95 protein-coding genes, 1 tRNA gene and 1 pseudogene are annotated in these 88,739 nt (G+C 72.1%); 53 read left to right on the top strand and 44 right to left on the bottom strand.

The window, feature by feature from the left end; translation table 11 throughout:
* Positions 1 to 76: 76 nt before the first annotated feature.
* Positions 77 to 493: a metallopeptidase family protein gene (locus tag ACYVKX_RS13125; protein ID WP_460833145.1), complete on the bottom strand. Its 417-nt coding sequence runs from the start codon at positions 491 to 493 to the stop codon at positions 77 to 79.
* A gap of 58 nt (positions 494 to 551) precedes the next feature.
* Here ACYVKX_RS13125 and ACYVKX_RS13120 point away from each other — a divergent pair, with 58 nt between their 5' ends.
* The 14 genes from ACYVKX_RS13120 to ACYVKX_RS13055 all read left to right on the top strand — a co-directional run bounded on the left by ACYVKX_RS13120 (position 552) and on the right by ACYVKX_RS13055 (position 14,718).
* Positions 552 to 911, top strand: a complete 360-nt coding sequence (locus ACYVKX_RS13120) for a DUF3499 domain-containing protein (RefSeq protein ID WP_460832984.1) — start codon at positions 552 to 554, stop codon at positions 909 to 911.
* 19 nt (positions 912 to 930) lie between these two features.
* Positions 931 to 2,307, top strand: a complete 1,377-nt coding sequence (locus ACYVKX_RS13115) for a phosphomannomutase/phosphoglucomutase (protein ID WP_460832981.1) — start codon at positions 931 to 933, stop codon at positions 2,305 to 2,307.
* Positions 2,308 to 2,310: 3 nt separating this feature from the next.
* Positions 2,311 to 2,478, top strand: a complete 168-nt coding sequence (locus ACYVKX_RS13110; RefSeq protein WP_460832979.1) for a Trm112 family protein — start codon at positions 2,311 to 2,313, stop codon at positions 2,476 to 2,478.
* Between the two features lie 13 nt (positions 2,479 to 2,491).
* Positions 2,492 to 3,523 (top strand): SIS domain-containing protein, encoded by a 1,032-nt coding sequence (locus tag ACYVKX_RS13105; RefSeq protein WP_460832976.1) that lies wholly within the window; start codon positions 2,492 to 2,494, stop codon positions 3,521 to 3,523.
* A 29-nt stretch (positions 3,524 to 3,552) separates the two neighbouring features.
* Positions 3,553 to 4,653, top strand: coding sequence for an acyltransferase family protein (locus tag ACYVKX_RS13100; protein WP_460832974.1), 1,101 nt, complete (start codon positions 3,553 to 3,555; stop codon positions 4,651 to 4,653).
* Between the two features lie 10 nt (positions 4,654 to 4,663).
* On the top strand, positions 4,664 to 5,608 hold the full coding sequence (locus tag ACYVKX_RS13095) for a DUF808 domain-containing protein (protein ID WP_460832971.1): 945 nt from the start codon (positions 4,664 to 4,666) through the stop codon (positions 5,606 to 5,608).
* 46 nt (positions 5,609 to 5,654) lie between these two features.
* Complete coding sequence (ahcY, locus tag ACYVKX_RS13090) at positions 5,655 to 7,109, top strand: adenosylhomocysteinase (RefSeq protein WP_460832968.1); 1,455 nt, start codon at positions 5,655 to 5,657, stop codon at positions 7,107 to 7,109.
* A 37-nt stretch (positions 7,110 to 7,146) separates the two neighbouring features.
* Positions 7,147 to 7,872: an MtrAB system response regulator MtrA gene (gene mtrA / locus ACYVKX_RS13085; RefSeq protein ID WP_460832965.1), complete on the top strand. Its 726-nt coding sequence runs from the start codon at positions 7,147 to 7,149 to the stop codon at positions 7,870 to 7,872.
* A gap of 194 nt (positions 7,873 to 8,066) precedes the next feature.
* On the top strand, positions 8,067 to 9,707 hold the full coding sequence (mtrB, locus tag ACYVKX_RS13080) for an MtrAB system histidine kinase MtrB (protein ID WP_460832963.1): 1,641 nt from the start codon (positions 8,067 to 8,069) through the stop codon (positions 9,705 to 9,707).
* A complete protein-coding gene (locus tag ACYVKX_RS13075) occupies positions 9,704 to 11,476 on the top strand; it encodes an LpqB family beta-propeller domain-containing protein (RefSeq protein WP_460832961.1) in 1,773 nt (590 codons plus the stop codon). The genes mtrB and ACYVKX_RS13075 overlap by 4 nt, the downstream gene beginning before the upstream one ends.
* 57 nt (positions 11,477 to 11,533) lie before the next feature.
* Positions 11,534 to 12,265 carry a ComF family protein gene (locus ACYVKX_RS13070; RefSeq protein WP_460832959.1) on the top strand — a complete coding sequence of 244 codons (732 nt, stop codon included), beginning with the start codon at positions 11,534 to 11,536 and terminating at the stop codon, positions 12,263 to 12,265.
* A 345-nt stretch (positions 12,266 to 12,610) separates the two neighbouring features.
* Positions 12,611 to 13,237 carry a ribosome hibernation-promoting factor, HPF/YfiA family gene (hpf, locus tag ACYVKX_RS13065; protein ID WP_460832957.1) on the top strand — a complete coding sequence of 209 codons (627 nt, stop codon included), beginning with the start codon at positions 12,611 to 12,613 and terminating at the stop codon, positions 13,235 to 13,237.
* A gap of 37 nt (positions 13,238 to 13,274) precedes the next feature.
* On the top strand, positions 13,275 to 13,958 hold the full coding sequence (locus ACYVKX_RS13060) for a response regulator (RefSeq protein WP_460832955.1): 684 nt from the start codon (positions 13,275 to 13,277) through the stop codon (positions 13,956 to 13,958).
* Between the two features lie 166 nt (positions 13,959 to 14,124).
* Positions 14,125 to 14,718, top strand: coding sequence for a helix-turn-helix domain-containing protein (locus tag ACYVKX_RS13055; protein WP_460832953.1), 594 nt, complete (start codon positions 14,125 to 14,127; stop codon positions 14,716 to 14,718).
* Between the two features lie 198 nt (positions 14,719 to 14,916).
* Here the strand turns inward: ACYVKX_RS13055 and ACYVKX_RS13050 are convergent, their stop codons facing one another.
* Positions 14,917 to 15,240, bottom strand: a complete 324-nt coding sequence (locus ACYVKX_RS13050; protein ID WP_460832950.1) for a hypothetical protein — start codon at positions 15,238 to 15,240, stop codon at positions 14,917 to 14,919.
* 35 nt (positions 15,241 to 15,275) lie between these two features.
* Between ACYVKX_RS13050 and ACYVKX_RS13045 the strand changes: the two genes are divergently transcribed.
* Together ACYVKX_RS13045 and secA are read left to right on the top strand one after the other, a co-directional pair.
* Positions 15,276 to 16,490 (top strand): winged helix-turn-helix domain-containing protein, encoded by a 1,215-nt coding sequence (locus tag ACYVKX_RS13045; protein WP_460832946.1) that lies wholly within the window; start codon positions 15,276 to 15,278, stop codon positions 16,488 to 16,490.
* 66 nt (positions 16,491 to 16,556) lie between these two features.
* On the top strand, positions 16,557 to 19,364 hold the full coding sequence (secA, locus tag ACYVKX_RS13040) for a preprotein translocase subunit SecA (protein WP_460832944.1): 2,808 nt from the start codon (positions 16,557 to 16,559) through the stop codon (positions 19,362 to 19,364).
* 175 nt (positions 19,365 to 19,539) lie between these two features.
* On the opposite strand, the gene ACYVKX_RS13035 is transcribed toward secA, so the two are convergent.
* Complete coding sequence (locus ACYVKX_RS13035; RefSeq protein ID WP_460832942.1) at positions 19,540 to 20,040, bottom strand: Rv3235 family protein; 501 nt, start codon at positions 20,038 to 20,040, stop codon at positions 19,540 to 19,542.
* Positions 20,037 to 20,633 (bottom strand): LysM peptidoglycan-binding domain-containing protein, encoded by a 597-nt coding sequence (locus tag ACYVKX_RS13030; protein ID WP_460832940.1) that lies wholly within the window; start codon positions 20,631 to 20,633, stop codon positions 20,037 to 20,039. The genes ACYVKX_RS13035 and ACYVKX_RS13030 overlap by 4 nt, the downstream gene beginning before the upstream one ends.
* A gap of 104 nt (positions 20,634 to 20,737) precedes the next feature.
* On the opposite strand from ACYVKX_RS13030, the gene ACYVKX_RS13025 reads away from it, so the two are divergent.
* Positions 20,738 to 21,271 carry a hypothetical protein gene (locus tag ACYVKX_RS13025; protein ID WP_460832938.1) on the top strand — a complete coding sequence of 178 codons (534 nt, stop codon included), beginning with the start codon at positions 20,738 to 20,740 and terminating at the stop codon, positions 21,269 to 21,271.
* 159 nt (positions 21,272 to 21,430) lie between these two features.
* On the opposite strand, the gene ACYVKX_RS13020 is transcribed toward ACYVKX_RS13025, so the two are convergent.
* From ACYVKX_RS13020 to ACYVKX_RS13005, 4 genes are read right to left on the bottom strand one after another with little or no spacing between them, the layout of a single operon-like run.
* The gene (locus tag ACYVKX_RS13020; RefSeq protein ID WP_460832936.1) at positions 21,431 to 21,763 is read right to left on the bottom strand and encodes a sec-independent translocase; all 333 of its coding nucleotides are present in this window, start codon (positions 21,761 to 21,763) and stop codon (positions 21,431 to 21,433) included.
* A 3-nt stretch (positions 21,764 to 21,766) separates the two neighbouring features.
* Positions 21,767 to 22,927 (bottom strand): Mrp/NBP35 family ATP-binding protein, encoded by a 1,161-nt coding sequence (locus ACYVKX_RS13015; protein ID WP_460832933.1) that lies wholly within the window; start codon positions 22,925 to 22,927, stop codon positions 21,767 to 21,769.
* A gap of 11 nt (positions 22,928 to 22,938) precedes the next feature.
* Positions 22,939 to 23,475 carry a DUF1003 domain-containing protein gene (locus tag ACYVKX_RS13010; RefSeq protein ID WP_460832931.1) on the bottom strand — a complete coding sequence of 179 codons (537 nt, stop codon included), beginning with the start codon at positions 23,473 to 23,475 and terminating at the stop codon, positions 22,939 to 22,941.
* Positions 23,472 to 24,716, bottom strand: coding sequence for a magnesium transporter MgtE N-terminal domain-containing protein (locus tag ACYVKX_RS13005; protein ID WP_460832929.1), 1,245 nt, complete (start codon positions 24,714 to 24,716; stop codon positions 23,472 to 23,474). Before ACYVKX_RS13005 ends, ACYVKX_RS13010 begins: the two co-directional genes overlap by 4 nt.
* A gap of 91 nt (positions 24,717 to 24,807) precedes the next feature.
* Here ACYVKX_RS13005 and ACYVKX_RS13000 point away from each other — a divergent pair, with 91 nt between their 5' ends.
* The 5 genes from ACYVKX_RS13000 to ACYVKX_RS12980 are packed head-to-tail and all read left to right on the top strand — an operon-like array spanning position 24,808 to position 29,408.
* Positions 24,808 to 25,176, top strand: coding sequence for a hypothetical protein (locus ACYVKX_RS13000; protein ID WP_460832927.1), 369 nt, complete (start codon positions 24,808 to 24,810; stop codon positions 25,174 to 25,176).
* A gap of 22 nt (positions 25,177 to 25,198) precedes the next feature.
* Positions 25,199 to 26,542, top strand: a complete 1,344-nt coding sequence (locus ACYVKX_RS12995) for a phospholipase D-like domain-containing protein (RefSeq protein WP_460832924.1) — start codon at positions 25,199 to 25,201, stop codon at positions 26,540 to 26,542.
* 2 nt (positions 26,543 to 26,544) lie between these two features.
* The gene (locus ACYVKX_RS12990; protein ID WP_460832922.1) at positions 26,545 to 28,086 is read left to right on the top strand and encodes a class I SAM-dependent methyltransferase; all 1,542 of its coding nucleotides are present in this window, start codon (positions 26,545 to 26,547) and stop codon (positions 28,084 to 28,086) included.
* Between the two features lie 30 nt (positions 28,087 to 28,116).
* Positions 28,117 to 28,320 carry a DUF6752 domain-containing protein gene (locus ACYVKX_RS12985; RefSeq protein WP_460832920.1) on the top strand — a complete coding sequence of 68 codons (204 nt, stop codon included), beginning with the start codon at positions 28,117 to 28,119 and terminating at the stop codon, positions 28,318 to 28,320.
* Positions 28,320 to 29,408, top strand: a complete 1,089-nt coding sequence (locus ACYVKX_RS12980; RefSeq protein ID WP_460832917.1) for a hypothetical protein — start codon at positions 28,320 to 28,322, stop codon at positions 29,406 to 29,408. Before ACYVKX_RS12985 ends, ACYVKX_RS12980 begins: the two co-directional genes overlap by 1 nt.
* Here the strand turns inward: ACYVKX_RS12980 and ACYVKX_RS12975 are convergent.
* The 4 genes from ACYVKX_RS12975 to ACYVKX_RS12960 form a co-directional block, all read right to left on the bottom strand.
* The gene (locus ACYVKX_RS12975) at positions 29,383 to 30,435 is read right to left on the bottom strand and encodes a glycosyltransferase family 2 protein (protein ID WP_460832915.1); all 1,053 of its coding nucleotides are present in this window, start codon (positions 30,433 to 30,435) and stop codon (positions 29,383 to 29,385) included. The genes ACYVKX_RS12980 and ACYVKX_RS12975 overlap by 26 nt on opposite strands.
* A gap of 126 nt (positions 30,436 to 30,561) precedes the next feature.
* On the bottom strand, positions 30,562 to 30,690 hold the full coding sequence (locus ACYVKX_RS12970) for a hypothetical protein (protein WP_460832913.1): 129 nt from the start codon (positions 30,688 to 30,690) through the stop codon (positions 30,562 to 30,564).
* A gap of 110 nt (positions 30,691 to 30,800) precedes the next feature.
* Positions 30,801 to 31,379 (bottom strand): PIN domain-containing protein, encoded by a 579-nt coding sequence (locus tag ACYVKX_RS12965; protein WP_460832910.1) that lies wholly within the window; start codon positions 31,377 to 31,379, stop codon positions 30,801 to 30,803.
* A 39-nt stretch (positions 31,380 to 31,418) separates the two neighbouring features.
* Entirely contained in the window at positions 31,419 to 31,922 is a 504-nt protein-coding gene (locus ACYVKX_RS12960) for an excisionase family DNA-binding protein (RefSeq protein WP_460832908.1), read from the bottom strand.
* Between the two features lie 199 nt (positions 31,923 to 32,121).
* On the opposite strand from ACYVKX_RS12960, the gene ACYVKX_RS12955 reads away from it, so the two are divergent.
* The 6 genes from ACYVKX_RS12955 (at position 32,122) to ACYVKX_RS12930 (ending at position 39,201) form a co-directional block, all read left to right on the top strand.
* Positions 32,122 to 33,195, top strand: coding sequence for an endonuclease/exonuclease/phosphatase family protein (locus ACYVKX_RS12955; protein ID WP_460832906.1), 1,074 nt, complete (start codon positions 32,122 to 32,124; stop codon positions 33,193 to 33,195).
* Positions 33,196 to 33,306: 111 nt separating this feature from the next.
* Entirely contained in the window at positions 33,307 to 34,641 is a 1,335-nt protein-coding gene (locus ACYVKX_RS12950) for an endonuclease/exonuclease/phosphatase family protein (protein WP_460832904.1), read from the top strand.
* Between the two features lie 13 nt (positions 34,642 to 34,654).
* Positions 34,655 to 35,764, top strand: coding sequence for a hypothetical protein (locus ACYVKX_RS12945; RefSeq protein ID WP_460832902.1), 1,110 nt, complete (start codon positions 34,655 to 34,657; stop codon positions 35,762 to 35,764).
* Between the two features lie 83 nt (positions 35,765 to 35,847).
* Positions 35,848 to 37,050: an acyl-CoA dehydrogenase family protein gene (locus ACYVKX_RS12940; protein ID WP_460832900.1), complete on the top strand. Its 1,203-nt coding sequence runs from the start codon at positions 35,848 to 35,850 to the stop codon at positions 37,048 to 37,050.
* A 1-nt stretch (position 37,051) separates the two neighbouring features.
* Complete coding sequence (locus ACYVKX_RS12935) at positions 37,052 to 38,176, top strand: hypothetical protein (protein ID WP_460832897.1); 1,125 nt, start codon at positions 37,052 to 37,054, stop codon at positions 38,174 to 38,176.
* A complete protein-coding gene (locus tag ACYVKX_RS12930; protein ID WP_460832895.1) occupies positions 38,173 to 39,201 on the top strand; it encodes a hypothetical protein in 1,029 nt (342 codons plus the stop codon). Before ACYVKX_RS12935 ends, ACYVKX_RS12930 begins: the two co-directional genes overlap by 4 nt.
* A 5-nt stretch (positions 39,202 to 39,206) precedes the next feature.
* On the opposite strand, the gene ACYVKX_RS12925 is transcribed toward ACYVKX_RS12930, so the two are convergent.
* Positions 39,207 to 40,415: a glycosyltransferase family 4 protein gene (locus ACYVKX_RS12925; RefSeq protein WP_460832893.1), complete on the bottom strand. Its 1,209-nt coding sequence runs from the start codon at positions 40,413 to 40,415 to the stop codon at positions 39,207 to 39,209.
* Complete coding sequence (locus ACYVKX_RS12920; protein ID WP_460832891.1) at positions 40,412 to 41,443, bottom strand: hypothetical protein; 1,032 nt, start codon at positions 41,441 to 41,443, stop codon at positions 40,412 to 40,414. The genes ACYVKX_RS12925 and ACYVKX_RS12920 overlap by 4 nt, the downstream gene beginning before the upstream one ends.
* A gap of 101 nt (positions 41,444 to 41,544) precedes the next feature.
* On the opposite strand from ACYVKX_RS12920, the gene ACYVKX_RS12915 reads away from it, so the two are divergent.
* Positions 41,545 to 42,567 (top strand): sulfotransferase family protein, encoded by a 1,023-nt coding sequence (locus tag ACYVKX_RS12915; RefSeq protein WP_460832889.1) that lies wholly within the window; start codon positions 41,545 to 41,547, stop codon positions 42,565 to 42,567.
* On the opposite strand, the gene ACYVKX_RS12910 is transcribed toward ACYVKX_RS12915, so the two are convergent.
* On the bottom strand, positions 42,512 to 43,522 hold the full coding sequence (locus ACYVKX_RS12910; protein ID WP_460832887.1) for an endonuclease/exonuclease/phosphatase family protein: 1,011 nt from the start codon (positions 43,520 to 43,522) through the stop codon (positions 42,512 to 42,514). The genes ACYVKX_RS12915 and ACYVKX_RS12910 overlap by 56 nt on opposite strands.
* A gap of 92 nt (positions 43,523 to 43,614) precedes the next feature.
* Between ACYVKX_RS12910 and ACYVKX_RS12905 the strand changes: the two genes are divergently transcribed.
* Both ACYVKX_RS12905 and ACYVKX_RS12900 read left to right on the top strand, forming a co-directional pair.
* Positions 43,615 to 43,800, top strand: a complete 186-nt coding sequence (locus ACYVKX_RS12905) for a DUF5302 domain-containing protein (protein WP_460832885.1) — start codon at positions 43,615 to 43,617, stop codon at positions 43,798 to 43,800.
* Positions 43,801 to 43,858: 58 nt separating this feature from the next.
* Positions 43,859 to 44,383, top strand: coding sequence for a MaoC family dehydratase (locus ACYVKX_RS12900; protein ID WP_460832883.1), 525 nt, complete (start codon positions 43,859 to 43,861; stop codon positions 44,381 to 44,383).
* Here ACYVKX_RS12900 and ACYVKX_RS12895 read toward each other — a convergent pair.
* Positions 44,366 to 45,661, bottom strand: coding sequence for an MFS transporter (locus tag ACYVKX_RS12895; RefSeq protein WP_460832880.1), 1,296 nt, complete (start codon positions 45,659 to 45,661; stop codon positions 44,366 to 44,368). The two genes, ACYVKX_RS12900 and ACYVKX_RS12895, sit on opposite strands and share 18 nt — an antisense overlap.
* On the opposite strand from ACYVKX_RS12895, the gene ACYVKX_RS12890 reads away from it, so the two are divergent.
* The gene (locus ACYVKX_RS12890) at positions 45,615 to 46,184 is read left to right on the top strand and encodes a histidine phosphatase family protein (protein ID WP_460832877.1); all 570 of its coding nucleotides are present in this window, start codon (positions 45,615 to 45,617) and stop codon (positions 46,182 to 46,184) included. The two genes, ACYVKX_RS12895 and ACYVKX_RS12890, sit on opposite strands and share 47 nt — an antisense overlap.
* Before the next feature lie 477 nt (positions 46,185 to 46,661).
* On the opposite strand, the gene ACYVKX_RS12885 is transcribed toward ACYVKX_RS12890, so the two are convergent.
* From ACYVKX_RS12885 to ACYVKX_RS12835, 11 genes are read right to left on the bottom strand one after another with little or no spacing between them, the layout of a single operon-like run.
* A complete protein-coding gene (locus ACYVKX_RS12885; protein WP_460832875.1) occupies positions 46,662 to 47,102 on the bottom strand; it encodes a thioesterase family protein in 441 nt (146 codons plus the stop codon).
* Positions 47,099 to 48,052, bottom strand: coding sequence for a 3-hydroxyacyl-CoA dehydrogenase NAD-binding domain-containing protein (locus ACYVKX_RS12880; RefSeq protein WP_460832872.1), 954 nt, complete (start codon positions 48,050 to 48,052; stop codon positions 47,099 to 47,101). The genes ACYVKX_RS12885 and ACYVKX_RS12880 overlap by 4 nt, the downstream gene beginning before the upstream one ends.
* On the bottom strand, positions 48,052 to 48,936 hold the full coding sequence (locus ACYVKX_RS12875; protein ID WP_460832869.1) for a beta-keto acid cleavage family enzyme: 885 nt from the start codon (positions 48,934 to 48,936) through the stop codon (positions 48,052 to 48,054). Before ACYVKX_RS12875 ends, ACYVKX_RS12880 begins: the two co-directional genes overlap by 1 nt.
* A gap of 27 nt (positions 48,937 to 48,963) precedes the next feature.
* Complete coding sequence (locus ACYVKX_RS12870) at positions 48,964 to 49,749, bottom strand: carnitinyl-CoA dehydratase (RefSeq protein ID WP_460832867.1); 786 nt, start codon at positions 49,747 to 49,749, stop codon at positions 48,964 to 48,966.
* A gap of 1 nt (position 49,750) precedes the next feature.
* On the bottom strand, positions 49,751 to 50,905 hold the full coding sequence (locus ACYVKX_RS12865) for an acyl-CoA dehydrogenase family protein (RefSeq protein WP_460832865.1): 1,155 nt from the start codon (positions 50,903 to 50,905) through the stop codon (positions 49,751 to 49,753).
* Positions 50,890 to 52,227 carry a flavin monoamine oxidase family protein gene (locus ACYVKX_RS12860; RefSeq protein WP_460832863.1) on the bottom strand — a complete coding sequence of 446 codons (1,338 nt, stop codon included), beginning with the start codon at positions 52,225 to 52,227 and terminating at the stop codon, positions 50,890 to 50,892. Before ACYVKX_RS12860 ends, ACYVKX_RS12865 begins: the two co-directional genes overlap by 16 nt.
* Complete coding sequence (locus tag ACYVKX_RS12855) at positions 52,224 to 53,330, bottom strand: ABC transporter ATP-binding protein (RefSeq protein ID WP_460832860.1); 1,107 nt, start codon at positions 53,328 to 53,330, stop codon at positions 52,224 to 52,226. Before ACYVKX_RS12855 ends, ACYVKX_RS12860 begins: the two co-directional genes overlap by 4 nt.
* Positions 53,327 to 54,160 (bottom strand): ABC transporter permease, encoded by an 834-nt coding sequence (locus ACYVKX_RS12850; protein ID WP_460832858.1) that lies wholly within the window; start codon positions 54,158 to 54,160, stop codon positions 53,327 to 53,329. Before ACYVKX_RS12850 ends, ACYVKX_RS12855 begins: the two co-directional genes overlap by 4 nt.
* Positions 54,160 to 55,038, bottom strand: a complete 879-nt coding sequence (locus ACYVKX_RS12845; RefSeq protein WP_460832855.1) for an ABC transporter permease — start codon at positions 55,036 to 55,038, stop codon at positions 54,160 to 54,162. The genes ACYVKX_RS12850 and ACYVKX_RS12845 overlap by 1 nt, the downstream gene beginning before the upstream one ends.
* A 1-nt stretch (position 55,039) precedes the next feature.
* On the bottom strand, positions 55,040 to 56,182 hold the full coding sequence (locus tag ACYVKX_RS12840; protein WP_460832853.1) for a polyamine ABC transporter substrate-binding protein: 1,143 nt from the start codon (positions 56,180 to 56,182) through the stop codon (positions 55,040 to 55,042).
* Entirely contained in the window at positions 56,179 to 56,865 is a 687-nt protein-coding gene (locus ACYVKX_RS12835) for a TetR/AcrR family transcriptional regulator (RefSeq protein WP_460832851.1), read from the bottom strand. Before ACYVKX_RS12835 ends, ACYVKX_RS12840 begins: the two co-directional genes overlap by 4 nt.
* A 54-nt stretch (positions 56,866 to 56,919) precedes the next feature.
* Here ACYVKX_RS12835 and ACYVKX_RS12830 point away from each other — a divergent pair, with 54 nt between their 5' ends.
* Positions 56,920 to 59,016, top strand: coding sequence for an acetate--CoA ligase family protein (locus tag ACYVKX_RS12830; protein WP_460832849.1), 2,097 nt, complete (start codon positions 56,920 to 56,922; stop codon positions 59,014 to 59,016).
* On the opposite strand, the gene ACYVKX_RS12825 is transcribed toward ACYVKX_RS12830, so the two are convergent.
* Complete coding sequence (locus ACYVKX_RS12825) at positions 59,017 to 60,114, bottom strand: aromatic ring-hydroxylating oxygenase subunit alpha (protein WP_460832847.1); 1,098 nt, start codon at positions 60,112 to 60,114, stop codon at positions 59,017 to 59,019. It lies immediately after the preceding gene.
* A 283-nt stretch (positions 60,115 to 60,397) separates the two neighbouring features.
* On the opposite strand from ACYVKX_RS12825, the gene ACYVKX_RS12820 reads away from it, so the two are divergent.
* The 5 genes from ACYVKX_RS12820 (at position 60,398) to ACYVKX_RS12800 (ending at position 63,839) form a co-directional block, all read left to right on the top strand.
* Entirely contained in the window at positions 60,398 to 62,428 is a 2,031-nt protein-coding gene (locus tag ACYVKX_RS12820) for an ATP-dependent DNA helicase UvrD2 (protein WP_460832845.1), read from the top strand.
* A 145-nt stretch (positions 62,429 to 62,573) separates the two neighbouring features.
* A complete protein-coding gene (locus ACYVKX_RS12815; RefSeq protein WP_460832843.1) occupies positions 62,574 to 62,810 on the top strand; it encodes a hypothetical protein in 237 nt (78 codons plus the stop codon).
* A gap of 133 nt (positions 62,811 to 62,943) precedes the next feature.
* The gene (locus ACYVKX_RS12810) at positions 62,944 to 63,288 is read left to right on the top strand and encodes a WhiB family transcriptional regulator (RefSeq protein ID WP_460832841.1); all 345 of its coding nucleotides are present in this window, start codon (positions 62,944 to 62,946) and stop codon (positions 63,286 to 63,288) included.
* Positions 63,289 to 63,356: 68 nt separating this feature from the next.
* On the top strand, positions 63,357 to 63,557 hold the full coding sequence (locus tag ACYVKX_RS12805) for a hypothetical protein (protein WP_460832838.1): 201 nt from the start codon (positions 63,357 to 63,359) through the stop codon (positions 63,555 to 63,557).
* A gap of 120 nt (positions 63,558 to 63,677) precedes the next feature.
* Positions 63,678 to 63,839 carry a hypothetical protein gene (locus tag ACYVKX_RS12800; RefSeq protein WP_460832834.1) on the top strand — a complete coding sequence of 54 codons (162 nt, stop codon included), beginning with the start codon at positions 63,678 to 63,680 and terminating at the stop codon, positions 63,837 to 63,839.
* 10 nt (positions 63,840 to 63,849) lie between these two features.
* Here ACYVKX_RS12800 and ACYVKX_RS12795 read toward each other — a convergent pair whose 3' ends face one another.
* The 4 genes from ACYVKX_RS12795 to ACYVKX_RS12780 form a co-directional block, all read right to left on the bottom strand.
* Positions 63,850 to 64,230, bottom strand: a complete 381-nt coding sequence (locus ACYVKX_RS12795; protein ID WP_460832830.1) for a helix-turn-helix domain-containing protein — start codon at positions 64,228 to 64,230, stop codon at positions 63,850 to 63,852.
* Entirely contained in the window at positions 64,223 to 64,636 is a 414-nt protein-coding gene (locus ACYVKX_RS12790; RefSeq protein WP_460832828.1) for a hypothetical protein, read from the bottom strand. Before ACYVKX_RS12790 ends, ACYVKX_RS12795 begins: the two co-directional genes overlap by 8 nt.
* 58 nt (positions 64,637 to 64,694) lie before the next feature.
* Entirely contained in the window at positions 64,695 to 65,414 is a 720-nt protein-coding gene (locus tag ACYVKX_RS12785) for a hypothetical protein (RefSeq protein WP_460832826.1), read from the bottom strand.
* Positions 65,415 to 65,545: 131 nt separating this feature from the next.
* Positions 65,546 to 65,704, bottom strand: coding sequence for a DUF5679 domain-containing protein (locus ACYVKX_RS12780; RefSeq protein ID WP_011754982.1), 159 nt, complete (start codon positions 65,702 to 65,704; stop codon positions 65,546 to 65,548).
* A 193-nt stretch (positions 65,705 to 65,897) separates the two neighbouring features.
* Between ACYVKX_RS12780 and ACYVKX_RS12775 the strand changes: the two genes are divergently transcribed.
* The 3 genes from ACYVKX_RS12775 (at position 65,898) to ACYVKX_RS12765 (ending at position 68,590) form a co-directional block, all read left to right on the top strand.
* Entirely contained in the window at positions 65,898 to 66,707 is an 810-nt protein-coding gene (locus ACYVKX_RS12775; RefSeq protein WP_460832824.1) for an enoyl-CoA hydratase/isomerase family protein, read from the top strand.
* 323 nt (positions 66,708 to 67,030) lie between these two features.
* Positions 67,031 to 68,065: a PHP domain-containing protein gene (locus ACYVKX_RS12770; RefSeq protein WP_460832821.1), complete on the top strand. Its 1,035-nt coding sequence runs from the start codon at positions 67,031 to 67,033 to the stop codon at positions 68,063 to 68,065.
* A 9-nt stretch (positions 68,066 to 68,074) separates the two neighbouring features.
* On the top strand, positions 68,075 to 68,590 hold the full coding sequence (locus ACYVKX_RS12765) for a M48 metallopeptidase family protein (protein ID WP_460832819.1): 516 nt from the start codon (positions 68,075 to 68,077) through the stop codon (positions 68,588 to 68,590).
* On the opposite strand, the gene ACYVKX_RS12760 is transcribed toward ACYVKX_RS12765, so the two are convergent.
* The gene (locus ACYVKX_RS12760; protein WP_460832817.1) at positions 68,544 to 69,110 is read right to left on the bottom strand and encodes an NUDIX hydrolase; all 567 of its coding nucleotides are present in this window, start codon (positions 69,108 to 69,110) and stop codon (positions 68,544 to 68,546) included. The two genes, ACYVKX_RS12765 and ACYVKX_RS12760, sit on opposite strands and share 47 nt — an antisense overlap.
* Entirely contained in the window at positions 69,107 to 70,441 is a 1,335-nt protein-coding gene (locus ACYVKX_RS12755; protein WP_460832815.1) for a zinc-dependent metalloprotease, read from the bottom strand. Before ACYVKX_RS12755 ends, ACYVKX_RS12760 begins: the two co-directional genes overlap by 4 nt.
* Positions 70,442 to 70,477: 36 nt before the next feature.
* Between ACYVKX_RS12755 and ACYVKX_RS12750 the strand changes: the two genes are divergently transcribed.
* From ACYVKX_RS12750 to ACYVKX_RS12725, 6 genes are all read left to right on the top strand, one after another.
* A complete protein-coding gene (locus ACYVKX_RS12750; protein WP_460832813.1) occupies positions 70,478 to 70,900 on the top strand; it encodes a molybdenum cofactor biosynthesis protein MoaE in 423 nt (140 codons plus the stop codon).
* A 41-nt stretch (positions 70,901 to 70,941) separates the two neighbouring features.
* Complete coding sequence (locus ACYVKX_RS12745; protein ID WP_460832811.1) at positions 70,942 to 71,178, top strand: hypothetical protein; 237 nt, start codon at positions 70,942 to 70,944, stop codon at positions 71,176 to 71,178.
* A 24-nt stretch (positions 71,179 to 71,202) separates the two neighbouring features.
* A complete protein-coding gene (locus ACYVKX_RS12740) occupies positions 71,203 to 72,267 on the top strand; it encodes a YlbL family protein (RefSeq protein ID WP_460832808.1) in 1,065 nt (354 codons plus the stop codon).
* Entirely contained in the window at positions 72,264 to 72,821 is a 558-nt protein-coding gene (locus ACYVKX_RS12735) for a PPA1309 family protein (RefSeq protein ID WP_460832806.1), read from the top strand. Before ACYVKX_RS12740 ends, ACYVKX_RS12735 begins: the two co-directional genes overlap by 4 nt.
* Complete coding sequence (locus ACYVKX_RS12730) at positions 72,818 to 75,796, top strand: UPF0182 family membrane protein (protein ID WP_460832804.1); 2,979 nt, start codon at positions 72,818 to 72,820, stop codon at positions 75,794 to 75,796. Before ACYVKX_RS12735 ends, ACYVKX_RS12730 begins: the two co-directional genes overlap by 4 nt.
* Positions 75,797 to 75,847: 51 nt before the next feature.
* Positions 75,848 to 75,921 (top strand) — tRNA-Met (locus ACYVKX_RS12725).
* A gap of 196 nt (positions 75,922 to 76,117) precedes the next feature.
* Here the strand turns inward: ACYVKX_RS12725 and ACYVKX_RS12720 are convergent.
* From ACYVKX_RS12720 to ACYVKX_RS12690, 7 genes are all read right to left on the bottom strand, one after another.
* Complete coding sequence (locus tag ACYVKX_RS12720) at positions 76,118 to 77,299, bottom strand: tyrosine-type recombinase/integrase (RefSeq protein ID WP_183593195.1); 1,182 nt, start codon at positions 77,297 to 77,299, stop codon at positions 76,118 to 76,120.
* Between the two features lie 103 nt (positions 77,300 to 77,402).
* Complete coding sequence (locus ACYVKX_RS12715; protein WP_183593196.1) at positions 77,403 to 77,744, bottom strand: helix-turn-helix transcriptional regulator; 342 nt, start codon at positions 77,742 to 77,744, stop codon at positions 77,403 to 77,405.
* Positions 77,745 to 78,068: 324 nt separating this feature from the next.
* Positions 78,069 to 79,475, bottom strand: coding sequence for a hypothetical protein (locus tag ACYVKX_RS12710; RefSeq protein ID WP_460832801.1), 1,407 nt, complete (start codon positions 79,473 to 79,475; stop codon positions 78,069 to 78,071).
* Between the two features lie 239 nt (positions 79,476 to 79,714).
* Positions 79,715 to 80,083, bottom strand: a complete 369-nt coding sequence (locus ACYVKX_RS12705) for a hypothetical protein (RefSeq protein WP_460832799.1) — start codon at positions 80,081 to 80,083, stop codon at positions 79,715 to 79,717.
* Between the two features lie 98 nt (positions 80,084 to 80,181).
* Complete coding sequence (locus tag ACYVKX_RS12700; RefSeq protein ID WP_460832797.1) at positions 80,182 to 80,397, bottom strand: hypothetical protein; 216 nt, start codon at positions 80,395 to 80,397, stop codon at positions 80,182 to 80,184.
* Between the two features lie 10 nt (positions 80,398 to 80,407).
* The gene (locus tag ACYVKX_RS12695) at positions 80,408 to 80,749 is read right to left on the bottom strand and encodes a hypothetical protein (protein ID WP_460832795.1); all 342 of its coding nucleotides are present in this window, start codon (positions 80,747 to 80,749) and stop codon (positions 80,408 to 80,410) included.
* Positions 80,750 to 80,909: 160 nt separating this feature from the next.
* Positions 80,910 to 81,851 (bottom strand): hypothetical protein, encoded by a 942-nt coding sequence (locus tag ACYVKX_RS12690; RefSeq protein WP_460832793.1) that lies wholly within the window; start codon positions 81,849 to 81,851, stop codon positions 80,910 to 80,912.
* 181 nt (positions 81,852 to 82,032) lie between these two features.
* Between ACYVKX_RS12690 and ACYVKX_RS12685 the strand changes: the two genes are divergently transcribed.
* From ACYVKX_RS12685 to ACYVKX_RS12670, 4 genes are all read left to right on the top strand, one after another.
* A complete protein-coding gene (locus ACYVKX_RS12685; RefSeq protein WP_460832791.1) occupies positions 82,033 to 82,401 on the top strand; it encodes a hypothetical protein in 369 nt (122 codons plus the stop codon).
* Positions 82,401 to 83,153 carry a hypothetical protein gene (locus ACYVKX_RS12680; protein WP_460832789.1) on the top strand — a complete coding sequence of 251 codons (753 nt, stop codon included), beginning with the start codon at positions 82,401 to 82,403 and terminating at the stop codon, positions 83,151 to 83,153. Before ACYVKX_RS12685 ends, ACYVKX_RS12680 begins: the two co-directional genes overlap by 1 nt.
* Positions 83,150 to 83,401 (top strand): hypothetical protein, encoded by a 252-nt coding sequence (locus tag ACYVKX_RS12675; RefSeq protein ID WP_460832787.1) that lies wholly within the window; start codon positions 83,150 to 83,152, stop codon positions 83,399 to 83,401. Before ACYVKX_RS12680 ends, ACYVKX_RS12675 begins: the two co-directional genes overlap by 4 nt.
* 665 nt (positions 83,402 to 84,066) lie before the next feature.
* Entirely contained in the window at positions 84,067 to 84,414 is a 348-nt protein-coding gene (locus tag ACYVKX_RS12670; protein ID WP_460832785.1) for a fumarylacetoacetate hydrolase family protein, read from the top strand.
* 21 nt (positions 84,415 to 84,435) lie between these two features.
* Here ACYVKX_RS12670 and ACYVKX_RS12665 read toward each other — a convergent pair whose 3' ends face one another.
* From ACYVKX_RS12665 to ACYVKX_RS12655, 3 genes and pseudogenes are all read right to left on the bottom strand, one after another.
* Positions 84,436 to 84,762 carry an STAS domain-containing protein gene (locus ACYVKX_RS12665; RefSeq protein ID WP_460833143.1) on the bottom strand — a complete coding sequence of 109 codons (327 nt, stop codon included), beginning with the start codon at positions 84,760 to 84,762 and terminating at the stop codon, positions 84,436 to 84,438.
* Between the two features lie 33 nt (positions 84,763 to 84,795).
* Positions 84,796 to 85,864, bottom strand: a pseudogene (locus ACYVKX_RS12660) (phosphoenolpyruvate carboxykinase domain-containing protein).
* A complete protein-coding gene (locus ACYVKX_RS12655; RefSeq protein ID WP_460832783.1) occupies positions 85,816 to 86,643 on the bottom strand; it encodes a hypothetical protein in 828 nt (275 codons plus the stop codon). The pseudogene ACYVKX_RS12660 and the gene ACYVKX_RS12655 overlap by 49 nt, the downstream one beginning before the upstream one ends.
* 141 nt (positions 86,644 to 86,784) lie before the next feature.
* On the opposite strand from ACYVKX_RS12655, the gene ACYVKX_RS12650 reads away from it, so the two are divergent.
* Positions 86,785 to 87,120: an ArsR/SmtB family transcription factor gene (locus tag ACYVKX_RS12650; protein WP_460832781.1), complete on the top strand. Its 336-nt coding sequence runs from the start codon at positions 86,785 to 86,787 to the stop codon at positions 87,118 to 87,120.
* Positions 87,117 to 88,676, top strand: a complete 1,560-nt coding sequence (locus ACYVKX_RS12645) for a SulP family inorganic anion transporter (RefSeq protein ID WP_460832778.1) — start codon at positions 87,117 to 87,119, stop codon at positions 88,674 to 88,676. Before ACYVKX_RS12650 ends, ACYVKX_RS12645 begins: the two co-directional genes overlap by 4 nt.
* The last annotated feature ends 63 nt before the right edge of the window (positions 88,677 to 88,739 follow it).

The raw sequence follows: 88,739 nt of genomic DNA, 5'->3' as shown, positions 1-88,739 counted from the left end.
GCGTCAACAGGTCGCCCGGGGCAGTCGGTCCGGATGACGTCCCGCGACCTCAGCCACGCGCGGGCCCACGGCACGGTCAGTCCCGCTCGTACCTCGGGTCCACCTGCTCGGCGTCGATGCCGAGGAGCTCGGCGACCTGCTCGACCACGATGGTGAGGACGAGCGCCTCGAGGTCCTCGCGGGTGTCGCAGCGGTGCTCGATCGGGCGGCGGAAGAGGACGAGCCGGGTGGGGTCGGTGCCGGTGCCGCGGACGAGCGAGGAGAGGGGCACCGTGCCGGAGGTCCAGTCGTCGGGGATCCGGGGGGTGTCCTCGACGGCGTACTCGACCAGGCCGAGGCGGTCCTGCCAGCGCGCGTCGATGTCGGTGACGATGTCGAGGGCGAGGTCGTCGAAGCGCTCGCGGCGGGTGCGGGTCTCGGGCCGTCCGGGCCTCCGGGGAAGTACGGCGGGGCCGCGCATCCCGCGCCCGCGACGGTCCCGGCTGCGAGGCATGCGATCCACGCCGCGAGCCTAATCGGCCCGGGGCCGGGCGGCGGGTACCGTCTGCCGCGTGAGTCCTGCCCGCCGTTGTTCGCGCGCCGCCTGCGGCCGGCCCGCGGTCTGCACGCTGACCTACGTCTACGCGGACCAGACGGCGGTCCTCGGCCCGCTCGCGACCTACGCCGAGCCGCACGCCTACGACCTCTGCGAGCAGCACAGCGAGCGGTTGAGCGCCCCGCGCGGGTGGGAGGTGCTGCGGCTCGCCACGGACATCGGCGCCCAGGGCCCGTCGAGCGACGACCTGCTCGCGCTCGCCGACGCGGTCCGCGAGGCCGCCCGGCCCGCGCCGGTCGCGCAGGTCCCGCGTGTGGAGGAGACCGGCCGCGAGGCCGCGCGCCGGGGTCACCTGCGCGTCCTCTCCTCCGACTGACGCCGCTAGAGTCGCGGCCATGGCTGACACCCTCGACCCGGCGAACGTGCACGCGGTCTTCAAGGCGTACGACATCCGCGGGACCGTGCCCGACCAGGTCGACGAGGCGCTGGCCCGCGCCACCGGTGCGGCGTTCGTCCGGGTCACCGGCGCCACCACGGTCGTCGTCGGCCACGACATGCGGCCCAGCTCGCCGGGCATGGCGGGCGCGTTCGCCGAGGGCGCGAGCGCGGCCGGCGCCGAGGTCGTGATGATCGGGCTCGCCTCGACCGACCAGCTCTACTTCGCCTCCGGCCACCTCGGCCACCCGGGCGCGATGTTCACCGCGAGCCACAACCCGGCGCAGTACAACGGCATCAAGATGTGCCGCGGCCACGCGCAGCCGATCGGCATGGAGACCGGCCTCGCCGACATCCGCGACCTGGTGCTCGACGGAGCGCTGGAGCCGCCGCGGCCCGCCGGCGTCCCCGGCGACATCGCCGAGCACGACGTGCTCGAGGCGTACGCCGCCCACCTGCTCAGCCTCGCCCCGGTGGCCGGCCGCCGGCTCAAGGTCGTGGTCGACGCCGGCAACGGCATGGCCGGCCACACCGCTCCGGCGGTGTTCGACCGGCTCGGCGACCGGGTCGAGCTGGTGCCGATGTACTTCGAGCTCGACGGCGCCTTCCCGAACCACGAGGCGAACCCGATCGAGCCGGAGAACCTCCGCGACCTCCAGGCCCGGGTGCTCGCCGAGGGCGCGGACATCGGCCTCGCCTTCGACGGCGACGCCGACCGCTGCTTCCTCGTGGACGAGAGGGGCCGGCCGGTCTCCCCGTCGACGCTGACAGCGCTGATCGCCGCCCGCGAGCTCGCCAAGGAGCCGGGGGCGACCGTCATCCACAACCTGATCACGAGCCGCGCGGTGCCCGAGATCGTCAGCGAGCTCGGCGGCACGCCGGTCCGGACCCGCGTCGGCCACTCCTTCATCAAGGCGACGATGGCCGAGACCGGCGCGATCTTCGGCGGCGAGCACAGCGGGCACTTCTACTTCCGCGACTTCTGGCGCGCCGACTCCGGCATGCTCGCCGCGCTGCACGCCCTCGCCGCGCTCGCCGAGACCGAGCGGCCGCTCTCGGACCTGCTCGCCGAGTTCGAGCGCTACGTGCTCTCCGGGGAGATCAACAGCGAGGTCGCCGACCAGGCCGCGGTGATGGACGAGCTCGAGACGGCGTACGCCTCCCGCGACGGCGTCGCCACCGACCGCCTCGACGGCCTGACCGTCAGCCACGCCGACTGGACCTTCAACGTCCGCCCGTCCAATACCGAGCCGCTGCTCCGCCTCAACGCCGAGGGCCGCGACGAGGCCACCATGGCGAGCGTCCGCGACGCGGTGCTCGCCCAGATCAGGAGGTGACCGATGCCCGACATCGACCCCGCGCTGCTCGAGATCATCGTCTGCCCGGCCTGCCGCGCCGACCTCGCCCTCGCCGGCGAGGAGCTGGTCTGCGGCGGCTGCGGGCTGGCCTACCCGATCCGCGACGACATCCCCGTGCTGCTGGTCGACGAGGCCCGCACGCCGGACTGAGGCCGCGACCGCCATGGCCACCTGGTTCGACGAGTCCCGGCTCGACGACGCCTCCGCCCTCGAGGCGGGCGACGGACGGCTCCGCGCGCTGGCCGGGTCCGGCTCCCGGGTCCGCCGGGCCGCGAGCGACGCCGCGGAGCCGCTGGCGGAGGCGGTACGCCGGGCGGAGGGTCTCGCCCGGCCCCGCGCGGTCGTCGCCGCCGGACCGGACTCCCGGCTGCTGCGGGCGGTCCTCGAGCCGTGGTGCCCGGTGCCGTTCGTGGCCTGGCCCGGCCCGGCGCTGCCCGGTTGGGCCGGCAGCCTCGACCTGGTCGTGGTGCTCGCGCCCGACGGCGCCGACACCGGCACCGCGTCGGCCGTCGCCGAGGCGGTCCGCCGCGGCTGCCAGGTCGTCGTCGCGTGCCCGCCCGGCTCGCTGGTCGCCGAGCACGCCGCCGGCCGGTGGAGCACGATCCTCCCCTCCTCGACCCGCGACCAGCTCGCGGCCGCCGTCGTCGTGCTCGACTTCCTGCACCGGGTCTCGCTCGGCCCCGAGGCGGACGCCGAGCAGGTCGCCGAGGCGCTCGACCAGGTCGCGATCGGCTGCTCGCCGCACCGCGACCTCGCCGTCAACCCCGCCAAGATGACCGCGATCGCGCTCGCCGACACCAGCCCGCTCGTGTGGGGCGGCTCGGTGCTCGCCGCCCGCGCCGCCCGCCGGGTCGCGGAGTCGATCCGCCGCGCCACCGGCCGCACCGCGCTCGCCGGCGACGCCGAGCACCTGCTGCCGGTCCTGGAGGCGGCCCGGCAGCGCGACGTCTTCGACGACCCGTTCGCCGACGACATCGGCGAGCGCCGCCCGATGCTGCTCGTGCTCGACGACGGCACCGAGGAGCCGGTGGTCCGCGAGCAGCGCGGCCGGCTCGAGACGGCGGCCGCGGCCCGCGGCGTACGCGTGGAGACGGTGACCACGGAGGTGGCCTCGGAGGTCGCGCGGTACGCCTCGCTGCTGCTGAGCGGCACCTACGCCGCGGAGTACCTCCGCATCGGGCTGGTCGAGGACTGATCCCACCACCCGCCGGGTAGGACGGAAGGATGCCCGCCACCCGCGACCCATGGTTCGACAACGCCAAGATGGCGCTGGTCACCCTCGTCGTCGTCGGACACGCCTGGGTGCTGCTGCCCGACAACGAGGTGACCAACCACTTCTACGACTTCCTCTACGCCTGGCACGTCCCGGCGTTCGTGCTCGTCACCGGCTACCTGTCCCGGAGCTTCACGTGGACCCGGGTGCGGCTGTGGCAGCTGTTCCGCACGGTCGTGGTGCCCTACCTGCTCTTCGAGAGCGCAATTGCGCTGTTTCGGATCCTCGTCGGGGGCGAGCGGCTCGACGACCTGTTCCGCGACCCGCACTGGCCGATGTGGTTCCTCGCGGCGCTGTTCTTCTGGCGGCTGCTGACCCCGATCCTCCGCCCGATGCCGGCCGGCCTCGTGGTCGCCGTCGTCGTCAGCCTGGTCGCGGGGATGTACGCCGGCGACACCCTCGACCTGGCCCGCGTGCTCGGCCTGCTGCCGTTCTTCGTGATGGGGCTCAAGGCCACGCCCGAGCGGCTGGAGCTGCTGCGCCGGCCGGCCGTCCGGGCCGGCGCGGTCGGGGTGTTCGTCGCGATCTGGATCGCCACCACCTGGACCGACAGCTGGGCCAGCACCGAGTGGCTCTACTACCGCTCGCGCTACGACGAGATGGGCTACGCCGACGACCTCCACGCGCTGCTCGTCCGGGCGCTCGTGCTCGCGATCGGCACCCTCGGCGCGCTGGCGTTCCTCGCGCTGGTGCCCCGCGTCAACGGCTGGTTCACCACGATGGGCACGTTCAGCCTGGTCGTCTACCTGTTCCACGGCTTCGTCGTGAAGGGCGCCGACTACGCCGGCTACGACACCTGGGCCGACGCGAACCCACTGGCGATCACGTTCGGCGTGACCACGCTGGCCGCCGTACTGCTCGCGCTGCTGCTCGCCTGGCGTCCGGTGGCCGCGCGCCTCCAGGAGCTCGTGGACCCGCTCGGGTACGCCGAGCGGCACGTCAAGCACGCGGTCGACCTGACCATCGCCAAGGACCAGGTGCAGCCGGAGGTGCAGGCCGAGCTGGAATCGGCCACCAAGTCGACTCCGGAGAGCGCGGGCCGGCACCGATAGGCTCGGCCGCATGGCTGGTGGGCTCTTCGCGCTGCTCGACGACGTGGCCGCGCTGGCCCGGCTGGCGGCGGCGTCCATCGACGACGTCGGGGCGGCCGCTGGCCGCGCCACCACGAAGGCCGCGGGCGTGGTCGTCGACGACACCGCGGTGACCCCGCAGTACGTCCACGGCGTCACCGCCGACCGCGAGCTCCCGATGATCAAGAGGATCACCCTCGGGTCGCTGCGCAACAAGCTGGTCGTCATCTTGCCGGTGGCGCTGCTACTCAGCCAGTTCCTGCCCTGGCTGCTGACGCCGATCCTCATGGTCGGCGGCTCCTACCTCTGCTTCGAGGGCGCCGAGAAGGTCTGGCACCGCCTCCGCGGCCGGGACGATCACGAGAGGCCGGTCGCCGAGAGCGGCCCCGAGGCCGAGAAGGCGATGGTCGCCGGCGCGATCCGCACCGACCTGATCCTCTCGGCCGAGATCATGGTGATCGCGCTCAACGAGGTCGCCGGCGAGCCGTTCCTGAGCCGGCTGGCGATCCTCGTCGTGGTCGCGATCGGCATCACGATCGCGGTGTACGGCGTGGTGGCGATCATCGTGAAGCTCGACGACGTCGGCCTCGCGCTCGCCGAGCGGTCCGGCGCGCTCACCCGGCGGATCGGCCGGGGGCTGCTGGTCGGCACCCCGAGGCTGCTCGCCACGATCTCGGTCGTCGGCGTCGTCGCGATGCTCTGGGTCGGCGGCTACATCGTCCTGCACGGCCTCGACGTGCTCGGCCTGACCGCGCCGTACGGCCTGGTCCACGACCTCGCGGTCGCCGCCGGCGAGGGCGTCGCCGGCTGGCTGGTCACCACGGCGGCGTCCGCGGTCTTCGGGCTGCTGCTGGGCGCGGTGATCATCCTGGCGCTGAAGGCCCTGCCGTTCGGCAGGAGGTCCGAGGATTCTTCGGAAGCCGAGGCCGCGTCCTAGTCTCGGACTCCCGGGCATCGCCCACGCCTCAGGACCAGGAGCAGACATGGACTTCAAGGTCGCCGACCTCAGCCTGGCCGACTTCGGCCGCACCGAGATCCAGCTCGCCGAGCACGAGATGCCCGGCCTGATGGCGATGCGCGAGAGGTACGCCGCCCAGCAGCCGCTCCGGGGCGCGCGGATCGCCGGGTCGCTGCACATGACGATCCAGACCGCCGTCCTCATCGAGACCCTGGTCGCGCTCGGCGCGGAGGTGCGCTGGGCCTCCTGCAACATCTTCTCCACCCAGGACCACGCCGCCGCCGCGGTCGCGGTCGGCCCGCACGGCACCGTCGACGACCCGCAGGGCGTCCCGGTCTTCGCCTGGAAGGGCGAGACCCTGGAGGAGTACTGGTGGTGCACCCGCCAGATCCTCGACTGGCCCGCCGAGGACGGGCAGCGCCAGCCGAACATGATCCTCGACGACGGCGGCGACGCCACCCTGCTGGTCCACCTCGGCGTCCAGGCCGAGAAGGCCGGCCGGGCGCCCGACCCGGCGACCGCGACGAGCCACGAGCAGCGGGTCGTCTTCGAGGCGCTCGGCGAGCAGCTCGCGGCCGACGCGTCGTACTGGACCCCGAAGGCGAACGCCATCATGGGCGTCACCGAGGAGACCACCACCGGCGTGCACCGCCTCTACGACATGATGCGCGAGGGCTCGCTGCTCTTCCCGGCCATCAACGTCAACGACTCGGTCACCAAGTCCAAGTTCGACAACAAGTACGGCTGCCGCCACTCGCTGATCGACGGCATCAACCGCGCCACCGACGTCCTCATCGGCGGCAAGGTCGCGGTCGTGTGCGGCTACGGCGACGTCGGCAAGGGCTGCGCGGAGTCGCTGCGCGGCCAGGGCGCCCGCGTCGTCGTCACCGAGATCGACCCGATCTGCGCGCTGCAGGCGGCGATGGACGGCTACCAGGTCACCACGCTCGAGGACGCCCTCCCGATCGCGGACATCGTCATCACCGCGACCGGCAACAAGGACGTCGTCACCGTCGACCAGATGTCGCGGATGAAGCACCAGGCGATCGTCGGCAACATCGGCCACTTCGACAACGAGATCGACATGGCCGGCCTCGAGTCGTTCCCGGGCGTCGAGCGGAAGAACGTGAAGCCGCAGGTCGACGTGTGGACGTTCCCTCCCCAGGACTCTGGGGAGCGCAGGTCGATCATCGTGCTCTCCGAGGGCCGCCTGATGAACCTCGGCAACGCGACCGGCCACCCGTCGTTCGTCATGTCGAACTCGTTCACCAACCAGGTCCTCGCGCAGATCGAGCTGTTCACCAAGCCCGAGGAGTACCCGGTCGGCGTCTACGTGCTGCCCAAGCGCCTCGACGAGGAGGTCGCCCGGCTGCACCTCGCCTCGCTCGGGGTGAGGCTCACGGAGCTCACCGACGACCAGGCGTCGTACCTCGGCGTCGACGTCGCCGGCCCGTACAAGCCGGACCAGTACCGCTACTGACCCGCCGCCAGCCCCCGAGGCTGGCACACTGGACGGCATGAGCGAGTCTGTGGGGGCGTCGTCCGCCGCGACCGGCGAGCCGGCCCCGAAGGGCCGGATCCTGGTTGTGGACGACGACGCCGCGCTGGCGGAGATGCTCACGATCGTGCTCCGCCAGGAGGGCTTCGAGAGCCGGATGGTGACGCACGGCGACCTCGCGATGGACGAGTTCCGCGACTACCGCCCCGACCTGGTCCTGCTCGACCTGATGCTGCCCGGCAAGGACGGCATCGACGTCTGCAAGGAGATCCGCGCCGAGTCCGGCGTCCCGATCGTCATGCTCACCGCGAAGGGCGACACCATCGACGTCGTCGTCGGGCTGGAGTCCGGCGCCGACGACTACGTCGTCAAGCCGTTCAAGCCCAAGGAGCTGATCGCCCGGATCCGCGCGCGGATCCGCCGGCTCGACGTGCCGAGCCCGGAGACGCTGGCGGTCGGCGACCTCAGCATCGACGTCGCGGGCCATCAGGTGACCCGCGACGGCGCCCGGATCAGCCTGACGCCGCTGGAGTTCGACCTCCTGGTCTGCCTGGCCCGCAAGCCGTGGCAGGTCTTCACCCGCGAGGTGCTGCTCGAGCAGGTGTGGGGCTACCGGCACGCCGCGGACACGCGGCTGGTGAACGTGCACGTACAGCGGCTCCGCTCCAAGGTCGAGCACGACCCGGAGAGCCCGGAGATCGTGGTGACCGTGCGCGGCGTGGGATACAAGGCCGGGACCTCCTAGTGTCCCGCGCCGGAAGTCCAGTGCGTAGGTCCGCGCTCCAGGTGCGTGCATCGCAAGGCGCCGGAGCGACGCTCTACTTGCTTGCCCAGTTGCTTGTCCAGTTGCTTGTCCAGCGAGCGACGGCAACGCCGCGAGGTGCGTGCACGGGGTGTGGAGTTGTGCGCCGAGCTTTCGGTGTGGGGCATTAGGGCACCATGCTGCATCTGCGCACCACGGGCGTCCTCCGGGGGAGCTCCCGGTGGCTCCCGGAGTCGATCCGGCGCGGGCTGACCTTCTGGCGCCGCTCGATCCAGGCGCGCGTCGTCGCGAGCACGGTGCTGCTCTCCGCAGCCGTGATCAGCGGCGTCGGCTGGTTCCTGCTCCAGCAGACCCGAGACGGCCTGCTCGACCACCGCGTCGACGCGGTCGTCGCGGAGGCGAACGACGCAACCCTCGGCGTCCGCGACCTGCTCGCCGCGTCCCGGTCATCGGGCAGCGACGCCGTCCAGCAGCGGCAGAGCCTGGCCGGCATCGTGATCCGGCGCGGCGAGACCCGGGGCTTCTCGGTCGTGCTCGTCGGCCCGGCCGAGCGCGGCGCCCGGATCGCGGATGGCGGCGTGGCCTTCACCTCCGGCCTGGACACCGCCAGCGTCCCGGAGTCGCTGGAGAGGCACTTCGACGACCAGTCGACGTCGGCGTGGACCTACACGACGATGCGGACCACCGCGGACGGCGCCACGACCGAGCAGCCGGCGATCGCGGTGGGCGCCCAGGTGCTGCTGCCGGCCGACGGCGAGACCTACACGCTCTACTACCTCTTCCCCCTCGACGAGCAGCAGGAGACGCTGGCGCTGGTCACCCGGGCGCTGCTCACCGCGGCCGCGCTGCTGCTCGTGCTGGTCGCCGCGATGACCTGGCTGGTCACCCGGCAGGTCGTCACCCCGATCCGGCTCGCCCGGAAGGTCGCCGAGCGGCTCGCGGCCGGCCAGCTCCAGGAGCGGCTCAAGGTGTCCGGCGAGGACGACCTCGCCCGCCTGGCGACGTCGTTCAACCAGATGGCCAGCAACCTCCAGCGCCAGATCCGCCAGCTCGAGGAGCTCAGCCGGGTGCAGCGCCGCTTCGTCTCCGACGTGTCCCACGAGCTGCGCACGCCGCTCACCACGGTGCGGATGGCCGGCGACGTCCTCCACGACGCCCGCGACGGCTTCGACCCGGCGACCGCGCGCGCCGCCGAGCTGCTGCAGACCGAGCTGGACCGGTTCGAGACGCTGCTCGCCGACCTGCTCGAGATCAGCCGCTTCGACGCCGGCGCGGCCGTGCTCGACGCCGACGACGTCAACCTCGTCGACGTCGCGCACCGGATCGTCGACGCCACCCGGCCGCTCGCGCAGCAGCGCGGCGTCCGGGTCGCCGTCGACACGCCCGGCCACGCGTGCCTGGCCGAGGCCGACGTACGGCGGGTCGAGCGGATCGTCCGGAACCTGGTCACCAACGCCATCGACCACGCCGCGGTCGACCGGCCGGACGGCATCGTCGTGCACGTCGGCGGCGACGGCCACGCGGCGGCGATCGCCGTCCGCGACTACGGCGTCGGTCTCGCGCCGGGGGAGGCCTCGATGGTCTTCAACCGGTTCTGGCGCGCCGACCCGGCCCGCGCCCGAACCAGCGGCGGCACCGGCCTGGGCCTCTCCATCGCGCTGGAGGACACCCACCTGCACCGCGGCTGGCTGCAGGCTTGGGGCCGGCCGGGCGAGGGCGCGCAGTTCCGGCTCACCCTGCCCCGGCGCGCGGGCGGGGCGCTCCGGCACAGCCCGCTGCCGCTGGTGCCGGCCGACGTCGCGGAGCCGGTCCCGTGAGGCGCCTCCTGCTCCTCCTGGCGACGTGCCTGGTGGCGTCCCTGACGCTGGCCGGCTGCGCCGGCCTGCCCTCGGACGGGCCGGTCGTCGAGACCGAGACCGACCAGCTCACGCCGTCGGGCCAGGGCGCGCCGTTCATCGTCCCCCTGCCGCCGCGCGCGGGCGCCTCGCGCCCCGAGATCGTGCGCGGCTTCATCGACGCGATGCAGGCCTGGCCGTCGCAGACCGGGACCGCCGAGGACTACCTCTCCTCCGACGCCGCCGCGGCCTGGCGCCCGCAGGAGTCCACCATCACCTACGCCACGCCGCCGAGCCCCCGCGAGGTCGGCGAGGACCTGGTCATCACGCTGCCCGACGCCAACCGCCTCGACCGCCGCGGCGCCTGGCGGGGGCCGCTGCCCGCGCGCCAGCGGGAGGTGCGGTTCCCGATGGTCTCCGAGGACGGCGAGTGGCGCATCGCCGCCGCCCCGAACGCCCTGATGGTGCCGGAGAGCTGGTTCGCCGACCGCTACCGCCAGGTCTCGCTCTACTTCTTCGACCCGACCGCGTCGATCCTCACCCCCGAGCCGGTCTTCGTGCCCCGCGGCGACCAGCTCGCCACCACGCTGACCCAGTCGCTGCTCCTGGGCCCCGGACCCGGACTCGAGCAGGTCGAGCAGAGCTTCGTGCCGCCCGGCCTCGACGTCACGGTCGGCGTGACCGTCTCTACGGACGGGGTGGCCGACGTCCCGCTCACCGGCGACCCCGGCCAGCTCTCGCCGAGCACGATCGAGCTGATGATGGTTCAGCTCGCCTGGACGCTGCGCCAGGAGCAGCGGATCGAGTCGATCCAGCTCTCCATCGGCGGGCAGCCGGTGACGCTGCCGGGCGGCGTGGCGTCCTACCCCGTCGACAGCGGTGCCGAGTACGACCCGTCCGGCTTCCAGGCGACCCCGCTGCTGTTCGGCCTGAGTCGCGGCCCCCGGAGCCGCGTCGTCTCCGGGACCGCGCCGATGCTGACGCCGGTCGACGGCCCGATGGGCCGGCGCGGCTACGGCCTGCGCTCGGTCGGCGTCGACCTCGAGGGCACCTCGGTCGCGGGCGTGACCGCCGACGGCACGCAGGTGCTCGACGGCCCGATCGGCGAAGGGAGCGGCGAGGAGGGCGGCGTGCGGACGGTCGCCACCGGCACCGACCTCCTGCGGCCGGCGTGGGACTTCTTCGACCGGATGTGGCTCGTCGACCGGACCTCGGGCGGTGCCCGGGTGTCGTACGTCGACACCGGCCGGGGCGGGCGCAGCTTCGTGCGGATCCCCGGCATCACGGGGGAGCGGCGGGTCCGGACGTTCCTGGTCTCCCGCGACGGCACCCGCCTGGTCGCCGTGGTGCGGCGGCCGGGCGGCGACGTGCTCCTGATGAGCCGGATCGAGCATGCCCCGAACGGGCGGGTGACCGGTGCCACGCGGGCCGAGCGGATCGACGTCGGCGACGAGGCCGGGCTGCCGATCAGGGACATCGTCTGGCGCACCGTCTCCACGCTCGCCGTGCTCAACCCCCTGACCCACGGGGTCGCCGAGATCGCGCCGGCCTCGGTCGACGGGGCGCCGATGAACCCGGACGTCGCGGCCGCCGCCGTCGAGGGGAGGCTGCTCGGCCTGGCCGGGTCGCCGGTCGTCGGCGAGCCGATCTACGGGGTCACCCGCAAGGGCCTGATCGACGTGGGGGGAGGCGACCCGAAGCAGCTCCCGTTCGAGGAGCTGCCGGCCAAGGCGGTCGTCTACGTGGGCTGATCCACAGGCGCTCCCGGCCCGCTTGAGGCGGAGCCGCCGCGGTGCTGGCATCGGGGCGTGATCCGGGACCTGGTGGACGGGGCGCTCGACCTGCTGCTCGGCGGCTGCTGCCTGGCCTGCGGCCGTCCGGGACGCTCCCTGTGCGCGGACTGCGCCGACGCCCTGCCCGACACCGGCCGCCCCGCGTGGCCGACGCCGGTCCCGCCCGGGCTGGCCCCGCCCTGGGCCGCGGGGGAGTACGCCGACGCGCTCCGCGCGCTGGTCGTGGCGCACAAGGAGCACCGGGTGCTCTCGCTCGGCCGGCCGCTCGCCCGGCTGCTGGCGGCGGCGGTCGCCGCGGGCCTCGCGGCCGCCGAGGTCGACGGCCCGCTCGTGCTCGTCCCGGTGCCGTCGCGGCCCGCCACCGTGCGCGCCCGCGGCCACGACCCCACCGGCGCGCTGGTGGCCGGCGCCGCCCGGCTGACCGGCGCGACCGCCGTACCCCTGCTGCGGACGCGGCCGGGCCTGCGCGACCAGGCCGGGCTGAACGCGCAGGAGCGCGCGGCCAACCTGGCCGGCTCGCTGCACTGCCCGTCGGCCGCGCTCCGGCGGCTCGCCCGGGTCCGCCCGCGCGCCCGGCTGGTCGTGTGCGACGACGTGATCACGACCGGCGCCACGGCTCGTGAGGCGCAGCGCGCGCTGGAGTCCGTGGGCCTCGAGGTGGTCGCGATCGCCGCGGTCGCGGCCACCCCGCGCCGGACGGGACCCTCGGGACCTATGGCTCTTTCTTCGTCACCACCCCTGGACTAACGTCTCTGCATGGAGTCCGTCCGGGTCCGTGGTTGCGTCGTCGAGGCGCCCCGGCAAGCCCGGGCGTCACGTCGGCAAGCCGATGCCAGTCGCAGGCGAAACGGTCCACGTAACCACGCGCTGCCCTCGCGGCAGGGCGTGGGATCACGGTGCGGCTTAGTGGTAAGTCCTGCCTCGTCGCCGGCGTCAGATGCGCCGGCCGGCGGGAGAAGGCCAGTAGTGGCGGAGAAGCCGCGGAAGCCTCAGCAGGCGGTTGTGGGGTCGAAGACCAGGTCGGCCGGACGGACTCCTCCTCCTGCCCGGAGAGCGGGCAGCACGCAACCAACTGGATAACGGGAGGTTCACATGGAAGTTGTGGTCACGGGTCGTCACTGCGAGCTGTCGGACAGGTACCGCAGTCACGTCGAGGACAAGCTGTCGAGGCTCGAGAAGCACGACCATCGCATCATCCGCGTGAACGTGGAGGTGGAGTGCGAGAGGAACCCGCGACAGGCCGATCGCGCCGTACGCCTCGAGCTCACGGCGCTGTCCAAGGGCCCCGTGATCCGGGCCGAGGCGCAGGCCGCCGACAAGATGGCCGCCCTCGACCTTGCGGTGGACAAGATGGCCGCGCAGATGCGTCGGGCCGCCGACCGCCGCCGCGTGCACCGCGGCGCGAAGGCCCCGGTGTCCGTGGGCCAGGCGCTGGCCGGCACCGCCGAGGGGGTCGCCGCCGACGCCGAGCCGCACGTGACCACGCACGACCGGCAGGTCGGACCGATCGACGTGGCCGGGGACGGCCCGCTCGTGGTGCGCGAGAAGTCGCACCCCGCGGCGCCGATGACCCTGGACCAGGCGCTGTACGAGATGGAGCTCGTCGGCCACGACTTCTACCTGTTCGTGGACAAGGAGAGCGAGCGCCCGTCGGTCGTCTACCGCCGTCGCGGGTACGACTACGGCGTGATCTCGCTGGACGTCGGCGCGGAGGTCTGAGACCGGTCGCGGGGGCCGATCGTGCCATGATCCTCTCGTGGCCGACCAACCGACCGACGCCGAGCGCGAGCCGATCCGGGTGCTCGTGGTCGACGACCAGGAGCTGTTCCGGCGCGGCCTGACCATGCTGCTGGCCGCCGAGACCGGCGTCGAGGTGGTCGGCGAGGCCGGCGACGGCGTCGAGGGCACCTCGCTCGCGGCGAGCGCCGCGCCCGACGTCGTCCTGCTCGACATCCGGATGCCGAGGCGCTCGGGGATCGAGGCGTGCCTCGCGATCAAGGACGCGGTCCCGACCACCAAGATCATCATGCTGACGGTCTCCGACGAGGAGGCCGACCTCTACGAGGCGGTCAAGAGCGGCGCCTCCGGCTATCTGCTCAAGGACTCCTCGATCGAGGAGGTCGCCCAGGCCGTCCGCGTGGTCGCGGACGGCCAGTCGCTGATCAGCCCGTCGATGGCGGTGAAGCTGATCGACGAGTTCAAGCAGATGTCGCGCCCCGAGCGCGACCACGTCCCCGGCCTGCGGCTCACCGACCGCGAGCTCGAGGTGCTGCGCCTGGTCGCCAAGGGCATGAACAACCGCGAGATCGCCAAGCAGCTCTACATCTCCGAGAACACGGTCAAGAACCACGTCCGCAACATCCTCGAGAAGCTCCAGCTCCACTCGCGCATGGAGGCCGTGATGTACGCCGTCAAGGAGAAGCTGCTGGAGCTGCCGTAGGTTTCGGCTGCTGGCAGCCGAAACCCCGCCGGCGCTACGAACAGCAGCGAAGGTTGAGGAGCGTCGAAGCGTCTCGAAACCCGGTGAGACGAAAGTCGGCCCGGAACCCGGTCGGTCGCCTGGTGACCTCTTGGCGCTTCCTATAACAGAGACATATATTCCAGTTATGCGCAGTGATGGTCCGGCGTTGCTCCCGGTGTTCCGATCGCAGCATCAGGCGGAGCTGCTGATGTGGCTCTACCTGCATCCCGACGCCGAGTACGGCGTGAGCGATCTCGCCGAGCGACTCGGTGTGCCGCTGTCGACCCTGCATCGAGAGGTGGTTCGCCTCGACCGTGCCGGTCTCGTCGCCAGCCGCACGCTCGGACGCAACCGCCTCATCCAGGCCAACGCCGCCCATCCTGCCGCGCAGGCACTCACCCAGCTGCTGGAGGTGACCTTCGGGCCACGCGCGGTGGTCGCCGAGGAGTTCGCGATCCCCGGTGCGAAGCAGGTGGTGGTCTTCGGCTCGTGGGCGGCCCGCTACGCCGGAGAGGCCGGCCCGCCACCGCGCGACGTCGACGTGCTGGTTGTGGGCAAGGTCGACCGCGCCGACGTCTATGAGGCCGCCGACCGGGCACATGCCCGGCTCGGCATCGAGGTCAACCCCGTCGTGCGTTCCGCCAAGCGATGGGACGACCCCGACGATGCGCTCGTGAAGCAGATCAAGGCGTCGCCGTACGTCGTCGTCGGTGACTCCCGCGAGATCGTGGGTGCGTGATGGTGCGCTGGACTCGTGGCGAAGCCGATGTCGAGGCGCTCATCGCGGCCGGCGACCTCCAGAAGCTGACCGGCGAGGCGGCCAACGGCGAGCGCCTCCTGAAGAAGGCGACGACCACCTTGACGACCGCACGATCAGCGATCGAGAGCGACCCCGACTCCGCCTTCGTGCTCGCCTACGACGCGGCCCGTCAGGCTCTCACCGCAGGGCCTGCGGCCGACGACCAAGGGTGGCCACTACGCCGTCGAGCAGGCCGCCCGAGCGCAGTTCGGTCCGGGGTTCCGACAGTTCGGCGCGCTGCGCCGACGCCGCAACGAGCTGGAGTACCCCGAGCGACCTGGTGACGACGCCGACACCGACGAAGCCACCGAGGCTGTCGGCAACGCCCAGACGATCATCACCGCCGCCCAGGGCTTGCTCGATCGACTCGGCCTGTTCTGAACGCCGCGGCGCATCGCCCGTCCCGCCACGAGACTCGACCGCTCTCCGTGTCGAGTCAGCACCCGGTCGCCGTCGCAGCACGGTCGGCTGTCGGCCCGTCGTGGTTGAGTACGCCCGTGCCGGAACGTCTCACCGTCGCGCAGGCCCGGAGGGTCGCGCTCGCCGCCCAGGGCTTCCTCGACAAGCCGCACGCCGCGCCGACGATGCGCACCGTCCAGCGCACGCTGGAGCGCACCGGCGTCCTGCAGGTCGACTCGGTCAACGTGCTGCAGCGTGCGCACTACCTGCCGCTCTACTCCCGCATGGGGGCCTACGACGTCGAGTTGTTGCGTCGGGCCAGCGAGAGGCGGCCGCGGCGGCTGGTGGAGTACTGGGCACACGTGCAGGCGCTCATGCCGGTCGAGCTGTGGCCGGTGATGCGGCACCGGATGGCGACGTACCGCGCGGCCCGCGGCAAGTGGGGCTTCGTCGTCGGCGACGACGGCCTCGAGCAGCGCCTGCTGGAGCTGATCCGCGACCGCGGTGCCACCACGGCGCGCGACGCCGCCCTGCACCTCGGCGACGGCCCGCCCCGTGCGAGGGACGACTGGGGCTGGAACTGGTCGGAGACCCGCAAGGCCCTCGACTACCTCTACATGTCCGGCGTGGTCGCGATCGCCGGCCGCAACAGCCAGTTCGAGATCCGCTACGACCTGCCCGAGCGGGTGATCCCCGCCGACGTGCTCGCCCGGCCCACGCCGTCCCTCGCCGACGCCGGCCGGGAGCTGGTACGGCGAGCGGCCCGGTCCCACGGGGTCGCGACCGTCCAGGACCTTCGCGACTACTACCGGATGCCCGTCGCCGAGACCGCCCAAGCCGTGCGTGAACTGGCTGAGGAGGGCGAGTTGCAGGAGGTCGAGGTCGATGGCTGGCGGAGAACTGCGTGGCTCCACTGCGACGCGCGGCTGCCCCGGCGGGTGGACGCGCGGGCGCTGCTGAGCCCGTTCGACCCGGTGGTGTGGGAGCGGGCGCGCACCGAGGCGCTGTTCGACTTCCGCTACCGGATCGAGATCTACGTGCCGGCCGAGAAGCGGGTGCACGGCTACTACGTGCTCCCGTTCCTGCTCGGCGACCGGATCGTGGCGCGGGTCGACCTCAAGGCCGACCGGCAGTTCGACGCCGGCGCCGGCCGGCTGGTCGTCAGGGCCGCCTACGCCGAGGCCCGCGCCCCCGCCGAGACCGCCGAGGAGCTCGGCGCGGAGCTGCACCGGCTCGCCGCCTGGCTGGGGCTGGCGTCGATCGCGGTCGAGCCGCGGGGCGACCTGGCGCCGCGGCTGGGAACGTGCGTTTAGGGACGCGTCCGGCGGCTGGGTAGAGTGGCGGAGGCCTATCTTCATCCATTCAGGAGTCCGACCCTCGTGCCTGCCATTCTCGACAAGCTCCTCCGCATCGGCGAGGGCAAGATCCTCCGCCAGCTCCAGGCCATCTCGCAGGCGGTCAACGCCATCGAGGACGACTTCGTCGCGATGAGCGACGCCGAGCTCCAGGCCATGACCGCGGAGTTCCGGGAGCGCCTCGCCGACGGCGAGAGCCTCGACGACATCATGCCCGAGGCGTTCGCGACCGCCCGCGAGGCGTCGCGCCGCGTGCTCGGGCTGCGCCCGTTCGACGTGCAGATCATGGGCGGCGCCGCGCTGCACCTCGGCAACATCGCCGAGATGAAGACCGGCGAGGGCAAGACCCTCGTCGCCGTGCTGCCGTCGTACCTCAACGCCCTCGGCGGTGGCGGCGTGCACGTGGTCACGGTCAACGACTACCTGGCCAAGTACCAGTCCGAGATGATGGGCCGCGTCCACCACTTCCTCGGGCTCACCGTCGGCGTGATCCTGCCGGAGATGCGGCCCGAGGAGCGGCGCGGGCAGTACGCCTGCGACATCACCTACGGCACCAACAACGAGCTCGGCTTCGACTACCTGCGCGACAACATGGCCGGCTCCATCGAGGAGTGCGTCCAGCGCGGCCACCACTTCGCCATCGTCGACGAGGTCGACTCGATCCTCGTCGACGAGGCGCGGACCCCGCTCATCATCAGCGGCCCGACCCAGGACGAGGTCCAGTGGTACGGCGAGTTCGCGAAGGTCGCCCGCACCATGGAGCGCGACGTCGACTACGAGGTCGACGAGAAGAAGCGCACCATCTCCGTGCTCGAGCCCGGCATCACCAGGGTCGAGGACCACCTGGGCATCGACAACCTGTACGACTCGGTGAACACCCCGCTGATCTCGTTCATGCACAACTCGATCAAGGCCAAGGAGCTGTTCCACAACGACAAGGAGTACGTCGTCATGGACGGCGAGGTGCTCATCGTCGACGAGCACACCGGCCGCATGCTCGCGGGTCGTCGCTACAACGACGGCCTGCACCAGGCGATCGAGGCCAAGGAGGGCGTGCAGGTCCGCGAGGAGTACCAGACCCTCGCGACGATCACGCTCCAGAACTACTTCCGCATGTACGACAAGCTGTCGGGCATGACCGGCACGGCCATGACCGAGGCCTCCGAGTTCGACAAGATCTACGACCTCGGCGTGGTGCCGATCCCGACCAACATGCCGATGGCCCGCGTCGACCAGCCCGACCTCGTCTACCGGACCGAGGAGGCCAAGTACGACGCGGTGGTCCAGGACATCTCCGAGCGGCACGAGAAGGGCCAGCCGGTGCTGGTCGGCACCGTGTCGGTGGAGAAGTCCGAGCACCTCTCGCAGAAGCTGAGGAAGCGCGGCATCCCGCACAGCGTCCTCAACGCGAAGGTGCACTCCGACGAGGCCAAGATCGTCGCGCTCGCCGGCCACAAGGGCGCGGTCACCGTCGCCACCAACATGGCCGGTCGAGGCACCGACATCATGCTCGGCGGCTCCATCGAGTTCCTCGCCGACCTCGAGCTGCGCAAGCAGGGCCTCGAGCCTGCCGGCGAGACCGCCGAGCAGTACGAGGCCGAGTGGCCCGGCGCCCTGGAGCGGATCAAGGCCCAGGTCGCGCACGAGCACGACGAGGTCACGGAGCTCGGCGGCCTCTACGTCGTCGGCACCGAGCGCCACGAGTCGCGCCGCATCGACAACCAGCTGCGCGGCCGCTCCGGCCGTCAGGGCGACCCGGGCGAGTCCCGGTTCTACCTCTCGCTCCAAGACGAGCTGATGCGGCTGTTCAAGTCCGACTGGGTCGACCGGGTGCTCCAGGTGCTCAAGATCCCCGACGACGTCCCGATCGAGAACAAGCGCGTCACCAGCGCGATCGCCAACGCGCAGGGTCAGGTCGAGTCGCAGAACTTCGAGTCCCGCAAGAACGTCCTCAAGTACGACGACGTCATGGACCGCCAGCGCAAGGTGATCTACGGCGAGCGGCGCGAGGTGCTCGAGGGCAAGGACCTCAACGAGCAGATCGCGACCTTCCTCGACGACACCGTCGCGGGCTACGTCCGCGGCGCCACCGATGAGCTCCCGGAGATGTGGGACCTCGACGCGCTGTGGACCGCGCTGAGCCAGATCTACCCCGTGGGCGTCGACCGGGACGTGATCGTCAAGCAGGCCGGCGGCCAGGCGAACATCGACCGCGACGAGCTGATCGAGGCGCTGCAGCAGGACGCGCGGGATGCCTACGCCCGCCGCGAGGCCGAGATCGGCGAGCCGGTCATGCGCGAGCTCGAGCGCCGCGTCGTACTGTCCGTGCTCGACCGCAAGTGGCGCGAGCACCTCTACGAGATGGACTACCTCCGCGAGGGCATCTACCTGCGGGCGTACTCGCAGCGCGACCCGCTGGTCGAGTACCAGCGCGAGGGCTTCGACATGTTCGCCGCGATGATGGACGGCATCAAGGAGGAGTCGGTCGGCTTCCTGTTCAACCTCGACGTCCAGGTCGAGGTCGAGGAGGAGGAGATCGAGGAGGACGAGGCCGAGGAGCCGATGCGGCGGGTGCTGCCGTCGGAGGAGCAGCCCGCCGACCAGCCGCTGATCCGGGCCAAGGGCCTCGAGCGCCCCAAGCAGCCGCAGAACCTGTCCTACTCCGCGCCCGACGAGGGTGGCGAGGCCGAGGTCCGCGGCGCGGCCGCGACGGAGGACCAGTACGCCGGCACCGGCCGCAACGACAAGTGCCCCTGCGGCTCGGGCAAGAAGTACAAGCAGTGCCACGGCCGCCCCGGCGGCCCGACCGGCCTGACGGCGCGGGTCTCGTGACGCACGGTGGTTGAGGAGGGCGTTCTGCGCCCGTCTCGAAACCACCACCAAGCGGCGGCGACCTCGGTGGTCACCGCCGCTTGTCGTCTCACCGGGTTTCGACGCGCTCGCGCGACTTCGTTCCTCGGTCGCGTCGCTTGCTCAGCCTCGTCTCGCGACGCGCGTCGCTCCTTCGTCAGGCGAATTCCAAGGCCGTGCAGCACCACCGCTGGTCGGCGGTGCGCACGAACCGGGCGGCGACCGCGCGGGAGCGGTCGCCGTACCGGACGTGCGCGCTGACCTCGACCCGGCCCCGGGTGAGGAAGCAGGCGCGCACGCCGACCACCCGCGGGCGCACCGGCTGCACCCGGCCCTGACCGGGCTGGTACCGGCCGGCGCGGGCCACGAGCTGGGCGCGGCGGTCGAGGTCGGTGAGGACCTCGGGCGTGCTCCAGCGCAGCAGCTGGCTCACCGGCCGGTCGCCGCCGACGATCTCGACCGCGGCCTGGACGTAGCGGCCGGCCCACTGCTCGAGGCCGTGGCGCAGCGGCGCCTCGATCGAGATGACGTCTGCGGCCCGGCCGTGCTCGGCCTCCGGCTGCGGTGGGTCGAAGCACGGCTCCAGGTCGAGCGCGAGGGTGCCCTGCACGCTCGCGACCGGGGTGGGCCGGTGGAGGGGGTAGACGTTCTGGCTCATCGCTTCTCCTTCGCGGGCAGTCGCAGCCGTTGGGCGGGCTGGATCAGGTCGGGGTCGCCGCCGACGACGGCACGGTTGAGCGCGTAGATCTCCGGCCAGCGGTCCCCGCTGCCCAGGTGCTCCTCGGCGAGGCCCCAGAGCGTGTCGCCGGCCTGCACGGTGACTCGCTCGGCGCGAGGTGCGGCGCGGGGTGCGGCGCGGCCGTGCGCCCGGTCCGGGAGCGGGAGGCCGGCGAGCGCGTCGGCGACGACGGCCACCGCGGTCTGCGGCGCGTCGCCGCCCGGTGCGGCCCCGGCGGGCGAGGCCAGCCCGGCGACCAGGGCGGCGCCGCAGGCGACCAGCAGCAGGCGGCGTACCGCCGCGGGGACGGGCACCCGCGTGCGCCCGCGCCGGGCCTCGACGGCGACCGCGGTGGCGACGACCCACAGCCAGCCGGCCGCCAGCGTGCCGGCGACCGCACAGGCGCGGGCGAGCAGCTCGTCGAACCGCGCCGTCGGGGCGAGCGCGACGGGGAGCAGCAGGACGACGAGCCCGGTGGCGGCCGCGGTGGCGACCAGCCAGACGGCGAGACAGCGGTACAGCGGAGCGGGCATCCCAGGGGCCGATCTATGCGTTTGCATCTGTTTACGTCACGATGCGCCGTTTTCCTCGTGGAGTCAACGGTTTCTCCACAACCCCGGCGGGGCAGGGTGCGGGCATGGCCTGGGAGGAGGAGCTCTTCGCCCTGCTCGACGAGCTCGAGCAGCAGGCGGAGGCGCTCTACGGCGTGGAGCGCGACGCCGACCTGGCCGACCGCAGCCGGGCGGCGTACCGCGAGGTGACGCTCGCCAGCCGGCTCGCCGCCTCCGTCGACACCGAGGTCCGGCTCGAGATCACCGGCGTCGGCGCGGTCGGCGGGGTGCTCGAACGGGTCGCCGACGGCTGGTGCGTGCTCCGCGGCCCGGCCCAGGACTGGATCGTCTGCCTCCCGGCCGTCGCGGCCGTCCAGGACGCCTCCGAGCGGTCGGTCCCGGAGGTCGCCTGGCCGGCGGCGGCGCGGCTCGGCCTCGGCTCGGCGCTGCGCCGGCTGGCCGACGCGGGCGAGCGGTGCGTGCTGCATTTGCGCGACGGGAGCCGGTACGACGCCGTCCCACGCCGGGTGGGCGCCGACTTCGTCGAGGCGACCGTCGGCGAGGACCGCACGCTGCTCGTGGCGTTCGGCTCCCTGGCGGCGATCCAGTCCCGCGACTAGGTCGAGTCGGCGCGTCTTGCCCGCTCAGACACCGCGAGTCGGCGCGTCTTGCCCGCGGCCCGGGCAAGTTGCGCCGACTCGGGCACTCCTGGCGGGCAAGTTGCGCCGACTCGGCGTCTCCTGGCGGGCAAGTTGCGCCGAGTCGGCGTCAGGTCGATGTCAGGTCGAGTCGGAGTCGTACGGCGGGATCTCGCCGTCGTCGAGGGGGCGCTGGCCGCGCCGGGGGGGCCGGTGAGGCGGCTCGTCGTCCTCGTCCTCGAGTGCCTCCTGGATGTGGCGGCGCACGATGGTGCGGGGGTCGAGGTCGCGCAGCTCGAGGTCGGCGTACTCCGGGCCGAGCTCGGCGCGCAGCTCGTCGCGCGCGTTGTTGGCCATCCGGCGCACCTGACGGACCAGCTGACCGGCCTGCTTCGCGAACTCGGGCAGCTTGTCCGGACCGAAGACGAGCACCGCGACCACGGCGATCACGGCGAGCTCCGGAAGGCCTGGCACGCGTCAGAACCTACTGGTCGGCGTCAACCCCAGCTGCATCCCGGCCAGTCCGCGGCCGCGGCCGGCGAGCCTCTCGGCGACCTCGACGAGCACGCGGGCGGCGGGAGCGATCGGGTCGGACCCGACGATCGGCAGGCCGGCGTCCCCGCCCGCGCGCAGCGAGGTGTCGATCGGGATCTGGCCGAGCACGGGCACGTCGTACCCGAACCGCGCCGACAGCGTCGCGGCCACCCGCGACCCGCCGCCGCTGCCGAAGATCTCGAGGCGATGGCCGTCGGCGGGAGAGCAGTGCGGGCAGGGGAGGTAGCTCATGTTCTCCACGACGCCCACGACCCGCTGGTGCATCATCGAGGCCATCGTGCCGGCGCGCTCGGCGACCTCGGCGGCGGCCTCCTGCGGGGTGGTCACGACGACCACCTCGGCGCCGGGCAGGTGCTGGCCGAGCGAGATCGCGACGTCGCCGGTGCCGGGCGGCAGGTCGAGGAGGAGCACGTCGAGGTCGCCCCAGTAGACGTCGGCGAGCATCTGCACGAGCGCCCGGTCGAGCATCGGGCCGCGCCAGGCGACCACTTGGTCGCGCCGCGGCTTGAGCATGCCGATCGAGATGACCGAGACGCCGGAGGCCGTGGGCACCGGCATGATCAGGTCGTCGACCTGGGTGGGCCGCTGGTCGGCGACGCCGAGCATCGCCGGGACCGAGTGGCCGTAGACGTCCGCGTCGACGATGCCGACCTTGAGGCCCTGCCGCGCCATCGCGAGGGCGAGGTTGACCGTCACCGAGGACTTGCCGACGCCGCCCTTGCCGCTGGCGATCGCGAAGACCTTGGTGAGCGAGCCGGGCTGCGCGAACGGGATCTCCCGCTGCGCCCTGCCGTCGCTGAGGACCTCCTTGAGGCCGGCGCGCTGCTCCGCGGTCATCACGCCGAGCCGGAGGTCGACGCCGGTGACGCCATCGACGCCGCCGACCGCCGCGGTCACGTCGCGGTCGATGGTGTCCTTGAGCGGGCACCCCGCGACGGTCAGCAGCACGGTGAGCCGGACGACGCCGGCCTCGTCGATCTCGACGGAGTCGACCATGCCGAGGTCGGTGATCGGGCGCTTGATCTCGGGGTCGTTGACCGTCGCGAGAGCGGCGTTGACCTGCTCGAGAAGGGGGTTGCTCACGATCCCCGAGTCTACGTGGGGGGCCGCTCCGGACCGTCGCCGGCCGGGTGAGGCTGGCCACGCTCGCCGTCTCGCTCCTCGAGCTCGGCGAGCAGGCTGCGCAGCTCCGAGCGCAGGTAGTCGCGGGTCGCGACCTCGCCGACGGCCATCCGCAGCGACGCGACCTCGCGGGCCAGGAACTCCATGTCGGCACGCGAGCGGGCGTCGGCCTGCCGGTCCTGCTCGACGATCACCCGGTCCCGCGCCTCCTGGCGGTTCTGCGCGAGCAGGATCAGCGGGGCGGCGTACGACGCCTGCAGGCTGAGGATCAGCGTCAGGAAGATGTAGGGGTAGTCGTCGAAGCGCCAGTCGCGCGGTGCGAGGTAGTTCCAGGTCACCCAGAAGGCCACGAAGCCCGTCATGTACAGCAGGAACGTCGCGGTCCCCATGAACCGGGCGAACTGCTCGGCGAAGACGCCGAAGCGGTCGGCGTCGTGTGCCGGGCGCCGGACCAGCCGGCGGCGGCGCAGCTCGCGCGGCGCGTCGAGGCGGGGTGCGTGGTCGCTCATCGTCGGATCGCCCGGTCGCGCCAGCCCTCGGGGAGCATGTGGTCGAGCAGGTCGTCGACCGTGACCGCGCCGAGCAGGTGCCCGGCGTCGTCGACCACGGGCGCGGCGACCAGGTTGTACGTCGCGAGGTGGGCCGCGACCTCGTCGATGGTCGCCTCGGGGCGCAGCGACTCCATCGAGTCGTCGAGCGCGCCCGCGACCAGTGTCGAGGGGGGCTCGCGCAGCAGCCGCTGGATGTGCGCGACGCCGAGGAACTTGCCGGTCGGCGGCTCCAGCGGCTGGCGGCAGACGTAGACGAGCGCGGCCAGCGCCGGGGTGAGCTCGGGGTTGCGCACGTGGGCGAGCGCGTCGGCGATGGTGGCGTCCGGCCCGAGGATGACCGGCTCCGGCGTCATCATGCCGCCCGCGGTCTCCTCGGCGTAGGACATCAGCCGGCGGACGTCCTCGGCCTCCTCGGGCTCCATCAGCTCCAGCAGCGCCTCGGCGGTCTCGGGCGCCAGGTCCGCGATCAGGTCGGCCGCGTCGTCCGGCGACATCTCCTCGAGGATGTCGGCCGCGCGCTCGGAGTCGAGGTGCTGGAGGATCTCGACCTGGTCCTCCTCGGGGAGCTCCTCGAGCACGTCGGCGAGCCGCTCGTCGTCGAGGGCCGCGACGACCGCCGTACGCCGCTCGGGCGGGAGCTCGTGGATCATGCTGGCCGCGTCGGCCGGGCGCATCTCGTTGAGCGCCGCGATCAGGTGCGTCGCCCCCTGCGCCTCCTCGCGCTGGGTCAGACCGTCCACGTCGCGCCACTCGACGACGTGGGTCTGGCCGCGGCGGCGCAAGCCCTTCGAAGGCTCCCGGACCGCGACCCGGCTGAGCACCCAGTCGCGGTTGCGCGCCTGCTCCATCGCGACGTCGTAGACGGTGCCGGTGACGCCGGAGCCGGTGATGGTGACGGTGCGGTCGAGCATCTGGCCGATGACGAGGGTCTCGGTCGGCCGCTGGACGAACCGGCGCATGTTGAGCAGCCCGGTCGTGTAGACCTGCCCGCTGTCGATGTTGGTGACCCGGGTCATCGGCACGAAGATCCGGCGGCGGCCGAACACCTCGGCGACGAGGCCGAGCACCCGGGGCTGGTGCACCTCCGAGCGGACCGCCACCACGAGGTCCCGCACCTTGCCGACCTGGTCGCCCTGGGGGTCGAAGATCGGCAGCCCGACGAGGCGGGCCGCGTAGACGCGGACGGGGGTGGTGCTCACATGCGCACACGCTACCGGCGGGGACGGCACGGGTGGTGGCCCCACGTCGGAATGCGGGGAACACAGGACCTCTCAACCTATACTCGCGTGCATGTCGAGAACTCGGGGGCGGAGCCTGCGACGTGCGGCGGTGCCGCTCGTGGCGCTCTGCGCGTTCGGCTGCGGGAGCTCCGGCTCCACGGCCCAGGACCCCGCCGGGACCGACCCGTCGTCCGCGGACGGGCCCGCCTGCGACACCGTGTGGCAGGCGGACCAGGCCCTGCCGCGGGCCTACCGGGGCTGCGTGGACGCCTCGGGCGCCCTGGTCCCGCGCGACGTCCTCGGCTGCTCCTCGGGGCAGCGGCTGGTGAGCTACGGCGACCGCTACTACGCGGTGCTCGGCGGGACCATCCGAGAGGGCTCGAGCCCGCTCGCCGACGACCCGGAGTACCGTGCCGCGGTGCGCAGCTGCCGGGCCTAAGTACGTACCGAGGAGACCCTGCGTGACCAGATGCCTTGCCCTGCTCGTCGCGATCACCGCGTTCCTGGTGCCCGTGGGGGTGCCGACCGCGGAGGCCGCCCCGCCGGACAACTTCCAGCCGAAGCCGGGGGTCACGTTCAACAACCCGACCGGCGATCGCGACAAGCGGCGCCAGATCTATCGGAAGATCATCCGGTCGATCAACTCGGCCCCGGGCGGCAGCACCATCAAGTTCTTCACCTGGAACTTCCTCACCAGCGAGGGCGCCGACGCGCTGCTGCGCGCGCAGCGACGCGGCGTCACCGTGCGCCTCCTGATGGACGCCAGCAACAACCGCGACGAGATCGGCAACCCGCCGTTCCGCCGGCTCCGCGCCGGCCTGCACCAGCGCAACCTGGAGCGCCCGAAGCGCCCGAGGAGCTGGGCCAAGACCTGCCAGGGGTCCTGCCGCGGCTCGGGCGGCGTCGCGCACGCGAAGTTCTTCATGTTCTCGCAGGTCGGCAAGGTCCCGCGGGTGGTCGTCCAGGGCTCCGCGAACTTCACCCTCGCCTCGACCAACAACCAGTGGAACGACGTGGTGACGCACACCCGCAGCAAGCCGGTGTGGCGCTTCTACGACAAGATCTTCCGCCAGGCCGCGCGGGACAAGAAGCTCGAGAAGCCGTTCGCCGCCGGGCACTTCGGCGACTTCTCGCTCTACCAGTATCCGCTGGTGCGGACCCCCGTGGACCCGGTGTACCGGCTGCTGAACCGGATCAAGTGCCGCGGCGCCACGAACACCGCCTCCGGGCGCACGGTGATCCGGATGGCGCCCGACGTGATCCGCAACGCCCGCGGCATGAAGTTCGCCCGGAAGATCCGCAGCCTGTGGGACGCGGGCTGCGACATCCGCATCGGCTACACGGTCATGGGCATCGAGATCGGCCGCTACCTGCGCAGCCCGAAGGGTCGCGGGCCGGTGCCGATGAAGCATCTGGTGCAGGACTTCGACGGCGACGGCCAGTTCGACAACTACTTCCACATCAAGGCGATGGCGATCATCGGCAACGTCAACGGCGACCGCTCCAGCAAGGTCGTGGTCAACGGCTCGGCCAACCTGTCCGGCCTCGGCCGGGTCAGCGACGAGAACGTCGGCATCTACCGGCGCGGGCCGCTCACCGACCGGTACCGCGAGCACCTCGACTACTGGTACGAGAACTTCCCGAAGGACCAGGCGACCGACGGGGTCCCGAACGGGAACGCCCGGCGGGCCCCGACCGAGGACATGCTGGTGTTCGGCAGCGGCAAGAACGCGGTCTACGAGGACGGCACGCCGTACTCCACGACGGGGATCAACCCGTATGCGAAGCTCGACCTGACGGACTGAGCGTGGGGTACCTCCGGGTGCGGGGCGTCGACGACGCCGGCGTGTCCGTCGTCTCGGCGGACGATCGTCCGGTCGACGTCCTCGTCGACGGCCGCCGGGTGTGGACGTTCTGGACCCGGCGCGACACCGAGCCGGCCGTGCTGCCGGTGCCGCGCGGCCCGTGGCCGCTGCGGCGCGCGCCGTGGCCGACGTCGCTCCAGCGGCACCTGAACGGCCGGGCCACGATCGCCGTCCGGGACTCGGCGTCCGGCCGGACCTTCTTCGAGCGCGAGGTCGCGCTCGGGGACGGCGACGGCCGGATCCGCGTGCGGAACCGCGATGGCGTCGACGTCGGCATCGACAAGTCCGGCCGGCTGGTGCCGGTCTTCGCCGGCCGCTCCGAGCGCGACATCGCGGCGCTCCTGGACGCCGTCGAATCGGTGCTCGGCGCGCTGCGGTCGGCGGGCGTCGAGCCGTTCGTCGCCTACGGCACGCTGCTGGGCGCCGTCCGCGAGGGGCGGGTGCTCGGGCACGACTCCGACGCCGACCTCGGCTACGTCAGCCGCCACACCCACCCGGTGGACGTCGCGCGCGAGTCGTTCGCCGTGCAGCGCCAGCTCGCCGCGCGGGGCTGGCGGATCTCCCGCTACAGCGGCGCCTCCTTCAAGATGCTCGTCACGGAGGGCGACGTGACCCGCGGCCTCGACGTGTTCGGCGGCTACCTCGACGAGGGCCACCTCTACCTGATGGGCGAGATCGGCGTGCCGTTCGAGCGGGAGTGGATCACTCCGCTGGGCGAGGCCGAGCTCGACGGCCGCCCGGTGCCGGTGCCCGCCCGTCCGGAGAAGCTGCTCGAGACGACGTACGGCGCCGGCTGGCGCGCCCCCGACCCGGCGTTCCGGTTCGCGACCCCCGAGCGCACCGTCCGCGCCTTCGACGACTGGTTCCGCGGCACCCAGCCGGGCATCCGCTACTGGGACCGCAAGGCCTACCAGAACGCCCGGCGGACGCTTCCCCAGAAGCCGTCGGCGCTGGCCCGCAACGCGGCGAGCGCGGCGCGGGAGCTCGGGGCCGAGGTGCTCGACGTCGGCGCCGGCCGGGGGGTGGACAGCGTCTGGCTGGCCCGGCAGGGACTGCGGGTCACGGCGTACGACTACACGCAGCGCGGGCTGAACGTCGCCGCGGAGCTGGCCGCGACGGAGTCGCTCGACCTGACGACACGCAGCCTCAACCTCGCCGAGTGGCGCTCGGTGCTGGCCGAGGGCGCCCGGCTCGCGCACCGGCACGGGCCGAAGGTCGTGCTCGCCCGGCACCTGCTCGACGCGACCACCCCGGAGGCGCAGGAGTCCTTCGGCCGGCTGTGCTCGATGGCGCTGCGCGACGGCGGCCGGGTGTACGCCGAGTTCTTCCTCTCCGACGCCGAGGATCGGCCGGAGTGGATGCTGGGGCGCCCGGACCCCGAGGCGGTCACTACGCTGCTGGGCGACGCCGGCGCCTCGCGGGTGGACGTCACCGAGAGGACGCGCGGCGGCCGGCTGCTCGCGAGGGTTGTGGGAGTGTGGTGAGCATGGTGGGCACGGGATGATGGGCACGGGATGATGGGCAGAGGGCTGCGCGGCGAGGTGGAGCGGCTCGAGCGGCGGGTCGCCGACCTCGAGGCCGACCTGGCGGAGGCACGCCGGCACAACCTGCGCCTGGCCGAGCTCGCCGACGTGGTGCAGGAGCTCCTGGTGCCGCTGGCGAACCGGGACGAGGCCGCCGTGCAGCGGGCGATCGCGCGGTTCCAGGAGTCGCTCTAGTGGTTGATCGCGTCTTCGCGCACATCGGGCTGCCGAAGACCGCGACGTCCTACCTCCAGACGATCGTCTGGTCCAACCGCGACCGGCTGCGCGAGCGCGGGGTCGTCGTACCGGGCGTCGAGCGGCGCGACCACCTCTGGTCCTCGCGCACCGTGCGCGAGCAGGCCAGCCACGCGCGCGCGCCCGAGCACCAGCGGCAGGCCTGGGCCCGGGTCCGCGAGGAGCTGGCGTCGTCGCCGGGCACCGGGCTGGTCAGCCACGAGTTCTTCGCCGCCGCGACCGCGGAGCAGGCGACCGCGATGGTCGCCGCCCTCGCGCCGGCCGAGGTGCACCTGGTGGTGACCGCGCGCGAGCCGCTGGGGCTGTTCACCGCGAGCTGGCAGGAGAGCCTGAAGAACGGCGCGACCACGCCGATGCCGGACTACGGCCGCACCGTCTCCGAGCGGCCCGCCGACATCTGGAACTGGCGCACCCTCGACCTGCGGCTGGTGCTGGAGCGCTGGACCGAGGCCGTGCCGCCCGAGCGGGTGCACGTCCTCGTGCTCGACCCCGGCGCGCCCCGCGAGGACGTGTGGGAGCGGTTCGCCGGGATCGTCGGGTTCGCGACCGACAGAATCGACCTGTCCGGCTCGTTCCCGAACACCTCGATGGGCGTGGCCGAGGCCGAGACGCTGCGCCGGGTGAACGGGCGGCTGACCGGCTTCGGCAGGGCCTTCGACAAGGGCGTCTACCTGCGCACCTACCTGGCCGACGAGCGGCTGGTGCCGCGCGGGGGAGAGCGGTTCTGGCCCGAGCCCGACCAGGTCGAGGACTGCCGGCGCCGCGGCGAGGAGGCGATCGCCCACCTGCGGTCCCGGCGCTACGACGTGGTGGGGGATCTCGACCAGCTGCGGGTCCCGGCGGAGCTCGAGGAGCGCCGCAGCACGACCTCGGTGACCGACGCCGAGGTCGCCGAGGTCGCGGTCGACCTGGTGGCGACCATGCTGGGCGACGTACGCGAGCTGAGCGGGCGGGCCCGCGAGGCCGGCGGCACCGGGTGGCGGGGCCGCCTGCGGCGCCGGCTCAGGGGCGGCGCACCAGGCGCTTGAGCCCCTCCTTGGCACTGGACGGGCGGGCGGCCTGGGGAGCGGCGTCCTCGATGTGGTAGCCGGCCTTCGGCCCCTCGGAGAGCTCGGCCACCCGCTGGGCGAGCTGCTCGGCGGCGCCCGCGGGGAGCGCCCGCGGCGCGAGTCCGCCGCGCTCCGGGTCGGCCTCGACCAGCAGCCGGAGGTCGGCCAGCGTCTCGACGTCGTCGCGGGTGGTGAGCTCGTAGATCCGGCGGAGGTACCTCTCGCGGACGGCGGGCGGCAGGTCTCCCGACAGCAGCGTGCGGAGCGCGCGGGCCGACGGCTGGCGCGACTGGCGGTAGCGCGCCGGGCCGGCGGAGGCCAGCGCCGTCCACTTGCGGACGAACTCCTCCCCGGACGGCGCGTCGTAGTGCAGCACGTGCAGCCGCGGGTCCTCGTGCCGCGGCTGCCGGACGCCGTCGGTCGACACCCCCTCGTGCAGGGTCAGCCCGAGGCCGGACGCGGGGCGCACGCCGGACTTCCCGAGCACGTGGCCGTGGAAGTAGGCCTGGTTGGTCGGCTCGGGCAGCGTGCCGAGCACGTGCAGCAGGTTGAGCTCCGGATCGTCGAGCAGCCGCTTGAACCGGGTCGGCCGGCCGTCGGCCTCCCACTCGCTCACGGCCTCCCACGGCGTCAGCCACACGGCGTCCACGCCCGCCGGCACCGCGGCCAGCGCGTCGCGGTCCAGGCACGCCACCTCGTCGCCGTCGACGTGGAACAGCCACTCCGCCCAGTCGTACGGCGCCAGCAGCGTCCGCACCCAGTTCGCGTTGATCCGCTGGCGGATGTTGAGGCTCGCCGGCCGGTCGCCGGCCCACCACCGGCGCCCGGTCGGGATGCAGGTGACGTGCGGGTGGTCCGCGAGCGCCGCGGCGACCTCGGCCTGGCCGTCCTCCCTGGGCGCGTCGAGGAAGACGAACATGTGGTCGACGCCCGATGCCAGGTTGGCGGCCACGAAGAACCGGACGTTCTCCAGAGAGTCCTTGACGGTCGAGGCCGTGAAGTGCATGGGGCTCAGCGTAGACAGGAGCGGCTGGTCGACCTCATGTCTGTCGGGCGGATGAGGGCACCGGGAGATGACGCCCTCCGGGGCACGACGATTCTTGTTGAGGTCGCCCGGCCCGCCCACCGTGCCCTACGCGCGGGTCGGCGTACCTCCAGGATCGCGGTGGCGGTCCTCGCGGTCGGCGTGGTCGTCGCCCTCCTCGCCATCGTGCGGCTGGCCGGCGTCCCGCTGAGCCGGGTCACCGGCCAGACCCGCCACGAGGACCTCGGTGTCTCGTCAACTGCTACATCCGACCCCCTCGCGACCACCTCGAGCAGGACCTCGGCCGATCACCAATCCGAACGCAGGAGGCGGGGAGCCAGCCGGGGTCAGCCGGGAGTCAGTCCGAGGAGCTCGGCGAGGTCGTCCATGCGGTACCGGGTCCGTAGCTCCTCGAGGACCTCTTGCGGGCTCCGCGGTGGCGTGGTCATCCGTGCCGCTATCGCGGTCAGGGCGCGGACGCCGGATCCCGGATGTGCCGAGACCGTGTTGGCCGCGAACTCGGCCGCAGAGACCACCTCGATGGCGGCCTCCTGCAGCACCCTGGAGGCGCGGAACCCGGCGCGGGTGTCGTCGGTGACGATCGCATCGGCCTTGCCGAGGATCGCGGCGTGCACGACGTGTCCATCGTCGGGGTCGTCCAGGTCGTAGTCGTAGGCGCGGTCCTTGGGTGCCGTGATCTCTGCGCCCGGAAAGGCATGCCGCATCTGCTCGAGCAGGTGTCGACGACGCTCCTCGCTGCCATCGCGGCCGCGCCTGGCATCGAGCCGCTCCAACACGTAGTCGAGCTCGAATAAGATCCCCGATCCCCACAGCGGGGCATACGCTTCCTCAGCTGCGAGTTGCAGCAGGAAGTCGCGCTGTCGTCCCGGCACCAGCGCACAGGTGTCGAGGACGGCGCGGTACATGCGGCGAGTCTGTCAGAGCTCGTTGGCCGTCCAGGGCGGTCACTTCTGGCGACGCGCCTGCTCCAGCAACTCGCTCACCTCGTGCTCGTCGGCCTCGTCGTACTCGGCCGAGGACTCGGTGATGAACCGGTTGCGGCGCGCCCGAAGCTCCTCGCGGTAGGCCAGCACGTCGGCCAGTCTGAGCTTGCGACGCACTGCGCCCGGCACGTGTGCCGACAGCTCGCCCTCCTCGATCAGCTTGACGACCGTGGGGCGGCTCAGTCCCAGGATCTCTGCTGCCTGCTGGGTCGAGATCTCCTGGTCCCGGGTCAGGATGCTGATCGACTGCCCCTGGCTGAGTGCCTGGACCACCTGCTTCAAGATCGCGTGCAGCTGTTCAGTCAACTCGACCTGATCATGCTCACCTGAGCCGCCGAGGAAGAACACCGACGAAGGGGAGGAGCCATGACGTGTCTCATGGGCTTCGATGAAGCTCAGCACCTTCGCCAGCTCGTCGGCATCGGCCGATGCCGGGCTGACCACCTCGCTGGGTGTCGCGGTCATGATGTCCTCCTCCAACGCACAGCTATCCTAGCCTAGTTGCAAAAGTTACGAAAGCTTGCTCGCTTCCTCGGTGGCTCCGGAGGACCGAGTGACGATGCAGAGGTGTGGTCGGCTCGGTGGTGATGCACACCGCGTCGCGAACCGCAGCGCCGAACCGATGAGGCCCTCCGGAGCACGACGATCCTGTTAAGGTCGCTCGGTGACCGGACCCGCTCACCGTGCCCCGCGGGCAGGCCGGCGGACCGCCAGGATCGCCGGCGTGGTCCTCGGCCTCGGCGTGGTCGCCGCCCTCCTGGTCACCGTCCGACTCTCGGCCTCCGGGGAGGGCTCGACCGCCGCCGACCTCGGCGAGCGTGTCGCCGCTCCCCGCGCCCCGGCGAGCACGCCGCCCGCGACGGGGTCGGGTACGCCCGTTCGTCGGTCGGTGCTGGACGCCGCGCTCCCGCCCGCGCAGCGGGTGCTCCAGGCCGCGGTCGTGAAGCCCAAGCCGCCGAGGGTGCTCGAGCGCGAGCGGATCGAGCGGATCGCCGCGCGGCAGGCGAACACGCCGTACCAGGTCACCGTCGGCAGCTTCAACGTGCTCGGCAGTCAGCACACGGGGCCGGGCGGCACCATGAAGCGCTACCCGCCGGCGTCGGTGCGCAGCGCCGGCGCGGCCGGCCTGATCGCCGCGCACGACGTCGACGTGGTCGGCACGCAGGAGCTCCAGGCCGACCAGCTCGCCGCGATCACCGCGCGTACCGGGCTGACCGCCTGGCCGGGCACCGCCTGGGGCTCGGAGGAGACCGACAACTCGATCCTCTACGACGACGCCCGGTTCGACTACGTGAGCGGCGATAGCATCACGATCCCGTTCATGGGCCGGCCCCGACCACAGCCGATCCTCCGGCTGCGCGACACCGCGACCCAGCGGGAGTTCTACGTCGTCAACGCCCACCTGTCCGCCGGCGGGGGCCGGTACCTGACCGAGCGGCGTCAGGGCCAGGCCGCGCTGATCTCCCTGGTCGGCGACCTGCGCGCCACCGGGCTGCCGGTCCTCGTCACCGGCGACATGAACGACCGCGAGGAGTTCTACTGCCGGGTGGTCGGCCCGGCCGGGCTCCTCGCCTCGAACGGCGGGGGCGCCGGCTGCGCGCCGCCGCCGGGCCCGATCCCGGTCGACTGGGTGGTCGGCGCCGGCGTCACGTGGAGCGGCTACTGGCGCGACACCTCGGCGGTCACCCGGCGGATCAGCAACCACTTCTTCATCAGCGCCACCGCGTCGGTGGAGTGACGCCCTCGGGCGTCCCGGAACTACACGTCTGTAGTTCTCGCCGGCCCCTTGTCAGTGATGAATGGGGATGGTGTGATTCCTGTGACTTGTGGGGTTGAGAGGAGTCCGAGGATGGGTGCACGCGTGGGTCGGTACGGCGTCGGCGCGCTCCTCGCGCTCGCGCTCGGGCTGTCCGCGATCGCCCCGTCCGCGGCGCAGGCCCGCGAGGAGCCCCCGGTCGTCGGCGCGGACACGGTGACGATGGTCCAGGCGAACATCCTCACCAAGCTCAAGCCGGCGCCGTTCCAGAAGGACGTCCGCGAGGTCCTCTCGATCCAGCCCGACTTCGTCGCCTACAACGAGGTGCCCTTCCGCCAGGACGCGGTCATCGCCCCGCCGGGCTACGAGCTCTACCGTGACATGACCAACCGCTTCACCGCCGCGACCCCGGTCGCCTGGCGCACCGACCGGTGGACCCCGGTCGCCACCGGCAACCAGTGGATCTCCAACTGGCGCGGCCGGCCGCCGGGCAAGGAGGTCGAGCTCGGGCGGCGTACTGCCAACTGGGTCACCCTGCAGGGCGTCGACGGCCGGGTGGTCAACGTCGTCTCCGTGCACGTCGCGCCGCCCACCCGGGGCATGCCCGACCTGCTCCGCCGCTCGGTCACCACCCTCAACGCGCTGGTCGAGCGGCTCGCCGCGACCGGGCCGGTGCTCGTCGGCGGTGACTTCAACGTCCACTACAAGAGCGGCCGCTATCCCCGCGACCTGCTCGCGCAGAGCCAGCTCGTCTCGACCTTCGACCAGCTCGGCTCGTACTTCCCGACCGGCGACTACTTCGGCAACACCATCGACTACCTGTTCAGCCGGGGCGAGGACCAGCTGGTCGCGACCAGCCAGTACCCGGTGGAGCTGAGGTCCGACCACGACGCCGTGGTCGGCGAGTTCACCTGGACGGTCGACCCGCCGGCCACCATCAGCGCCGTGCGCAACAAGCCGGCCGGCACCAAGTCCGAGCGGCGCGCCGCGGTCAGGGCGCTCACCAGCGCCATCGGCGCCGCCGAGCCGGGCTCGACCGTGGCGCTGCGGACGCCGGTCTTCGACCTCCGCGGCCCGCTCCGCTCGCTGCGCAAGGCGGTCGAGCGCGGCGTGAACGTCCAGGTGATGACCGCGAACGACGCGCCGACCGGCCGCGAGCGGACCCTGGCCCGGGCGGTCGCCGCCGCGGGCGACCCGGACAGCTGGGTCCATGCCTGTGGTGCGGCCTGCCTGCCCGCCTGGCGCGAGGCCGGCATGCCCCGCTCGCTGCTCATGGTCAGCGACACCGAGGGCTCGTGGACGACGCGGTACGACGTGAGCCGGATGATCCTCCCCGACCTGGTCGAGCTGCCGTCGCGGGTCAGGGTCCAGACCGGGCCGATCGCGCTCGACGGCGGAGCGGCGCTGCTCGCGGCCGGCGCCGGCTGATATCTATGGGGCCATGCCGGACGCGCGCAGGCTCTACCTCCACGTCGGACTCCAGAAGACCGGCACCTCCTACCTCCAGGCCGCGCTGCTGCGCAGCAGGGCGAGCCTCGCCGACGCCGGCCTCGACCTGGTGCCCCCGACCAAGCGGGAGTCCTTCGAGCTGATGGTCGTCACCCGGGACCGGTACGCCGCCCGCCGCGATCCCGCGTCCGACCGCAACATCCTCGACCGGTTCAGCCGGCAGCTCGCCGAGGCGAGGGGCGCGCGCGCGGTCTACAGCCAGGAGTCGCTCGCGGCGGCCGGCCCGGACCAGATCGAGCGGCTGCTCGGCGCCTGCGGGGACCGCGAGGTGCACGTGGTGGTCACCGTCCGCGACCTGGCCCGGGGCCTGCCGTCGGCGTGGCAGGAGGAGCTGAAGGCCGGCAGCAGCGTCGGGTTCGGCCGGCACCTGCGCCGGCTGCGCCGCCAGGAGCGCGAGGGCGCCGGCCGCAACCCGTGGATCCACCTCGACCCGGTCGCGGTGCTCGACCGCTGGGGCGAGCACCTCCCCACGGACCGGCTGCACGTCGTCACCGTCCCGCCGTCCGGCAGCGCGCCGACGCTGCTGCTGGAGCGGTTCGCCGGCGTGGTCGGCGTCGACCCGGCGCGGATCCAGCCGGAGGACCGGCCGGCCAACACCGGCCTGGGCCTGGTCCAGGCGGAGGTGCTGCGCCGGGTCAACGCCGAGCTGCCCGAGGAGGTGCACCGGCGCTACCTCTACGGCGACGTCGTCAAGCGCGGCTTCGCCAGCGGCGTGCTCGGGGGGCAGGACGGCGTCCGGATCCTGGTGCCGGCCAAGTACCGCCCCTGGTGCGAGGAGGTCGCCGAGCGCCAGATCGCCGCGCTCGCGGCCGGCGGATACGACGTCGCCGGCTCGCTCGACGACCTGCGCTGCGCGGACCGTTCCTTCTCCGACGAGCCGCAGCGCGCACAGCAGCGCGACGTGGCCGCCGCGGCGGTCTCGGCACTGGCCGCGCTGCTGGTCGAGCGCGGCACGGCGGTCGCCGAACGGCGTACCGGCGAGATCAGGGTGGGTCGGCGCGGCCCGGTCCGGCGCCTCAGGGACCGGCTGCGCGAGCGGTGATGAGTGGGTCACACCGCGGGTGTCCGCGGGTGGGCCGGGGATAGCATCGCTGCCGGTCCAGCACTCGTCACGGAAGGTCAACCATGGGTCGCCTCTGCCAGACCGACGGTCTCACCGAGGAGCAACAGGAGATGCTCAGGGCGGTACGCCGCTTCGTGGACGAGAGGATCCTGCCGGTGGCCACGGAGCTCGAGCATGCCGACGAGTACCCGGCCGAGATCGTGGACGGGCTGAAGGAGCTGGGGATCTTCGGCCTGATGATCCCCGAGGAGTACGACGGGCTGGGCGAGTCGCTGCTGACCTACGCGCTGTGCGTGGAGGAGATCGCGCGCGGCTGGATGAGCGTGTCGGGCGTGATCAACACCCACTTCATCGTGGCGTACCTGATCATGCAGCACGGCACCGAGGAGCAGAAGAGGAGGTACCTGCCGGCGATGGCCGCCGGCGAGGTGCGCGGCTCGTTCTCGATGTCCGAGCCGGGTCTGGGCTCCGACGTCTCCGCGATCCGGACCAAGGCCGTGCGGGACGGCGAGGACTACGTGATCGACGGGCAGAAGATGTGGCTGACCAACGGCGGCACGTCGAGCCTGATCGCGCTGCTGGTGAAGACCGACGAGGGGCAGGACTCGGTCTACAGGAGCATGACGACGTTCCTGGTGGAGAAGGAGCCCGGGTTCGGCGAGGTCGCCCCGGGCCTGACCATCCCGGGCAAGATCGACAAGATGGGCTACAAGGGCGTCGACACCACCGAGGCGGTCTTCGAGGGCATGCGGATCTCCGCCGACCAGATCCTGGGCGGGGAGACCGGCAAGGGCTTCTACCAGATGATGGACGGCGTCGAGGTCGGCCGGGTCAACGTCGCGGCCCGCGCCTGCGGCATCGGGCTGCGGGCCTTCGAGCTCGCGATCGCCTACGCCCAGCAGCGGGAGACCTTCGGCAAGCCGATCGCCGAGCACCAGGCGATCATGTTCCGGCTCGCGGAGATGGCGACCAAGGTCGAGGCCGCGCACGCGATGATGATCCGCGCCGCCCGGATGAAGGACAAGGGCGAGCGCAACGACGTCGAGGCCGGGATGGCCAAGATGCTGGCCTCGGAGTACTGCAACGAGGTCGTGTCCGACTCCTTCCGCATCCACGGAGGCTACGGTTACTCCAAGGAGTACGAGATCGAGCGGCTCTACCGCGAGGCGGCGTTCATGCTCATCGGCGAGGGCACCAGCGACATCCAGAAGATGATCATCGGCCGCAGCCTGCTCAAGGACTACCAGCTGGGCTCGGGATCCTGACTTGGCGCAGCGCCTCTACCTGCACATCGGGCTGCCGAAGAGCGGCTCGACGTTCCTCCAGTCGGTGGTCGGCGGCCACCGCGCCGCGCTGAAGGAGCACGGGTACGTCTACCCGTACGTGCAGCAGGAGGGCATGTTCCACGCGGCCGTCGAGACCGCGGGCAACCCGCGGCACTGGGGGCTGAGCCGCGAGGAGGTCGACGGCACGTTCGCCGCGATGCTCCAGCGCGGGCGGGACGTCGGCCGCACGGTCGTCATCAGCCACGAGATCTTCGGCGCCGCGTCGCCGGAGCAGGTCGCGGCGATCGCCGCGCAGCTCGCGGACTTCGAGGTGCACCTGGTGGTGACCGTCCGCAACATCGCCCGGATGTTCACCGCGCAGTGGCAGGAGGCGGTGAAGAACGGCAACGACGAGTCGTTCGCGGACTTCGCCGAGCGTCAACTGGCCTCGCTGCCGGAGCCCGGGGACCGGGTGATGGCCGGCTTCTGGCGGGGCCAGAACCTGGCCTGGCTGCTCGACCGCTGGCGGCCGCACGTCCCGCCGGAGCGCACCCACGTCGTGGTCAGCCCGGCCGGCGGCGCCGACCCCGAGGTGCTGTGGCGCCGGTTCGCCGAGGCGATCGGGCTCCCCGCCGACGCGATCGACGTCTCGACGGTGCCGGGCAGCAACGAGTCGCTGGGTACGCCGCAGATCGCGCTGCTCCGCCAGGTCGTCTCGTCCCTGGACGGGCGCCTGGAGCAGCCGTGGTACTCCGTCGTCGCGAAGCGCTGGTTCGCGCAGTCGATGCTCAGCCGGGTCCGCTCGCGCAAGCCGGTGGCGCCGGCGTCCGTCGCCGAGCAGCTGGCCGGCGTGGCCCGCACCTGGATCGAGCTGGTCGAGACCGACGGCTACCGGGTCCACGGCGACCCGGCCGAGCTGCTGCCCGCCGTACCTCCCGACGAGACGCCGCACCCCGACGACGTCTCTGCCGAGGACCAGCTGGCCGGCCTGCCCGACGTGTTGGCCGCGATGCTGCTGCGGGTCCGCGACGACCGGCGGCAGATCGCGGAGCTGACGGCCGCGAACGCCGAGCTCGAGGCGCGGGTCGCCGAGCTCGCCCGGCCCCGCCGCTGGTGGCGGCGATGAGCGAGCCGCTGACCTTCCATCTGGGCACCCCGAAGAGCGGCACCACGTCGCTGCAGGGGATCCTGGCCCGCAACCGGCGGGAGCTGCGCGGGGCCGGCTACCTCTACCCGGGCTCGAACCCGAGCCACTTCATCGAGGTGCTGGGCCTGCGCGACGGCGGCTTCCGCGGGCACAGGTACGAGGCGTCCCAGGGCGCCTGGGAGCGGCTTGTCGCCGAGGCCGGCCGGCACGGCGGACCGGTGCTGATCTCGCACGAGATCCTCGGCGGCTCGACGATGCCGGCGGTCAAGCGGGCCGTGGCGTCGTTCCCTGGCCGGCCGCTGCGCGCGATCGTCACCTGCCGCGACCTCGGCCGGCAGCTGCCCGCCGCGTGGCAGGAGGGCGTGAAGAACGGCGACACGGAGCCGTACGCCGAGTTCCTCGACGCCGCGCTCGCCGACTGGAAGGGCCCCGGCTCGGCCAAGGGCTTCTGGCGCGGGCAGAACCTGGTCACGATCGCCCGGCGCTGGGGCAGGCAGATCGGCCGGGAGAGCGTGCAGTTCGTGACCGTGCCCGCGCCGGGCGCCGACCCGGCCGTGCTGTGGCAGCGGTTCCGCGAGGCCGCGGGACTGCCGGACATCGCCTACGGCCTTCCCGAGGACGCCCGCAACCCGTCGCTCGGCGCGGTCGAGACCGAGCTGCTGCGTCGGGTCGTCGCCGCGCTGCCCGAGGACGTGCCGTGGCCGGTCTACGCCCGGCAGGTCAAACGGCGGCTCGCCCAGCGCGAGCTCGTGCAGCGCCGGGCCGGCGGCCCGATCACGGTCCCCGAGCGCTACCGGTCGCGGATCGCCGAGATCGCCGCGGAGATGCTCGACGCCGTGCGCGAGGAGGGCTACCCGGTGATCGGGTCGCTCGACGAGCTGTCGCCGGCGTACCGCCCCGACGGCGTCTCGCCCGACGAGGTCTCCGACGCGGCCCTCCTGGATCGGGCGCTCGAGGTGATGGCGCCGATGGTGCTGCGCGACCGGCCGGGCAAGAAGGCCTAGCGAAGCTAGCCGCGCCCGGCGTCGATCTCCTCGACCAGCGCGACCCAGCGGTCCACGATCGCGTCCGGCTCGAAGGCGCTTGCGGTCTCGAGGCCGGCGGCGCCGAGCTTGCGGCGGCGGTCCGGGTCGTCCATCAGGGCGCGCAGGGCGTCGGTGAGGCCGCCGATGTCGCCTTGGGGGACGAGCAGGCCGTTGGTCCCGCTCTCGATCAGCTGGCGCGGGCCCTCGGGGCAGTCGAAGGAGACCGGCGGGACGCCCTTGCTGAGCGCCTCGAGGAGCACCATCGGCAGCCCCTCGTAGCGCGAGGACATCGCGTAGACAGAGGCGTTCGCGAGCTCCCGCTCGAAGTCGCGGGTGACGCCGGCCAGCAGGATCCGGTCGCCGACGCCGGCCGCCGCGACCGCCGCGGCGAGCGCGGCGTGCCGCGGGCCGTCGCCGTAGATGCGCAGCTGCCAGTCCGGGTGGGACGTCGCGAGCGGGATCCAGGCCTCGACCAGGCGCTCGAAGCCCTTCTGCGTGCTCAGCCGCCCGGCGGCGATCACGACCGGGTCGGTGAGGGGCGCGGGCTCGCCGACGGCGAACGGCGTCGGGTTCGGGATCGCGTCCATCCGCACCGACGGGTCGCCGACGTACTCCCGCCAGCGCTCGAGGTCGGCCTGCGTCAGCGTCAGCAGCGCGTCGAGTCGGCGCCCGCCGCCGGTCGCGGCCCGGCGCAGCGCGGCCCGCAGCTCCTCGGGTCGTGGGAGGAAGGACAGGTGCTCCTGGTGGACCAGGATCGAGTCCGGGTGGGTCCACAGCGTCGCGGCGACGCCGAACTCCGGGCGGGTCGAGACGACCACGCCGGCCGGGAGGGCCGAGAGCTCTTCCTCCAGCCGCTGGTCGACGTAGGCCGTGAAGGTCTTCCGGGCGCCGCCCTCGTCGACCAGCCGGGACGGCTTCGCGTCGAGGCGGCGCACTGCGCGCTTCGCGGTGGGGTCGTTGCGCGGCTGCGGCCGCGGCCGGCCGGGGTCGGCGGGGTCGTAGCGGTCGTGCAGCGGCACCAGCTCGACCCGCGGGTCGAACGCGAACGCCGGCTCCTTCGACGACCGGGACAGCGTGATCACGGTGACCTCGTGGCCGCGCGCGACGAGGGTGTTCGCGGTGATCGAGGTGGTGCGGGCGATGCCGCCGGCGGCGTACGCCGAGGGCACCAGGAAGGTCCAGTGCCGCCTCACCGGGCGCCTCCGGCGAGCATCCGGAGCCGGAGCTGGCCGACGGCGAGGGCGCGGCCGGCGGCGACGACCTCGGCGTCGGTGACCGAGTCGGGGTGCCGGGCGCCGGGCCGGTCCTCGCCGGTCGTGATGTCGTCGAGGTCGCCGGTCACCCGCACGCCGAGCTCGCGCAGCCGCCGCGCGGACTCCGCGCCCCGCTCGAGCAGCCGGTCGCGGAGCTCCGGCCCGACGCCGATCGGCTCGCCCGCCACGCCGACGAGCACCTGCCGCACGAGTGTGTTCCGCAGCCAGCGGGCCGCGCCGTTGCCCGAGGCGTCGGCGCGCACGATCTCCGCGAGCAGCGCGGGGCCGTACTCCTGGAGCAGGCGGGCGCCCTGGACGCTCAGCGACTCGTTCGCCGGGCTGGGCAGCTCCAGCCCCTCGGGGGAGAAGCCGGCGGTCTCGGCGAAGCGCCGCCACAGCAGGTCGGGCGCGCCGCCGGCCGGCGGCGTGGTGACGACGTGGACCCGCTCGGGCCCGACGATGCCGGCCCAGCGCCGGGCGACTACGGCCGGGTCGAGCACCTCCCAGGTCCACTTGCCGGCGCCGTCGAGCGCCGCGACGAAGTCGGGGAGGCTGGTGCCGCGACCGACCTTGAGGGACTCCTGCCAGGCCGCCGGTACGGCGAGCACCGGGCTGCGCGTGGTGATGACGACGTGCACGATGCCACTGCCGGACCCGCCGATCTGCTCGACGGCCGCCTCGGCCTGGCGCCGGGTGGCCGCCAGCCACCACTCGTTGCTGAGCACCACCTGGCCGTCGTACTCGGCTGCCTGACCGCAGAAGCTGCGCCACACCGGGGCGTCGCGGCCCACGTCGAGGTGGGCGCCGGAGCGCACCTGCATCGACGCGCGGTTCTGGTCGAAGGCCCGCTTGCCCGGGTAGAGCACCCCGCGCTCGAGCAGCCGCTCGCGGTTGGCCCACAGCGTCGACTGGAGGAAGGTGGTGCCCGACTTGGGGGTCCCGACGTGCAGGTCGACCCGCTGGGCCATGGGGGCTCCTTCCGCACTCGTCGGCGCCTCTACAGTAGTCGTCCGGGTGGCGGCTCGAACCGTCGCCCGCTACGCCTGAAATCGGAGAGGTGGGTGGCCGCATGGCCGACCAGCGGGTCGTGGTCGTCGCGGGCTCGGGCCGCAGCGGCACCAGCACGATCGCCGGGGTGCTGAAGTCGGTCGGTCTGCGGATCCCGCCGCCCGAGGTGCCGGGCAACCGGACCAACCCGCGCGGCTTCTTCGAGCCGCAGTGGGCGGTCGACCTCCAGACCGGGCTGCTGCGCAAGGCGGCGGTCGCGCTGACCGACGCCCGGCCGGCCGGGTTCGACGCGACGGCGGCCATGGCCGGTCGCGGGCCGGTGCGCGCGGAGGTGGGCGCGTGGATCGGGGAGCACCTCGCGGGCGCCGACGAGCTGCTGGTCAAGGACCCGCGCAACAGCTGGTTCCTGCCGATGTGGCGGCAGGCGGCCGCGGACAACGGAGCGGGCATCTCCTTCCTCACCATGCTGCGCCACCCGGCCGAGGTGGTGGGTTCCAAGGACAAGTACTACGGCGGCGTGGCGTCCGGGGAGACCGTGCGCCATGTGCAGACGACCCGCGTCGGCAGCTGGCTCAACGTCGCGCTGTTCACCGAGGCGACGACCCGCGACGGCCGCCGCAGCTTCGTGCCCTACAACGACCTGCTGGCCGACTGGCGAGCCGTCGTCGCCCGGGTCGCGCCCGAGCTCGACCTGGTCGCCGGCCGCGAGGTCTCGGCCGAGGCCGCGGCGGAGGTCGACGGCTTCGTCGACCCCGATCTGCGCCGGGTCCGCACCGGCTGGGACGAGATCGAGTGCCCCGACCGGGTGCGCGACCTCGCCGAGGAGACCTGGAGCCAGCTGGTCGTGCTCGCCGGGAGCGGCGGCTTCGACGAGGCCGCGCAGGTGCGGCTCGACGAGCTGCGGGCGGCCTACGTCGAGCTGTACGCCGACGCGGAGGCCATCGCCCAGTCCTCGGCCGACGCCGCGCGGCGCGTCGGCGCCAAGGAGGCCCGCCGCAAGCTCCGCAAGGAGGCGGAGGGCGGGCCGGCTACGGGAGGTCGTCGCCGCCCAGGAGCGGCACGCAGATCTCGCCGGAGCCGCTGACCAGGCGGTAGCCCGCGCGCACCGCCCAGTGGTCGGACACGGCGGAGCGCAGCACCACGGCGTCGACCGGCCGGAGCCCGGCGTCGCGGCCGTCGGCGTACCAGAGGTAGTCGATGCGGTTGCGCGGGTTGCGGGCCGAGATGGTGTAGCCCGGGCCGGTGCCGACGGCGGGCCAGGTGTCGGCGAGGTAGCGGCCCGCCAGCGTCGTCACGGGCGAGCCCGGCCGCGAGTTGAGGTCGCCGCCGAGGATCATCGGCCGCGGGTCGCCGGCCAGCACCCGTGTGATCGCGCGCATCTGCTGGAGCCGGGCCACCCGCGAGGTGTTCTCGAGGTGGGTGTTGTAGACGCCGACCTCGGTCCCGCCGACGTCGAGGGTCGTGGCCAGCAGGCCGCGCTGCTGGGTGCCCGGCGGCGCCGGGAGCGCGATGTTGCGGGAGTCGGTGATCGGGAAGCGGGACAGGATCGCGGTGCCGTACTCGTTGGTCGCCGACCGGCGCACGTTCGCACCGAAGGCCCAGCTGGTCCCGAGCGCCTCCGCCAGCGTCGCCGGCATGTCGACCCGCCCGGTCCACGCGCGACCGCGGTCCACCTCTTGGAGCAGCACCACGTCCGCGCGCCAGCGGGCGATCTCCCGCGCGATGGTCGCCAGCTGAACGCTGTCGTCCGCGGCCCGAGCCGAGTGGATGTTGAAGGTGATCACGGTGAGCTGGGACCTCTCGGAGCTGTCCACACACACCGTGGACGTCGCGCTCGGCGGCGTACTGCCGGCGGTGTCGGGCGTGCCGCGGTCAGCCGGCGTGGCCGAGGAGAGCGGGGCCGAGGCGGTCGGCACGCCGGGCGCCGCGTCCTGTGCGTTGTCGTCGCGCGCGAGCCTCACGACCGCCGCGATCACCACGACGAGCAGCAGCACGATCGGCAGGGTGACCCACACCGAGTCCGAGGTCCGCTCTGCCACGGCGCCCAGTGTAGGTAGCCGCAATCGGGTGGCCGGGCCGACCGGAGCCGTGACAAGGTGGGAGGACAGTCCGGAGCTTCCCAGGAGGAACCATGACCGACTCGCACGCCAACGACGACCTCAAGGCCAAGATGCGAGAGGCGCTGGACCGGAAGAACAGCGACGAGAAGGGCGTCCGTCAGGACGGCCCGGTGCGCGAGAAGGCGCACGGCTCCGAGGTCGCCGGCGGCGCGGCCCCCAAGGTGCATCGCCGCAAGGCCGGCGGCGGAGGATCGTGACCCGCCGCGTGACATGAGCCACGGTGCGCACGCGCGTGCGGCCGGGCAGAGTGGGCGCATGCAGTTCGGACGCAGCTACGAGGAGTTCGAGGTCGGCGCGACGTACAAGCACTGGCCCGGCAAGACCGTGACCGAGTACGACGACCACCTGTTCTGCCTGCTCACGATGAACCACCACCCGCTGCACCTGGACGCGCACTACGCGGAGGAGACCACCCAGTTCGGCAAGAACGTCGTGGTGGGCAACTACGTCTACTCGATCCTGCTCGGCATGAGCGTCCCGGACATCTCGGGCAAGGCGATCGCGAACCTGGAGATCGAGTCGCTGCGCCACGTGGCGCCGACCTTCCACGGCGACACGCTCTACGGCGAGACCACCGTGCTCGACAAGTGGGAGTCGACGTCGAAGGACGACCGCGGCGTGGTGCACGTCGAGACCATCGGCTACAACCAGGACGGCAAGGTGGTCTGCGTCTTCCGGCGCAAGGTGATGGTGCCGAAGGACAGCTACCTCGACGCTCGCGGCGGCGAGCAGCCCGGCCGCCCCGTCCCGCAGCCGGGTGCGTCAGCCGCGTCGGAGTGACGCGGCGACCCGCGGCGCGAACGCCGGCGCCAGCGGGAGGATGCCGAGCACCAGGACCATCGGGACGGCGAACCCGATCCGCAGCGAGTCCGACCCGACCAGGCCGGTGAGCACCGAGCCGAGCAGCGCGCCGACGTAGTTGAACTGGTTGAAGCGGGCGATCACCGCGTCCACCCTCGCCTGCCGCTGGGCCGGCGTCAGCTCCTCCGCCGTCGTGGGTCCTCCCGCGATCCGCGCCGCGGCCGAGAAGCTCAGCGGGGCGACCACGGCGACGCCGGCGCCGAGCACCGCGAAGCCGAGGACGGCGGCCTGCCAGGTGGGCGCGAAGACCACGATCGCGAGGGCGCCGGCACCGATCACCGCGCCGATGCGCAGCACGACGACAGGACCGAAGCGCGCCACGAGCCCGTCGCCGGCCAGGCGCACCAGGCCGGAGGCGAGCAGGTAGCACAGCGCCGAGAGGGCGACGTACCGCTCGGAGGTGCCGAAGGTGTGGTCGAGGAAGAGCGGCCCCCAGGTCTGTACGGCGGTGTCGACCATGTAGAAGAGCACCATCGCGACGCCGACCAGCAGGATCGGCCGCCACGGCACCGCGAGCGCCTCGGGCAGCTCGGTCGGGCCGTGGTCGCGGGGGAGGAACGGGCCGAAGGCGACGGCCAGCGGGATCGTCGCGATCGCGGCGACGGCCTCGAGCGGCAGGTCGGACGTCGCCAGGGTGACCGCGGCGCCGACCACGCCGCCGAGGGTCCAGGCGCCGTGGAAGGACGGCAGGATCGGGCGCTCGTAGCGGTGCTCGAGCGCGACCGCCTGCATGTTCGTCGAGGCGTCCACGATGCCGAGACCCACGCCGTAGACGGCGACGCCGCCGACGAAGAACACCGACGCCGGGGCCGCGCAGAGGACGGCGACGCCGATCGCCACCACGAGCAGGCCGACGCGCAGCAGCAGCGCGCTGTCGCGTCGCTTCGCGAGCGCCTCGGCGACGACCGAGCCCGCGCCGGCCAGCAGGATCATCATCAGGAGGATCAGTGAGAGATCGACGTTCGAGATGTCCCAGCGGTCCTGGAACTCGGGCAGCCGCGTGGTCAGGCTGAGCAGGATCAGCCCCTGGGTGAGGAAGCCCGCCGCGACCGCCCGGCGTGCCATGCGCCAGGGCGACCGGGTGATGTCCATGGGCGGCATGGTGGCAGATGTGCGGCCTGCCTGCGGTGGCGACCGGTTCAATAGGGCTATGAGCGGACCCGGCGACGAGCTCTGGCTGGTCCGGCACGGCGCCACGGAGTGGAGCGAGGCCGGCCGGCACACGTCGACGACCGACCTGCCGCTGCTGCCGTCCGGCGAGGAGGTCGCGCGCTCGCTGGTGCCGCGGCTCGCCGACGTGGCCTTCGCCCGGGTGCTGACGTCGCCGCGGCTGCGCGCCCGCCGTACCGCCGTGCTGGCGGGGTTCGCGTCGGCGGAGGTCGACGACGACCTGGTCGAGTGGGACTACGGCGACTACGAGGGCCGCACCACCGCCTCGATCCGCGAGACTGACCCCGGCTGGTCGGTGTGGACGCACCCGACGCCGGGCGGCGAGTCGGCCGCCTCCGTCGCCGCCCGGATGGACCGGGTCGTCGCGCGGGCACGGAGTGTCGACGGGTCGACGCTCGTCTTCGGCCATGCGCACGCGCTCCGCGCCCTCGCCGCCCGCTGGCTCGGCCTCGACGTCGCCGAGGGCCGGCACCTGCGGCTCGACACCGCCACCGTCTCGCGGCTCGGCTGGGAGCGCGAGGCGCCGGTCGTCCTCCGCTGGAACGCCTGACGCGCACGGGCGTCATGCGGATGGGCGCGGGCTGCGGTCCTGGTGGACTTGACCTTGCCGGCCGACTCGTTGATCCCGGGGACAGGCCCCGGGGATGGAGCGGATCAGGGCCAAGGGCCGTAAGGGCGCCCGCTACTCGTTGTGGAAGAACCACGAGGACCTCACCGAGTACCAGCAGGTCATGCTCGCCTGGATCGCAGCGACTCTCGTACAGGGCCGCGGCGTCGACGCCGGTCGCCGGGAGGCCGCAGCCGGCGCACACGGAGAGGGGGCGCGTGAGCGTCGCGGAGCAGTCGGGGCAGTGGTCGGGGTCGACGTAGCGCTTCCAGCCCCCGACCACTGTCAGCGGCGCGGGCCCCTCGCCATGAGCCCGAGTACCCAACCGCCAGCCGAGTCAGGGAAGTGCTGATCAATGCGGGTGGATGCCAGCGTGCGTGCCTGGGCGGCGTCTGGCGCCGCCCTTGAGTTGATCAGTGCTTAGGTACGGAGCGGCCGGATCCGGCCGCTCGCGTGCTCCGGTGGCGGGACGCACGCGGCCCGGGCGCGGGCGGCGACGTCGTCGGGGAACGGCGCTGAGGTGTGCCCGACGACGTGCACGCCGAGGACCTCCTCGGTGGCGCGCAGCCGCCCGCCGGCGTACATCTCGTGCCAGATCCACAGCAGCTTGCCGGTGGCGCCGATGACCGACGAGCGCACCTCCAGGTCGCTGCCGGCGGAGACCTCGTCGAGGTAGCGGAGGTGCGCCTCGACCGTGTAGAGCGACGCGTCGTGGGCCTCGCGGTACGCCGGCCCGAGCCCGACCTCGTCCATGACGGCGTCGGTCGCGTGGCCGAGGACCAGCACGTAGTAGGGCTCGGAGAGGTGGCCGTTGTAGTCGATCCACGCGTCCTGGACGGGCTCGCGCCAGATGACGGTCATGCGCGTCCCAGCGCGCGCAGGATCGCGATCACGCCGCGGTCGCGCTCGGCCACGAGGTCGTCGATGCTGCGCCCGCCGGCCTCCCGGTCGCAGCCGTCGACCACGGCGTCGCGCAGCTCGGGCGTGAGCTCGGCGGCGACCAGCCGGGTCCACGGCGACTGCAGCGAGGGTCCGAAGTGGTCGAGCATGTGCGCCATGCCGCCCTGCCCGCCCGCGAGGTGGAAGGTCAGCATCGGCCCGTGGATCGGCCACCGCAGGCCGGGGCCGGCGGTGATGGACAGGTCGATCTGCTCGACGGTCGCCTCGCCCGCGTCCACCATGTGCAGCGCCTCGCGCCAGAGCGCCTCCTGCAGCCGGTTCGCGATGAAGCCGGGGACCTCGCGGTCCATCGTGATGACCGACTTGCCGGCGTACCGGTAGAAGTCCGCGGCCCACGCGACCGCGTCGGGGTCGGTGGCGGTGCCGCCGACGACCTCCACCAGCGGGATCAGGTACGGCGGGTTGAACGGATGCCCCACGACGGTGCGCTCGGGATGGGCGCACCTGCCCTGCATCTCGCTCATCCCGTAGCCCGAGGTGGACGAGGCGATCACCACCCCCTCGGGCGTCACGGCGTCGATGTCGGCGAGCAGCGCGCGCTTGAGGTCGAGGTCCTCCGGCGCGCTCTCCTGGACGAAGTCGGCCCGCGCGCAGGCGGCCGCGAGGTCGCGCTCGACGGTCAGGCGGTCGATGCTCGCGCCCTCGGCGAGCCCGAGCTCGGTCAGCGCCGGCCAGGCCGCGGCGACCAGGTGGCGCAGCCGCGCCGCCGCGTCCGCGGCCGGGTCCCAGGCGACGACGCGGTAGCCGCGCGCCAGGAAGTAGGCGACCCAGCCGCCGCCGATGACGCCGGCGCCGACGCAGGCGACGGTGCGGACGTCCTCCGGTGCCGGCCGGGTCGCCTGGGCCCCCATCAACGGCTCCGAAGCGCGAGGATCTCGCGGCCCTCGTCGGGGGTCGCCACGGAGGCGCCCATGCTCTCGACGATCGTCCGCGCCCGCTCGACCAGCTGCGCGTTGGTCGCCTTCACGCCCTTGCTCAGGTAGAGGTTGTCCTCCAGGCCGACGCGCACGTGGCCGCCGAGCAGGACCGACTGGGCGACCCACGGCATCTGCATCGGGCCGAGGGCGAACGACGCCCACACGGCGTCCTCGGGCAGCTGCGCGACCATCGCCGCCAGCGTGAGCGGGTCGGCGGGGGCGCCGTACGGGATGCCCATGCAGAGCTGGTACATCGCGGGCTCGTCGATCAGGCCCTCCTCGACGAGCGTTCTCGCGAACCACAGGTGGCCGGTGTCGAAGATCTCCATCTCGCAGCGGACGCCGAGCTCCTGGATCCTCTTCGCGCCCTCGCGGAGCATGTCCGGGGTGCTGACGTAGACCAGGCTGCCCTCGCCGAAGTTGAGGCTGCCGCAGTCGAGCGTGCAGATGTCCGGCAGCAGCTCCTCGACGTGGGGGAGCCGGTCGACGCCGCTCACCAGGTCGGTGCCCTCGAGGAACGTCGTCGGGTCGCGCGGGTCGAGCACCAGGTCGCCGCCCATGCCGGCGGTGGTGTTGATGATGACGTCGACGTCGGAGGCCCGCACGCGCTCGACGACCTCGCGGTAGAGCGCGACGTCGCGCGAGCCCGTGCCGGTCTCGGGATCGCGGACGTGGATGTGGATGATCGTCGCCCCGGCACGGGCCGCGGCGATGCCGGACTCGGCGATCTGCTCGGGGGTCACCGGCACATGCTCGGAGCGGCCGACGGTGTCGCCGGCCCCGGTCAGGGCGCAGGTGATCATGACCTTGCGATTCACTGCGGGAACTCCTTCGTGTTCGTCTGCTCAGCGGCCCTTCCAGACCGGGGGGCGTTTCTCGGCGAAGGCCCGGAAGCCCTCCTGCTCGTCCTCCGAGGAGTAGAGCGTCGCGACGGTCGGGAGGCTGCCGGTCGTCACCAGGTCCATCGCCTCCTGGAACCGCAGCGACTCCGCGATGCGTGCCGTCTCCTTGATCGCGGCGAAGACCAGCGGGGGGCCGGAGGCCAGCAGCCGCGCGGTCTCCCACGCGCGGGCGAGGACGGCCTCCTCGTCGGGCAGCACCTCGTTGACCACGCCCCAGCGCGCGGCCTCCTCGGCCGGCATCCAGCGCCCGGTCAGGAGCAGCTCCATCGCGACGTGGTAGGGCATCCGCCTGGGCAGCTTGATGGTCGCGGCGTCCGCGAGCGTGCCGGCGTTGATCTCCGGCAGGCCGAAGCGGGTCGCCGCGGAGGCGTAGATCAGGTCGCAGGAGAGCGCCAGCTCGAAGCCGCCGCCGACCGCCATGCCGTGCACGGCCGCGATCACCGGCTTGTTGAGGTCGGGCAGTTCCTGGAGCCCGGCGAACCCGCCGACGCCGTACTCGCCCTGGACGGCGGCGCCGTCGGCGGCGGCCTTGAGGTCGAAGCCGGCGGAGAAGAACCGGTCGCCCGCGGTGCGCACGATCGCCACCCGGAGTTCGGGGTCGTCGCGGAAGGACGCGAAGACCCTGCCCATCTCCTGGCTGGTCCCGAGGTCGATCGCGTTGGCGGGCGGCCGGTCGAGGGTGACCTCGAGGACGCCGTCCTCGACGCGGGTGGTGAGTACGTCGCTCATGTCAGGCTCCCCAGGGCCGCAGCAGCGACCGGCTGATGATGTGCCGCTGGATCTCCGACGTGCCGTCCCAGATCCGCTCGATGCGGGCGTCGCGCCAGATCCGCTCCAGCGGCAGCTCGTCCATCAGGCCCATGCCGCCGTGGATCTGGATCGCCTCGTCGGCGACCATCGCGAGCATCTCGCTGGCCCTGAGCTTGGCCATCGCGATGTCGGCGTCGGTGGCCGTGCCCTGGTCGTGCTTCCACGCGGCGTACAGGGTCATCAGCTCGGCGGCCCGCAGCTCGCTCGCCATGTCGGCGAGCTTGAAGCCGACGCCCTGGAAGCGGCCGATCGGCTGGCCGAACTGCTCGCGGCTGGCGGCGTGCCTGACGGAGAGGTCGAGCGCGCGCTCGGCGCGGCCCAGGCAGGTCGCCGCGACCTGGAGCCGGGTCGACCCCAGCCAGGTGCCGGCCAGCTCGAAGCCCCGGCCCTCCTCGCCGAGCAGCGCGTCGCCGTCGACGCGCACGTCGTCGAAGTCGAGGATCGCGTTGGTGTAGCCGCGGTGCGAGACGTTGCGGTAGCCGTCGTGCACCGACAGACCGGGGGTGTCCAGGTCGACGAGGAACGCCGACATGGCCGGCCGCTCCGCGTCGTCCGAGCCCGTCACCGCCACCAGGATCACGAAGTCGGCCTCGGCGGCGTGGCTGATGAAGTGCTTGGTCCCGCGGATCCGCCAGCCGTCCCCGTCGCGGGTGGCCCGGGTGCGCATGCCGCGCAGGTCGGAGCCGGCGCCGGGCTCGGTCATCGCCAGGCAGTCGGTCTTCTCGCCGCGCACGCAGGGGTAGAGGTAGCGCTCGCGCTGGGCCTCGGTGCCGGCGAGCAGGATGTTCGAGGGCCGGCCGACGCCGCTGCTGTGCAGCGCGTAGCCGGCCTTGCCGAGCTCCTTCTCGAACAGCACCCACGTCACCGTGTCGAGGCCCGCGCCGCCGACCTCCTCGGGCATGTTGGCGGCGTAGAGCCCGGCCGCCAGCGCCTTCTCGCGGATCTGCGCGACGAGCTCGGCCCGCAGCACGCCGGTGCGCTCCACCTCCTCCTCGTGGGGGTAGAGCTCCCGCTCGACGAACGCGCGCGTCACCTCCACGATGCCGCGCTGCTCGTCGGTCAGGGCGAAGTCCATCGGTCTCCTCCCGCCCCCGAGTTGGCCAGTGCGGCGGCCGCGGCGCCTCGTCCGGTGCGCACGGCGCCCTCCATGTAGCCCGCGACCCACTGGTCGGAGCCGCAGACGTAGAACGGCGGCTCGTGGGTGCCGTGCAGGCGCCCGACCGCCTCCACGTCGCCGGGCCGCCAGTTGGTGACGTAGCCCTGCGTCCACGGGTCGCTGCCCCACAGCCGGGTCCAGGTCCGCAGCGGCGAGGCCGCCTCCGGCCCGTACAGCTCGGCGATCTGGCTCAGCGCCTCGCGGGTCCGGGTGTCGGGGTCGGTGGACGCGAAGGCGGCGTACCGCTCCGGCGGCACCAGCGCCGACAGCACGCCGCGCTGCTGCGGCCAGGTCGAGCCGAGCACGCCCTCGCTCTCCGAGAGGCCGTTCTGGCCGCGGGCGCGCCAGAACGGCTCGTCGTACGCCGCCACGAACTTCGCCGCCCAGGCGTGCCGCTGTCGCCGCAGCGAGGCGAGCCGCTCGTCGCTGACGCCCCGGATGTCGATGTCGCGCGCGGGTCCGGACGGCACGGCGAGGACGACCGCGTCGGCGTGCAGCGTCTCGCCCGCGGTCGTGGTCACCTCGCTGCGCCGGCCGATCCGGATGCCGCGCACCGGCGTCGACAGCCGCACGTCGCGCAGCCCGTCGGCCATCCGCAGCGCCACGGTGGCCGAGCCCTCGGCGACGCGCAGGTTCTCCCACTGCTCGACGTCGTAGCTGCCGGCGGTCCCGCCCACGACGATCTTGCGGGCGTAGGCGAACAGGCTCTGCCGCTCGATCGAGCCGTCGGAGAGGCTCAGGTGCACGAGCTCCCAGAGCCGCAGCACGTTCGGCGTCGCGCCGACCTCGCGCAGCCAGTCGCCGACGCTGAGCCGGTCCAGCCGGGAGAGGTCGGGGCACGACCAGGGGTCGCCGGGGTCGACGGACGCGAGCACCTTCGCGAGGGCGGCCTCCACGTCGTCGTACGACGCCCGGTCGGCGCCGGTGCACCACGACGGCCACTCGCCGACGGCGACGGAGCCGGGGACCTGGCGGGTGATCTCGCCGGGCTCGGCGACGTACGACGCCGTCAGCGTCAGCCCCAGCTCCTCGACCAGCCCGAGGTAGCCGGTGTGCGCGCTCCCGACCACCTCGCCGCCGAGCTGGACCCGGCGGCCGTCCGCGAGCTCGACCTGCTCGACCCGGCCGCCCACCCGATCCCGCGCCTCGAGCACGGTGACCCGCGCGCCGCCGGCCTCGAGGTCGCGGGCGGCAGCCAGGCCGGCCAGGCCGGCGCCGACCACGACGACGTCGGTCGTCACCTCAGCACGACCGTGTGCTCGGGGAGCCAGCCCAGCTCGACCCGGTCGCCGGGGCTCCAGCGATCCTCGGCCCGCATCCGGGGGAGGTTCTGCTCGAGCACGGTGACGGTGAGGCCGGTGGCGAGCGCGACGACGTACTGCGTCGTGGCACCGTGGTAGCTGGTGGCGAGGATGGTGCCGGACACGCGGTACATCTGCGGCGTGAGCTCGGCGATCCAGATCTTCTCCGGGCGGACCGTGATGCTGACGGCGTCGCCCTCGGCCGAGCCCCGGTGCCCGGGCGCGGGGATCCGGACGTCGGGCGAGACGGCGACGCAGCCGCTCGACCAGGTGCCGCTCATCAGGTTGCTGGTGCCGATGAAGCCGGCGGCGAAGACCGAGGTCGGCCGCTCGTAGACGTCCTCCGGTGTGCCGCACTGCTCGACGACGCCCCGGTTCATGATCGCGACCCGGTCGCTCATGCTGAGCGCCTCGTCCTGGTCGTGGGTGACGAAGAGGAAGGTGATGCCGACCTCGCGCTGGATCGCCTTGAGCTCGGCCTGCATCGCGTGCCGGAGCTTGAGGTCGAGCGCGGCCAGCGGCTCGTCGAGCAGCAGCACCTTGGGCTCGTTGATCAGCGCCCGGGCGAGCGCGACGCGCTGCCGCTGCCCGCCGGAGAGCTGGCTGGGCCGCGACCTGGCGCGGTCGCCGAGCTCGACCAGCTCGAGCATGCGGCCGACGCGCCGGTCGATGTCGGATCGGTCGATCCCCTTGCGGCGCAGGCCGAATCCCACGTTGCGGCGCACGTCGAGGTGCTCGAAGAGGGCGTAGCTCTGGAAGACGGTGTTCACGTCGCGCCGCTGCGGGGGAGTGCTGGTGACGTCCTCGCCGCCGACGAGGATCGTGCCCGCGGTCGGGTCGCTGAAGCCGGCGATCATCCGCAGCGTCGTGGTCTTGCCGCAGCCCGACGGGCCGAGCAGCGAGAAGAACTCGCCGCTCGCGATGTCGAGGTCGAGGCGGTCCACGACGGTGGAGCCGCCGAAGACCTTGGTCAGGCCGCGCAGCGACACGCTGGGCGGGACGCTGGGAGAGACGCTGGGAGAGACGCTGGGCTGGCCGGTCATGTGCGCTCCCCGGTGATCAGGTCGAGGCTCGACGGCTCGCGGCCGAACAGGCGCGGGAGCACCAGCGCGGCCACGATGAGCAGGGCGGAGACGATCAGCATCAGCGTGCCGATCGCGTTGATGGCGGGGGAGACCCCGAAGCGGATCGAGGAGTAGACGCGCACCGGCAGCGGCTGCGGGTCGACGCCGGTGGTGAAGAACGCGAGCACGAAGTCGTCGAAGACCAGCGCGAAGACCAGCAGGCCCGCGCCGAGCAGGGCCGGCAGCAGCATCGGGATCGTCACCAGCCGCAGCGCCTGGAACGGCGTGCAGCCCAGGTCGCGCGCGGCCTCCTCGACCTCCAGCGCGATGCCGGCGAGCCGGCCGCGGACGATCACGGTGACGTAGGCGATCGAGAACGTGATCTCCGCGAGGATCACCGTCGTCATCGAGAGCTTGAGCCCGATGCCGGTGAAGAGCAGCAGCGCGGCCACGCCGGTGACGATCTCGGGGGTCACCAGCGGGAGCAGCGTCACCGCGCCGATCACGCGGCCGCGGCGCGACCGCACCCGCTCGAGGCCCAGCGCGAGCATGGTGCCGAGCACGAGCGACCCGAGCGTCGCGAGGGCGGCGATCCTGAGGCTGGCCACGAGCGAGTCCAGCAGCGCGCCGTCGTGGACGAGGGCGTCGTACCACCGGAGGCTGAAGCCGGAGAACGACGACAGCGACTTCCTGTCGTTGAGGCTGAACAGCGCGACGGCCAGGATCGGCAGGTAGAGCCAGCCGAAGAACACGACCGTGAGCGCCACCGCGAACCGGGGCTTGCTCTCGAGCCTGCGGGCCCGGGCCATCAGAGGTCTCGCGCCCTGGTCGACGTGGCGCGGAGGTAGGTGACCATCAAGACGGTGAGCGCGACCATCATGCCGACGGTCAGGGCCGAGCCGAGCGGCCAGTTCTGGCCCTCCACGAACTGCTGCTGGACCAGGTTGCCCATCATGTAGGTGTTGGCGCCGCCGAGCAGCTGGGCGCTGACGAAGTCGCCGAGCGTGGGCAGGAAGACCAGCAGGATCCCGCCGTAGAGGCCGGCGCGCGTGGCGGGCAGCGTGACGAAGAGGAACGTGCGCACCGGCCCGTGGTAGAGGTCCTTGCCGGCCTCGATCAGCGAGACGTCGAGGCGCTCGAGCGACGCGTAGACCGGCAGGATCATGAACACCACGAAGCCGTAGACCAGACCCCCGACCACGGCGTACGGCGTGTTGAGGAAGGTGACCCCGTCCAGGCCGACCTCGCGCAGGCCGCTGTTGACCAGGCCGTCGTCGGAGAGCAGCGCCTTCCAGGCGTACATGCGGATCAGGTAGCTGGCGAAGAACGGCACCACGATCGCGGCGATGATCGCGTTCTTGTAGCGGCCGCCGTGCAGCGCGATCGCGTAGGCGACCGGGTAGGCGACCAGCAGCGAGACGACCACGGTCGCGAGCGCGTAGGCCAGCGAGCGCAGGAACAGCTCGAGGTAGACCTCGTTCCAGAGCGCCCGGTAGTTCGCGGTGCTCGTCGCGAAGACGGGGAAGCCGTCGTTCGTCGTACGCCCGAAGGAGAGCAGGACGACGATGACCATGCTGGAGACGAAGAACGCCACCATCCACGCCGTCGGCAGCGCGAGCAGGGCGCCCCACAGCCGGGTGCGCTGTGCGGATCGCGGGGCCGGTCGCGCCGACTGCGTCGCCGCCACGTCAGCTCGCCTTCACCTCGGTCCACGTCGCCGCACGGCGCTGGACCTCGTCGGTGTCGAGCAGGCGGAAGACGTTCTCGTTCTCCAGGTCCGAGACCTCGATCTGGCAGGCGGGCACGTCCTTGGTGAGCTCGGCGAACGCGGGCAGCGCGTCCTTCACCGGGAACGGGTAGAACAGGTAGTTCATGTTCTTGACGGCGTTCTCGGGGCGGAGCAGGTAGTCGATGAACACCATCGCGGTGCCCGGGTGCTCGGCGTTGGCCGGGATCGCGTAGGTGTCGGAGTTGATCGGCGTGCCCTCGCTGGGCGCCTGGAAGTCGAACATGGCCGGGTCGTCGGCCAGCCCCCGCTGGAGGTAGAGGAAGTCGCCGCTCCACATGTGGTGCACCCAGGCGTCGCCGCCGAGCATGTTGTTGATGTCGTCGGAGGAGTACGCCCGGAGGTACTCCTTCTGGCTGATGAGGAGCTCCTTGATGTCGCCGAGCTCCGAGGGCTCGGCGGTGTTGACGTCGTAGCCGAGGAGCAGCGCGGCCATCGCCAGCGCCTCGTCCTGGTCGTCGAGGGTGAAGATCCGGCCGCGGGCCTCGTCGTTCCAGAGGTCCTTCCAGCTCCCGGTCATCGACAAGACCTTGTCGGTGCGCCAGCCGATGCCGGTCTTGTAGACGGTGAACGGGACCGACACCTCGGACCCCTCGTCGTACCAGGGGTTGGTGAAGTACGAGCCGGAGTAGAAGACCTGGTCGGCGTTCGTGAGCCGGGCCGGGTCGATCGAGCGGAGCTTGCCCTCGCGCTTGAGCTTCACCACCCACTTGGCGATCGGGAAGACGATGTCGTACTGGTTGCCGGCGGCGATCTTGGCGTACATCCCCTCCATCGAGTCGTAGTTGGACTCGATCACGTCGACGCCGTACTCCTCCTTGAAGCCCCTGACCACGCTCGGCGCGAGGTAGTCGGCCCAGTTGAAGTAGACGAGGTCGCCGTCGATCTTCGCCTTGGCCGAGGGCGGCAGGGGAGCGTCGGCCGGTGCGTCGTCGCGGATGTAGGCGCAGCCCGGCAGCGTCAGCGAGGCGCCCAGCGCCAGGCCGCCGGTCAGGAGCCCTCGTCGCGAGGGACGGGGGACGTCGAGACCGGCGCGCCGGGTCATGCCCCGGGCCCGCCCTCGCCGGCACCGTCGAACGGCGCCGGCTCCGGGAGCGGTCCGTCGTGGCCGACGAGTACGCCGACCGTGGTGGCGATCGTGTCGCGCGCCTCGTCGATGCCGAGGCCGGGGTCGCCCGCGAGCACGCGGGCGCCGAGCCCGTCGGTGAGCGCCACCGCCGTCTCGGCGATCAGCCGGGGGTCGAGCGCGGTCGCGAAGACCCCGGTGCGCAGCCCGTCGCGGACGATGTCGGCGACGGTGACGTAGAGGTCCTCGTAGAGCTCGGCGCCGACCTTCGCGAGGTGCGGGTCGCGGATGCAGAGCAGCGCGAGCTCCTGCCAGAGCAGCCACTCGTCCGCGCGCTGCTGGTCGCTCGGCAGGCACCGGTCGAGGAAGGAGGACAGCCGCTCGGCGGGCCCGTCGCCGGCGCCGGCCAGGGCGCGCTGGTTGAGCTCGGTCGAGACCTCGTGGGAGTGCCGCAGCACCTCGCCGAAGAGGAGCTCCTTGGTGTCGAAGTGGTAGTGCAGCAGGCCGGCCGAGACCCCCGCCGTCCGAGCGATCGCCGCCATCCGGACCTGGGCCAGGCCGTCGCGGACGATGCACTCCGCGGCGGCGGTGAGGATCCTCGTCCGAGCCTCCGCGGCCGCCTGCTCGCGCTGGCTGGGACGGGTCGACGACTTGGCTGCCATGGCCTCCACCAGAGTCTGACTGTTTAGTCAGTCAGCGATGCTAGGGTTCGGCGCGTGAGGCGTCAAGGACCGCCGGACCCGGGGCCCGGGGGTAGGCCCGAGGGTGGGCTCGAGGCGGTCTTCGCGCCGCGCGCGGTCGCCATCGTGGGCGCCAGCGACGACGCCGCGAAGTGGGGCCACATCATCGCCGGCCGCGCCCTCGCGTCGCGCGGCGACCGCACCGTGCTGCTGGTCAACCGCCGCGGCGGCCAGGTGCTGGGCGAGCCGGCCCACGCGTCCGTGACCGCCGCCGCCGAGGCGTACGGCGTGCGCGTCGACCTCGCCGTGGTGTGCGTGCCGGCCGCGGGCTTCGTGGCCGCGGTGGCCGACGCCGTGGCCGCGGGCGCCCGGGCGATCGTGGGCATCACGGCCGGGCTCTCCGAGGCCGGGCCGGAGGGCGCCCGGCTGGAGGCCGAGGCGCTGGCGATCGCCCGCGCCTCCGGCGCGGTGCTGGTCGGGCCCAACTGCCTCGGCGTCGTGGACACGACGACCGGACTGCAGTTGGCGCACGCCGTACTGCCTGCCGGCGACGTCGCGGTGCTCAGCCAGAGCGGCAACCTGGTGCTCGACCTGGCCGGCCTGCTGGCCGACCGCGGCCTGGGGGTGTCGCGGTTCGTCTCGCTCGGCAACCAGGCCGACCTCGGCCTCGTCGACTTCCTGCACGCCTGCGTCGGCCACGACGGCACCCGGGCGGTGGCCGTCTACACCGAGGACGTGGTCGACGGCCGGGCCTTCCTCGAGGCGGCGCGGGCGCTGCGAGACGCGGGCAAGCCGCTCGTCCTGCTGGCGCCGGGACGGACCGAGGCGGCGGTGCGCAGCGCGGCCTCGCACACCGGCTCGCTGACGACCTCCTCGATGGTGGTCGACGCCGCGTGCGCGGCGGTCGGTGCCCACCGGGTCGACCACCCGACGCAGCTCGCCGACCTGCTCGTCGCCCTGCGCGAGCCGCGGCGGATGCCCGGCCGGCGGGCGGTGGTCCTCACCGACGGCGGCGGCCACGGCGCGGTCGCGGCGGACACGCTGGCTGCGGCCGGGCTCCGGCTCCCGGTGCTGACCGGTGCGCTCACCGCCGAGCTCGAGTCCGCGCTCTGGGCCCAGGCGACGGTGACCAACCCCGTCGACCTCGCCGGTGCCGGCGAGCGGGATGTCGCGAGCTACGCCCGCGGGGTCGAGATCCTGCTGGCCTCGGACCAGGTCGACGGCGTGCTGCTGACCGGCTACTTCGGCGGCTACTCCGCGGACCGGTCGGGCCTGGCCGAGCGGGAGGTGGCGGCCGCCCGGCAGCTGGCCGACGCAGTGGCGGCGCAGCGGAAGCCGCTCGTCGTGCAGACGATCCACCCCGGCAGCCCCTCGAGCCGGGTGCTGGCGGCGGCGGGCATCCCCGTGCACCGCGACGTCGACCGCGCGTGCGCGGTCCTCGCCGGCCTCGTCTCCTCGATGCCCGACGGCCTCGCCGGACCGCTCCCGGCGCTCGCGACGGCGGTCGCCGACGGGTCGTACGACGCCGCGAGGAGGCTGTTCGCCGAGGCCGGGATCGCCTTCCCCGCGGCGGTCTCGGTCACCGACGCCGCGGACCTCGCTGCGGCCCTCGACGAGGTGGGCCTGCCGGTCGTCCTCAAGGCGACGGGGAGGCTGCACAAGTCCGAGGGCGGTGGCGTGGTCGCCGGCCTCGCCGACCGGGAGTCGGCGACGGCGGCCTACGACGACCTGGTGGCGCGGCTCGCGCCGCCGGCCGTCTCCGTCGAGCAGATGGCGGACCTCGCCGGTGGGGTCGAGCTGATCGTGGGCGGCGTGCGGGACCCGAAGTTCGGCGCGGTCGTCGTGGCCGGCCTCGGCGGCATGTTCACCGAGGCGCTCGGCGACACCGCCTGTGCGATCGCGCCGGTGTCGGCCGACGCGGCCCGGGAGCTGCTGCTCTCGTTGCGGGGTGCGCCGCTGCTCCGAGGCGCGCGGGGACGCGCACCGGTGGACCTCGACGCGCTGGCAGAGCTGGTCGCGCGCGTCTCGCGGCTGGCCGCGGCCCACCCCGAGCTGGCCGAGCTCGAGCTGAACCCGGTGCTGGCCGGCCCGGGCGGCGTACTCGCCCTGGACGCGCGCGTCGTGCTCCTCTGACTACTCCATGTCGCGCAGGTAGCGCTGGTCGAAGCCGTGCACCCACGCGTCCTTGGCCGGGAAGACGCCGTGGTCGAAGACCCGCGACGTGACCCCGCGCTGGACGCGCTCGCACGCCTCGCTGTCCTGCCGGGTCACCCGCTCGTTGAACTCCACCACCGGCGAGGGGTCGAAGTCGGGGTCGTCGAGCGCCTCGGGGCTGAAGAGGTACTCGGTCACCAGCCGGCAGCTCCGCGGACCGGTCGGGAACACCGCGGTCGCGAGGCAGCTGGAGCCGTCGACGTCGAGGAACATCGTGGGGTAGACGCCGGCGCCGTAGTACGACTCCGGGTCGCCCTCCCGGGCGAACCCCGGCAGCAGCGGGAGCCGCAGGCGCGGGTCGTCGACGATCGCCGTACGCCCGTCGGCCAGCGAGACCCCGCCGTCGGAGCGGCCGTCCTCGAAGACGTCGCCCTTCCGGTACGCCGGCACGACGGCGACGAGCTCGGGGTGGATCGTCGGGCAGTGCAGGCACTCGTTGTAGTTCTCGATGACGATCTTCCAGTTGGCCTGCACCTCGTTGACGGTGACGCGCGCGATGCGCAGGTCGGCCAGGCCGAACCGCGCGAGGCCCAGGGGCTCGTCCTGCTGGTCGGCGAGGTGGTCGGCCAGGGGCCGCGGCTCCTCGCGCGAGAGGTTGACGAAGACGAACCCCTCCCAGACCTCCACATGCACCGGCCACAGCGACGTCGACGGCCGGTCGATCTCGTCCTTCTCGATCATCGGCGTCGTGACGAGCGTGCCGTCGAGGGCGTAGCCCCAGGCGTGGTACGGGCAGCGCAGGTGCGTGCGCACCTCGCCCTGCTCCTCCTCGCAGATCCGGGAGCCGCGGTGGCGGCAGACGTTGTAGAAGGCGCGGATCCGCTCGTCCTTGCCGCGCACGACCAGGACGCTCTCGTCGGCGATCTCCACGCGCAGCCACGCGCCCGGCTTCGCGACCCGCTCGGCCCGTCCGACGTAGATCCAGTTCCGGTACAGCACCCGCTCCTTGTCGAGCGCGTAGACCTCGTCGGAGTGATAGGCCGACCCGGGGAGGGTCTTCCGGATCTCAGTGACCATTCGCTGACTGTACAATCAGCGAGTTGGCTGCGCCAGGGTCGCGGGGTGCGGCCAAACGCCACGCCTGACCCGGATTCGACATCCGCTTCGTCCCGGCGGCGCCGGCGCCCGCTGGACGACCCGGCACGGCGTCGCTTCGCCTTGCGATGCACCCGCCCGGAGCCCGGCCCCGAGGAGCCCCGGCGGCGACCTCCTCTGGGACTGTCGCCCCCGGCTGAGGTCATTCTCGGATTAGGGTGTCGATCGTCCGAGCCCGCCATCCGCTCCGAGGAGCTTCCCGCGCATGCCCGCCCCCGACGACCTGCTCGCCGCGCTCGACCCCGAGCAGCGCCAGGTGGCGGAGGCGCTGCGCGGGCCGGTCCGGGTGCTCGCGGGAGCCGGCACCGGCAAGACCCGGGCGATCACCCACCGGATCGCGTACGGCGTGGCGTCCGGCGTCTACGCGCCCACCGAGGTGCTCGCGGTGACGTTCACGACGCGCGCCGCCGGCGAGATGCGGGGACGGCTGCGCGCGCTGGGTGCGGCCGGCGTCCAGGCGCGCACCTTCCACTCCGCGGCGCTGCGCCAGCTGCGCTACTTCTGGCCGCACGTGCACGGCACCGAGCTGCCCACGCTGATCGAGTCCAAGATCGGGCTGCTCGCCACCGCCGCCCGCCGGCAGCGGCTCACCGCCGACCAGGCGCTGCTGCGCGACCTCGCCTCCGAGGTCGAGTGGGCGAAGGTCAGCAACGTCCACCCCGACGACTACGCCCGGGTCGCCGCCGCGCGCGGTCGCAGCGTCTCCGGTCAGGACCCCGAGACCGTGGGCCGGGTGTTCGGCAGCTACGAGGAGGTCAAGCGCGGCCAGGGCCGGATGGACATGGAGGACGTGCTGCTGCTGACGGCCGGGATGCTCGCCGAGGACGAGCGGGTCGCCGCGCAGGTGCGCCGCCAGTACAAGTGGTTCGTCGTCGACGAGTTCCAGGACGTCTCGCCGCTCCAGTCCGCGCTGCTCGACCTCTGGCTCGGCGGCCGCGACGAGCTCTGCGTCGTCGGCGACCCCGCGCAGACCATCTACTCCTTCGCGGGCGCCAACGCCGACTACCTCCGCGACTTCCCGCAGAGGTACGCCGGCACCACGTCGGTCGAGCTGGTCCGCAACTACCGCTCTACCCCCGAGGTCGTCGAGGCCGCCAACGCGCTGCTCGCCGGCAGCGCCAGCCGAGGCGTCGAGCTCCGCGCCCAGCGGCCCTCCGGCCCGGTCGTCAGCTACACCGCCCGCCCCGACGAGGTCGCCGAGGCCGAGGCCGTCGCCGACCAGGTGCTGCGGCTGCGCGACAGCGGCCGCTCCCTCGGCGAGGTCGCGGTGCTGTTCCGCATCAACGCCCAGTCGGAGTCCTTCGAGGAGGCGCTCGCCGCGCGCGGGCTGCCCTACGTCGTGCGCGGCGCGGCGCGCTTCTTCGAGCGCCCCGAGGTCCGCGAGGCCGTCACCCGGCTCCGCGGTGCGGCCCGCTCCGGCGAGGGCGACGGCGTCGACGACTGGGTCGACGTCGTGCGCGCCACCCTGGCCGGCATGGGCTGGACGCCCGCCGCGCCCACCGCCCGCGGCCAGACCCGCGACCGCTGGGAGTCGTGGCAGGCGCTGGTCGACCAGGCCGCCGAGTTCGCGACCCAGGGCGACCTCAACGCGTTCGTCGACGACCTCGACCGCCGCGCCGCCGAGCAGCACGCGCCGGTGGCCGACGGCGTCACGCTGGCGACGTTCCACGCCGCCAAGGGCCTGGAGTGGGACACCGTCTTCCTCTGCGGCCTCCAGGACGGCACGCTCCCGATCACCTACGCCGAGACCCCGGCCGCGATCGAGGAGGAGCGCCGGCTGCTGTACGTCGGCATGACCCGTGCCCGGCTCGACCTGCACCTGTCCTGGGCGCTGGCGCGCAACCCCGGCGGCCGCGCCGCGCGCAAGCCGTCGCGGTTCCTCGACCCGCTGCTGCCCGACGACGCCCGCGCCCAGCGCGACCTCCCGCGCTCGCGCAAGGTCGCGAGCTGCCGTGAGTGCGGCCGCCCGCTCACGACCGGGGCGGAGAAGAAGCGCGGCCGGTGCGCGGGCTGCCCGGCGTCCTACGACGAGGAGCTGTTCGAGCGCCTGCGCGAGTGGCGCCGGGAGCGGGCGGGGGAGGAGGAGGTGCCGGCGTTCGTGGTCTTCACCGACGCGACCCTCCAGCTCATCGCCGAGCACAAGCCGCGCACGCCCGCGGCCCTGCTGAAGATCAACGGGATCGGCCGGTCCAAGCTCGAGCGGTACGGCGAGCAGGTGCTCTCCCTCGTCGGATGAGCCCTCGGCCGAGGGCATCTCGAAAAAATCCGAGAAAGACCCATAAAACCGTTTGCCCATTACCCGCGGGAGCCGATAGGTTTCCGGACAAGCGATCCCTGCGCACACGATCCTGGCACGATCGGCGCCCGAAGAAGTGAAGGAGGTGGCACTTGTGAACAGCACTCAGCTCCAGATGACGGCTCAGACCCCGTCGGCCTTCGGCATGCCCATTTCCGGCCACTCCTTCGGCGTGACGACGGGTGCCACCGATGTCCGCGCCGCTGCCGCGACCGTTGTCGTGCGCGAGCGCGCGGCCACGACGGGCACCGCCAAGGCGGGCACGGGCCTCATCTCGTCCTACTTCCCGGGGACCAGTGCCTGGAGACCACCGACCTGTTGACACCCAACAGCCATCGGCAGCCTCCAGGCCGCGGAACCCGAACCGGGATCCGCGGCCTTTTCGTTCCCCGAGCAGCTTTCCCGGCCAGTACCGCACCACCCATTGCGATCAGGTCAGAAGAAGGAGGTGACACATGACCATCAGTGAGCTCGTCCGCACCGATGGGGCAGTGCCGATGACGGAGTCGATCGGCGGCAGCGGCCTGGGGCTGCTCCACGACCAGGCGAACGAGGTCGACGACGACCTGCTGCCCTGCCGGGCGAACAACCCGGAGCTCTGGTTCGCCGAGTCCCCCGCCGACGTGGAGGCCGCCAAGGCCCTCTGCCAGGAGTGCCCGGTCCGGGCCCTCTGCCTCGACGGAGCGCTCGAACGGCGCGAGCCGTGGGGCGTCTGGGGAGGCCAGCTCTTCCTCCAGGGCGCCGTGATCCCGCGCAAGCGGCCCCGCGGCCGGCCCCGCAAGGACGAGGTCGCCGCCTAGCGGCAACCACCAGCAGAGCCCACGCGGCGTCCACCGCAGCACCGACCGACGAAAGCACCCTGATTCCCATGTACCAGACCACTCACCTGAACGGACGTACCGACATGACGCTCATGCACGAAGACCTGGCCCGCGCACAGATGTCCGCGCGCCTGGGAGAGGCGCAGCAGCTCCGGCGTGGTGCCCAGATGGCCCGCGCCCGCCGGCTCAGCCGCAAGGCGGAGAAGGCAGCCCAGCAGGCTCGACTGGCCCTCGCCCGGGCGCTGTGACGACACCCCTCCGGCCCGAGAGGGCCTGACCTGATCGCGGGTGTCCCAACGGAGCCGGGTACGGCGACCACACCGGTCGTCGTACCCGGCTCCTCCGCGTGCTCCGGCTACGTTGGGGCCATGACCACCTGCGACTTCTGCGGCCGCGTGGAGACCGACGAGGCGAGGACGCTGACCTGGACGACGGCGGTCGAGAACGGCCGCCGGCGCGCCTACTGCGACGAGTGCTCGCGGTCCCACCTGCGCGCGATGGAGGGCAAGCTCGACAGCGAGCTCTGGTGAGCCGAGTGCGTCAGCTCGAACCTCGCAACCTCTTGGACAGGAAGCGGTCGAGGGCGAGCTCGATGTCGACGCCGTTGAGCTGGAACACGATCCTGCCGTTGACGGCGCCGGCGGCTGCGGCGTACTCAGCGAGCGTCGAGAGCAGCAGGTCTTCGCGGCCCTCGATACGAGAGACGGCGGCCTGCTTGATGCCCATCCGCTCGGCCAACTCGGCCTGTGTCTGGGTCGCGACCTTGCGGATCTCGGCGAGCCCCTGGGTGTAGACGCGGTTCATCTCGGCCACGCCGCGGTCGATGTTCTCGACCGCCGCCTCCATGCCCGGCTCCGCGAGGAGCTCGTCCAGCACGGCGTCGCCGTCGACGAACCCCGCGGGGATGCTCTCCCTACCCATCTCCGTCTCCTTCCTCGTTCCTCGCCAGCTCTCGCAGCCATTGCTCGATCACGAGGTCTGCTCGACGGCCGACACTGTCGTACCAGACGTCGCCGATCCTGGCCTTCTCCCCTGTGAACAGCGCGACCACCACCTCGTCGGAGTCGGGCGGGAACCAGCAGATCAGCCGGACCGCGATCCCCTGTTCGTAGGGATGCGAGGTTCGCCAGACCTGATGCCTCCTCGACTGGGCCACTCGCCTCAGCCCAGCCGTGTCCTCCTCCGGCGGCGCCTGGAGACTCCGCAGCATCCGCAACGCGGCGGCCACGAGCTCCAACTGTCGCCGGTAGTAGGCATTTCCCTCGCGAGACTTCTGCTGAGCCCGACGGATCCAGGCGTCGAACTCGACGGGCCAACGCAGCCTCATGACGAGATATTACGTTCAAGCAGTATTACATGCAAGGAATCTCATGGGAGTCCATGAGCTACTGAGCCCACGAGCAGCCGCAGTGCGGGTGCCGCTCCCAGGCACGCCGCCGCGGCGGGAGCGCCGGGCCCAGCTCGACGGTTGCCGACCAGGTGGCCGGCTCGCCGCCGTCGAGGAAGGTGAGCAGGTCGCGCACCGTCCACGCGGCTGCCATCGTGGCGAGCGCGGGGTCGGCGGGCGCGGCCGGGAGCCCGGCCAACTGCTCGACCACGAGCGCCCGGCGCGGGTCCTGCTCGCCGTGGTGGGCGTCGACGCAGCGCAGGCACGCGGTGCGGCCGGGCACCACGAACGGCCCGACCGTCCAGCCGTGGGCGTGGGCACCGAGCACCAGGTGGGGCCGGCCGGCGCACGCCTCGGCGTCGGCGTCGCTGCGCGGCACCTCGCCGGCGACGGCCAGCACGGCCACCTCGGCGCCGGGGCCGACGGTGCAGCCGGACTCGCGCAGCAGCCGCTCGACCTCCGGGGCGCCGGAGCCGACCAGGGTGACCGCGCCCCGGGGCCGGGGCGGTGCGACGAGCAGGCCCGCCGACGTCAGGTCCGCGAGCGCGCGCCGCGCCGGTGGCGAGGTGGGCGTGGGGGAGCGGCCGGCGGCCAGGTCGTCGAGCAGCCGGCGTACGTCCGGGTGGTCGGGGAGGACGGCCCGCCACGGCGGGTCGACGCCGACCTGGAGGTGGCGGTCGTCGCGGCGCGTGACGTGCAGGCCGGGCAGCAGGCGCATGCCGGTCCCCTACCCGTCGTCACCGCCCGCCAGCGGTTGTCCACACCCGGAAATGAGACGACGGCACCCGCCCGGTCGGGTGACCGGGACGGGCGCCGTCGTGCAACTCGTGGGGCGCTGCTGCTTGCGCGTCAGGCCTTGCCGAGGATCCGGTTGAGGTTCGTGCCACAGACGGGGCAGACGGCCTTCGCCATCCGGGTGCCCTTGTCGTTGACCTTGACCTCGCCCTCGGCCTCGCGCTTCTCCTTGCACTTCACGCAGTAGAACTCGCCGCTCCAGGTCTCCGCCATGACGGCCTCCTTGCCTAGTTCAATCTCTCGGTCGTCGCGACGGGGCACGAGGGGAAGACCCGTCGGAGTCCGGCGAAGGTGCCGCCGGACCGACTCGACCCTACGACACGCACGATCGGTTCCGCGTCAGGCGCACCGGGAGCGGTGAATCTCGTCACGGCGTGTCGCGAGCCGGGTGAGTACGTTGGCGGCCATGCCAGCACACTCCGAGCATCTCCGGGAGCACCTCCGAGTCGAGCGCCCCTCCGACGGCGTCGCCCTCCTCACCCTCGACAACCCCGACCAGCGCAACGCGATGTCGGAGGCGATGACGACCTCCTGGGTCGCCGCGGTCGACGAGCTCGCCGCCGACCGTTCGGTGCGGGCGGTCGTGGTCACCGGCGCGGGTACGGCGTTCTGCTCGGGCGGCGACACGTCCTGGATCGCCGGCGAGCCGGACGCGTCGGTGGATCGCCTGCGCACGCGGATGATCGCGTTCTACCGGGCCTGGCTGTCGATCCGCCGGCTCGAGGTCCCGACGATCGCGGCCGTCAACGGCGCGGCGATCGGTGCCGGCCTGTGCCTGGCGCTCGCCTGCGACCTGCGGTACGCCGCCGCGGGAGCCCGGCTGGGCGCCCCGTTCGTGAGGCTGGGCATGCACCCCGGCATGGCCGCCACGTCCCTGCTCCCGAACGTCGTGGGCGAGGCGCACGCCCGCGACCTGCTGCTCACCGGCCGCGTCGTCGACGCCGACGAGGCGCTGCGGCTCGGGCTGGTCTCGCGGGTGATCGAGCCGGCGGCGTTCCTCGGCGAGGTGCTCGAGACCGCCGCGGGGATCGCCGCCACCGCGCCGATCGCCAGCCGGCTCACCAAGCTCGCGCTGCGCGACGGCGGCCACGCCGACGTCGAGGCCGGCCTGCAGTGGGAGGCGATGGCACAGCCGATCACGCTCGCCACGGCCGACCTGCAGGAGGGCATCCGGGCGGCGAGGGAGAAGCGCGCTCCGGCCTTCACCGGACAGTAGGAACAGTAGGAGAAGCAGCGAGGCCCCCGGTCACCGGTGGACGCTTGCCTTCCCCTTGCGAGCGTCCCTCGATGGGCCGGAGGCCCCGTCTGCGGCACACGCTAGGAGGCGGCGCCGACGGGGGTCAACGCGGGCCGGGCGCAGCCTGTGGACGACGCTGTGGAGAACCGTGTGGAGAACATCCCCGAACCGGTGGACGAGGCCGGGACGCACCTGTGGACGACGGCCGGGCCGGGACGCCGTACCGCCCGCTGACCAGCGAGAATGGCCCTCCACCGGGTGTGGAACGAAGAAATCTGGAGCGAGATCGCGAGGTGGTCGGCGTGTCGGAGCGGTACGACGGTGGTCCGGTGGCGGCGCTGCGCCGGATCGCCTTCCTGCTCGAGCGCGGGCGCGAGGACACCTACAAGGTCAAGGCCTTCCGCAACGCCGCGGCCGCGATCCTGCCGCTGCCGGCCGAGCAGGTGGCGGCCGCGGCCGCGGACGGCACGCTCACCGACCTGCCCGGCGTGGGCGCCAGCACGGCGAAGGTGATCGCCGCGGCCGTGCGCGGCGAGCTGCCCGATCGGCTGGCCGCGCTGGAGCGGGAGCACGGCGGCCCGCTGACCGGCGCCGGCGCCGGGATCCGCGCGCGGCTGCGCGGCGACCTGCACTCCCACTCCGACTGGTCCGACGGCGGCTCGCCGATCGAGGAGATGGCGTTCACCGCGATGGAGCTCGGCCACGACTACCTCGTGCTCACCGACCACTCGCCCCGGCTGACCGTCGCCCGCGGGCTGAGTCCCGAGCGGCTCGCGAAGCAGCTCGGCGTGGTCGAGGCCGTCAACGACCATCTCTCCGGGGACTTCACGCTGCTCAAGGGCATCGAGGTCGACATCCTCGACGACGGCTCGCTCGACCAGACCGACGAGCTCCTCGCGCGGCTCGACGTCCGGGTCGCGAGCGTCCACTCGAAGCTGAGGATGGACGCGGCGGACATGACCAGGCGGATGGTGGCGGCGGTGCGCAACCCGTTCGCCAACGTGCTCGGCCACTGCACCGGGCGGATGGTGACGGGCAGCCGCGGCACCCGGCCGCCGTCGCGGTTCGACGCGCAGGCGGTCTTCGAGGCGTGCGCCGAGACCGGCACCGCGGTCGAGATCAACAGCCGCCCCGAGCGCCGCGACCCGCCCACCACGCTGCTGGAGCTGGCCCGCGACATCGGCTGCCTGTTCTCGATCGACAGCGACGCCCACGCGCCGGGGCAGCTGGACTTCCAGGTCTACGGCTGCGAGCGCGCCGAGGCCGCCGGCATCGACCCCGACCGGATCGTCAACACCTGGCCGCGGGAGCGGCTGCTGGCCTGGGCGAAACGGTAGGTTCGCCTCATGTCGCGGCCGGAGGTGGAGGTGCGGCGCTCCAAGCGGCGCCGGCGCACCGTTTCGGCCTACCGCGACGGCGACCGGGTGGTGGTGATGATCCCGGCCTCGCTCTCCCGCAGGGAGGAGGCCGAGTGGGTCGAGACGATGCTGGCCCGGCTGGAGCGCTCCGAGCGCCGCCGCAAGCCGAGCGACCAGGATCTGATGAGGCGCGCCCGCGACCTCAACGACAGGTACCTCGGCGGGCTGGCGCCACCGGAGTCGGTGCGCTGGGTCGACAACCAGCAGTCCCGGTGGGGCTCCTGCACGCCGGGCGACCGCACGATCCGGCTCTCCGGGCGGCTTCAAGGGATGCCGCAGTGGGTGGTCGACTACGTGCTCGTGCACGAGCTCGCCCACCTGCTCGAGCCGGGCCATGACGCGAGCTTCTGGGGATGGGTGGACCGCTACCCGCAGGCCGAGCGCGCCAAGGGCTACCTCATCGGCTGGTCGGCGGCGGCGCGGCTGGACCCCGAGATCGACTGAGCGCGACCAGCTCGACCAGGTCCGGCTCCGGGTCGGGCAGCGCGTCGGCCGGCCACCAGCGCAGGTCGAGCGACTCCTCGCCGACCACGTGCTCGGCGCCTGCCGGCGCGATCGCCACGAACCGCACGTCGAGGTGGTGGACGTCGCCGGTCGACCCGCAGAACGGCACCGCGTGCTCGCTGAGCTGCACCGGCACCGGGTCCAGCGCCAGCTCCTCGAGGCCGGACTCCTCGGTCGCCTCGCGCAGCGCCGCGCCGGCGAGGGTCTCGTCGCCGGGCTCGCAGTGGCCGCCGAGCTGGAACCACGCGTGCGCCTTCGCGTGCAGTGTCAGCAGTACGGCGTCGTGCTCGGCGTCGACCACCAGCGTGCTCGCCGTGATGTGGTCCGGCGTGCAGGCGCGGGTCAGGCCGTCCGGGTGGGCGCGCAGGTGGGCGACGTACCGCCGCCGGAGCCGCTCCTGCCCCTCGCTCGGCGCCCGCCAGCCGTCCAGGACGGCGAGCGCGTCGGCGTGGAGGCTCACTCCTCCGAGCCGCCGTCGAGGAGCCTCTTCAGCTCCGCGTCGAAGTCCGCGTCGCTGAGCTCGGGCAGGGCGGTGGCGTCCTCGCGGAAGCCGAGCGGGTCGTCGAGGTCCGCGGCCGACGGCAGCAGGTGCGGGTGCATCCACACGCCGTCGCGGGCCTCGGTGCCCTGGCGGGTGCGCAGCGAGCCCCACAGCGTGGACGCGTCGCGCAGCCGGCGGGGCCGCAGCTCGAGGCCGACCAGCGTGGCGAAGGTCTGCTCGGCCGGCCCACCGGCGGCGCGGCGGCGCCGGAACGCCTCCTGCAGCCGGCTCGCCGACGGCATCCGCTCGGCCGTCGCCTGGCCGACGACCTCGTCCACCCAGCCCTCGACCAGCGCGAGGGTGACCTCGAGCCGCTGGAGCGCGGCCTCCTGGCCGGGGGAGGGGGGTACGTCGAACAGCCCGCCCTCGAGCAGCTGCTGCATCGACTCCGGGTTGGTCGGGTCGACGCCGCGCATCTGCTCCTCGAGCCGCGCCTGCATGCCCGCGGCGTTGATCTCGAGCCCGCGGGCGTAGTCGGCGACGGCGCCGATCAGGTGGTCGCGCAGCCACGGCACGTGGGCGAACAGCCGCTGGTGGGCGGCCTCGCGCAGCGCGAGGTAGAGCAGCACGTCGTCCTCGGTGACGTCGAGGCCGTCGGCGAACGCGGTCACGTTGGCCGGCACGATCGCCGCCCTGCCGGGCGCCGCGAGCGGGAGCCCGATGTCGGAGACGCTCAGCACCTCCGCCGCGAGCGCGCCGAGGCCGGAGCCGACCTGCGAGGCGAGCAGGCCGCCGACGGCCTTGCCGAGGATGCCCAGCAGCGGCCCGGACATCGCCTGGGCATCGTCCGGCAGCGCGCTCGAGAGCGCCTGCACCGAGGACTCGGCGATCGGCTCGACGAGGACCTTCCACACGTCGGTCGTGCCGACGATCCATTCGGCGCGGCTCCACGCCGTGGCGGAGGTGACGCCGGAGGGGAACGCCGTGGTGTCGTCGAGCCAGTGGTCGGCGAGGCGGACGGCGTCGGCGACCGCGTCCTTCTGCCTTTGCGTCGGGGACGGGTCGGGTGCCTGCGCGACGGTCTTGCGCGCCATGTCGAGGGCGAAGTCCCAGTTGAGCGGGCCGTCGTAGGGCTGCATCAGGAACTGGATCTGGCTGAAGAGCTGGTTCAGGTCGGGCATCGCGCCGGCACCACCCGCGCCCCCGAAGGCCCCGAAGAGCTGCTCGAACGGCGTGCCCTCGAAGGGGTTCCGGCCCCTCTCGTCAGGGGAGTCGGGGGAGTCGGGCGTCTCGCCCGGCCGGTCGTTCATGCCCCAACCGTACGCGCCTGTCCTAGGCTCGTCCCCGTGACCGTCGTACGCCTCGTGGACCTCCGGGAGACCCCGCTGGACGTCGCCGAGGTGATGGCCGCGCTCGACGACGAGGCGTCCGGGGGGCTGACCCTCTTCGTCGGCCGGGTCCGCGACCACGACGGCGGCAAGGCGGTCGACGGGCTCGACTACTCGGCGCACCCGACCGCGCTCGACACGATGCGCGCGGTCTGCGAGCGGATCGCCGCGGAGCACGACGTCACCGGCGTCGCCGCGGTCCACCGGGTCGGCACGCTCGCCATCGGCGACATCGCCGTGGTCGTCGCGACCACCGCCGCCCACCGCGGCGAGGCGTTCGCCGCGTCGCGCGCGCTGATCGACACCCTCAAGGCCGAGGTGCCGATCTGGAAGCACCAGCGCTTCGGCGACGGCAGCGACGAGTGGGTCGGCACGCCGTAGCAGATCCCCGGCGGGGCGGCTGCGCTCCGTACCCTGAACGCGTGGAGATCCTGCTCTGGCTGGTGCCGTCGGTCGTCGTCACGGTCGTGGCGATGATCTGGGTCGGCTGGCTGGGGCGGGCGCGCCGCGGCGAGGTCGACCGCGAGGTCGCCGTACGCCGCCTCGCGACCGCGCTGGAGCGCGAGCCGCGCCGGCGCCGGCCGGGGTACGCCGCGCAGCGGCCGGCCCCGGACCGCTCCACCGGGGTCGCGGTGCGGCCCTCGCGACGAGCGTCCTAGGGGCGATCTGACAGTCTTGGCGCCATGACGCAGCGCACCCTGGCCGGCATCCTGGCCGTGCCGCTGCTCATCGGCCTGTGGCTGGTGGCCGCCCTGGTGCCGCTGCCCTACGTCACCTACGAGCCCGGGCTCACCGTCGACGTGCTCGGCGACAACGACAAGGGCAAGGAGATCATCGAGGTCTCCGGGCGCAAGGCGTACCGCGACGACGGCCAGCTGCGGATGACGACCGTCTACGTCTCCCAGCCCCGGCCCGAGGGCAGGAACAACCTCTTCGAGCTGATGCGCGACTGGACCAGCGACGAGGCCGCGGTCTACCCCTACGACGCGGTCTACCGCAAGGACGAGACCGTCCAGCAGAACCGCGACGAGGGCGCCGCCCAGATGACCTCCTCCCAGGACGCCGCCACCGCGGTCGCGCTGGAGGAGATGGGGTACGACGTCACCGAGCCGGTCGTCGCGGCCGTCTCCGACGGCACGCCGGCCGACGGCGCGCTCGAGACCGGCGACGCGATCCTCGCCGTCGGCGGCGCGAAGGTCACGACGTCCGAGGAGGTCGTCGAGGAGGTCACCTCCGCCGAGGCGGGCCGGCCGATCACCTTCGTCGTACGCCGCGACGGCGACCGCACCCGCGTCGAGGTCACGCCCGAGGACGTCGACGGCCGTCCCCAGGTGGGCATCTCGGTCGGCACCGAGGCGAAGGCGGACCTGCCGGTCGACGTCACCATCAACGTCGACTCGAGCATCGGCGGACCGAGCGCGGGGCTGATGTTCTCCCTCGGCATCTACGACACGCTCACCCCCGGCTCGCTGACCGGCGGGCAGACCATCGCGGGCACCGGGACCATGGACGCCGCGGGCCAGGTCGGCCCGATCGGCGGCATCCAGCAGAAGATCGTGGGTGCGCGGGACGCCGGCGCGAAGCTGTTCCTCGTGCCGCCGGGCAACTGCGCGGACGCGCTCGGCGCCCCGAACGAGGACATGCGGCTGGTCCGGGCGGACACCATGCACGACGCCCGGCTCGCCATCGAGGCCTGGGTGCAGGACCCCGACGCCGACCTGCCCGGCTGCACGGGGGCGTCCTCGTGACCGAGTTCGACCAGGCCCTGGACGCCGACCCGGCGCTGGCCGCCGCCGTCCTCGAGATCGAGGGGCACGCCGCCGAGGGCGGCTGGGACCAGCCCGCCCGGCTCTACGCGCTCGTCGACACGCGGACCATCGTCGAGCACGAGCCCGCGCTCGCCGCCGCGATGGGCCTGGACGAGTCCTCGGCCCTGGGCTCGCTGACGCCGGTCGAGCAGGACCAGCTCGCGCCCGACCGGCCGCTCGAGGTCGCGCTCCAGTCGATGAGCTGGCCGCCGAGCGTCGCGGGCTGCGCCGCCGTGGTCGAGCGGCTGGTGCTGCCGCCGGACGCCGATGCGGTGATCCCCGAGGACCCGGTCGCGGCGGAGGAGTTCGCCCGGGAGCACCCGGACCGGCAGGAGGTCCGGATCGCCGCCGGCGCCACCCGCGCCGGGGCGACGTACTGTGCACTGCGCCTGCGCGCCCACGACGACGACCAGTCGGTGGTGGGCGGCGTGGACCTGGTGCCCCAGCTGCTGCAGCTGCTGGGCGCCACGCTGGAAGAGGAGAGCGACGCATGAGCGACTTGTTCGACGAGGGCGGTCGGGAGGCCACGCCGCCGCGGCGGGGGTCGCGCCGCTCGCGCGCGCTGATCGTCACCGCGGTGGTGCTGGTGCTCGCCTTCCTCGGGCTGAGCACGTTCGCGAACCTCTACACCGACCGGCTCTGGTACCAGGACGGTGGCTACTCCGGCGTCTTCGCCACGATGTTCTGGACCCGTGCGCTGCTGTTCGCCGTCTTCGGCCTGCTGATGGCCGTGGTGGTGGGGCTCAACGTCTACCTGGCCTATCGGTTCCGGCCGTTCTTCCGCCCGAACTCCCCGGAGCAGACCGGCCTCGACCGCTACCGCGACGCGGTCACGCCGATCCGCACCTGGCTCCTCGTCGGCGTCGCGGTCGTGCTCGGCGCGTTCGCGGGCAGCTCCGCGATCGGCGAGTGGCGCAACTACCTGCTCTGGCGCAACGGCGGCTCGTTCGGCCAGGAGGACGCCTGGTTCGGCAGGGACATCGGCTTCTACGTCTTCGACCTGCCCTGGCTGCAGTACCTGGTCAACTTCGCGATGGCGGCGCTCGTCGTCGCGCTGATCGCCGCGGCCGTCGTGCACTACCTGTACGGCGGGATCCGGCTGCAGGCCGCGCGCGACCGGCTCTCCGGCCCGGCGCAGGTGCAGCTGTCGATCCTGCTCGGCCTGTTCGTGCTGGCGAAGGCGGCCGACTACTACCTGGACCGGTTCGACCTGGTCACCCAGAGCGGCGGGCTGATCACCGGCATGACCTACACCGACGAGAACGCGGTGCTGCCGGCCAAGAACATCCTGCTCGGCATCTCGGTGATCTGCGCGATCCTCTTCTTCGTCAACGTCTGGCGGCGCACCTGGCTGCTCCCGTCGGTCGGCCTCGCACTGCTCGCGGTCTCCGCGATCCTGCTCGGCATGATCTGGCCGGGCATCGTGCAGCAGTTCCAGGTCAAGCCGTCGGAGGCCGACAAGGAGAAGAAGTACATCGCGGCCAACATCGAGGCCACCCGGGCGGCGTACGACATCGAGGACGTCGAGGTCAACCAGGTCAACGACGCCACCATCGAGAACGCCGACGGGTCGGCCCTCGCGGCCGAGACCATGTCGGTCCCGCTGGTCGACCCGAAGCTGGTGAGCGAGACCTTCGAGCAGGTGCAGCAGGAGCGGGCCTACTACTCGGTCGCCGACGTCCTGGACGTCGACCGCTACACGATCAACGGGACCGACCGCGCCCTCGTCCTCGGCGTCCGCGAGCTCGACCAGAGCGGCATCAACGACAACGACCGGAACTGGACCAACCTGTCCACCGTCTACACGCACGGCTCCGGCATCATCGCCGCGTTCGGGAACCAGCGCAGCGCCACCAACCAGGTCCCGTCGCTGAGCTCCGAGGACGAGCCGGAGTGGGCAGAGGGCCAGGGGCGCGGCGAGGACGCGCTCACGACCGCCACCGGCGGCTTCGAGCAGCGGGTGTACTTCGGCGAGGAGAGCCCCGACTACTCCGTGGTCGGCAAGGCCAGCCCGGACGCCCAGGACGTCGAGCTGGACCTGCCGACGGGCGGCGAGGACGCCTCGGGCGGCGAGGACGAGACCACGACGTACGACGGCGCGGGCGGGGTGCCGATCGGCAGCACCTTCCGCCAGCTGCTGTACGCCGTGAAGTTCGGCGAGCCGAACTTCCTGCTGTCCGGCCGGGTCAACGACAACAGCCAGGTGCTCTACAACCGCGACCCGCGCGCCCGGGTCGAGAAGGTCGCTCCGTGGCTGACGGTCGACTCCGACCCCTACCCGGCGATCGTCGACGGGAAGATCGTCTGGGTGCTCGACGGCTTCACGACGACCGACCGGTACCCGGGCTCGGAGAAGGAGTCGTTCGAGACGATGACCGACGACTCGCTGCAGACCAACACCGGGCTGCGCACGCTGCCCACCGACGAGATCAACTACATGCGCAACGCGGTCAAGGCGACCGTCGACGCCTACGACGGCACCGTGACGCTCTACGAGTGGGACGAGGAGGACCCGATCGTCCAGGCGTGGATGAAGGCGTTCCCCGGGACCGTGCAGCCGAAGGAGGACATCCCGGCCGGGCTGACGGAGCACCTGCGCTACCCCGAGGACATGTTCAAGGTGCAGCGCTACCAGTACGCGCGCTACCACGTCACCGACGCGACCAACTGGTACAACGGAAACGACCGCTGGGCCGTCCCGACCGATCCGAACGCGCCGAGCAGCCTGCAGCCGCCGTACCGCCTCTTCGTGAACCAGCAGGCCGCCGGTGGCGACGACGAGGTCTTCTCGCTGACCTCGACGCTGGTGCCGTTCAACAAGAACAACCTGGCGGCGTTCGTCTCGGTCAACTCCGATGCCACCTCGCCGGACTACGGCAAGATGCAGGTGACCCAGCTGGCCGACCAGAGCGTCAAGGGGCCGGGTCAGATCGCCAACGACTTCAACTCCGACAGCGACGTCGCCGACCGGCTGGCGCAGTTCAACCGCAGCGGCGGCCAGGCGATCTTCGGCAACCTGCTCACCCTGCCGATCGACGACGGGTTCATCTACGTCGAGCCGGTGTACGCCGTTCGCGCGGGGTCGAGCGTCAGCTACCCGAGCCTCGCCTACGTGCTGGTCTCCTACAACGGCGAGGTCGGCATCGGCACCTCGCTCCCCTCGGCCCTCGCGGACGCCCTCGACCAGAGCCTGCCCCAGACCGGCGGTGGCGGCGGTGACAACGGCGGCGGGAACGGCAACGGAAGCGGGAACGGCGGCGAGCCCACCGGCTCCGTGGTCAGCCGGATCCGCGACTACCTCGACCGGGCCCAGGAGAAGTTCACCGCCGCCGACCGGGCCCTGGCGGACAAGGACACCGTCGCCTGGGCCCGGCTGACCGAGCAGGGCAAGAAGCTCGTCCAGCGCGCCTTCGCCCTCTCCAACCAGCTGCCGGACGACAACTCCACCCCGTCCGACCCGCAGGGCTGACCGCCCGGATTTGGCCGACCCGACCCCACCCGGTAAGGTCGTCCTCGCCGACGCGGGGTGGAGCAGCTCGGTAGCTCGCTGGGCTCATAACCCAGAGGTCGCAGGTTCAAATCCTGCCCCCGCTACGAGGAAAGGCCCTCTGACCAGCGGAAACGCTGGTCAGAGGGCCTTTCAGGTTTCTGACCAGAAGCAATAAGTGGGCGGAAATTGGGCTCTTTGTGTGGGCACTTAGCGCGCGTCCCCCCGGGCGCGAACATGCAAGTGCCCTCGCCGTGAACACAGCGAGGGCACTCTCGAGTGGGCGGGCCGAGTGGGGCCTCGTCACGTCTTTGGCGTAATGGGCGGCCGGAACCGTTCGAGGTAGTCGGTCAGGTCAGGCGCGACCTTGGCCTTGTGGATGTAGTGCTCCAGCGTGATGTCCTCGTTGGCGTGACCCAGTTGGGCTTGCGCCGCCTTCGAGTCGACCGTCTGGTCGATCAGCGTCGCGACCGACTTGCGGAAGGTATGGAACGTGACCCAGTCGTAGGCGGTGCCATCGACTACCCGGTTCCACAACCGTTCCCAGTTGGAGACCTGACGCCACGTTCCGTTGCGGGTCGTAAAGACCGCGCCGTTCCTATTCGCGGGACTCTCGATCATCCGGCGCATCAGGATGTCGACGGCGAATGGTGGGAGAAACAGGGTCCGGTAGCCGGCGTCCGATTTCGTCCACGGCTGGCGGAACGTCCCCTTACCGGTCTCGGTGACGATCGTGCCCGACACTGTCAGGGTCGGGGTCTCGGAGGAGAGGTCAATCTCGGGGTAGATGAAGCCGGCTGCTTCGCCGATGCGACATCCAGTGGCGAGCATCAGGTCGACGATGTCGCGGAGGTCGGCCGACATCCGCGGCCCGGGTCGCTTGCGCTTCATCTCGGTGTCGATGAGCGCACGGACCTGGTTGACCTGCTCGAGATCGAGGTAGGTGATCTCCTTCCGCGGCCGTGAGATCCGAGCGACCTCCTTGACCGGGTTCGCCGGGATGGCGTCATGCCGGACTGCGACGCCGAACATCTGGTGCAGCGCGTTCCGCAGCTTCGTCACGTCCGCTCCAGTCGCGGCGCGGTCCTTGATGACTCGGTCGATGACACTTGTGCGGCAGTCGGCGATTCTCCGCTGCCCGATTGCCGGAAGCACCTGGTTGTTCACCACGCTCCGATAGGCGCGCAGCGAATTGGCGCTGACGTTGTTGTCGACCTCCTTCTCCTTCAGCCAGAAGGCGGCCAACTCGGCGATCGACCTCTGTGGGGTCAGTTCGCCGTCCCCCACATCTGAACCCTTCAGGGCCTGCAGTTTCTGGATGAGGGCGGTTCGGGCGGCCGACTCGCTGTGAGCGCGAGCGCGCTGCTTGGCTACACGGCCACTGAAGAGGGCATAGCGAGCCTCGGCCTGGTAGGTCCCGGTCTTGGTCCGCGTGACGCTGATCTTCCCCCAGGTCCCAGGGGGCATCGGTGGGCGACCGCTCACCGGCCGGCCTCACGCGAACGCAACGAGCTGACTCCCAGGGCATTTGAGTTACGAGACATGGTGACTTCTCCGTGGCGGTGGTGGATCGGAAATCGTACCCAGATCAGGCGGGGCGCGCGTCGGTGTGGAGGTCGAGGTAGTTCTCGATCTCACTGCGCCGGTACCGGATGCCGTTGCCGACCTTGATCGCGCGCGGTCCTCGGCTTCGGCTCCGCCACTGGTACAGCGTGCCCTTAGGGACGCCTAGCCAGTCCGACACCTGGTCGACGGTCAGGAGCGGGTCGTAGGCGGGACCGTACGTCGACGGGGACGCTGACCGGCCGGGCGCGCCGGTCGGTGCCGAGAGTTCTGCCGAGTGGGCCTGCTCCGCCCTCTCCGTGGCTGACTTCTCTCGCGCATCGAGTACCGCTCGTGCCTGCCTCTGTGCCGCAGTTGGTCGTGCCATGGTGGTTCAGTCCCTCATCCCAGGGCCAGCCGGGCTGTCGTTACGTGTTCCCGGTTGGCCTTCGGCTGGCGCAAGCCACGGGGCAACTTGATCCGCTGCCAGCAACGGGTCGAACTGGGCAACTCCGTCGGAATCGACCGGCATGGCGACCGGATGCGCGGGGCGCTGTTCCGGAGGGGGATGGCTGCGCTGAGTCGTGGTCTTCCCTGGCTTGGCAGCCGTCGTGGTGTTGCCAGTCGAGCTCGATGGAGGCTGCTGGCCGACTGTTCGGCGGCGGGCCTGGAGTTCGGCCTTGGACGGACGACACACGGCAGGTCCCCTCTCTCACTGGCCGTAGCCGCTCGTGCCGAGGCTGCGCGCGGCGGGGAATGGGGACGGTGGCTGCGACGCGGTCGGCGTCATGTCGAGGGTCCGACGCAGAGCGGCCCGTTGCAGCGGGTTGTTGAACTGTGCGACCGGCAACTTGGGTGCTGGCATGTTGATCAGGTCGGTGAGGGTGGCCTCCAGCCGCGAGCGTCGTCCGACCCGGACAGGCCCGTCCGCGTGACGAGGGTTGCCGTCACGCAGGTTGCTGTTGGTACGTAGCAGTTCGCGGCGCAGTGCCTTGCCCAGGTTGTGGGTGACCTCGTGGGTTGCCTTGGCCAGCTCGACCATCTGCGTGGGCTGCAGCCGGATCGGCACGCCTTGGTCTTCCATCCGGGCCACCGCGGTCGTGAGCTCGCTTTGCTGCCAGAAGCGGCGCATGTTCGGGTCCCGTACCTCGGAGACGTCGAGCAAGTGGCTGATCTGGGGCTGCAACGACTCCAGCACCTCGGCCCGTTCCTCGAAGAGCGCCGCGAACTTGCCGGTCTTGACCGACTGGCCGGCGGCCTTCGCGAACGCACGGCACAGGTAGAGCTGGCTGGCCGTAACCTGCCGCGCGGAGTCGGCGGTGATCTCCGGCTCAGCGGCGTAGAACGCGTCGGAGGCATGGAGTGGGCGCAGGAACCGGGCAAGGCGTTGCTGTGCGGCCGCCAGGTCGTCAGGCGTCGAGACCAGCGACACCGGCTCCACCACCGTCGACGGCGCCGCCTGCCGCAGGCGAGGGGTGGCCGCTTCGGGGCTCGCGCTCGTGGCATGCCACGTCGCGACCCGGGCTGTCTGGGAGAGCACCATGCGCTTCTCGTCCAGCCTCATCGCGTCATCCGGTCGCTGATGCTCAGCCAGCAGGCCGACCTCCTCAAGGCGGGAGTCGAGCACGACGACCGCTTCTAGGGCCACCGACACGTCGCGCATCACCCACCAGCCGGCCCCCGGATCGGTGCGCCAAGGCTGCTCGGCGGCCGCCGAGAGCGCATGAGAGGCCGCCAGCAGCTCGATGGCCGCCGCTCGCCACGCCTCGACCGTCGGATCGGTCGAGGCGGGAGTGAGGTAGTCGGCGGGGGAGCGGCGCTCGTCGAGGGGGAGCGTGGGGAGTGCGAAGGCGATGTTGTCCACCAGCGTCGCCAGCTTCTCGTCCAGCCCAGCCAGTGTCGGCTTCGGCGTACGAGCTGGCAGGTGGTCCGGCGGCGGATACCAGCTGTCCTGGCCGACGTCGTAAAGCCGCTGCCGCAGCGCGTCGACCACCGCCTGGCGGCAATGCAGCAGCTGGTCGACCGCGACCTCGTCGGCCGGGATCACGTCATCGCGGATCAGGTCGTTCAGCGCCTGCGCCGCGTTCTCGGCGTGCTCGCCATAGGTGGAGACCGTCATCGCGGGCCACCAGCCGGGCGCCGTACGGGCCGAGTCGTTGCCATGCCCGGAGAAGCAACCGCCGCGGTGTCGGATCGGACACCGCGGCGGGAAATGCTTGTGGAGACGGGCGACTACCTGCCGGGCGGGCCGGGGGAGCGGTCTCCCGGCTCCGCGACGCCCTCGGCGTCCGGCCGGCTCTCATCCGGGCCGGGTGGGTGCAGTGCGCCGGCCCGCAGCAGCCCGCGACGGGCCGTCACTTAGGCGGCATTGCGCGGCGGGGTGGGGTCGGGGTCCCCGAAGTGGCTCGGGTCACCCGGGTCGATCAGCGTGACCCGGTGCTCGTAATCGGCGCACATCTTGGCGATCGAGGCCGGATCCGTGGCCACGTACACGTCATCGAGCCACTCGTTGCAGTTGGTGTCCTCGGCGAAGCCGTCGATGAGGGGCGAGTCCTGCATGGCGGCCACCGCCTGCTCGTAGGACGAGTACGGGCCCACGACCTCCGGCCGCGGGTGCACCGAGTCGGCGAACCAGCGCGGGGTCACCCACCATCCCGACGCCTCGGGGCCGCCGTGCGCGTGGAGGTAGTCGGTCCAGGCCGAATCGTTCGGCAGCGCGTTGGTCATGTCCGGAGAAGCAACCGCCGAGGTGCAGGATCGGACATCTTGACCCTGACGTGACTACATGCAGTCTCAGACAGGGTCAGGCCGCCGGTGCGGCTATGTCAGGTGTGCAGACGAGGACGTCGCGGTCGACCGCGGGCGAGCTGCTGGTCGAGGCAAACAGAGTCGAGGCCGCGGCGGATCGCCGTGAGCGAGGTAGTGGGGGAGAGGTGGCCGTGCCCGGTGCAGATCAGCGGCATCGCGATCGATGAGACGCCCAGCTCGCTGGCCCGCTGGACGGCGCTGCAGGCGCACGATCCGACCGATGCCGCGGTCATCGCAGGGTTCCTAGGCGACAGCGGCCACGCCGCGGCGCAGCAGCCGGCGAGCTGAGTCGAGGCGGAGGGTGTGCTGGAGTACCTGCGAGTCCGCCAGAAGCGCGGTGAGGCGCTGCTCGAGGTCGGCCAGCCCGGACCGAAGGTCGCCGATCTGCACCGGTACGTAGCGGGCCGGGCGCCGCTGCCCGAAGTCGGTGAGCTCGGCGCGGGCCATACCCAGGAACGGCAACACCATGGCGTGCCCGTCCTGCCCGGTCGCGCCCTCGAGCGAGGCAAGCAGAGAGACCGCATAGACGAAGTCCGGGGTCGCGTCGTACACGTCACCGGCGCGGTCAGTGGTGGGAACAGGCATCAGGTGTTGTCCTTTCGAGAGAGGCCGGCAGCGGACCCGACCCCGCTACCCAGTGGAACAGAACAGGCGAGCACAGCACGCCCGGCACGCCCGAACCGGTGGAGAACGGCGCCGCAGGGCCCCGCCTGTGGACAGGAACTGGACCCCTCCCGGAGCGGTCTCATCTCGACCACCCCGGTGTGCCCGGCGGCCGCGGACCCTCGTCAGGCCGCGGCGGGGGAGGAGGCGAAGGCGCGATCGCGGGGCGACCCGTGTGGCCCGCCTGGCCCGGCTGACCTGGCGGGTTGGTTGGGGTGTTGGGCTGGGATCCGTTGGCTGCGGGTGCGGGTGCGGGGTCGTGCTCGGTCGCGTGTTCGCCGGCGGCCCTCTCGGCGCTGCCGGCTGCCAGCTCGGCCGAGAGCCGGTCCCGCTTCGCGCGCACCTCGGCCAGTTCGCCGGCACGCGGGAAAACGTCGACCAGGCCAGCGTGGGCCTTCTCTGCCTCGCGGTTGATCTTGGTGGTGTCCATCTCAACGTCGTCGAGCACCCGCTCCAGGCGACGGGGGAGGTTCTCGACCCGCGTGACTAGGCCGATGTTCGGTTGACGCACGTCGCCGGCCTCGACGAGCAGGTGCACCCGCGGTACCTCGACGAGCGAGACGACGTACCTGGGCTGGCCCATCCACGAGTCCGCGGACACCTGCAGATGTAGGCCGCCGACGTCGCCGAGCGGTTGCGGGTAGCGCTGGTACGGCTGCACCGCTAGCAGGGCCCGCTGCAGCGCAGGGGCGGCATCGGCCCGCTTGCCGTACGCCGCGCCGTTGATCCGCATCGAGAACGCATCCCCGTCGGTGTCGCGGCGCAGCGGCATCGCCGCGATCAGCTGCTCGCGGTCGGTCGCCAGCCGCTCCAGCCGCGGCTCGGCCTCCCGGATCGTCGCAGCGAGACTGCGCTGGGCTGCCGCCCAGGCCCGCTCCAGGCGCTCCAGCTTGGTCGCGTCCGTCTCGGCCTTGGCCAGCTCCATGATCCGCGGGTCACCCGATGCGAGGGCCTTGACCTCGGCGTAGGAGAGGGCAGAGTCGCCGATGTCCTCGATCTCGCGCACATCCAACCGGCCGCGCATCAGCTGGGAGGGATCTGGTGAGTCTCGAAAATCTGAAAGTCGAGTTTCTGGCTGGGGTTGGTGGTGGTCGAAATTCGTCGGGGTCGAGGTGTCCGATCTGGGTCGGTCGAGGTTGCTTCTTGCTTGTGAAGGGTCGCGGTGGATTTCCGTGACGTGACGATCAAGGAAGAGGTGATCCCCGATGGGGAAGGCGACGCAGGCACTGGCGGGTCGCGATCGGGCTCGGGATGCCCGGCTGAAGGCGGCGCGGGAGCGGCGGCTTCAGTTGGACCCGGATCAGCTGGCCCGGGAGCGGCGCATCGATGAGGCGTCGGTCGACGTGGAGGTCGCCTGGGAGGAGAGGGCGCAGGCCGAGCAGGCGATCACGGATGCGGAGATCGCGGCCGCGGCCGCGATCGAGCGCCTCCTCGCGGAGCGGCTCGCGGTCAAGGACGTCATGCAGCTGACCGGACTCGACCAGGCGACGGTACGTCGACTGCGCCAGCTCGAGACCGACTCCGACGACGACGCCGGCACCACTGGTGAGGGCGCCGGCGTCGAGGTGGCGTGATGGCGAGCCAGCCGACCATCGTGACCGGCCGCAGGCGGCAGCACGCGCTGCTGCGGTCGTGGTCGGGCTGGCCGCTGACCTCGATCCTGATCGACCCTGCCGAGGTCGCCCACGCCCGGGAGGCCGGCTGGTCGGCCACCAATCACCACGACCCGGAGACAGGGGAGCGGATCGTCGGCACGGCTGGCGGGCTCGGGTTTGGCGTCGACGGCGGCTGGCACAACCCGGTTGAGGTGATCCCGTGGACAGAAATCGAAGCGATCGCGCGGGCGGTGCCTGATGAGGTCCGTCAGCAGTTGGTGGAGTTCCGGGCGAGGTGGCGCGACCACCAGGTCGCCTACCCGCGGTTCGTCGCGAGCGCGGACGCGATCGGGTGTGGCCCGATCGTTCCCGGTCAGCCACATGCGCCACGCCAGGAGGCCTACGTGCGTGAGCACGAGGCCTTCGAGGCCAGCGGCGTGCTGCCGGCCTGGGAACAGAAACGGGCCGTCCTCGACGCGGAGCGGCTGGGCCTGCACGCCCGGGCACTCTCCGTGGACGCCGACTCGGATGCCGGCGACCTCCTCGAGCTGCTGGACGACCAGAAGGTCGACGCGAGCGCGGAGAAGCCGGGCACCGCGGCCGCGGCCGGGCCGCCATCGTCGACGGATCGGCCGGCGCTGCGACCACCCGCACCCGGCACGACCCCTGCGGCGCTGGCAGCAGGATCGTCGAGCCCGATCGCGCCAACCACGGGAGGAGTGGGCCGATGATCGCGAGCAAGCCGGTCCGGCTCATGTCGCTGGCGATCGTGACACTGGTGGCCCTCGCCGGCGTACGGAGCATCGTCGGCGGCACCGGGTCCAGCGGCGACCTGTTCGATGGCGCGGGCGCCGACTCCCTGGCCGCCGGCAAGCGGACACCCGGCGTCGTCGCCTACGTCTTGGACGGCGACATGGTCAAGGTCACCACTCCCAACGGCCGGGACGTCCGAGTGCGGTTGCTCGGCATCGTTCATTAGTCAAGTCTGGTGTCGGGATTGGGCTTGTAGCGCCCAGTGGCAGCGGAAGCTGTCGTAGTCGGCACACGGGGAACGCCGAAACGGAAGGTTTCGGTAACGGGATTGACTTGCCGCTGTGGGTGTCACAGGACGCCCCCGTCCCGGTGACGGAGCCCGGATGGCTCCTATGGGACGTCCGCCGGGTCGGGCCAGGATGGTCGTCTTGCCTGTGTGTTCACCGTTTGTGGTTCGCCTTGTGCGAACGGGTCGCTGCTCCCGACATCGGCTGAGCCAGTGGCGATCGAGTCGCGTGAGTCACCGCGTCGATCCGCCCACTATGGGGCGCCCATTTCGCCGCGTTCGTCGAGCACCGAGCTACCAGCGAGGCCCTCGCCGGTCATCCCGCCGGGCTCTCCTCTTGGGCGAGTCGCTGTCGTTGCCGCTCATGCACGCCCGCACCGACTCTCCGCCGCAACAGGGCCGATCCGTGGGTCGTCGGGAACGCCCCGTATCGAGGCGATCGAGGAACCCGGTTCACGATCGAGACGCTCCAGGTCAACGCGTACGCGTTCCTTTGACCATGCCCGCAACGCCAGCGCCAAATACGGCGCCACGAGCATCTCCATCCTCGCCACGAAGTAGGCGCACTGGGTGCCTGAGAGCCCGAGCGTCTTCACCAAGTCCCCTTGTGCATCACCGGGCCGTACGACTCAATTCCGCTGGAGGCCGGCGGCCACTGCGACTTGGAGGCCGAGCTCGTCGCGGTGGTGGGCAATCGAGCCGACCGCGTGCATGAGCGCAAGGCCTGGGACCACGCGGCGGGGCTGACGGTGGGGCAGGACATGTCCGAGCGCCGAGCCCAGGGCGCTGGCCCCATGCCGCAGTTCAGCATGGCGAAGTTTCATCGCCGACAACACGCTCGTGCTCGACCTTCCGACACTCGCGCCCGACCTGCCTCCGACTCGGCCCGCAGGGGCCATACCGAACTGCAGTGGCATCGGTTGGATCGTGCGGCACACGACACGGAAGATTGACACCCCGTCGACCTCACGTGCTCATTCTTTGAATGAGAGCGCATCTGCGGCGCTCGCAAATACTCTGCGGAGGCCAAGCGTGTAGGGCAGCCGCACTACGAGCGCGCGGTCAGCTGCCACGATCCGAACCTGACTCCCGGCCGCTTTCAGGTCTCGTCCGACCGAGACCAGCACGGCGATGCCCGTGTGGTCCACGTCGTCCAGGGCGCTGAGGTCGAGAACCGTCACCTCAGTGACCCCTTGTTCGAAGAGATTCTTGGCGGCGCGGGTCAACTGAACAGCCTCTGGGAAGCGCAAGGAACCAGATACGCGCACAATCGTGGCGCTGTATTCCCGGGCAAGTTCGATGCCGAGCCCACCCGGTGTGTGGGCACGAGCTGATCAATTGGAGGCGTCATCGAGAGCGGCTGAGACGCGGCGGTGGGCTTCCCAGATCTCCACAGGCATGTTGTCGAACTGGGCCAGGTGCTCGGCGCGGTGGGTCATCTCCTGCTGCCAGCGCGGAACATCAATCGAAGGGATGGTTTCAAGGTCCTCTGGGTTGATGTCGACGCCTTCGAGGTTGAGTTCTTCCTTGGTCGGGATGATGCCGACCGGGGTCTGGCGACCCTTGACCTCACCGTTCTTGAGCTGCAGGAGCCACAGCAGCGGGCGAAGGTTGTCGCGGTAGCCGGGCCACAGGAAGCGGCCGTCGTCGCCACGCTGGAACCAGTTGACGTGCGCGAAGATCGGCTGATCCTTCGCCGCCCCGACGATCTTCACGTAATGCGCGGCGTAGTCGCCCTCACCGTAGGCCATGAAGGGGCGGTTCGACATCGGGTCGTAGCGGAGCACGCCCTCCTTGCCCTCGGCCGCGGCGGTCGCCTCGGCACCCAGGGTCAGGCCGTCGTAGACACCCTCGGCGAGGTCGGTGATCGCACGGATCAGCGGCTCGCGGTCGCGCGTGCGGCCACCGAAGATGATCGCGTCGATCGGCACACCTGCGGCGGCGTTGTAGTCCTTGGCGATGTTGGGGACGTTGTCGAGCGTCGTGGTGAACCGGCTGTTCGGGTGTGCCCAAGGAAGATCAGCCTCGTCCTCGGACCTGCCCGAGATCGGGTTGCCCTTCCAGTCCAGCCAACCGGCCGTGTCGGCCGGCGGTAAGGGCGTGCGGCCCTCCCACCAGACCTCCTGGGTCGTGGGGTTGTAGGCGATGTTCGTGAAGATCGCGCCGGTGCCCGGGTCGACCGAGGCCAGGGCGGTCGGGTTGGTGCCTTCGTTGGTCCTTGGCGACACCGAAGACGCCGAACTCAGGATTCATCCCGTAGAGCTTGCCGTCCTCCTCATCGACCCAGAGCCACGCGATGTCGTCGCCGTAGAACGACACTTGGTAGCGGTCGCCGAGGGCGGCGGGAGCCAGCATCATCGCGAGGTTCGTCTTGCCGGAGGCACTCGGGAAGCCGCCACAGATGTGGTACGTCTTGCCGGTCTCTTTTCGTGGATGCCGATGAGCATGTACTGCTCGCCGAGGAACTTCTTCGAGGCCCAGCCGTCGTACGCCGCCTGGCGCAGGCCGTGGGCGATCTTGCCGAGCAGCGCGTTGCCGCCGTACGACGAGCCGAAGTGCAGGATCGTGCGCTCGTCGGCGACGGTCACGAAGTAGCGCTGGTCCTCGGGCGTGCCTTGGCCGAGGTTCTCCAGGTCGCCGGTGACATGCACGGCACGGACGAATTGGTTGGGGTCCTCGAGCTTCTCGAGGTACTCGACGCCGGTGCGCGACATCCGGTTCATGTGCAGCACGACGGTGCGGGCGTCGGTCACCTGCACACCAGTGGCATACGGCGCCAACTCGTTGCCAGGAGGTGCCATCAGATAGGGGATGACGTACATCGTCTTGCCCGCAGAGGCGCCACGCATGCGCTCCTTGAGCAAGGGCTTCATCTCTGCCGAGTGGTGCCAGTTGTTGTAGACGCCGCGGTCCTCGACGCTGCTGCTGACCACCATGGTCCGCGCCTCGGAGCGGGCGGTGTCCTTGTGGTAGCTACGGGAGTAGTAGCGACCCTCGCCGGCGGGCAGGAGTTCCCCGGCGTCGAGCGCTTCGGCGATCAGCCGGGCGTCATCGACAGCAGTGACCATCTCGACGCGGTCGGCGCCGGTCAGCTCGGCCCAGTACTTCACGTACTCGCGCACCCGCTGGTTCTTGATCCCCGAGTCGTCCAGCACCTGGTCCACGTCAGCCGCGTCAACCATCGTCGTCCTCATCTATCGAGTGTCCGTCCGCGGAAACGCTACACGACTTGATAATGTTTGCAAGTCGTGTAATCTTCATGTTTGAGACGAACGGGTTCGGGACGCGCGAACAGGCCAAGGAATCAAGGTGTGGGTTACGTCATGAGTGTTCCCCTGTACCAGGCGAAGGCCGAGTTCTTCAAAACCCTCGGGCACCCGGCCCGGATCCGGATCCTTGAGCTGCTCGCCGACGGTGACCACGCAGTTCACGAACTGTTGGAGAAGATCGCCATCGAGCCCAGCAACCTCTCCCAACAGTTGGCTGTGCTCCGTCGTACCTCGCTGGTGGTTTCGCATCGACACGGCGGCGAGGTCGTCTATTCGGTCAGCGTTCCCGAGGTCCGTGATCTCCTCCTAGCGGCCAGGAGGATCTTGTCGGGGATCATCGCCTTGCAGGGTGAGCTCGAGGCCGAACTGACCCCCACTCCCCCGAGGTGACGAAGGCATCACACCCGGGAAGCACAGCGCTGGCTCGGACCAGACGGCTGCTGCCGCGTCGTGCTGACTGGACACACGCAAGGCCGACCCGCGACCTAACAGCTGGGCTAATGGTCGCTCTGGTCGCGCTTCCTCTGGCCCTGGGGTTTGGTGTCAGTTCGGGGATGGGCGCGACCGCGGGACTAGTCACAGCGATCGTTGCGGGCGCGGTGGCTGCGATCTTCGGAGGGAGCCGGGTCCAGGTCAGCGGACCAACCGGCGCCATGACGGTGGTCCTGGTGCCCATCATCGCGACCTACGGACCCGACGGGGTCCTCGTCGTCGGCCTGCTGGCCGGCATCATTCTGATCGGTCTCGGGTACGCCGGGGCGGGTCGGTTCATCCGCTACGTCCCGGTCCCGGTCGTGGAGGGCTTCACCGTCGGGATTGCAGTCATCATCGCGTTGCAGCAGGTGCCGGCGGCCCTGGGCGTCGACGTGCACGCGGAAAAGGTTCTGGTCCTGGCCGCCCGTGCCCTCCGGGCTTGGGGTGCTCAACCCGATTGGGTTCCTCTGGGGATCGCCGTCGCGGTCACGGCGCTGGTCTTGGGGCTGTCCCTGTTCGTGCCCCTGCTGCCCGGGTCCCTGATCGCCGTAGTCGCGGCGAGCGTCGCGAACGCCACGTTCGGTTGGGATGCAGCCACCATCGGCCACATCCCACGAAGCCTGCCGAGCCCCTCGCTACCCACCATTCCCTGGGGTGAGCTTGACGCGCTGCTTCTGCCGGCTGTCGCCGTAGCCGCTCTGGCGGCACTGGAGAGCCTTTTGTCGGCGACCGTCGCGGACGCAATGAGCGTGGGTCAACGCCACGACTCCGACCGCGAGCTGGCCGGGCAGGGATTGGCCAACCTGGTCTCCCCGCTGTTCGGCGGAATCCCGGCCACCGCAGCGATCGCACGCAGCGCCGTCAACGTCCGATCGGGCGCGACATCGCGTCCGGCCTCCCTGACCCACGCGATGGTGCTTCTGGTCGTGGTGTTGGTCGCGGCACGGTGGGTGGGCGAGATCCCGCGCGCGGCCTTGGCGGGGGTTTTGATCGCCACTGGTGTGCAGATGGTGCGGGTCTCCAGCTTGGCTGCGCTGCTTCGTTCGACGCGCGGCGACGCCGCGGTCCTGTCCACCACCGCGGCCGCAACCATCGTCTTCGACCTGGTCACCGCCGTCCTGATCGGTCTGGTCGTCGCCGTGTTCTTCGCCCTCCAGCAGACCGCTCGCTCGGCCAGGCTGGAGGAGATGCCGCTCGACGAGGCGGACCACGGCGATGAGGAGCGGTCGCTCCTGGATGAACACATCGTGGCCTACCGCCTGGACGGGCCACTCTTCTTTGCCGCCGCCCACGACTTCCTGCTCGAACTCACCGATGTGACCCGCGTGCGGGTCGTCATCCTGCGGATGTCGCGGGTCACGGCTATCGACGCCACCGGCGCCCACGTGCTCGCCGACACCATCAGCCGACTCGAGCACCGCCACATCACCGTCCTGCTCTCCGGTGTCCAGCCGCACCACGAACGGGTGTGAAGCGCCCCAGGTTCCTTGCCGGTCCTATACGGGTTGCGGCTCTCGGTTGAGAGTCGCGTAGTG

It is taken from the genome of Nocardioides hungaricus (genome assembly GCF_054782915.1).
Note: the sequence above shows the minus strand (reverse complement) of the source record. Positions and strands in the feature narration are given on the sequence as shown.

What these genes read in the sequence shown, in the direction of transcription:
- ACYVKX_RS13125 (WP_460833145.1), bottom strand. Translation starts at nt 493, where the DNA reads ATGCCTCGCAGCCGGGACCGTCGCGGGCGCGGGATGCGCGGCCCCGCC.
- ACYVKX_RS13115 (WP_460832981.1), top strand. Translation starts at nt 931, where the DNA reads ATGGCTGACACCCTCGACCCGGCGAACGTGCACGCGGTCTTCAAGGCG.
- ACYVKX_RS13110 (WP_460832979.1), top strand. Translation starts at nt 2,311, where the DNA reads ATGCCCGACATCGACCCCGCGCTGCTCGAGATCATCGTCTGCCCGGCC.
- ACYVKX_RS13105 (WP_460832976.1), top strand. Translation starts at nt 2,492, where the DNA reads ATGGCCACCTGGTTCGACGAGTCCCGGCTCGACGACGCCTCCGCCCTC.
- ACYVKX_RS13100 (WP_460832974.1), top strand. Translation starts at nt 3,553, where the DNA reads ATGCCCGCCACCCGCGACCCATGGTTCGACAACGCCAAGATGGCGCTG.
- ACYVKX_RS13095 (WP_460832971.1), top strand. Translation starts at nt 4,664, where the DNA reads ATGGCTGGTGGGCTCTTCGCGCTGCTCGACGACGTGGCCGCGCTGGCC.
- ahcY (WP_460832968.1), top strand. Translation starts at nt 5,655, where the DNA reads ATGGACTTCAAGGTCGCCGACCTCAGCCTGGCCGACTTCGGCCGCACC.
- mtrA (WP_460832965.1), top strand. Translation starts at nt 7,147, where the DNA reads ATGAGCGAGTCTGTGGGGGCGTCGTCCGCCGCGACCGGCGAGCCGGCC.
- mtrB (WP_460832963.1), top strand. Translation starts at nt 8,067, where the DNA reads ATGCTGCATCTGCGCACCACGGGCGTCCTCCGGGGGAGCTCCCGGTGG.
- hpf (WP_460832957.1), top strand. Translation starts at nt 12,611, where the DNA reads ATGGAAGTTGTGGTCACGGGTCGTCACTGCGAGCTGTCGGACAGGTAC.
- ACYVKX_RS13055 (WP_460832953.1), top strand. Translation starts at nt 14,125, where the DNA reads ATGCGCAGTGATGGTCCGGCGTTGCTCCCGGTGTTCCGATCGCAGCAT.
- ACYVKX_RS13035 (WP_460832942.1), bottom strand. Translation starts at nt 20,040, where the DNA reads ATGAGCCAGAACGTCTACCCCCTCCACCGGCCCACCCCGGTCGCGAGC.
- ACYVKX_RS13030 (WP_460832940.1), bottom strand. Translation starts at nt 20,633, where the DNA reads ATGCCCGCTCCGCTGTACCGCTGTCTCGCCGTCTGGCTGGTCGCCACC.
- ACYVKX_RS13025 (WP_460832938.1), top strand. Translation starts at nt 20,738, where the DNA reads ATGGCCTGGGAGGAGGAGCTCTTCGCCCTGCTCGACGAGCTCGAGCAG.
- ACYVKX_RS13010 (WP_460832931.1), bottom strand. Translation starts at nt 23,475, where the DNA reads ATGAGCGACCACGCACCCCGCCTCGACGCGCCGCGCGAGCTGCGCCGC.
- ACYVKX_RS13000 (WP_460832927.1), top strand. Translation starts at nt 24,808, where the DNA reads ATGTCGAGAACTCGGGGGCGGAGCCTGCGACGTGCGGCGGTGCCGCTC.
- ACYVKX_RS12985 (WP_460832920.1), top strand. Translation starts at nt 28,117, where the DNA reads ATGATGGGCAGAGGGCTGCGCGGCGAGGTGGAGCGGCTCGAGCGGCGG.
- ACYVKX_RS12975 (WP_460832915.1), bottom strand. Translation starts at nt 30,435, where the DNA reads ATGCACTTCACGGCCTCGACCGTCAAGGACTCTCTGGAGAACGTCCGG.
- ACYVKX_RS12965 (WP_460832910.1), bottom strand. Translation starts at nt 31,379, where the DNA reads ATGTACCGCGCCGTCCTCGACACCTGTGCGCTGGTGCCGGGACGACAG.
- ACYVKX_RS12960 (WP_460832908.1), bottom strand. Translation starts at nt 31,922, where the DNA reads ATGACCGCGACACCCAGCGAGGTGGTCAGCCCGGCATCGGCCGATGCC.
- ACYVKX_RS12950 (WP_460832904.1), top strand. Translation starts at nt 33,307, where the DNA reads ATGGGTGCACGCGTGGGTCGGTACGGCGTCGGCGCGCTCCTCGCGCTC.
- ACYVKX_RS12945 (WP_460832902.1), top strand. Translation starts at nt 34,655, where the DNA reads ATGCCGGACGCGCGCAGGCTCTACCTCCACGTCGGACTCCAGAAGACC.
- ACYVKX_RS12940 (WP_460832900.1), top strand. Translation starts at nt 35,848, where the DNA reads ATGGGTCGCCTCTGCCAGACCGACGGTCTCACCGAGGAGCAACAGGAG.
- ACYVKX_RS12930 (WP_460832895.1), top strand. Translation starts at nt 38,173, where the DNA reads ATGAGCGAGCCGCTGACCTTCCATCTGGGCACCCCGAAGAGCGGCACC.
- ACYVKX_RS12920 (WP_460832891.1), bottom strand. Translation starts at nt 41,443, where the DNA reads ATGGCCCAGCGGGTCGACCTGCACGTCGGGACCCCCAAGTCGGGCACC.
- ACYVKX_RS12915 (WP_460832889.1), top strand. Translation starts at nt 41,545, where the DNA reads ATGGCCGACCAGCGGGTCGTGGTCGTCGCGGGCTCGGGCCGCAGCGGC.
- ACYVKX_RS12905 (WP_460832885.1), top strand. Translation starts at nt 43,615, where the DNA reads ATGACCGACTCGCACGCCAACGACGACCTCAAGGCCAAGATGCGAGAG.
- ACYVKX_RS12900 (WP_460832883.1), top strand. Translation starts at nt 43,859, where the DNA reads ATGCAGTTCGGACGCAGCTACGAGGAGTTCGAGGTCGGCGCGACGTAC.
- ACYVKX_RS12890 (WP_460832877.1), top strand. Translation starts at nt 45,615, where the DNA reads ATGAGCGGACCCGGCGACGAGCTCTGGCTGGTCCGGCACGGCGCCACG.
- ACYVKX_RS12885 (WP_460832875.1), bottom strand. Translation starts at nt 47,102, where the DNA reads ATGACCGTCATCTGGCGCGAGCCCGTCCAGGACGCGTGGATCGACTAC.
- ACYVKX_RS12880 (WP_460832872.1), bottom strand. Translation starts at nt 48,052, where the DNA reads ATGGGGGCCCAGGCGACCCGGCCGGCACCGGAGGACGTCCGCACCGTC.
- ACYVKX_RS12870 (WP_460832867.1), bottom strand. Translation starts at nt 49,749, where the DNA reads ATGAGCGACGTACTCACCACCCGCGTCGAGGACGGCGTCCTCGAGGTC.
- ACYVKX_RS12865 (WP_460832865.1), bottom strand. Translation starts at nt 50,905, where the DNA reads ATGGACTTCGCCCTGACCGACGAGCAGCGCGGCATCGTGGAGGTGACG.
- ACYVKX_RS12855 (WP_460832860.1), bottom strand. Translation starts at nt 53,330, where the DNA reads ATGACCGGCCAGCCCAGCGTCTCTCCCAGCGTCTCTCCCAGCGTCCCG.
- ACYVKX_RS12850 (WP_460832858.1), bottom strand. Translation starts at nt 54,160, where the DNA reads ATGGCCCGGGCCCGCAGGCTCGAGAGCAAGCCCCGGTTCGCGGTGGCG.
- ACYVKX_RS12840 (WP_460832853.1), bottom strand. Translation starts at nt 56,182, where the DNA reads ATGACCCGGCGCGCCGGTCTCGACGTCCCCCGTCCCTCGCGACGAGGG.
- ACYVKX_RS12835 (WP_460832851.1), bottom strand. Translation starts at nt 56,865, where the DNA reads ATGGCAGCCAAGTCGTCGACCCGTCCCAGCCAGCGCGAGCAGGCGGCC.
- ACYVKX_RS12825 (WP_460832847.1), bottom strand. Translation starts at nt 60,114, where the DNA reads ATGGTCACTGAGATCCGGAAGACCCTCCCCGGGTCGGCCTATCACTCC.
- ACYVKX_RS12820 (WP_460832845.1), top strand. Translation starts at nt 60,398, where the DNA reads ATGCCCGCCCCCGACGACCTGCTCGCCGCGCTCGACCCCGAGCAGCGC.
- ACYVKX_RS12810 (WP_460832841.1), top strand. Translation starts at nt 62,944, where the DNA reads ATGACCATCAGTGAGCTCGTCCGCACCGATGGGGCAGTGCCGATGACG.
- ACYVKX_RS12805 (WP_460832838.1), top strand. Translation starts at nt 63,357, where the DNA reads ATGTACCAGACCACTCACCTGAACGGACGTACCGACATGACGCTCATG.
- ACYVKX_RS12800 (WP_460832834.1), top strand. Translation starts at nt 63,678, where the DNA reads ATGACCACCTGCGACTTCTGCGGCCGCGTGGAGACCGACGAGGCGAGG.
- ACYVKX_RS12795 (WP_460832830.1), bottom strand. Translation starts at nt 64,230, where the DNA reads ATGGGTAGGGAGAGCATCCCCGCGGGGTTCGTCGACGGCGACGCCGTG.
- ACYVKX_RS12790 (WP_460832828.1), bottom strand. Translation starts at nt 64,636, where the DNA reads ATGAGGCTGCGTTGGCCCGTCGAGTTCGACGCCTGGATCCGTCGGGCT.
- ACYVKX_RS12785 (WP_460832826.1), bottom strand. Translation starts at nt 65,414, where the DNA reads ATGCGCCTGCTGCCCGGCCTGCACGTCACGCGCCGCGACGACCGCCAC.
- ACYVKX_RS12780 (WP_011754982.1), bottom strand. Translation starts at nt 65,704, where the DNA reads ATGGCGGAGACCTGGAGCGGCGAGTTCTACTGCGTGAAGTGCAAGGAG.
- ACYVKX_RS12775 (WP_460832824.1), top strand. Translation starts at nt 65,898, where the DNA reads ATGCCAGCACACTCCGAGCATCTCCGGGAGCACCTCCGAGTCGAGCGC.
- ACYVKX_RS12765 (WP_460832819.1), top strand. Translation starts at nt 68,075, where the DNA reads ATGTCGCGGCCGGAGGTGGAGGTGCGGCGCTCCAAGCGGCGCCGGCGC.
- ACYVKX_RS12755 (WP_460832815.1), bottom strand. Translation starts at nt 70,441, where the DNA reads ATGAACGACCGGCCGGGCGAGACGCCCGACTCCCCCGACTCCCCTGAC.
- ACYVKX_RS12740 (WP_460832808.1), top strand. Translation starts at nt 71,203, where the DNA reads ATGACGCAGCGCACCCTGGCCGGCATCCTGGCCGTGCCGCTGCTCATC.
- ACYVKX_RS12730 (WP_460832804.1), top strand. Translation starts at nt 72,818, where the DNA reads ATGAGCGACTTGTTCGACGAGGGCGGTCGGGAGGCCACGCCGCCGCGG.
- ACYVKX_RS12715 (WP_183593196.1), bottom strand. Translation starts at nt 77,744, where the DNA reads ATGGCACGACCAACTGCGGCACAGAGGCAGGCACGAGCGGTACTCGAT.
- ACYVKX_RS12710 (WP_460832801.1), bottom strand. Translation starts at nt 79,475, where the DNA reads ATGACGGTCTCCACCTATGGCGAGCACGCCGAGAACGCGGCGCAGGCG.
- ACYVKX_RS12705 (WP_460832799.1), bottom strand. Translation starts at nt 80,083, where the DNA reads ATGACCAACGCGCTGCCGAACGATTCGGCCTGGACCGACTACCTCCAC.
- ACYVKX_RS12700 (WP_460832797.1), bottom strand. Translation starts at nt 80,397, where the DNA reads ATGACCGCGGCATCGGTCGGATCGTGCGCCTGCAGCGCCGTCCAGCGG.
- ACYVKX_RS12695 (WP_460832795.1), bottom strand. Translation starts at nt 80,749, where the DNA reads ATGCCTGTTCCCACCACTGACCGCGCCGGTGACGTGTACGACGCGACC.
- ACYVKX_RS12690 (WP_460832793.1), bottom strand. Translation starts at nt 81,851, where the DNA reads ATGCGCGGCCGGTTGGATGTGCGCGAGATCGAGGACATCGGCGACTCT.
- ACYVKX_RS12685 (WP_460832791.1), top strand. Translation starts at nt 82,033, where the DNA reads ATGGGGAAGGCGACGCAGGCACTGGCGGGTCGCGATCGGGCTCGGGAT.
- ACYVKX_RS12680 (WP_460832789.1), top strand. Translation starts at nt 82,401, where the DNA reads ATGGCGAGCCAGCCGACCATCGTGACCGGCCGCAGGCGGCAGCACGCG.
- ACYVKX_RS12675 (WP_460832787.1), top strand. Translation starts at nt 83,150, where the DNA reads ATGATCGCGAGCAAGCCGGTCCGGCTCATGTCGCTGGCGATCGTGACA.
- ACYVKX_RS12655 (WP_460832783.1), bottom strand. Translation starts at nt 86,643, where the DNA reads ATGGTTGACGCGGCTGACGTGGACCAGGTGCTGGACGACTCGGGGATC.
- ACYVKX_RS12650 (WP_460832781.1), top strand. Translation starts at nt 86,785, where the DNA reads ATGAGTGTTCCCCTGTACCAGGCGAAGGCCGAGTTCTTCAAAACCCTC.